Here is a 114,534-nt window from a genome sequence, read left to right as displayed (position 1 = left end):
GGGCGCAGGGCCGCGCCCAGCGGTGAGGAGATCGCCGCGACCCGCTCGTCGGCGTCGTGGTCGGGGTGCCCGCGCTCGGCCATGCCGTGCCCGGACACGTGGACGGCGATGTCGGGCTGCAGGGTGCCGGAGAAGACCCGGACGAGGGAGACGCGCCCGAGGTAGGGATCGGTCGTGGTCTTGACCACCTCGGCGACCAGCGGGCCGCCGGCGTCGCAGGTCAGCGCGGCGGCCGGGGAGCCGTCGGGGCGGGTGACGTCGGGGCAGCCGTGCTCCATCGGGCACGGGAAGGCCGAGACCAGCAGGTCGAGCAGCTCCGGGACGCCCGCCCCGGACAGCGGCACGGTGCAGAGGATCGGGTGGAAGTGGCCGCGGGCCACGGCCGTCTCCAGGTCGGCCACCAGGTCGGCGACGACCAGCTCCTCGCCGGCGAGGTAGCGGTCCATGAGGGTCTCGTCCTCGCTCTCGCCGATGATCCCCTCGATCAGCTCGGCGCGGAGCCGGTCGGCGTCCGAGCCGTCCGCACCCTCCCCCTCGACGTCGGGCTCGAGCAGCGAGACCAGGCCGGTCACCGCGCCATCCGGGCCGCGCCGGGGCAGCTGCAGGGGGTAGACCCCCTCCCCCAGCATCGACCGGCACAGCCGGATCGCGTCGTCGACGTCGGCGCGGGCCCGGTCCAGCTGGGTGATGACGACCGCGCGCGGCATCCCGACGGCGGCGCACTCGTCCCACAGCTGCACCGTGGTGGCGTCCACGCCGTTGACGGCCGAGACCACGAACAGGGCGGCGTCGGCGGCCCGCAGGCCGGCCCGCAGCTCCCCGACGAAGTCCGGGGAGCCGGGGGTGTCGAGCAGGGTGAGCCGGTGGTCGGCGTGCTCCACCGTGGCCACCCCCAGGGAGACCGAGCGCTGCTGCCGGACCTCCACCTCCTCGTTGTCCATGCACGTGGTGCCGTCCTCCACCCGCCCGGCGCGGGGCAGGGCGCCGGCGGCCACGATCAGCGCCTCGGCCAGGGTGGTCTTGCCCGCGCCCGCGTGGCCGACGAGGGCCACGTTGCGGACCTTCTCGGCCGGTCGCGGCGCCGGCGCTCTTCCGCTGTCCTTGCTCACGAGCCTCGCCTCAGCCGTTCGCCGAGGAGGGCACCACGGCGCAGGTGCCGGCCGGGTAGAACACCCCGGTGTGGCCGTCGGGGTCCCACTGGATGACGTAGGGCGGGCCGCCGGCGTCGCCCCGTACCTCGAGCACCACCCCCGTCCGCTCCGGTTCCCCCTGGTGGGTGGAGTGGACGACGATCCTGTCCCCTGTGCAAGCTTCCACGGCGACCTCCCGGCGACTGACCCAGCTGTGTCGTGAGTCACAGCCTGCCCGCGGGGCGGGGGCCGATCAAGGGGCCGGGGGCCTCCGTCCAGGCCTGCCTGGTCGGCGAGCGTGCGCGCCCGGGCTCGCGGCGGTGCCGCTGTGCGCGATCACCCGTTCCTCGAGCGCCCGGAACTCCGCCCGGTCGATCGGGTCACCCCCGGCACGCCCCATCCGTGTGCCATGACCAGCGGCGACCACGGGACCAGCGGCGACCACGGGACCGGCGGCAGCCACGCGGCCGGCCGCGAGCAGGACGGGGAACGGGCGCACGCCGTCCCCCGGGACGCCGCCGACGGGCCGCCGCCGTGGGTGGCCGCCTGCGGCACCCCGGTCGCCGTCGTCCAGGGCAGCTGGAGCGGGCGGCGCGGGCTCGGGTCGTCCTCCCCGTGCGCGGAGTGCCGGCGGCTCGTGCCCGGCTGACGGCTTCGCGGTTCGTCGGTGTGCGTCGTCTCTGCGCCGGTTTGTTGGGGATAACGGTAATCGGTGGAGGTCGGGCCCGCCGTGAGTCACCCCGCCGGCGGGAGGACGGGCCGCCGTCCCGCCGGCAGGCTCGTCGTCGACCCGAGCGGAGGGCGACATGGCGACGGGATCGGCGACGAACCCCCACAGCGACCGGGACGGCGGCGCGGACCGCCCGGCGCCGGTTGCCGCCGAGGGAGCGCCGGCGCGCGCGGCATCCGAGCCGAGCGCGCCGCCCCGCAGGCGCCGGCCGAGGCTGCCGCGCTACACCTGGAGCGGGACCACCGGCGCCCTGGTGCTGGGCTGCGCCTCCCTTACCCCGTCCCTGCTCCCCCGGGGCTGGCTCCTCCAGGGGCTGATCGCGGGGATCTCGGCGGCGATCGGCTACGGGGCCGGCGTCGGCGCGGCCTGGCTGGTCCACGAGATCATCGGCCGGCGCCCCTCCCCCGCGGTGCGCCGGCGCGCCTGGCAGGTCCTCGCCGCGGCCGGCGTCGTGCTCGGCCTCGTCATGCTCTGGCTGGGGCAGCGCTGGCAGCGCGAGATCCACCAGCTGATGGGGCTCGAGCCCCCGCCCGGCTACCGGTCGGCCGGGATCGTCGTCGCCGCCGTCCTCGTGTTCGCGGCGCTCGTCGGGGTCGGCCGTGCGGCGCGCCGGCTGACCGGCTGGCTGACCCGCCTGGCCGGCCGGCTCCTGCCGCACCGCCTGGCCCGGCCGCTGGCCGTGGTGGCCGTGGCCACGCTCGCGGTGTTCCTCCTCAACGGGGTCCTGTTCCAGGGGCTGGTGGAGGCGGCCAACTCGGCGTTCAGCGTGAAGGACGACGGCACCGAGGAGGGGGCGGTGCGCCCGGAAGCGCCGCAGCGGTCGGGCAGCCCGGCGTCGCTGGTGACGTGGGAGAGCCTGGGCCTGCAGGGACGCAACTTCGTCGGCGCCGGCCCCACCCCGGAGGAGCTCGGCGCCTTCTCCGGGCGGCCGGCCCTGGAGCCGGTCCGCGTCTACAGCGGGCTGGCGGCGGGCGGCGAGGTCGCCGACCGGGCCGCGCTCGCCGTCCGCGATCTCCAGCGTGCCGGTGGGTTCGACCGGCAGGTCCTGGTCGTCGTCACCACCACCGGCACCGGCTGGGTGGACCCCGCCGCCAGCGACTCGCTCGAGTACCTCTTCAACGGCGACACGGCGATGGTCGCCATGCAGTACTCGTACCTGCCGAGCTGGCTGTCGTTCCTCGTCGACCAGGCCAAGGCGCGCGACGCCGGCCGGGCCCTGTTCGACGCGGTGTACGGCGCCTGGGCGCAGCTGCCCCCGGACCGCCGGCCGGAGCTGTTCGTCTACGGGGAGAGCCTGGGCACCTTCGGCGGGGAGGCCGCCTTCAGCGGCCTGGCCGACATCGAGAACCGCACCGACGGCGTGCTGTGGGCGGGGCCGCCCAACTTCAACGAGCTGTGGCGCGGCCTGGTCGCCGACCGCGCGGAGGGCTCGCCCGAGTGGCTCCCGGTGTACGGCGACGGCCGTACCGTGCGGTTCGCCGACGACGCGCCCGACCTCGACCGTCCGGCCGGCCCGTGGGACCGGCCACGGGTCGCCTACCTGCAGAACGCCTCCGACCCCATCGTGTGGTGGTCGCCGCGGCTGATCCTGTCCCGGCCCGACTGGCTCGAGGACGAGCCGGCGCCCGACGTGTCCCCCGAAATGACCTGGATCCCCCTCGTGACGTTCTGGCAGGTGACGGCGGACCTGGTGTTCTCGACCGGCGTGCCGGACGGGCACGGTCACCACTACGTGACCGACTACGTGACCGGCTGGGCGCGCGTGGCGGACCCTCCGGGCTGGACCCTCGCCGCCGGCGACCGGCTGGCCGAGCTGATCAGCGCAGGGTGACGCGCAGCCCCGGGTCCCCGCGCGCATTTGTTGGGGATAACGGTTGATCTCCGTGCAGCTGCGTGGGCCCGGCCGAGCGGCCCGGGGCCGGACGGAGCGGAGTGCCGCCTCCGGCTCAGGGAAGGGCGCGCGTGCCGGCGTCGCCGGTGCGGTCCTCGACGTCCCGGTAGCTCCAGTCGTAGCCGTCGGCCCGCAGCGTGAGGAACAGGACCCCCGGCGTGCCGACGACGACGGCCGCGCTGTGGGGTTCCCGGCCCGCGATGTCGCGCAGGCGGTGCCCCCCGTTGCCCGACACGAACTCGACGGTGCCCTCGGGTCGGGGCTCCCCGTCGGCACCCATCGGCTCGAACCGCTCGTAGATGTGGTCGTGCGCGTTGAGCACGACCTCCGCTCCGGCCCCGACGGCCGCCTCCCACAACGGCTGCAGGCCGGGGTTGGTGCCGTGCGTCTTCCCGCTGGAGAAGCGCGGTTCGTGCCAGAAGACCAGCAGCGGCCGGTCGCCGGCCGAGGCCCCCTCCGCCTCGATGAAGTCCGCCGCCTCGCCCATGCCCGCGTACTGGTCCACCGAGACGACCCGCCACCCGCACAGGTCGAAGGCGTAGTTGGCCGGCACGTCGAAGTAGTCGAAGTAGCCCGTGCCGTCCGAGTGGTACTCGTGGTTGCCCGGCGTGGGAGCGGTGATCGGCCGGAGGTCTCCCCAGGTGCGGTCGTAGAAGTCGGAGAACTCCGCGGCCGTGCCGTCGGAGTAGGCCAGGTCCCCCAGCGCCAGCACCTTCACCGGCCGCGCCGCGGCGATCAGTTCGGCGGTCCGCGCCGCGCCGCGCCGGTAGTCGTCCTCGGCGGCCACGTCCCCGGCGGCCGCGACGACGCAGTTCCCGGTCGGGACCTCGACGCCGGAGGGCGCCGAGCGTGCGCGCTCCGATCCGGCCGGCGCCGAGGATCGACCGGACGACGGGGACGTGCAGCCGCCGACCACGACGAGGCCGGCAGCGACCACGGCCAGGCCGCTGCGGAACGGGCGGCGAGCCACCATGCGGACCTCCATGCCGAGAACGGCAGTCCGTCTGTGCCGGACCCCCGAGGCCGACCCGGCACATGCTGGCGGATGAGCCGGCCGCCCGGCGGGATCCCCGACGCGGGAGCCGGTCCACCGCCTGCTCGGTCACTGTCCGGGCCCACGGCGAGAATCCGTCCATGGCTGCCTTCTTCCTCCCGCGGGCGAGCGACGACGAGCAGGCGGAGCGGCTCTACGACGCCCTCGCCGAGTTCGCCGGGTGCGAGCCCGCTCCCCCCGGCCGGCGTGTCCGGTCGATCGCCTTCACCCAGGACGGCGCCCGGTGGGTCGCCGAGGTCGGCGAGGAGCTGAGCGGGCAGCGGACGACGCAGCAGCTGCGCCGCGGGGAGCTCATCGAGCGGACCGAGACGCTCACCTCGACCTCGCGGGTGCTCGCCGTCTACCCGGGCACGCCGTTCGTGGTGGTGACCGACGCCCAGCCGATCACCGGCACGCCCTCGGAGTGGGCCAATCCCTTCCACGCCCGGCCGGATCAGGTCACCTACTTCGACGCACCGTGAGTCGTCGGTCCGACCGGGCCCGGGCACCGGCGCCTCCCTGCACACCCACAATGGGGGGGCCGCCGACCCCATGGATGCGTCTGCCAGGCCGGGCGCAGCACCCCCGATGCTGCTCACAGCACGGGCCGGGGGGTCCGGATGATGCCGGCGGGGGATGAGCATGCAGCAGGGCCACGGGAGTGCTGACGGCTGCCCGTTCAGCGGGGCAGGGGCGGCGCGCGGGGTGACCCGCCGCGGCTTCCTCGCCGGGACGCTGACCACGGCGATGATGCCCGCCGTCGGCGGGCTCGCCGGCACGGCGCGGGCCGAGGTGACCGACCCGGCCACCGACCCCGCCGCGGCGCCGGCGAGCGCCGACGCACCCGCCGAGACCGCGGCGCACGCCGTCGGGGACCCGCGCGGTGCGGACATCGCCGTCCGGGTGGACCGGAAGGCGGAGGCCCGCTTCGGGCTCATGTTCAAGGACCTGCCGCCGTTCGCGCCGACCGACGGGCTGCTGAGGTGGCTGGCCGCGAGCATGAACGACGGCAAGGCGCCGCTGTCCGACGTCCGGCTCAGCGACTTCGCGTTCGACAACCCGGGGATCCCGGCCGGCTACATCTACTTCGGCCAGTTCGTCGACCACGACATGACCCTGGACCGGACGCCGCTGACGCACCGGCTGCAGGATCCGCTGGCGATGCGGAACTACGACACCCCGTGGTTCGACCTGGGCAGCATCTACGGCAAGGGCATCCAGGGCAGCCCCGAGCTCTACGACCCCGACCGCCACGGCTACCTCAGGCTCTGGCACCACGACGGCCTGGTGGACCTGCCGCGCGACGAGGTCGGCGCGGCGTACCTCGGCGACCCGCGCAACGACGAGAACCTGATCGTCGCGCAGCTGCACACGGTCTTCATCCGGCTGCACAACAAGTTCATGGACCAGGGCATGACCTACGCCCAGGCCCGCCGGCAGACCCGCTGGCACTACCAGTGGCTGATCGTCAACGACTACCTGCCGCGCATCGTCGGCAAGCCCGTCGTCAGCAGCCTCATCAAGCGTGACGGGCCGATCAGGTTCACCGGCACCTTCTACAAGCCCGAGCACCCCGAGAACCCGTACATGCCGATCGAGTACTCGGGGGCGGCCTACCGGTTCGGGCACAGCATGATCCGCGCCGAGTACGAGATGCAGGACGGCCACACCGTCCCGATCTTCGGCGCCGACGGCTTCGAGGACCTGCGCGGCAACCGGCCCATCCCGGCCAACCTGTGGGCCGACTGGAACTACTTCTTCGACATCCCGGGCCTCCAGCCGCCGGACGACCGGAACATGGCCCGGCTCATCGACACCCAGCTGTCGCTGCCGTTGTTCACGCTGCCGCCCACGGTCGTCGCGCCCACCGACAAGGCGATCGTCGCCCTGGCCGAGCGCAACCTGCTGCGCGGCAAGCGGCTGGGCCTGCCCTGCGGCCAGGACGTCGCCCGCGCCATCGGCGTCACCCCGCTGACCAACGAGCAGCTCGGCCTCAAGCAGCCGGGCTGGGGCGGCAAGGCGCCGCTCTGGTACTACGTGCTCAAGGAGGCCGAGCTGGTCGCCGGGGGCCGCAAGCTCGGCCCGGTCGGCAGTCGGATCGTCGCCGAGGTGATCCTCGGCATCATGGCGCTGGACCCGGAGTCCTACTTCAACCTCAAGCCGGCCTTCCAGTGGCAGGAGAAGAAGACGGTGGGCGACCTGATCCTGCTCGCCGATGCCCTCGACCCCCGTTCGCGGATCGTCCTGCCCGACGACGAGGTCGAGGAGACGGGCCCGCTGCCCCTGGCCCCCGACGAGCGGATCAACCCGGAGGCCACCTCGCCGGTCGGCTCTCTGTCGCTGGTCGAGTGACCAGGCGGGGGGCCCGTCGGATCACCGCGCCCCCTCGCCCCCCGAAGTGGGGAGGCCGTGGGGTGATCCCCCCCGCTACGGTCCGCGACCACCAGGCAGGCCGTGGAGTCAGGAGAGGACAACCCATGTCTCGTGCTGTCGTGACCGGCGGCGCCGGCTTCCTCGGGTCGCACCTGTGCCAGGCGCTGCTCGAGCGCGACATCGAGGTGCTGTGCCTCGACAACTTCCTGACCGGCACGCCGGCCAACGTGGGTCACCTGCTGGAGCACCCGGGCTTCCGGCTGGTCCGCGCCGACGTCACCGACTACATCCACGTGCCGCAGGCGGTGGACTACGTCCTGCACTTCGCCTCGCCGGCCTCGCCGATCGACTACGCCGAGCTGCCCATCCACACCATGAAGGTCGGCTCCATCGGGACCCTGCACAGCCTGGGCCTGGCCAAGGAGAAGGGGGCGCGGTACCTGCTCGCCTCGACGTCCGAGGCCTATGGGGACCCGCTGGTCCACCCGCAGCCGGAGACCTACTGGGGCAACGTGAACCCGGTGGGTCCCCGCGGCGTCTACGACGAGGCCAAGCGGTTCGCCGAAGCGCTGACGTCGGCCTACCGGCGCACGCACGGCGTGGACACCGCGATCGTGCGGATCTTCAACACCTACGGTCCGCGGATGCGGCCGCGGGACGGCCGGGCCATCCCGACGTTCATCCGGCAGGCGCTGGCCGGGGAGCCGCTGACCGTCGCCGGGAACGGCAGTCAGACCCGGTCGGTCTGCTACGTCGACGACCTCGTCGACGGGCTGCTGCGGTTCCTGCTGTCGTCGGAGCCGGGGCCGATGAACATCGGCAACCCGCACGAGATCCCGGTGATCGACCTGGCCCGGCGGATCATCGGCCTGACCGGCTCCAGCTCGGCCATCGAGTTCGTCCCGCGCCCCGAGGACGACCCGACGGTGCGCCAGCCCGACATCGCCCTGGCCCGCCGCACGCTGGGCTGGGAGCCGCAGATCGCGCTCGACGAGGGCCTCAAGCGCACCATCGACTGGTTCGCCCAGCACCCGGACGTGGTGGGCGCCACCCGCTGAGCTGGACCCCTCCCGGGGCGGCCCCCAGCGAGCAAGGACCCCTGCCCCCCACCGCTCGCGCGCTCGCGGCGGGTCCCCGCAGGGGGCCGTCTCCTTCAGGGGCGACGCAGCGCCCGCGCCCCCGCGACGGCGCCACCGGCGAGGACCAACCCGGCGAGGACGCCGACGAGCACGCTCTGTGTCATCGACCCGTTGGCCCGCTCCTCCGGCACCTCGGCCGCGCTGCTGACGTAGGCGAGGGCCTGGGGGTCCTCCAGCACCCGCAGATCGACGTCCAGGCTGGAGATCTGGGTGTTCACCCGGCGCAGCTCGGTCTCCACCGGGTCGAGCTCCGGAGCGAGCGTCCGCTGGATGGCCAGCCGCTGGTTGAGCAGCCGGGACAGCTCGACCGGGTCGGCCTCCACTGCCACGGCCTCGTCCAGGGCGGCGACCGGCTGGAGGATCTCCTGCTGCCGCGTCTGCAGCGCGTCCCGGTCCCCGATCAGGAGGTCCCGCAGCGCCGTGGTCTCCGCGACGTCGCTCTCGTGCCGGGCCGCCACGTAGGTCTCCGCCCAGGTCTGCGCGGCCTCCTGCGCCGCCGCCGGGTCGCCGGCCTCGGCGACGAGGACGAGCGCGCTGCTGTCCGCCGCGCCGCGCACCTCGACCTGGGCCTCGTCACCGGCGGCCTCGACGGCGCGCTGCTGGAACGCGTCGCTCTCCACGTAGACGAGCTCCGCCCCCGGCGAGCGGATCAGCGCGCCGGCCGAGGTACCGCTGGTCCGCGGGAAGAGCTGCCGGCTGTCCTCCGTCCGGACCAGGATCTCGGCCTCCGCCCGGTACACCGGGTCGATGACGTACAGCGAAGCGATGGACGCCGCGAGCACGGCGAGGAAGGTCAGCAGCGCCAGCCACCAGTAGCGCCGGAGCGTTGCGAGGTACTCGCGCAGGCCGGGCCCCTCGTCGTACGACCATGACCCACTGCGGACGCCGTCCGACCGGGCCGGGGACGTGCGTGACGTCTGGTCAGCGGCAGTCTCGAGCACGGCGGTGAAGGTACCGGGAACGGACCGTTTCCGGGATGCTCCTGTGCGTCACTTCCCCCATGCGTTGAGTGATCGTCCCAGGAGGACGGCGAGGGCTGCGTTGGGCTCCGCGAAGCGCTCGTGCAGCCGGGCCGCGGTCTCCGGGGCCATGGGCGGGAAGGAGGCCGGGCCCTCGTTCAGCCGGTTGACCAGGTACCGGGCGCGGTAGAGGGTCCGGCTGGGCACCTTCGCGGCGAGCGCGCGCAGCGGGCTGCCGGGCTGTTGCACGGCGAGGAAGGCCCGGGCGAACCGGGCCGACCGCGGCGCCCGCCCCTCGTTGTGCCCCCTCGTGACGTCCGGTTCGTAGGGGGCCAGACCGGCCAGATCGAACAGCTCGGCGCAGATCTCCTGCGCGCCGCGGCGCAGGTCATCGGACAGGTAGATGCGCAGCCGCTCCGGTGGCACGGTGTCGAACAGGGTGCGCACGTGCGGCGCGTAGATGCCGCTCCCGACGTACTGCATGTCCCGGGCCTGCGGCGGTGAGCTGACCGTCCGGTCCTTCTCCTTGGCGAGGCCCTCCTCGAAGGTGGCGGCTTCCTCCCAACCGCGCAGGCGGGCGTACTGGAAGTGCGAGTACGCCCGTGGCACCGGGTTGCGGAGGACAGCGACCACGACCGCCGGCGTGGCGTCGACGATGCGGCGCACCGCGGCGGGGTCGTACATCGCCATCGTGTGCTTGGCGACCAGCGGCGCGTTCCCCACCGACGGCGGGAAGTACTTCTCCACCGCCCACGCCCAGCCGCCGGCGAACTCCTCGTCCCGGCCGAAGAAGGGCATCTCCCGGTGCACGTGCGCCCGCACGTCGGGGTGGTCGGCGAGGTACTGGAAGAGCGCGGTCGACCCGCTCTTGGGTGCTCCGACGATCATCAACTCGGGGCCTGGACGCACCGTGGCGATGTTAGGGCAGAGAGTCGGGAATCCCGAGGTCCTGCGCTACCCTCGCGCCGCCGTAGCACACGGCGTCCGCCGGGTGCCGTGGCGGGACCCTCGTCCGGGTGGAGGTGCGCTCGTGCTCGTGCCCCTGCTCGCGGTCGTGGCCTCGATCGTCGTCTGGGTCCGGGTCTACCACCGCCTGGTGCACCACCCGCTCGACCTGATGGCGCTCACCCTCTACTACCTGGCGCTGCAGCTGCTGTGGCGCCCGCTGGTGCTCGCCATCGGACTGGACACGCCCTTCCCCACCCAGCTGTTCGCTGCCCGCGAGACCGGGACGCTGATCGTCCTGGGCCAGGGGGTCGTCGTCCTGTTCCTGCTCGGGCTGTGGGCCGGTGCCCGCTGGCTGTCCCCGCTCGTGGGTCCGGCTCGGCTGCTCTACCCCATGAGCCGCGGATCGCTGCCCCCGCGCACGCTGCTGCTCCTGGCCGTGGCGCTGACGGCGGCGGCGTTCGCCGCCACGGTCCTGCTGTGGATCCGGTACGGCGGTCCGGCCGGGCTGATCCAGGCGGCCAAGGTCGACCGCGACATCGCCGAGAGCCGCGCGCTGCGCTCGATCCCGATGCTGGCCGCGTTGTTCGGCGTCGCCGCCTTCTTCTCGGTGCGCCGAGCGCCGCTGTCCCGTCTGGTCGCCCTCGGTCTGGTCGCGCTGAACGGTTATCTGAGCTGGACGTGGGGCGCCCGCGACGTGCCGGTGATCTCGGTGATCGCGCTGGTGGCCGGCTCGTTGGTCTTCGGCGCGGTCGGCCGCCGGGCCGCGGTGCGGACGGGGTGGGACTGGCTGCGCGACCCACGCTGGCGGCGGCGCTTCCTGCTGGTCCCGGTGCTCGCCCTGCTGCTGGCCTTCTCGCTGCGGACGGCGCGCGACACCGTGCTGTGGGGCGACCTGGCGCCCACCATCGAGGGCCAGAGCACGGTGCGGATGATGGCCGTGGCCACGAACAACACCTTCTACGACTCGCTCCTGCTGCTCCTCGACGACTGGCCCGAGGAGTTCGACTTCCGCGACGGTCAGGACTTCGTGGACGGCACCGTGGCCGCCGTGCCCTCGGCGATCGCCGGGGAGCAGGAACCGTTCGTCTCGCCGGCCGTCCAGCTCGCACAGACCTACATCGACCGCAACAACGGCTTCCCGGCCACCGCCGCGGGCGACTGGTACGTGAACTTCGGCGTGCTCGGCGTCCTCCTGGGCGGCCTGGTGAGCGGGCTGATCGCCCGTGCCGGGCAGCTCGCCCTCCGCCGGTTCCTGCGCGACCCGCTGGTGTGGGGCTTCAGCCTGGTCTTCGCGGTGCGCATCTTCCCGGGCGGGCTGTGGGTGACGTCGCTCCCCAAGTGGGTCGGGATCGGGCTGCCGATCATCGCGGTGGCCCTCCTGGTGAACCTGTTCGTCCGCCGGGACAGCGACGCGGGGACGAGTCCGGAGTCCCCCGGTTCCCCGGCGCCGGTCCTGCCGGACGGGGCCCCGGGGCCGACGGCGTCCGCCTCTTGACCGCGGTGGCACACCGTCCCGCCGACGCCGGGTCGCAGAACGCACTGCGGCGCGACGCGGCCCTCGTCGCCGCCGGCCAGCTCGCCGCCATCGCCAGCGCGTTCCTGCTGACGATCGCCGGCGCCCGGCTCCTCCCACCCGAGGACTTCGGCGCGCTGTCGTGGGCACTGAGCTGGCTGACCTTCCTCGCGGTGCTCGCCCAGTTCGGGCTGACCCAGGTCGCGACGATCGCGCTCGCCCGCGGCGACGCCCGGAGGCACACGGGCCTGCTGCGGCGGCTGCTCGTCGCCCAGGCCGTCGGGGTCGCGGTGGTGGGCGCGCTCTGGTGGGGCGGGGCCGGGCCGCTCGCCGCCGGGTCGGGCAGCCCCCCGGCGGCCTACCGTCCCCTGGTCATGCTCGTCGCCGCCTGGCTGCCGGTCGCCGCCGTCGGCCCCGTGCTGGTGAACGCGTTCCGCGCCCGCGGCAGCTTCGGCCTGTCGCTGATCTTCGGTGAGCACGTCCGCCGGGTCCTGCTCATCGGGCTGATCGTCGTCCTCGCCGCCGGCGCCGGCGCGGTCGCGTCGCTCGAGACGGCGCTGTGGTGGGCGGTGGCGCTGGAGAGCGCGGTCTACCTCGCCGGGATCCTCCTGCTGTTCGGGGTGGTGCGCAGCCGGGAGGCCGCGGAGTCCGGCTCCTCGCCCTGGCAGCTGCTGCGCTCGGGCGGCCCCTTCACGCTCGCGACCCTCGCCTCGGTCACCGTGCCGCAGGCGGGGATCTGGCTGCTCGCGGCCCTCGCGCCGGTCGACGAGGTGGCCGTGTTCTCCGTCGCGGTGCGCATCGCGGTGCTGTTCGCCGTCCCCGTCTCGATCGGCATGCGGACGCTGGCACCGCGGATCGCCGCCGCCTCCGCGTCCGGCCGGCTCCCGGACCTGGCCGAGCCCATCCGGCGGTCGGCCGTCTGGTCCACCGCCGTCACCGCGCCCGCCGTCCTCGCCCTCGCGGTGGCCGGCCCGCTGCTGGTCCCCGCCGTCTTCGGGGCCGACTACGCCGCCGCCCTGGTGCCCGCCCTCGTCATGTCCGCCGGCGTCCTGGTCAACGCCTGGACCGGGCCGTGCTCGGTGGTGCTCTCCCACGCCGGGCGTCAGCGGCTGGTCGCCGTCAGCGCACTGGTGTCCTCGGGAGCGTTCTTCGCGCTGGGGGTGTGGTGGGGGTCCACGGGCGGCGCGCTCGGCGTGGCCGCCGCCGCGGCGGTCGCGATGAGCGCCCGCAACCTGCACCTCGCGTGGGCGGCGGCCCGGACGCTGGGCATCCGCACGATCGCGCTACCTGCGCGGAAGGGACTCCCGTCGTGACCCCCCAGTTCCTGATCATCGGTGCCGCGCGGTCGGGGACGACGGCGCTGTACCAGCACCTGGTCGAGCACCCCCGGCTGTTCCTCACCGAGCCCAAGGAGCCGCACTACTACGCCCTGGCCGGGACGACGCCGGCGTTCACCGGCCCGGGCGACCGGCAGACCATCAACCGGCTCGCGGTCACCGACCCCGACGCCTACCGGGCCCTCTACCGCGGCGCCCGGCCGGACCAGGTGCGCGGCGAGGCGTCGGTCTCCACCATGTACTACCCGGAGGCGGTGGAACGGGTCCGGGCCGAGGCCCCGGACGCGCGGCTGGTCTGCATGCTCCGTGACCCGGTGGACCGCGCCTTCTCCGCGTACGGCTTCATGCGCACCCGGGGGTTCGAACCGTGCGACACCTTCGAGGAGGCGCTGGCCGACGAGGCCCGCCGGATCGAGGCCGGCTGGCACCACATCTGGCACTACACGGCGATGGGCCGGTACGGGGAACAGCTCGCCCACGTGCTCGACGTGTTCCCCCGCGAGCAGGTGCTGGTGCTGCGGCACGAGGACATGTCGGCCGACCCCGACGCCGCCCTGGCCCGGGTGCACGAGTTCCTCGGCGTGCCGGTGCTGCCGCACACCGTCGACCCCGACCCGCACCGGTCCGGGGAGCCGCGCAGCGCCCTGCTCAGCCGGCTGGTGAGCACCCCGCACCCGGCGAAGCGGTTCGCCGCCCCCCTCGTGCCGAAGGCGCTGCGCCGGCGGCTGCGGCGGGAGATCGTGCGGCGCAACATCGTGCGGAGCAGCTACCGGCCCGAGACCCGGGCGCAGCTGGTGGAGACCTTCCGCGCCGACCTGAACCTGCTCGAGCAGGTGACCGGCCTGGACGTCTCCGCCTGGCGCTCGCCGGAGCGCGCGGCGTCGGGGCGGCCGTGAGCCGCCCCGGCGGGCGGCTGGTCATGACCGTCCGGCTCCCCGACCGCACCGGGGCGGCCAAGATGGCGCTGGGCTACGCGCGGGCGCTGCGGGAGGCGGGGCACGAGCTCACGCTCGTCCACGGCGCCGTCCCGGCGGGCGTGCCGAGCATCCTCCCCGACTTCACCGCGATCGGTGCCGACACCGTGCTGGAGCCGCGGCTCGAACGGCCGTGGGATCCCCGGCTCGTCCCGGCCCTGGCGGCCCTGGTGCGCCGGGACGCCGGGCGCGCGGTCATCGGCGTCAACCAGCGCGACCGGGCCCCGGCCCTGCTCGCCGCCGCCCGCGCCGGCGTCCCCGGCGTCCTCATGGTGCAGAACCAGCACCACTTCTGGGGTCCGCGGCCGCTGGCGGCGCTCAAGCGCCGCGGCTACCGGACCGTGGTGGCCCGGGCTACCACGCTGGCCGTCTGCACCTCCACCGTCGTGCAGGATGAGATGACGGCCTTCGGCGTCCCGCTCGAGCGCACGGTCGTGCTGCCCAACGGCATCTCGGTGACCCCGCCGGTCGAGCCGGCCGGCGCCGAGCGGGCCCGGCTGCGCGCCGAGATGGGCGCCGCCGAGGGCGACGTGCTGCTGCTCAACGTCGGCCGGCTGGACCCGCAGAAGGGGCAGGACCTGCTCCTGGAGGCGCTGGCCGGCCTCGACGCGCCGGTGCACGTCGCGCTGGCCGGCTCCGCCGGGGACTCGGTCGGCGCGCGGCGGACCGCGGAGTACGAGGCCTCCCTCCACCGCCGGGTGCGGGAGCTGGGCCTGGACCGCACCGTCACCTTCCTCGGCTGGCGCGACGACGTCGCCCGGCTGCTGGCCGCCGCCGACGGATACGTGCACACCGCCCGCTGGGAGGGGCCCGCGCTGCCGCTCGCCGTCATGGAGGCCATGGCCGCCGGCTGCCCGACCGTCTTCACCGACTGCTCGGGCCGGCCCCCGGTGTTCGAGGAGCCGCGACACGGGCTGCTGGCCCGCAGCGGGGACCCGGCGTCGATCCGGGAGCGCCTCGCCGAGCTGGTCGCCCTGCCCCCGGCCGAGCGCGCGGCCATGGGCGCCGACGGCGCCGCGCTGATCCGCGCGCACTACCGGGTGGAGGACCTCGGGCGCACCTTCGCCGGGCTCATCGCCGACGTGCTGCAGCGCTCCGGCGGGGTCGCGGCCCCCCGTTGAGCCGGCGCCGCCGGGCACGGGCGACCAGCTCCTCGTAGAGCTCGACGTGGGCCTGCACCATCCGCTCGGGGGCGAAGCGCTCGAGCAGGCGGCGTCGCCCGGCCGCCCCGAGGCGCGCGGCCAGCTGCGGGTCGGTCAGCACGCGGACGAGGTCCCGGGCGAGGTCGTCCTCCGCGCCGGGCGGCGACAGCAGCCCGGTCTCCCCGTGGACGACGACCTCCGGGATGCCACCCACGGCGTAGCCGACGACCGGCTTGGCCGCCGCCATCGCCTCCAGGTTGACGATGCCGAACGCCTCCCAGCGCGAGGGCAGCGCCAGGACGTCGATCGCCCGGAGGACGTCGCCCAGGTCGTGCCGCCAGCCGGTGAAGTGCACGCGCCCGGCGATCCCGAGCTCGACCGCCAGCCGCTCCATCCCGGCCCGGCGGGTGCCGTCGCCGACCACCACGACGTGGGCCCGCGGCACGTGGGCGGTCACCGGGACCGCGGCGCGGACCAGCGCGTCGACGCCCTTCTGGTCCTCGACCCGGCCGATGAGGGCGATCAGCAGCGCGTCGGGCGGGAGACCGAGCTCGGACCGCAGGCGGTCCCGCTCGGCCGCCGTGCCGTCGCGGACCGCCATGCGGCTGGCGTTGGGGATGACGGTGACCCGCCCGGGCCGCAGGACCCGCCACCGGAGCCCGAGGTCGCGCATGAAGACCGATCCGACGACGGTGTGCGTGGTCACCAGGTCCAGCGCCCGCTCGACGAGCCGGAAGAGGGTGCGCATCGGCTGCCGCACGGCGTCGTGGCCGGCGAAGGCGTGCACCATGTGCAGCCGCACCGGCGTCCGGCAGCTCCAGGCCGCGACCCGGCCCATCGCGCCGGCCACCGACGTGTGCGTGTGGACGACGTCGTACCGGTGGCGGCGGATGTCGGCGCGCAGCCGCCCGAACTGGCGGAGCAGCTCCCACGGGCTGTCGGGCGACGCCTGCTTGAAGTGGCCCGCCCCGTGGGAGGGGGCGAAGTCGAGGACGCGCAGACCGGTCGCCCGGATCTCGTCGTCCAGCGGGCCACCGCCGGAGAGCGCGACGGTGACCTCGAACCGGTCGGCCGGCAACAGCGACGACAGCTGGAGCAGGTGCTCGGCCGATCCCCCGACCGTGATGCCGATGACCTGCAGCACCCGCACCCGCTCCGTCACGCGCCGGCTCCCCCGGCGCGCACGCTGGGCCAGCAGGACAGGTCGCGGCCGACGACCCGCTGGAGGTCCCGCAGGTCGCCGGCGAAGGACTCGGCGAGGCGCCGGCGGGTCGCGGGGTCGACGGTCTCCTGCCGCAGGTTGGCCGACCGGATGCGCTCCCGGGAGCGCTCGGGCACCAGCCGCTTGACCAGCCGGCGGGCGGCCGGCGAGCGCCGCAGCAGGTCCAGGGCGCCCGCGACCGCCTGGCTGCGCGGGACGCCGCCCTCGTTGACCGGGCGCGCCGCGTCGATCGGCACGTCCGGGTCGACGTCCAGGAACGCCAGGACCCGGCGCAGCTGACCCGCGGGGTCGGCGGCGAACTCCTCCTGGATCACCACGAGCAGACGCTCCCCGAACGCCGCCGCGAAGGGCGCCAGCTGCTCCCCGTAGCGGCTGAGGCGGGCGAGCTGCCACATGTGGCTCCAGCCCGCCCGGGTGCGCTCCTCCTCTGCGGCGAGGCACTCCTCGAACGTCCCCGCGTCGTGGCCCCGCGAGCGCAGGTACTGCCAGCTGGAGAAGGCGCGGTCCACTGGGTCACGGAGCAGGACCACCAGCCGGCAGCCGGGGGCGCACAGCCGGCGGATCGCCGGGATCGACGCCTTCGGGTAACACAGCGTGCTGACCGACCCCTCGCCGCGGCGGCGCTCCGGCCGGCCGGCGAACAGTCCCCGCCACGCCTGCTCGCCCCGCACCGCGTTGCGGTTGATCAGGTCCGCCCCGGGCCCGACGAACCGGGGCCCGCCTTCGGGGAAGGCGAGGAAGTGCGGCTCCTTGGGGTCGGTCACGAAGACGTCCGGGTGCTCCCCCAGGAAGGAGGCGAGGGCGGTCGTCCCGCTCCGGGCCGCCCCGATGACCAGGAAGTTCGGGGCGTCGCTCACCGGCCGGATGCTACCGGCGGCAGCTGCCGGCCCCGGCGCAGCGACGCCCCACGATTGGGGGGAGCCCGGACCCACGCGCGGGAGTGTGGCGATCTCCGGCGGACGACGAACCTCTCCCTACACACGACAGGCGGGGGTTCGAACATGATCGACGTCGGGGGACGGCAGGTCCGGGAGCTTCTCGATCCCGAGGCGGTCCGGCACGTGCTGGACGGTTCGGTGCGCACCGCGCCGCGTCCGGACGCCGCCGCACCGCACCTTCCCGGCGCCGAGCCGCGCGAGTACCAGGGTGCCTCCCGCGCCCTGCTCATGGCGCTGGACGCCGTCGCCCTGGCGCTGCCCACCGTGTGGCTGGGCACCGCCGCCACCCACGTGGCCCTGCTTCTCGTCGGCACCCTCGCCGTGCTCGCCGCGTTCGGCTCGCACCGGCCGCGGATCTCGCTGTCCGCCCTGGACGAGGCGCCGCGTCACCTCACCCGGCTCGCTCTCGGTCTCCTGCTGGTCGCTCCCGTCGCCCACGCCGGCGGTGCCGACCTGGCGCTGGCCGTGCACGTGCTCTGGGCCCTCCCCTGCTTCGTGGCCGGCCGCAGCCTGGGCTACGCCCTGGTCCGCGGCGCGCGCCGGCGCCGGCTCGTGGGCTCCCCCACCCTCGTCCTCGGCGGCGGCCGGCTGGGGATGGACCTGCTGACCACCCTGGACGAGCACCCCGAGTACGGCCTGCGCGGCATCGGCTTCCTCAGCAGCGGGTCCCCGCTGGACGAGCGGGAACCCCTGGGCCGGATGGAGGACCTCGCCCTGGTCCTCGACACCTACGGCGTCCGCAAGGTCGTCGTCGCCTACGGGCCGACCCGGGAGGCCGAGCTCGTCGGCCTGGTGCGCACCGCCGCCGAGCGCGACATCGAGGTCTACATCGTCCCCCGGTTCTTCGACGTCGGGCTGTCCCCCAACGGCCCCGACGTCGAGGACCTCTGGGGCATCCCGCTGCACCGGGTGCGCCGGGCCGCCCTGCGCCGCGGCGTGTGGCGGGTCAAGCGGCTCATCGACGTCGTCGTGTCCGGGGCAGCCCTGACGCTGCTCGCGCCGCTCATGGGCCTGCTCGCCCTCGCGGTGCGGATCAGCAGCCCGGGGCCGATCCTCTTCCGCCAGCCGCGGACCGGCCACGACGGCGAGGAGATCTCGATCCTCAAGTTCCGCACCCTGCGGCCGGCCGGTCCCGGGACGGACGCCGGCGCGACGACGGGCTCGACCCGCAGCACCATGCACGCCCGCCAGATCGACGTCGAGTGCCGGCAGACCCGGATCGGGAACCTGCTGCGCCGGACCAGCCTCGACGAGCTGCCGCAGCTGTGGAACATCCTGCGCGGCGACATGTCCCTGGTGGGGCCCCGGCCGGAGGAGCGCCGGTACGCCGCGCAGTTCGCCGACTCCGTGTACGGCTACCGGGACCGCCACCGGCTGGCGGTCGGCCTCACCGGCTGGGCGCAGATCCACGGCTTGCGCGGCGACACATCGATCGAGGAGCGCGCCCGGTTCGACAACTCGTACATCGAGCACTGGTCGCTCTGGCGCGACATCGTCATCCTGATCCGCACCGCCGCCGCCGTGCACCGGCAGGCGTTCACCGCCGTCCGGTCCGCCGCCCGCTGAGCCAGCCCGCGGGGCACCCCTCCCCGCACGAACCGCACCGGCCCCCGGCCGGCGCCTGCCCCGAAACGAGAGCCCCGATGTCCGACCGCTCCCCCAGCCCCGGCCGCGCCGCCCGACGCCTGCCCGGCGGCCCCGCGCTGAGCCGGCGCAACCTGTTCTTCCTGGGCGCGACGGGACTGGCCGCGGTGCCGCTGTTCGGCGCCGGGGGCCTGACGCCGGCGTCCCCGGCCGGCGGGCTGCGCCCGCTGGGCGCCGAGAACGACGTCCTGGACCTCCGGGACTTCGGCGCCAAGGGGGACGGCGTCCGGGACGACACCCGCGCGGTCCAGCGGCTCATCGACGCCTCGGCGCGGCGCGGGCAGGTGGGCCTGGTCCCCCGGGGCACCTACCGGATCACCGCCAGCCTGCTCGTGCCGGCCGGGGCGAGGCTGTCCCTGAACCGGGGCGCCCGCCTGCTGAAGGACTGGGCCGCGCCGGTCGGACTGCAGGACGCCCTGCTGCGCAACGCCGACCTGTCCCAGCCGATCAGCGGCGTGCAGATCACCGGGCCCGGGACGATCGGCGCCCGGGACCACAGCAGGACCGGCGTCGTGATCGGCCTCTACGGCCACGACGTGCTGCTGCGCGGCTTCACCATCGACACCTACGCCGGCGGGCAGGCGATCATGTACGCCGGCGACCGGGGGCGGGTGGACCAGGTCACCATCCGGAACAGCGCCGAGGAGACCGGCACCGGCGGCATCCGGGTGTTCGGGGGCAACGACTTCCTCGGCACGGACTGCCACGTGGAGTCCGGCGACGACTGCTTCCAGTTCGTGCCGATCGGCAACCCGCAGGCCGAGCCGAGCCTCTACAACCAGAGCATCGCGCGAGGCCGGTTCGTCGGGTGCACCGGGACCAGCACGGTGAGCCGGTTCATGGTCGCGCTGCTGGAGTTCACCGGCGGCGAGCCCGGCACGACCGACATGGACGCCTCGGTGACCGACTGCTCGTTCGAGCAGTGCAGCGGCCGGGCGACCAACCGGGGCATCGTGGTCAAGAACAGCCACAGCACGGGCAGCATCGAGCGGCTCGCCTTCACCGACTGCACGGTCGACATGGCCCGCGCCGCCGACGCGTCGGCGCAGGAGATCCGCATCCAGACCGACGCCACCACCGGCGGGGCCATCCGCGGGGTCACGTTCACCCGGACCAACATCACCAACCCGGTGAACAGCACCCTGCGGGTCGGCGGACCCCACATCAGCGGCCTCACCTTCGACACCTGCGACTTCGTCGCCCCGTCGGGAGCCGCTCCCCTCGTCGCCGTCGTGGACGCCGCCTCCGACGTCACGTTCCGCGGGTGCTCGTTCAGCGGCACCCAGGAGAGCGGCACCGGAGCGGGTGCGAGCAAGCGGGTGCTCGTGGCCGGCCCCACCGCCCCGGTGACCGGCCTGGTCGTCGAGCGGAGCCGCTTCACCGGCATCGGGAACACGTTCTTCGGCGTCGACGTCCTGTCCGCCACCGGTGCCACGATCACCGGGTCGACCTTCACGGCCCTCGCCGGGGCGGCGACCGCCCGCGCCGTCCGGGTGTCCCCGGAGGCCACGAACGTGGTCATCGAGGGCAACGACTTCACCGGCATCGCCCACGCCGCGCCGGTCGCGGATCGCGGCGTGGGCACGGTGGTGGCGGCCAACACCGGCGCCTGACCGGTCCTGACGCTACGTAGCCGGATCGGGCGTCGCCCGACACGGCTCACGCGGTGCAGCCGCGCCGTGCCCCTGGATTGGCGGACGGGCCCGTTCCGCCGCAACGCCGACTTCGCCGTGCGCGCGACCGGGGTGCGGATCACCGGCCCGGGGGGGCCGGCGGCATGAGCGCCTCCGTCGGCGACTGCAGCTTCAGCAACTGCCGCGGGTCGGCCCCCAACCGGGGCATCGTCAAGAACACGCCCAGCCGCGGCACCATCCAGAACGACCGCGGGGCTGACCGCGCGGCGCCTGGACGTCGTCCGGGCCCTGTCCGGGCGCCCCGGACCCTTGGCGTCGCACCGGTCGGACGCGTCCCCTCACCGCGAGCAACTGCGCCCTGACCTGCAGCGATGTCACTCGATCGGTCCCCCCAGATTGAGGGTCCCCCGCTCCCCCCTCGCTGCGGCTGTGACGTCTGCGGCCCGACCAGGAGTCTCTTCCCCAACGTCCCGGGGAAAAGGTCGAGGGAGCCGCTTCAATGGAAACGCCCAACGTCAGTCGACGCGACGTCCTCAAGCTGTCGGTGGCAGGAACGGCAGCAGCCGCCCTCCCGCTGCAGGGGGTCCTGTCGGCGGCGACGGCGTCCGCACTGCCGGCGAGCAAGATGCCGCAGCCCTACACCGCGGCCTTCAAGGCCCCGCCGGTGCTCGAGCCGGTCGTGACGGACGACGTCCGCAGCAACGTCTTCGGGCACGTGCCCGACGACTACGTCCCCACGGCCGGCATTCCTCACTACCCGGGCCAGCCGATCACGGGCTCCGCGTACCTGGGCACCGACTACTACCGGATCACCCAGACCAACGTGCAGGTCCAGATGATCCCTGGCATGTGGACCAAGATGTGGAGCTACAACCGGTCCGTCCCGGGGCCGACCATCCGGTCCTACCTGCAGCCCGACCCCGACAACCCCGGCAAGAAGATCGCCCGGCGGACGGTCATGCAGGTGCTCAACGAGCTGCCCAAGCGCCACCCCACGCTGGGCTATGTCCCCTGGACCTCGACCCACCTGCACGGCTCGCCGTCCAAGCCGCAGTTCGACGGCTACGCCGGCGACCTGACCCAGCCGGGTGAATGGAAGAACTACCAATACCCGAACAACTGCACGCCGCGGACGCTCTGGTACCACGACCACGGCGTCCACCACACCGCGCAGAACGTCTACATGGGCCTGGCCGCCCAGTACCACCTGGTGGACGAGGAGCTGGAGATCGGCCTGGGGATCCCGCGCTGGGACCGGCAGAAGGCCGCCGAGGGCAAGCCGCAGTACGAGTTCCCGCTGATCCTCAGCGACGTCATGTTCACCGCGGACGGTCAGCTGCAGTGGAACGACGACGGTGCGTCCGGGGTCTACGGCGACGTGATCCTGGTCAACGGCGTGCCGTGGCCGAACATGAAGGTCGAGCCACGCAAGTACCGCTTCCGGGTGCTCAACGGCTCACTCTCCCGCGGCTACCGGCTCCGGCTGAGCAACAACATGCCCTTCAAGGTGATCGCCACCGACGGCGGCTTCATGCAGTTCGCCCAGCAGGTCACGACCTTCACGATCGGCATGGCCGAGCGCTACGAGATCATCATCGATTTCAAGGATCTCAAGGGCACCAAGGTCCAGCTGGTCAACGACGGCGTCCTCAACGCCCGGGATTTCGACCACACCGGCAAGGTGATGCAGTTCGAGGTCGGCACCCGGGTGACGAGCACCGACGGCAACCAGTGGCCGAGCACCCTGGGCGACCCCCACCCGGTGATGACGCTCAAGGCCACCGACCGCGCGGCGGTCCGCAGCATGCGGCTGCACCGCAGCAACGACCTGTGGAAGATCAACGACACGACGTGGGACGACGTCGTCAAGTCCAACTACCAGAACGTGTTCGCCACCGTGGCGCGCGACTCGATCGAGGTCTGGGACGTCGAGAACTCGTCGGGCGGCTGGTTCCATCCGCTGCACATCCACCTGGTCGACTTCCGGGTGCTCAGCCGCAACGGGAACCCGCCCCGGCCCGAGGAGCGCGGCCCCAAGGACGTCGTCTACGTCGGCGAGAACGAGACCGTCCGCCTGCTCATGCGCTTCGAGCACGAGGACGGGCGCTACATGATCCACTGCCACAACCTGTCGCACGAGGACCACGACATGATGTTCCAGTACCAGGTGGGGCATCACGACATCGACTGCGACTCGATCAACAGCGACCCGCCGCAGCCGCTGCCGGCGCCGGAGCTGGTCCCCCAGCAGCCGCCTGCCGCCGAGCTGCCGGCTCCTGAGCCCCCCGAGACCGAGACGGGCACGGACACCTCCACGTCCGGCACGGACGCCACGACGACGACCGCGCCCACGGACGCGCCGACCACGGCGCCCGCGTCCGACGCACCGGCAGGAGCCACCGCCGGAGCCTGACCCCACCGACCTCAGCCCCGGCGCAGCCACCGGCCGCTCCGGGGCTGAGCCGTGCCGTGCCGGAGGTCGCACCGAGGCCCCGGTCCGGGCGTCCGCGCAGGTCGTTCCCCGGGATTGGGGGTCGGTGTGCCCCCATCGAGCGGCTGCCTACGAGCGGTCCCGGTGACGAGGGTCGTGCGGTGACGAGCCGTTTCACAAGGGGAGGAACAACGGAGATGAGTGACCCACAGCACGGACCCGGCGGCCGGCGGAGGCGGGCCCTCTCGGGCTGGGCCCGGCGACTGGTGGTCCCCGTCGCCGCCCTGGCCCTGCTCCCCATGGCGCTGGCACCCACGTCGCAGGCGGCGACGGAGGTCACCGTGAAGAACCCGGGCGGTCTCGCGCAGGCCGGGCCGGTGAACCCGGCGCACGGGTTCCCGGCCTGGTACGAGGACAGCACCGGACGGCGGCTGGAGGCCTGCATCGACCACCAGGACCCGCTGTGCGGCATCCCGGTGGCCGAGGTGCCCAACCCGTCGGCTCCGGTCGCGTTCCCGAGCAACTGGCCGGCCGAGTTCTTCTACCAGCTCGTCGAGGCCGACGTGACGCTGCGCGGTGGCGGCACGGCCACGCTCGTCCTCGGCCTCGAGGGTGCGTGGCTCAACGAGGTGGTCAACCCCGGCGACCAGACCGTCTTCGCCCGGGTCCGGGTGGACGTGAAGGGCGGCGCCCCGGGTACCACCTACCGGTTCAAGCATCCCTTCGGTGAGCTGACGGTCGACACGGACGGGACCGGCCGCGGCCGGTTCGTCCAGGACGTCTCGCCCGCGCTGAACAACTTCGACACGCCGCTCGCCGGCAACTTCGGCCCGTTCCTGCGCTGGCGGCCGGGCGTGCTGCCCAACCCGCCGGCCGGCTACGTCGGCGACCCGAACGTGCTGCACCAGGTGGCCGGCAGCCCGACGAACTTCAACCGGTTCACCGCCTGGCAGGGCACCCTGCAGGAGGGCACCACCGACCTGTTCAGCATCTCCGGCAAGATCGCCACCAACACCGGCCTGACCGTCGACACGGCCCGGGTCAACGGCGGCTTCCTCGACGTGTTCGCCACCAGCAAGGGCACGCAGCTGGAGCTGACCGGCCAGGACGGGCGCTTCGCGACCACCGCGATGCTGAACGACCCGGGCAGCGAGCGGTTCTACGCCCGCATCGCGCTGCAGTCCGGCGCGGCCCTGCCGACGGAGATCACCGTGCGCAACCTCGGTGACAACCCGGTCAGCAGCAAGACCTACAAGATCAGTGGCGTCACGGTGAACCAGGCCGGCTACGACGGCACGAACCTCACCGTGGCGGCCACGGCCATCGCCCCGGCCACCTACCCCCTCGAGGTCGTGGGCTTCAAGGACGCCACCGGCGCCGCGTTGAAGCTGACGTCGGCCGACCCGGTGACCATCCCCGTCCTCGCGCCGCCGGCGACGGTGACCGTCAAGGACGCCGCCGGTACCACCGCCAGCCTCCCGGTGACCATCCTCGGTGGCGCGGCCACCCCCGCCGGCCCGCCGACCGGTGGGGGCACCCCGCCCGACCCGGCCGCGCTGCCCGGCGCCCCGACGGGTGTCCAGGTCACGGCCGGCGACGGGCAGGCGGGCGCCACCTGGGTCGCACCCGCCAGCACCGGCACCTCGCCGCTGCTCCGGTACCTGGTGACGGCCACCGACGCAGCCGGCGTCGTCTACCGGGCGACGGCCGCACCGGATGCCACCCAGGCGGCGGTGGACGGCCTGGTGAACGGACAGCGGTACACCGTCCGGGTCCGGGCGGTGAACAGCTCCGGGGCGGGACCGTCGTCCGCGCCGCTGACCGTCACCCCGGTGGCGCCGTGACCCACGAGGTCCGGCAGGTACGCCCCGGCGCGGGGTGAGATCCGAGATCCCCGGACCACACCCCCACTGAAACAGATCGAGGGCCCGTCACCAGCCGGTGGCGGGCCCTCGACGCATCCGGACAGGGGCAACGTTCTCCAGGCCCATCCGCCCGGATCTGCGCCCATCCGCCCGGATCTGCGAGCGTCGTGGAGTGCGTGGCGTACCCGCCGATCCGATGAGGGTTGCCTGTCACCGAACATGTAGAACGGCGGCATGACCACCGAGGCGCCGGTGCTGCTCGCCCTGGACCTCCTCGGCACGTTCGCCTTCGCCCTCAACGGCGCGCTGACCGCGTTGCGAGTGGCCCGGCTGGACATCGTGGGCGTCGTCACCCTCGGCATGATCACCGCGCTCGGCGGCGGGATCATCCGCGATGTCATGCTCGACAGCCTGCCGCCGGCCACGTTCAGCGACTGGCGCTACCTGGCCGTGGCGGCCGGCGGCGGCCTGATCGCCTTCGTCTTCGGCCGCCACCTGGACCGGCTGAACTCGTCCATCACCGTGCTGGACGCTGCGGGCCTGAGCCTGTTCGCGGTCACCGGGGCCGGCAAGGCGCTCGCCCTGGGCCTGGGCCCGGCGCAGGCGGTCATCCTCGGCGCGGTCACCGGCGTGGGAGGCGGCACGCTGCGCGACGTCCTGGTCCGGCAGATCCCCTCCGTGCTGAGCAGCGGGCTCTACGCCATCCCCGCTCTGGTGGGCGCCACGGCCACCGTCGTGGTCACCCTGCTCGGCGTCTACGGCCTCCCGACAGCGATCGGCGCGGCCGCGCTGTGCTTCGGCATCCGCATGGTGGGCGTCCACTTCGGTCTCAACGCGCCGATGCCCCGAGCGGCCCCCGGGCCAGGATCGGACGACGGCTGACCGCGCTGCACACAGGTGGCTAGGCGGCCAGACCGGGATGTCCGGGCGATCCGGCCGGCCGCCTCGGCCGCGTCGTAGACCTCGGCGTCGGTGCCGCCGAGGAACCAGTAGGTGTGGGGCACGACGGGTGGGCCCCCGCCGCCGCCGCCGTCACCGACGTCCGTGGCCAGACCAGCTGGTCGCCCGCGCCGGCTCCGGCGGTCAGGACTGTGCGGCGTCCAGGGCTGCCGCCACGCGGCGGTGCGCTTCCCAGATCGCCTCGGGCAGCCCGCCGAACTGGGCCAGGTGCTCCTCCCGGTGCTCCATCTCCTGCCGCCACCGCGCGACGTCGATGCCGAGGAGCCGGTCCAGGTCCTCCGGGCGCACGTCCATCCCGGCCAGGTCCAGCTCCTCCCGGGTGGGGACGATCCCGACCGGCGTCCTGATGCCGGTGACCTCGCCGTTCTTCAGCTTCATCAGCCACAGCAGGGCACGCAGGTTGTCGCGGTACCCCGGCCACAGGAAGCGGCCGTCCTCCGCATCCCGCTGGAACCAGTTGACGTGCGCGAACAGCGGCTTCGAGGTCGCGGCGCCGATGATCGCCAGCCAGTGCGCGGCGTAGGCACCCTCGGCGTAGGACAGGAACGGCCGCATCGACATGGGGTCGTAGCGCAGCTGCCCCTCCACCCCCTCCGCCGCGAAGGTCGCCTCGGCGCCAAGGGTGAGGCCGTCGTAGACGCCTTCGGCCACGTCGGTGACGGCCCGGATCAGCGGCTCGCGGTCGCGGGTGCGGCCGCCGAAGATGATGGCGTCGATCGGGACGCCCTGCGCCTTGTCGAAGTCGGGCGCGATGTTCGGCACCTTGGCGAGGGTGGTGGTGAATCGGCTGTTCGGGTGGGCCCACGGGGCGTCCTTGCCGTCCGCCGGTCGCTCGGAGATCAGCTGCCCGGTCCAGTCGCGCCAGCCCGTGGTGTCGGCCGGCGGCTCGGGCGTCTTGCCCTCCCACCAGACGTCCCCGGTGTTCTCGTTGTAGGCCACGTTGGTGAAGATCGTGCCGGTGTCGGGGCCGATGGCGTCCACCGCGGTCGGGTTGGTGGCCTCGTTGGTGTCCTTCGCGACGCCGAAGACGCCGAACTCCGGGTTGATCGCGTAGATCCGTCCGTCCTCCGGGTCCACGCGTAGCCAGGCGATGTCGTCGCCGTAGAACTCCACGTGGTAGCGGTCCCCGAGGGCGTCCGGGGCCAGCATCATCGCGAGGTTGGTCTTGCCCGACGCGCTCGGGAAGCCGCCGCAGATGTGGTATGTGCCGCCGGTCTCCCTGTCGGTGATCCCGAGGAGCATGAACTGCTCGGCCAGGAACTGCCCCGACCGCCAGCCGTCGTAGGACGCCTGGCGCAGGCCGTGGGCGATCTTGCCCAGCAGCGCGTTGCCGCCGTAGGAGGAGCCGTAGTGCAGGATCGTGCGCTCGTCGGCGACGGTGACGAAGTAGCGCTGGTCGTCCGGCGTGCCCTGGCCGAGGGTCTCCAGGTCACCGGTGACGTGCACGCCGCGGACGAAGCTGGCGGGGTCGGCGAGGTCGTTGATGTGCTCCACCCCGACCCGTGCCATGCGGATCATGTGCAGGACCACGGTGCGGCAGTCGGTGAGCTCGACGCCGGCCGCATAGGCCTCGAGCGGGGAGCCGGGCGGCGCCATCAGGTAGGGGACGACGTACATCGTCTTGCCCGCCGACGCGCCCCGCATCCGCTCCTCGAGCAGGGGCCGCATCTCCGCGGCGGGGCGCCAGTTGTTGTAGACCCCTGCGTCGGCCGGGTCGCTCGTGGCGACGACGGTGCGTTCCTCGGATCGAGCGGTGTCCTTGACGTAGCTGCGTGAGTAGTAGCGCCCCTCCCCTGCGGGCAGGAGCTCCCCGGCGTCGAGCGCCTCGCGCAGCAGGCGCGGATCGTCGGAAGCGTTGATCACCTCGATCCGCTCGGCGCCGGTCAGTGCGGCCCAGTGCCGCACGAAGTCCTGGACGTGACTGTTCTCCAGGCCCGCTTCGTGGAGCACGACATCGACGTCGATCACGACTCACCCTCTTCGTTCGGCGGTGGGGGACGGTACAGCGGCCGGGATGGCCCCGACCACGTTCATGTGGGCCTGGATGGGCACCGTCCCGGCTGATGCGCGCGACATGTCCCTGGTCCCGCGGGCTGCTCTCGCGTCCGCGCGCTCGCCTGCCCCGCGCAGACGGGCCCCGACGACGGCGAGAGAGACCACCGCCGTCAGGGTGGTCAGGGGCACGAGGATCCGCCAGTCGAAACAGGGATCCCCGCGCGGCCCCAGCGACGTGTGCGGGACTCGACCCCCGCGAGCGCACACTGGAGCTGGACCGACCATTGGCTGATGACATGGCGCCCTGGCGGGGAATACTTGAAGCCTCAAGTTTCTTTGGATGGTCTGACACCTGTTCGGGGGTTCACGTTCTCGGAGGTCCAGATGACCGCGCACACCACTGCCACCACTGCGTCCGCCGACGCCCGCATCCCGGCCTCACATCCGTTCGCCGCGCACCTGCGACGCGCGGCGGCCGCCGAGGCCGCGGACCCGCACCGGCTCTGGACGCCGGAGGACGGACCACTGCCCAGCCTGTACCTGTCCCACGGCGGTGGCCCGCTGCCCTTCGAGAGCCCCGAGTGGCTGACCCCGCTGCACGACTGGGCCCGCGCCCTGCCCAAGCCCAAGGCGATCCTCGTGGTCTCCGCCCACTGGGAGTCCGCGCCGCTGTCGGTCAGCGCCACCCGGCCGGACGAACTGGTCTACGACTTCGGCGGCTTCGACCCGCTCTACTACACGTTCCGCTACGACACCCCCGACGGCGGCGAGCTGGCCCGGCAGGTGGTCGGGCTGATGCCGGACGTCGAGCAGGTGCACGAGCACGCCCGCCGCGGGCTGGACCACGGCGCCTGGGTGCCGCTGAAGATCATGTACCCGGCCGCCGATGTGCCGGTGCTGCAGCTGAGCCTGCCCACCGACGACCCCGACCGGCTGCTGGCCCTCGGCGAGCGACTGCGCCCGCTGCGCGAGCAGGGCGTCCTGGTGGTCGGCTCGGGGCACATGACACACGGTCTGCCGTTCCTCACCCGCGAGATGTTCCTCGAGAACAGGGTCCCCGGCTGGTCGGCCGACTTCGATGCCTGGGCCGCCGACGCACTCGCCCGCGGCGCCGTCGACGAGCTGGCACGTTTCCGCACCGCCGCCCCCGGCATGCCCTACGCCCACCCGACGGTCGAGCACTTCACCCCGCTGTTCGTCACCCTCGGGGCGGCCACCGACCCGACCGCGCCCGTGGTCACGACGATCGACGGCTTCTCCGTCGGCTTCTCCCGGCGCTCCTTCCAGGCGGCATGAGCGCTCTGGGCGCAGTCGCGCACGCCGGTGCCGACGAGCCACGCCGGCTGACGGAGGCGGAGATGGCTGCCCGGCTGCACTGGTCCGGTAGCTGCGCGAGGACGCCGGCTCACCGACGCCGGCCACGTCAGCTGGGGCGCTGCTCCCCGGCGTCCGGGCCGGTCGCCTCGTCGGACGCCCCGGGGGACAGCCGGGCGTGCAGGCTCTCGACGGCGTCGCCGGTCACGGCGAACACCGGGAGCAGCTCCCGGTAGAAGCGGGCGGCGGCCGGGTCGGGGTGCACCACCTCGGTGACCTGGACGGCGGCGGCCGCCTCGTCCACCGAGCGCAGGTTCCCGAGGGCGACATGCCCCAGCAGCCCGGCCCCCGTCGCCGACCCCTGCCCACCCTCGGTGAACCCGATGGGCGTGCCGAGGACGTCGGCGAGCAACTGACGCCAGAACGCGCTCCGGGCGAACCCGCCGGTGGCCCGGAGCTCGGCGAGCTGCAGGCCCGCGCCACGCATGGCCTGCAGCACGAGACCGAGCTGGAGGGACACCCCCTCCAGCGCCGCCCGGACCAGGTGGGCGCGGGTGTGCCGCCAGGTGAGTCCGAGGACCGCCCCGTGCGGCTCTCCGCTCCAGCGCGGCGCCCGCTCCCCGGAGAGGTAGGGCAGCATCAGCAGGCCCTCCGCTCCGGGTGGCGCCTCCGCGGCCAGCTCCGGCAGCCTGCTGTCGGGGTCGGACAGGTCGCCGCCGACCACCCGGCCGAGCCAGCGCAGCACGTTCCCACCGTTGTTCGTGGCCCCGCCGACGACCCAGCGGCCCGGGACGAGCACGTAGCAGAACACCCCGCCCTCGTCGTCGACGCGGGCCTCCGGGACCACCCCCCGGATGGCCGCGCTCGTGCCGATCGAGCAGGCGGTCAGCCCGGGCGCCACGGCGCCCAGGCCGAGGTTGGCGAGCACCCCGTCGCCGGCGCCCAGGACGACGGGGGTACCGCGCGGGAGACCCCAGTCGGCGGCCTCCGGGCCGAGGTGGGTGACGACGTCGGTGGTCGGGCGCAGGGCGGGCAGCTGGTCCCGCCGGAGCCCGGCGAGGGCGAGGGCCTCCTCGTCCCAGTCCCGCGTCTCGAGCCGGTAGAGCCCGGTGCCCGAGGCGAGCGACTCGTCCACCGCCAGCAGGCCGGTCAACCGGTACAGCAGGTACTCCTTGATCCCCAGCCAGTGCGCCGCGCGACGCCACACATCCGGCCGGTTCTCCCGGAACCACAGCAGCTTGACCAGCGGCGACATGGGGTGCACCGGCGTTCCGGTGCGGCGGTGCAGCGCCAGCCAGTCCACCGACTCCCGCAGCCGCCGCGCCTGCACCGCCGCCCGCCCGTCGGCCCAGGTCACCAACGGGGTCAGGCGGGTGCCGTCGGCCGCCAGCCCGATCAGGCTGTGCATCGCCGAGGAGAAGGCGACGCCGGCGATGGGCCGGCCCGCGGCGCCGACGCCGGCGGCCACCTCGCGGACGGCGTCGGCCGTGGCCGCGGCCACCACGTCCGGGTCCTGCTCCGACCAGTGGGGGTGCGGGGACTCGGTCGGGTACTCCCGCGCGGCGCCGCAGTGGCTCGTGGCCGCGACGTCGACGGCCTCGACCTTGACCCCGGTCGTGCCGATGTCGATGCCGAGCACCAGGCCGGGTTCGGGCACGCTCACCTCGCCTGCCGCCGCCGGCTCAGGAGTTCCCGCGCCGGCGCCGGCGCAGCTCCCCCGCGACCTCCTCGGTGACGGTGCCCTCCGGCCAGGCGTCGACGCGCTGCTGTTCCTCCTCCGTGAGCGGACCCCTCACGGCGAGCGAGGCCTCCGTCGTCTGCGTCTCCATCTGCGTCCTCGACCTTCCTGCGGTAGGGCCTCGGCCGGGCACAGGGGGTCAGCGACCGGCCGGCGACCCGGCGGACCGTCGCGCGAGCCGGTGGGCGGCCAGGCCGGGGAGGTCCACCTCGTCGAGCGTGGACACGACGAGATCGGCGCCCGCGGCGGCCAGCGGACCGGCGTCGTCGGCCCGGGCGACCGCCAGCGCGGCCATCCGGCCGGCCCTGGCCGCCTGGATCCCGCTGACGGCGTCCTCGACGACGAAGCAGTCCCCGGGCGGGCTGCCGAGCTCGGCGGCCGACGTCACGAAGATCTCCGGGTCCGGCTTGCCGCGGGCGAAGTCGCGCCCGGAGAGGTCGGCGTCGAAGAAGTCGAGCAGGGTGAGGCCCGGCCGGAGGAAGTCGTAGGTCAGGCCCTCCTGGGCCGCGAGGGTGTCCAGCCTGATCCTGCGCAGGACGAGGTGGGCGTTCTTCGACGACGAGGCCGCGGCGGTTCGGATGCCCGCCGCCCGGACAGCGAGCACGAAACGCAGCGCGTCGGGATAGGCGTGGAACTGCCCGGCCTCGATCAGCTTCACGAGCAGGGTCTGCTTGCGGTCGGCATAGGTGCCGGCCCGGGTCCGGGCGTCGGGCACCCCGAAGTACTCGAGCCCGGCCAGCGCACCGCTCGTGCGGGGCTTGCCGGACATGACCTGCTGGTAGACCTGCGGGGTGAAGCGGTCCGCGCTCCACCCGGTCCGGCCCCGGATGTCGGCCCACTCGTTCTCCATCAGGTCGCGCAGGGACTCCCGCCACGCCCGCTCGTGCGGCGAGTCGACGAGGACGCCGTCGACGTCGAAGATCCCTCCGGCGAATCCTCCGGTCGGCATGTCCCGCCCTCCGGCCTGGGATCTGGGGCGCCCCCGCTCAGCAGGAGACCACTGTCCGGCCGGTCGCGCCATTCGCCGCTCTCCGGCCGTGCGCGCGGCCGCGTCGGACATCGACGCCGGGCATCCGGCCCAGGACGGGGCCGAGACCCGCACGGACGCCTGACCCGACGGGGCCGGTGGCCCGGCCGGGGCCGAGCCGGGCGGGATCTGGGCAGCACCCGCGGACCACCTCTCGCCGGGCCGCCGCCCGCCGAGGGCGCCGGCCGGCTCGTCGACGGCTAGCCTGCCCGGGTTCGGGTATGCCCGCCGTCGGCCCCGTCCTGGTCTGCGGATGGTGTGGACGCCCTCGGCAGATGCGCGCCGGCGACGGACCGGTCGCGCGACACGGGAGGGGCTCCCATGCGGGCGGAGCAGGTGACCGACCCGGTGGCCTACCACGGGGAGGGGCCGGTCTGGTCGGCCCGGTGGGGCGGGCTGCGCTGGGTGGACATGCTGGCCGGGGACGTGCTCTCCCTCGCCGAGGACGGCACGGTCGGCCGCCGTCACGTCGCGGACGTCGTCGCGGCGCTGCGGCCCCGCCGCGGTGGAGGCGCCGTCCTCGGCGTCGAGCGGGGTTTCGCCCTGGAGGACGCCGACGGGACCGTCACCCGGCTGGACCCCCTGTGGCACGCCGAGGACATCCGGATGAACGAGGGAGGATGCGATCCCGACGGCCGCTTCTACTGCGGGTCGATGGCCTACGACCAGCGAGCCGGCGCCGCCTCGCTGTACCGGCTGGACCCCGACGGAACGGTGCACACGGTGCTCGGCGAGGTGACGATCTCCAACGGGCTGGAGTGGAGCAGCGACGGCTCCCGCGCCTACTACGCCGACACCGCCACCCACCGGGTCGACGTCTTCGACTACGACCGCGACGCGGGCCTCACCGGACGACGTCCGTTCGCCGCGATCCCCGGCGGCGGCCGGCCCGACGGCCTGACCGTCGACGAGCAGGACGGTGTCTGGGTGGCCCTGGCCGACCGGGGAGCCGTGTGGCACTTCACCGCCGACGGCGTGCACGACGGCGTCGTGGAGGTGCCCGTGGACATGGTGACCGCCTGCACCTTCGGGGGGCCGCGGCTGGACCAGCTGTTCATCACGACGTCGCGCGAGGGTCTCCCGCCCGGCGCGGATCCTCTGGCCGGGTCGCTGTTCCGGGCCGACGTCGGTGTGCGCGGCCTGCCCGCCCGCGAGTTCGCCGGCTGACCGACGGCCACCTCGCCGGCGGCGGCCACCAGCGCCGTGGCCAGAGTCCACCACCCCGGACCGGCGGCGACCAGGAGGAGCACGGGGACGGCGGGTCACCGCCACGGCAGCCGGCTGCGGTTGCCCCAGTACTCGCCGGGGTCCTGCGGCTCGAGCAGGCTGCTCAACAGACCCTGGGTGTCGGGGTCGCCGGCCAGCTCGAGGGCGCGCATGTTGGCGGCCAACTGTTCGACGGACACAGCGCCGCTGAGCACCACATCGCACCACGGGCGGGCCAGCCCGGCCGCCAGGGCGAGCACGTCCACCCCGACCCCGTGCGCGCGAGCAGCCTCGGTGAGTCGGCTGCTGGGGTCGACGCCGCGGTCGGTGAGCCGGCCGTTGGCCAGCACTTCCTTGATCACCACCCGCAGACCGGCCGCATGCGCATCTGCCAGGGCCGGGCCCACGGACGGCTCGTACAGATTCCAGGTGCTCTGCACGCTGCTGAACAGCCGGTGGCCGTCGACAACGACGTCCAGTGCGCGCCGGACGGTGGCAGCCTGCTCGGGGCCGGAGGTCGACAGACCGACCTCCACCCCGCTGGCGCGAATCTGCGCCAGCTCACGGATCACCGCCGGGTCCCCCCACAACGGGCTGTCGAGTGTCAGGGAGTGGACCTGGTAGAGGCGCAGCCACGGACCCAGCAGTTCGTGGGACTCACGAAACTGTTGCGCCAGCATGGCGGCGCTGTGGTCCTTGACCTCGTGCTGAGGGGTGTCGATTCGCCAGCCGGCGGTGTAGCGGTAGCCCCACTTGCTGGCGACGAACGGCGGCGGCGTGGTCCGGCCGCGCAGCCAGGAGGCGAGGAACTCCTCAGCCAGCCCGTAGGAGCGAGCCGCGTCCACGTAGTTCACACCCAGGCCGGCGGCAGCGTCCAGAAGGTCGTGCGCCCGCCTCCGCAGGACTTCCGGGGAACGGTCGGCGGGCAGGTCTGCGTCTCGCCCGACGTTGATGTACGCCGGCCGGCCGATCGCGGCCAGCCCCAGTCCCAACTCGGCACCGGCCATCCGGCCTCCTCCGCTCCTCCATGCCCGAGCACATCACGGTGACATCAGCCCGCACATCCAGCGAGGCCGGGGGTGGCTCCGCACGAGTGGGAGCCGCCCCCCGGCCTCGGCCGGATGTGGGCGCGCTGTCGCCTCAGCTCTGCTCGCGGTAGGACAGCAGCCCGTCCACCGCAGCGGCACCGTCCCCGAGGACGCCGCTCTTCTGCGCGAGCTCGGCCACCCGCTCCAGCGGCTGCCGGGGCAGGTCGCTGCTGAACTTGGTCAGGACCATCGTCGGGATGACCGCCGGGTCGATCTGGGTGAAGTTGGGCAGCTCCGCGCGGACCTCGTCGGAATGATCGGCCGCGTAGTCCATCGACTCCTCCACGGCTGCGGTGAACGCCTCGACCAGCTCCGGGTCCTGCTGCGTCTTCTGCTCCGTGGTCGTGTACAGGGCGGTCACGAAGTCCGGGTCGGTGTCGACGAACTGCGAGGCGACCAGGCGGTTGCCCTGCGCCGCCGCGACGCCGAGGAAGGGCTCGCTCGTCGCCATGGCGTCGACCTGTCCCTCGGCCATCGCCGTGGCCATGTCCGGCAGCGGGAGCTCGACGAACGAGACGGCGTCCGGGTCGCCCCCGGCGGCCTCGACGGCGGCGCGCGTGGTCAGCTCGTGCAGGCCGGCCAGCGCGTTGACCGCCACCCGGCGACCGGCGAGGTCGCCGGCGTCCTGGACGTCGCTGGCCTCGGGGACCAGGACGCCGCCGTGGTCGGCGCCCTGCTCGCCGGTCGACCGGCCCCCTTCGGCGACGGCGACCAGCGGCAACCCGCGGTCACGCGCCTGCAGGAGGGTGACGACGTTGGCGTAGACGAAGTCGTAGGAGTCGTTCATCAGGCCGGGGACCAGGGCCGCGCCGCCGGTCCCGAACTGGATGTCCAGCTCGATGCCCCGGTCGGCGAAGAAGCCCTGGGCCTCCCCCACGTACAGCGCGGCGACGTCCACGACCGGGACGACGCCCACGGTGACCGTCCGCAGCTCGTCGCTGGCGGTCGCCCCGCCGTCGGCGGGCTCCTCGGAGCCGCCGCAGGCGGACAGGGCGAGCGTCGCTGCGGCCAGGGCTGCCAGCAGCGTCCGCGGGGGTGTTCTCATGCCGTACCTCCATTGGTCGGGCAGGTCCCGGAGGACTCCGGGAACCGGGGTCGTTCAGGCGGCGTGCGCGCGGACGGGCAGAGAGTCCAGACCGCGCAGCCAGTTCGAGTACGTGATGCGCGGCTCGCCGGTCAGCTCCAGCCGCCCCACCTTGCGGGCGAGCGCGGAGAGCAGGCACTCGGCCTCCATCCGGGCGATCAGGTGGCCGACGCAGCCGTGGACGCCGGTGCCGAACGCCAGGTGGCCGGCGGCCCGCCGGGTGATGCGGAACTCGTCGGGGTCCTCCCACCGGCGGGGGTCGCGGTTGGCCGCGCCGAGGAAGAGCAGCACCTTCTCGTCGGCGCCCAGCTGGATGCCGTCGAGCTCCACCGGGACGTTGGTCGTCCGCCCGATGATCGGACTCGGCGCGGTGTAACGGAGCGACTCGTCGAAGGCGAAGCGGGCCAGCGAGGGATCCTGGCGCAGCAGCTGCCACTGGTCGGGATTCTCGATCAGGGACCGGATGGTCAGCCCGATGCCGAAGATCGTGGTGTCCACCCCCGCGGAGAGGATGGAGCGAACCATCATGGCCGCCTCGTGCTCGGTGATCTCGCCCGCATCGGCGGCGGCGAAGATGTCGGCACCGAGCCCGTCGGGTCGCAGCGCCTCGCGCCGCATCTGCCAGGCCACGTAGGCGGGCGAATCGCCGGCCAGCTCGACGGCCTCGTCGTAGAGCTCGTTGCGGGGACCCATCGCCTGGAAGTTCAGGTTCGAGTACGGCAGCAGGTGCCGGCGCCCCTCCGGCACGAAGCCAACCGCGTCGGGCAGCACCGTGAGCGGGTAGGCCTGCGCCAGGTCGGTGGCGGCGTCGAACTCCCCGCGCTCGAGGAGCTCGTCGACCAGCGCGTCGGCGGTCGCGGCGAAGCCGGCCCGCAGGCGCCGCACGGCCGCCGGACCCAGTGCCCGGGTCATCACCGCCCGCCGGGGGGTGTGCTCCGGCGGATCGGCCTCCAGCAGCACGCTGGGCTCCCGCCAGTTCTCGGCCCGCCGGGTGTTGGTGACGCCGGTCCCGGCGGTGGAGGTGAACGTCCCCCAGTCCCTGAAAACCCGCTCGACCAGGTCGTGCCGCCCCGTGGCCCACACCTGGTGCGCCGACAGCCACACCACGGGAGCCGTCTCGCGCACCAGGGCGTCGATCCGCAGCGGGTCGGCCAGCGACTCCCGGGTGAAGGGGTCGACGTCCACGGTGGGGCGTCCGGTCGCGGGTGCCATCGCTGGGCTTCCTCCGGTCGTGTGCTCGACGATAGAGTTGCTAAATCAACTCGGCCGTAGTGCACCGTCCGCGCACGGCGATGTCAAGCAGGCGGCAGCAAAAAGTTGCTATATAAACTCCACGACCCGCAGCGTGCCCAGGTCCTGGAGGAGGAAGCCCGTCGTGTCGCTGGTCCGGCCCCGCTCAGTCGTTCCGGTGACTCCCCGGCTGCTCGACGGCGTCCTCCCCGCCTGCCACCGCCGCGCCCGTGTCGGCGGCCTCGAAGAGGTTGTCGTGCATACGGCGGAGGAATCCCCGCAGCTGGACGATCTCCTCGTCGGTGAAGCCCCGCAGCATCCGCCGTTCGCGCTCCAACGCCAACGGCAGCAGCTGATCGTGGAGCGCGACGCCCTCCTCGGTCAGGTAGAGGCGCCGCTGTCCCTCGGCGCGCTCGATGGCCACCAGCCCACGGTCGACCATGCCGGACACGCTGCGGGAGACCACCGACTTGTTGAGGCCCAGCACCGTGCACACCTCACCGGCGGTGGCCCCGGGGTGGTTGCCGAGCGCGGAGAGCACCCGCCAGTCGTTGACGCCCACGCCGAACCGGCGCATGTAGAGGTAGGAACCGCCCCAGGACAGGGCGTTGGCCACCAGGGAGAGGAACGCCGGCGTGTAGGCCTCCCGGTCGATCGTCACCGGCAGCTTCTCGCGGTGCAGCTGTGGACCGGCCACGCCGGCGCCCTCCCTCGTCCTGCCGGGACGCGCCGTCCCGATCCTCGTCGTGCCGTGGCCGCCCCTGGTTCGACGGCACCACCCCGCACGGCACGACCCAGTACCCCCGAGCGCGCCCAGGAGACCATGCCATGAACAAGCTGATCAACGAGCCCCGTGACGTGGTGGGTGAGGCCCTCGACGGGCTCACCGGAGCCGTGGCGACCACGTCCCGCCTGGCCGGCTGGACGACGGCGGTCCGCAGCGACGTGGCGGAGCTCCGGGCAGCGGGAAAGGTCGCCGTGGTGTCCGGGGGCGGCGCCGGGCACGAACCCGCGCACGCCGGCTACGTCGGCGCCGGGATGCTGACCGCCGCCGTCGCGGGCGAGGTGTTCACCTCGCCCTCGGTGGACGCCGTGCTGGCCGCCATCCGGACCGTCGCATCGCCGGCGGGCGTCCTGCTGATCGTGAAGAACTACACCGGCGACCGGCTCAACTTCGGCCTGGCCGCGGAGCTGGCCCGCGCCGAGGGAACGCCGGTCGAGGTCGTCGTCGTCGCGGACGACGTCGCCCTGGTGGCGGCGGTCGGCGCAGGCCGGCGGGGCATCGCCGGCACGGTCCTGGTGCACAAGGTCGCCGGCGCGGCGGCCGAGGCGGGCCTGCCACTCCCCGAGGTCGCGGCCCGGGCGCGAGCGGCCGCCGACGCGGTCCGGACCATGGGGGTCGCCCTGTCGGCGTGCACCGTGCCGGGCACCGCCAGGCCCTCGTTCCAGCTGACCGACGGCGAGATCGAGTGGGGCCTGGGCATCCACGGCGAGGCGGGGGTGGAGCGCACCGTCTCCCGCCCGGCGGATGCGATCGCCCGGGGCCTGCTCGACCGGGTCGTCGCCGACGGCGCCTTCGCCCCGGGGACACGGCTGGCCCTGCTGGTCAACGGGCTGGGCGCCACGCCGCCGATCGAACTGGACGTCATGGCGCGGGCGGCACTCGCGGACCTGCGCGGCCGCGGGCTGGTCGTGGAGCGGATCTGGGTCGGCAGCTTCCTCACCGCGCTGGACATGGCCGGGTGCTCGCTGAGCCTGCTCCCCGTCGACGACGACGTGCTGGCCGCCCTCGACTCGCCGACCACGGCGCCGGCGTGGCCGCGGCACGGCGGCGCCCCGGCGTCGGAGCCGAGGCCGATCGAGCCCCCCGCCGGGGACGCCGTACCGGTCATCGGCGGCGGGCTGGACGCCGGCGATCCCCTCCGCCGTGGCCTGGAAGCGGCCGCCGCCCGGTTGCTGCAGGCGGAGCAGGAGCTCACCGACCTCGACCGGGAGGTCGGCGACGGCGACCTGGGCACCAGCCTGTCCCGGGGCGCCCGGGCGCTACTCGAGGAGGTCGCCGACTACCCCGGTCAGGCCGGACCCGCGGCGGTGCTGCGGGCCGCGTCGGCCACGGTGCGCCGGTCCGTCGGGGGAACCTCGGGTCCGCTGTACGCGGTGATGCTCATGCGCGCCGCGGCAGCCGTGCCCGAGGATCGGCCGGTGGGCGCCGCCGAGTGGGCGGCGGCCTTCAGCGCCGCCGTGGACGGGGTGCAGGAGATCGGTGGAGCAGCGCCGGGCGATCGCACGATGGTCGACGCCCTTCGTCCCGCGGCCGATGCGCTTGCTGCGGATCTGGCCTCCGGGCTGGACCCGTGGAAGGCCCTGCAGTGCGCCGTGACCGCAGCCCGGGAGGGCACCCAGGCGACGGCGGACGTGCAGGCGAAGCTGGGCCGGTCCAGCTACCTGGGCGCCCGCGCCGTCGGCCACCCGGACCCCGGAGCGCACGCGGTCACCCTCTGGCTGGCCGCCGTCGCCGACGCGCTGGGCGCCTGACCCGGCTCGGCCGGCGGCGAGCGCATGCCCGCCGCCGGCCCGGTCCTACACGGCTCATCGGCGGGTGACCGCAACGGCAGCAACCGGTCCGGCCGGCGGGAGCCACCACGCACGGTCGCCGACATCGCCATCACCGCCCGCCCTCGGCCGCGAGCCCCTGCCACCGGCCGGACGGCGGTCGCCAGGGACGGCGAGACGGTCAGAGCTCCGACCGCAGCCGCCGGATGCTGCCTGCAGCGGACCGGACGCTGTACGCGGAGGCCGAGGGCGTCAGGCGACGACGGAGGTCCGCTCCGCGGTCAGGTCGAGGGCGACTTCGACGATCATGTCCTCCTGGCCGCCGACCAGGCCGCGGCGGCCGACCTCGAGCAGGATCGAGCGGACGTCGATGCCGTACTGCCCGGAGGCGGCCTCGGCGTGGCGCAGGAAGCTGGAGTAGACGCCGGCGTAGCCCAGCGTCAGCGTCTCCCGGTCCACCTGCACCGGCCGGTCCTGCAGCGGGCGGACCAGGTCGTCGGCGGCGTCCTGCAGCGCGAACAGGTCGCAACCGTGCTGCCAGCCCTGCAGGTCGGCCACGGCGATGAACGGCTCGATCGGGCAGTTGCCCGCACCCGCCCCGTGCCCGGCCAGCGAGGCGTCCACCCGGGTGACCCCCTCCTCGACGGCGACCACCGAGTTGGCCACCGCCAGGGAGAGGTTCTGGTGGGCGTGGATGCCGATCTGGGTCCCCGGTGCGAGCAGGTCGCGGTAGGCGCGGACCCGCTCGCGCACGCCGTCCATGGTCAGCCGGCCGCCGGAGTCGGTGACGTAGACGCAGTGCGCCCCGTAGGACTCCATCAGCTTGGCCTGCCGGGCCAGCTCGGCGGCCGGGGCCATGTGGCTGAGCATCAGGAAGCCCGACACGTCCATGCCCAGCTCGCGGGCGGTGGCGATGTGCTGGGCGGCGACGTCGGCCTCGGTGCAGTGGGTGGCCACCCGGATCGACCGCACGCCGAGGGAGTAGGCGTGCTTCAGCTCGGCGATCGTGCCGATGCCGGGCAGCAGCAGCGTGGTCAGCACCGCCCGGCTGCAGTTCTCCGCCGCGGCCTCGATCCACTCCCAGTCGGTGTGGGACCCGGGCCCGTAGTTCAGGCTGCCGCCGGCCAGCCCGTCGCCGTGGGCGACCTCGATGGCGTCCACGCCCGCCGCGTCCAGCGCGGCCACGATGCGGGCCACATCGGCCGGGGTGATCCGGTGCCGCACGGCGTGCATGCCGTCCCGCAACGTGACGTCCTGGACGTAGAGCTCGGGAGTGCGGTCCGCGGTCATGCGGTCACCTGCGCAGGGGTTCGGGTGGCCAGACGCTCGCCGACCCGCAGGGCCGCCGAGGTCATGATGTCCAAGTTGCCCGCGTAAGCGGGCAGGTAGTGGGCGGCGCCCTCGACCTCCAGGAACACCGTCACCTTCGTGGTCACCGGCGGCGCCCCCTCGGGCAGCAGGGTGTGCACCGGCTCGCCGGCGGCGATGGGGGTGAACTGCACCTCCTGCTTGAGCCGGTAGCCGGGCACGTACTCGGCCACGCTCTTCGCCATCTCCGCCACCGACTCGCGGATGGCGTCGTGGTCGGCGTCGCCGATCAGGCAGAACACGGTGTCGCGCATGATCAGCGGGGGCTCGGCCGGGTTGAGCACGATGATCGCCTTGCCCCGACCAGCGCCGCCGACCGCCTCGATCGCCTGGGCGGTGGTCTCGGTGAACTCGTCGATGTTGGCCCGGGTACCGGGTCCCGCCGACTTCGACGCGATCGACGCGACGATCTCCGCGTACGGCACCGGCGTCACCTGCGCGATCGCGGCCACCATCGGAATGGTCGCCTGCCCGCCGCAGGTCACCATGTTGACGTTGCGGGCGTCGTCGGCCAGGTGCTGGTCGAGGTTCACCGGCGGCACCACGTAGGGGCCGATCGCCGCCGGCGTCAGGTCCACCAGCTTCTTGCCATACCGCGCCAGCTTCTCGGCGTTGGCCGCGTGCGCCTTGGCCGAGGTGGCGTCGAAGACGATCGCGATCTCGGCGAAGCCCTCCATCGCGATGAGTCCGTCGACGCCCTCGTGCGTGGTGGGCACCTTCATCCGCGCCGCCCGGGCCAGGCCGTCGGAATCCGGGTCGATGCCGACCATCGCGCCCATCTCCAGCACGTCGGAGTGCCGGATCACCTTGATCATCAGGTCGGTGCCGATGTTGCCGGATCCGATGATTGCGACCTTGGTCTTGCTCATGCCCGGTCCCTTCCGGAGAACGTGGCGGTGATCGAGCCGAGGGGGCCGAGGTCTGCGGAGACGCTCGACCCCGGTGGGGTGGCGACCATCGGGCCCAGCGCGCCCGAGAGCACGACCTGACCGGCGCGCAACGGGTCACCGAGCTCAGCGGCGGTTCGGGCGAGCCAGGCCAGGGCGTTGAGCGGGTCGCCCAGGCAGGCGGCGCCGTTGCCCGCCGAGACGAGCTCACCACCCAGGCGCATGGTCATGGCGACGTCGAGGGGCTCGAACTCGGCGAGCGTCAGCCGCCGCTCCCCCACGATGAACAGCCCGCTGGAGGCGTTGTCGGCCACCGTGTCGCCGAAGGTGATGTCCCAGCCGGCGATCCGGCTGTCCACGATCTCCAGCGCCGCCACCGCGTAGGCCACCGCGCCACGCACCTGCGCGGCGTCGAGCGGACCGTCGGCCAGGTCCGCGCCGAGCACGAACGCGATCTCGGCCTCCGTCTTGGCCTGCAGAAGCCGCTCCGACGGAACCTCCGGCAGGGCACTGACATCCATGTCGTCGAACAGGACGCCGAAGTCCGGGCGGTCAACGCCCAACTGCTTCTGCACGGCCGGCGACGTGAGGCCGATCTTGCGGCCCACCACGCGGGCGCCCGCGGCCAGCCGCCGCTCGGTCAGCCGTCGCTGCACCGCGTAGGCCAGCTCGACGTCGTCGGTACCGATCAGGTCGCGGACCGGGACGCACGGAACGCCGGTCTCGGCGGCAGTCTGCAGCCGCTCCGCGGCCTGGGTGACGACGTCCCGCTGGGTCGAGACGGGCGGTGTGCTTGCGTGAGTCATTGCATCCCTCGGGTTGTGCGCTGTGTCTTCACGATGACCGGCGTCGGCCGGGAGCCCCTAGCGCGGCGTTCGGCTCAATCGCGTGGCCAGCGGCTCCGGCACGCGTGAGGACCTCCAGCACGAGGGACTCGGCCGTCGCCTCCCGAAGGCGGCGACGGCCGAGCCGGTGGTGCTGCGATGCGCCGTCCGCTCAGACACCGGCCGGCTTGCGCCCGAAGATCTGACGACACGCGTCGATGAGCCGCGCGGCGGGGTCCCCGCTGGCGTCCTGCGCGCGCCAGCCGATGATGTGGTCGGGCCGGACCAGGAGTGCGCCGTCCTCCTCGACCTCGCAGGCGCGGGCGTAGTCGCCATAGGAGTCCTCGTAGTCGCATCCGCGACCGATGGACCTGACGTTGACCCGAACCCCGCACTCCGCCTCGGCCTTGGCCGCCGCCTCACGCCACTGCTCACCGCGGATGCCGGTGAGGAGTGTGAAGGCGCCCTTGCCGCAGAGGTCGAAGATCGGCACCCGCTTCTGGTCCTTGGTCACCCACACGTGCGGCAGGTGACGGCCGGGATAGGTCGACGGGAAGTAAAAAATCTCCTCGTCGCGCGGCGCCGTCGGCGCCGGGGTGCCGTCAGGCACGACCGCCGAGGACTCGTAGCGCTGGTTCATCTCGACGCCATGGGTGCCGAAGCACAACGCCGAGTTGTCGACGGCCGTGCGGAACGCCGTACGAGCGGCCCTCGCGTCCGCCGACGGGTCGGCCAGCGTCTCGATTGCCTGGCGCAGTTCCTCCTCGCCTGAGGTCGGCGGCAGGCCGAGGGCCATGAACAGCGGCGGGATCAGGTTGTTGCTGCGCGTCGCGCGGTCGACGATCTGTCGGCCCACCGGGACCCGCTCGTCACGGTGCGTCTCCAGCAGCGACGGTGCAGCGACACCACGCAGCACGTGGGCGAGCTTCCAACACAGGCTGTAGCTGTCCTGGATCGAGGTGTTCGATCCCAGACCGTTCATCGGCGAGTGCCGGTGGACGGCGTCGCCGACAGCGAAGACCCGCCCGACCATGTTGTCTGTGGCGTACATGTGGTTGACCGCCCAGGTCGACAGCGAGATGACCTCGACATCGATGCTGTCGTCGCCGATGACCTCGTGGGCGATCTGCCTGCCGAGTTCGTCGGTCAGCTCTGGGACCGGACCGCTCGGGTCGTAGCCCCCCACGGCTATCCACTCGTTCCACGTCCGGATGACGCGCAGGACGCCGATACTCATCCCCTGTTGCCCGACGCCCGGCTGGATGAACCAGTACATGTCGCTGGGACGGTGCTCGACCAGGTGGGTCAGGTCGGCCTTGAACCAGACGTTGATCGAGTTGGCCATCCCCAACTCGCCCTCCAGGGGCAGACCGAGCTGGCTCACGATCTGCGAGCGACCGCCGTCAGCGGCGATGAGGTACTTGCTGCGGATGGCGTACTCGGCGCCCGTGATGCGATCGCGGACCCGGGTGGTGACGCCGTCGGCGTCCTGCTCGAGGTCGATGAACTCGGTGTTGAACCGGACCTGCGAACCCCGGTCGCTGGCGGCGTTGATCAGGATCGGCTCGAGGATGTGCTGCGGCAGGTCGCAGATCGCCGTCGGGCTGGCCAGGTCGTGCTCGGCCTTGGCGAGCGGGTGGGTGTACCAGGTGCGGATCCGCCCAAGCTCCTCGCCGGCCAGGCTCGTGCCCCAGACGTGCTCGCCCATCAGCGCCTGGGGCGTCGACGCTGCCGCTGCGACCTCTTCGAGGCCCAGGTCGCGCAGTGTCTCCATGGCGCGCTGGTTGGTGATGTGGGCCCGCGGGGTGTTGGCGACGCTGCGGTACTTGTTGATGACGATGTTGGGGATGCCGTACGTCGAGAGCAGCGCCGCGGCGCTGGCTCCGGCCGGGCCGGCCCCCACGATGAGGACATCTGTCTCGACGACCTGGGCTGCGTTGTTCATGGGATGTCCTTCCGGGTGGAGGCGGATCAGTCGTTGAGGACGAAGCCGGCGACGAGGCGGTTGAAGACGTCGGCGTGCTCGAGCTGCGCCCAGAGGCCGCAGCGGTTGAGCAGCGAGACACGGGAGTTGCCGATGCGGGCACAGAGCAAGAGCGAGGTTTCGACGGAGACGACGCGGTGGTCGCGGCCGTGGATCAGCAGCGTCGGCGCGGTGACGTGGGAGACGGCGTCTCAGGTCTCGTCGTCGACGAGAAGTCCACCCCAGCCGTACTCGACCGAGGCGCCCGACGGCGCACGGACGTAGAAGGTGAACATGTGGTCGTCGGGATGCATACCGAGCGTCATCCCGACGAGCTGCTTGGCATCCACGCAGCGCTCATAGGCGACGCCGACGTCGCGGATGTCGGTGACCGCTGCCCTCCCGGGGCCTCACAGTTCCGGCGCACATCGATCGGCGTTCCCTGTGAGACGAGACGAAGTCCATCGGGGTCCTGGGCGTAGGTCGTGACCTGGAGCTCACCGGAGTCCTTCCACGTCACGACGACGACCTGACCGGCGTTGACCCGCACGCTGAGGACTCGATCAGGCGAGTAGCCGAGCTCGGCGCACAGTGCGCGGAACACGCTGCTCATTGGACTCTCCTCAGGGTGTACCGACTCCGTAGAGGCTGACCCGCTCACCCCGCGCTTTCCAGCGGTAGTTCCGGCGATCGGAACTCCCGCCCTCTCACCGCGCGTGGCGCTCGCGCAGCAGGCTGCCCCTCAGCGCCGGCGGCAACGAGCGCCCGATCCGGGCCGCCGTCGCGCGCAAGGGGTTGAGCAGCACCTCTCCCTTTCCTGCCGCCGCAGGAAAGGCAACGGACAGCGCCGCCACCGCAGAGCCGCCGGCCACGATCGGGACGGCGATGCAGGCAAGCCCGGCCACCGACTCCTCCCGGTCCACCGCGTAACCGCGAGCACGGCTGAGGGTGAGCTCCTGGGCGAATGCCGCCGGGTCGGCCATCTTCCGCCCCGCCCGCGACCGCAGCACTTCCGTCGACGCAGCAGACTCGGCCCTCTCCTCGGCCAGCAACGCCTTCCCGACGGCGGTCCAGTGAGCAGGGAGGCTCGCACCGACCACTGCGGGCGTGGGCACCGCCTGATGGGTCCGCAGCTTCTCGATGTAGACGACGTCCGGTCCACGCAGCACGGCCAGATGCAGGGTCTGCCGGGCTATCCGGTGCAGCTCCTCCATGGCTGGCAACGCGATGTCCCGTAGTGCGACCTCGGCCGAACACGCGCCGACCGCGAACATGCGCAGCCCGATCCGGTAACCGTCGGTGTGCTGCTCGACGGCCCCCATCTCCACGAGCATCGCGAGCACCCGGTGCGTCGTGGACTTCGGCAGTCCACTGGCGCGGGCGACCTCGGCGAAGGACAGGACGCGTCGGTCGGGACTGAAGCTGCCGAGGACGTCGAAGGCCTTCTTCAGGATCGACGGCGCGGCGCCCGCTCGGACATCGACCGGCTGGTGGGGCGCCTCGACAACTAGGGAGGACATCTCTGCGAACAGCTCCGATCCCAGGCTCACTGAGGGGTTCTAGAGTGAACGTTCTAGAGACGAAGCTAACAGTGGTGGAGATCTCGGGTCAATCAGCTCCTGCGGGCGCCCCACCGTTCCGGCCACTGGAACCGAGCGTGGTCAGGGTCCGTCGCGGCCCGCACCGTGACCCGGACGCACACCTCCCGGGCCACCGGCGACGAGCGAAGGATGACGATGGGCCGTTTGCAGAACCGAACAGCCGTGATCACGGGCGGCGGATCCGGCATGGGCGCCGCCGTCGTCGGGAGGTTCGTCGAGGAGGGCGCCCGGGTGGTGGTCCTCGACCGGGTGCAGGACAAGCTCGATGCACTGGAGGCCTCGTACGGGGACGCGGTGCGCGGCGTGCTCGGAAGCGTGACCGAGTACGCCGACAACGCGCAGGCCTGCGCGGTCGCCCAGCGCGAGTTCGGCGGCCTGGACGTCTTCATAGGGAACGCCGGGATCTGGGACTTCTCCCGCGCACTGCTCGACTCCACGCCCGAGCACCTGGTCGCCGGGTTCGATGAGCTCTTCTCGGTCAACGTCAAGGGCTACGTCCTGGGTGCCAGAGCGGCCGCCCCCCTCCTCCGGGAGTCCCGGGGGTCGATGATCTTCACCCTCTCGAACGCCGCGTTCTACCCCGGTGGCGGCGGGGTGCTCTACACCGCCGCCAAGCACGCAGGGCACGGCCTGGTGCGCCAGCTGGCCTACGAGCTCGCGCCGGAGATCCGGGTCAACGCGGTCGCGCCGGGCGGCATGGCCACCGATCTGCGCGGCCCGGCCGCCATGGATCTCTCCGGCGAATCGATCAGCACGGCGATCCCGATCGGTCAGATCGTGCGCGAGAACTCCGCCCTCGAGATCGAGCCGCTGCCCGAGGACTACGCGGAGGCCTACGTGCTGCTCGGCGCGGCCCGCGAGTCCCGCACCGCCACGGGAACGGTCATCGACCTCTCCGGGTTCGGCACCCCCCGCCGTCCCCGCTGAGCGGATCGCGAGGGCCAGGGCATCCGCCGGATGCCCCGGCCCTCCGCGGTCACGGCTGCGAGCCGCCTTGACCGCTCAGCGGTGCCCGAGCGGCGGCATCGGCGATCGACAGCACGATGAGGTGGTGCAGGCGGCGCATCGTCAGCGTCACCTTGTCCCTGTCCCCTCCGAAGGACAGCAGGCTGCCCCGCGTCAGAGCGATCGTGAGCTCCGCCAGTTCGGCAGCCAGCGCCGTCGGCTCAGCCACACCGGAGTCCCGGGCAGCCGGCTCCACCACGCTCACGATCTCCTGCATGGTGTAGTCGGTGACCTGGCGGAGGATCCCGCGCATCTCGTCGTCGTGGCTCTCCATGTTCAGCACGACCTCGAGCCGGAAGAAGGCCGGATGTGCGGCGATCGCCTCGGCCGCCGCCTCGAAGAACGAGCGGAGCCGCTCAGCCGGGTTGCCGTCGAGTTCCGACGCCCGGGGCAGGCGGGCGAAGAAGGCACGGGCGCCACGCTGCATGACCGCCGACGCCACCCCGGCCTTGTTGCCGAAATGCCAGTAGATCGAGCCTGTCGGCATTCCCGAGGCGGCACACACGGCGGCGATCGAGGTACCCGAATATCCACGTTCAGCCAGCAGCGATTCCGCGGCGTCCAGGATCGTCTCTCTGGAGTTCGCTGGATCCCGGCCGTCCTTGCCCGACACTCCCTGACGGTAGCCCAGCGGTGCCCGTGAACCGGTTGACCGCCCACACGCGATGCCGGGCCCGTCGATCGACGCAGCCGGTGATGCGGAGCCGTCGCGACTGCCCGCAGGCGCCGAGTTCCAAGGACCGGAACGAACGCTGGAACAGCTTCCGGCCCCACCGCAGCATTCGAGCGCCGCAGCACCAGGAACGCCACTCCGGGCCCTCCACGCTGCGCATCCGACACGACATCCGCTGGAAAAGGACTGCCATGGCTGCCGATCTGGCACAGCTCATCGACTCGGCGCGGGGGGAGATCGACCCGACGATCTACACCGACGAGCACCTGTACCAACTGGAGCTGGAACGGATCTTCTCCCGCAGCTGGCTCTTCCTCGCCCACGAGTCCCAGCTGGCCAAGCCGGGCTCGTTCGTGCAGACCTACATGGGTGAGGACCCGGTCCTGGTGGTCCGGCAACGGGACGGCTCGATCCGCGCCTTCCTCAACCAGTGCCGGCACCGCGGCATGCGCATCTGCCGCGCCGACAGCGGCACGGCCAAGGCCTTCACCTGCAGCTATCACGGGTGGAGCTACGACCTCGCCGGCAACCTGGTGAGCGTTCCGCGGCTCGAGCGGGGATACAAGAACGAACTCGACACGTCGGCCTGGGGGCCCACCCAGCTCGCCCAGCTGACCAACTACAAGGGCTTCATCTTCGGCACCTGGGACGCAACTGCGCCGAGCTTCGAGGAGTACCTGGGCGATTACGCCTGGTACTTCGACGCCTACGTCGACAAGTACGAGGGCGGCCTGGAAGTCGTCGGCGGAATGCACCGCTGGGTCATCCCGTGCAACTGGAAGTTCGCGGCCGAGCAGTTCGCCAGCGACATGTACCACATCGCGATCTCGCACGCGTCGGGCATCTCCATCCTCGCTCCCGAGGGCGCCGAGGCCGAGATGCTCGAGATGGCGACCGGTGGTCCGGGACGTCAGTTCAGCTCGCCGCTGGGCCACGGCACCGGCTTCTGGACGACGCCGGAGACGCCGGACTTCGGCGGGCCGGGGGTGGACGCCTGGTTGGCCACCCAGAAGGACAGCATCATCGCCCGGATCGGCGAGACCCGCTACGCGTTCCAGGGCCACAACACGCTCTTCCCGACCTTCTCCTTCCTGACGCCCTACAACACGATGCGCGTCTGGCACCCCCGCGGCCCCAACGAGATCGAGGTGTGGGCCTGGGCGCTGGTGCCCGCAGCCGCACCCCCGGAGGTCAAGCGGGCGCTGCAGATCACGACGTCCCGGGCCTTCAGCCCGGCCGGCAACTTCGAGCAGGACGACGGCGAGAACTGGGTGGAGGTTCAGCGCGTGCTTCGCGGCCACATGGCCCGGCGCACGAAGTTCAACGTGCAGATGGGCCTGGGACACACCGAGCAGGACGCCAACGGGATGCCCGGGAGGACCGGGGACGCCTACGGCGAGGAGGCTGCGCGCGGCTTCTACCAGCGGTGGGCCGACATGCTCACGGCGGCCACCTGGGAGGACCTCGACGAGCTGACCCGGGTGCGCACCTCCGTCCCGGCGGGAGCCCGCTGATGACCGGGATCCTGCGGGCCACGACGACCACGAGCAGCACGGAGCTCCAGCACGAGATCGAGCAGTTCCTCTACGCGGAGGCAGCGCTCCTGGACAGGCGCAAGCTCGACGACTGGTTCGAGCTGATGGCTCCGGACGTGCACTACTTCATGCCCGTCCGGAGCAACCGGCTGCAGCGCGAGCTCGACCAGGAGGTGTCCGGCGTGGGCGACATCGCCCACTTCGACGAGACCCACGCGCTGCTCTACCAACGTGTCCGGCGTTTCCGGCTCGGCACGGCCTGGGCCGAGGACCCGCCGAGCCGGACCCGTCGCCTGATCACCAACGTCCGGGTGGCTCCGACCGAGGATGAGAACGAGTACACCGTCGAGTCCAACTTCCTCGCGTACCGCACCCGGCTGGAGCGCGAGCAGGACATGTTCGTGGGGCAGCGCACCGATCTGCTCCGGCGCTCGAACACCGACCTCGGGTGGCAGATCGCCCGGCGGACGATCCTGCTCGACCAGGCCACCGTCCTGTCCAAGAACATCAGCATCTTCCTCTGACCGTGGTGGGGCGGCGCACGCAGGCGTCCGCCGCCCCACCACGCACCCCGGACCGATGAGGAGGCCACATGACGTGGATCCGGGCCTGCACCGTGCAGCAGGTGCCCGAGGACGAGGGCCTCCGGCTGCCCACGGAACCGCCGATCGCCGTCTTCAGGGTGGTGGACGAGTTCTTCGCCACCGGCGACAGCTGCACGCACGACGAGTTCTCCTTGGCGCAGGGATACCTCGACGGCGACGTGGTCGAGTGCCCGCTGCACATGGCGAAGTTCTGCCTGCGCACCGGGAAGGTGCTCGCGCCGCCCGCCTTCATCCCGCTGGAGACCTACCCGGTACGCCGCGACGGCGATGACCTGTTCGTCGATGTACCTGAGCGACCCGACGACCTCTGACACGACAGACGCCACGCGGGCGTCGAGAAAGGTAGGACCATGAAGATCACATCGCTCGGGTACCTGCGGGTGGAATCACCCAACGCGAAGGAGTGGGCCACGTTCGGCCCGGAGGTGCTCGGCCTCGCGGTCTCCGAGGACCTGGCCGGAGGACCGGACACGGTCTCCCTCACCAACGACGACCGGCCGGGCCGGCTCCAGATCAGCGAAGGGCCGCACAACCGGGTGCAGTGCATCGGCTGGGAGCTGCCCGGCGCCGGGGATCTGGCCGACGCGGTGGCCACGCTGGAGCAGGCCGGGGTGACCGTGGAGCGAGGCACCGCAGAGGAGTGCCGGGCAGCGAAGGTCCGCCAGCTGGTCCGCTTCACCGACCCGGCGGGCTTCACCCACGAGTTGTTCTACGGCCAGCTGGTCGTTCCGGGCTCCTTCCGGCCCGGCCGGGGCACGGCCGGCTTCGTCACCCGCGGTCAAGGCCTGGGCCACGTGGTGCTCGTGGTTCCCGACCTGACGGAGTCGCTCGACTTCTTCTGCACGGTGCTCGGGTTCCGGGTCAGCGACGAGATCGACTTCGACGGCAACACGCTTGTCTTCCTGCACGTCAACCCGCGGCACCACAGCCTGGCGATCATGGGGATCCCGGGCATGCGGGGCCTGCATCACCTGATGCTGCAGGTGGAGGACCTCGACGACGTCGGCATCGCCCACCAGCTCGTCCTGGACCGGCAGATCCCTCTGGCCATGACGCTCGGCCGGCACGCCAACGACCGGATGCTGAGCTTCTACGTCCGGTCCCCCAGCGGCTTCGAGATCGAGTACGGCTGGGGCGCCTCGACCGTCGACGTCCCGGACCAGTGGGTGGTGACCCACATGAAGAGCACCAGCATCTGGGGGCACCGCCCCGGCGACGCTCCGCCGCCGGCCTGCCTGGAGCCGGTGTCGCCGCCCGCCTCGTAGCCCCAGCCTCACTGCCCGCTCGACCGAACCCCTTCAGCTCAGGAAAGAAGAACGAGAACCATGGTCTCCCCCACCGGCAAGATGATCCAGACGGGTGATTTCCGGACCCACTACATCGAGGAAGGTTCCGGCGATCCGGTCATCCTGATCCACGGCGGCGGTGCCGGGGCCGACGGGGTGTCCAACTGGACCACCTGCCTCCCCTTCTTCGCCGCGCGCAAGCGCGCGATCGCCGTCGACCTGGTCGGCTTCGGGCACTCGGACAAGCCGGACCCGGCGGGGTTCACCTACAGCCAGGACGCCCGCAACGCCCAGCTCATCGCCTTCATCGAAGCCCTCGGGCTCGAGAAGGTCAGCCTGGTGGGCAACTCCATGGGCGGGGCCACCTCCCTGGGCGTGGCCATGCAGCGGCCCGACCTGGTCGAGAACCTGGTCCTGATGGGCAGTGCCGGCTTGTCCGGCGAGCCGAACCCGGCGCTGGGCGCGATCCTCGGCTACGACTTCACGGTCGAGGGGATGCGCCGGATCATCGCCGCGCTGGCCAACCCCCACTTCACCGCCACCGAGGAACAGGTGCAGTACCGCTACGAGCTGTCCACCCAACCGGCTACCCGGGCGGCCTATGCGGCGACCATGAAGTGGGTGCGCGAGCACGAGCTCGCGTATCCGCCCGAGGAGATCGCGAAGATCAAGACCCGGACGCTGGTCGTGCACGGAAAGGACGACCTGGTCGTCCCCGTGGCACAGGCGTACCGATTCCTGGAGCTGCTGGAGAACTCCTCCGGGTACCTGATCCCGAACTGCCGCCACTGGGCGATGATCGAATACCCGGAGATCTTCTCCGCCGTCACGCTGGACTTCCTCGACGGCTACCGCAGGCAGACCGCGGATTCCGTCACCCACGGGCGGTAGGCGGATGCCGCTGGCCCCCGCGCGGATCGTGGTGGCCGGCGCCTCGCTGGCCGGTGTACACACGGTCCGAGCGCTGCGCGCACGGCAGTACGCCGGCGAGATCGTCCTGATCGGGGCCGAGCCGGGCGGGGACGACGTCGTAGCCGTCGACCGCCCGGCACTGTCCAAGGACTTCCTCACCGATCCGGCCGCTGCGCCCATGCCGCTGCTGTCGCCCGACGACCTGGCCGAGCTCGACGTCCGGCTCGTTCGCGGGCCCGCCGTGCACCTCGACGTCCCAGGCCACCAGGTCCTGCTGGCCGACGGGCAGCGCCTCGACTTCTCGCAGGTCGTCGTTGCCACCGGGTCCACGCCCCGGCCGCTGCCCGGGGTCGAACCGCGGCCGGGTGTGCACCAGCTGCGCACGCTCGCTGACGCCACGGCCATCCGGGCCGGGTGCGCAGCGGCCACTCGGTTGGTAGTGGTCGGCGGCGGGTTCATCGGGGCGGAGGTCGCATGGACCGCCCGCGCGCTGGGCTGCACGGTCACCGTCGTGGAGCTGCTGCCGCAGATGATGGTGCGCGGCCTGGGTCCGGTGGTGGGCGCCGCGCTCACCCGCCGCTACGCCGCCGCGGGCATCGACCTGCGGATGGGCGTCGGCGTCGTGGACATCGGGGGCGACCGGCGGGTCGAAGAGGTCCGGTTGACCGACGGGTCGCGCCTCCCGGCGGACCTCGTCGTCCTCGGGTTGGGCACCCGCCCGGAGACCTCGTGGCTGGAGGACTCCGGTCTGGACCTGCGCGACGGCGTGGTCTGCGACGAGCGGCTGGCCGCGCGCGGGGTCGACGACGTGTTCGCAGTCGGAGACGTCGTCCGATGGCGGCACCCGCGCTACGGGCAGGACACGCGGGTGGAGCACTGGACCAACGCGGTCGAGAGCGCCGGGGTGGTGGCCGCCAACCTCACCGGCGGGAACCAGGTGCACGACCCGGTGCCCTACGTGTGGAGCGACCAGCTGGACTCGCGACTGCAGGTGTTCGGCCGGCTCCGACCCCAGGACGACCTGCGGATCGTCCACGGCGCCCTCGACGGGTCCTTCGTCGCCGTCTCCGGCGGAGACGGCGCGTTGCAGGGGGTCGTCGGTCTCGGTGCGATGCGCCCGCTGATGCCCTATCGGAAGCTGCTCGTCGCGGGTGCGAGCTGGGACGACGCCCTGGCGCTGGCCGGCGCCGGGGCCGTGGGAGCAGCGCGATGACGATCCTCGACAACGAGGTCGGCCGGGCAGCTGCGCGAGGCGGCTACCTCCTGATCCGCCTGCAAGGGAGATCGTCATGACCGGAACGATCCGGGACGATCTGCGGCCCCTGCGGGAGCTGCCGTCGCCCTGGGGCGCTCACACTGCGACCGACCGGCTGAGCCAGTCCTCGAACCGGGTCGGGGCGATGCGGGCGTGGCCACCGGTGGGAACCAGGGACTGCTCGGCGAGCTCCGTGCCGAAGTAGCGCGCGTGCACGTCGACCGTCACGGGGCGCGAGTCGTGGTTGGCGTCGAGGAACCGCCGGGCGAGCTCGTCGAACCGGAATTGCTCGGGCCCGGCCAGTTCGAGGAGGCCGTTGCGCGGTTCGTCCACGGCCACGTCGCACAGCGTGGCTGCCACGTCGTCGGCCGCCTCGGGCTGGACGAGCACGGGCGCCAGGCGGACCGTGCCGTCCACGGTGCTGGAATCGACGATGCGGCCGACGAACTCGAAGAACTGCGTCGCGCGGAGGATCGTGAACGGCACGGATCCGGCCCGCACGATCTCCTCCTGGGCGACCTTCGCACGAAGGTAGCCGCTGTCGGGGAGCCGGTCGGCGCCGACGACGGACAACACGAGGTGGTGCCGCACGCCGGCGCCCGTTTCCGCCGCCAGGACGTTCCGCGCCGAGGTCCGGAAGAAGTCCATGACCGCCACGTCGTCCCAGGCGGGCGCGTTGGCGACGTCGACGACGAGGTGGGCGCCCGCGAGCGCGGCCGCCAACCCCTCGCCGGTCAGCGTGTTGACGCCGGTGCCGGGCGAGGCCGCGAGCGGCTCGTGGCCGTCCTCGCGCAGCTGCGCGACGAGCTTCGAACCGATGAGGCCGGTTCCGCCGATGACGACGATCTTCACGACATCTCCTTGTCGCCGGCGCGGTCCCGGGTCGGCACGTACCGGTTGACGAAGTCGAGCGCCGTCTGGGCGACCTGGCGCCAGCCGTGGTCGATGGTCAGGGAGTGGCCCCGGTTCGACATCTTCACGATCTCGGTCACGCCGGGGTTGCGCCGCTGCCGGTTGTAGGCGGCGTGCGCGATCGCCCAGGGGACCGTGTGGTCCTGCTCGCCGTCGATGATCAGCAGCGGCCCGCGGTCGGGGTTGGTCGTGTCCACCTTCGCCTCGGTCCAGGGGTTGAGGTTCGCGCTGCCCATCTGCACCAGGGCGATCCCCGGGGCGGCGACGTGGAACTCCTCGTAGAGCTCCCTCGCCTCCTGCTCGTCCAGCGCGTTCGCCCAGCCGTACCGGAACTGGTCGAACGTGAGGGTGATCGCGCGCCCGCGCGTGCGCGGGTCGAGCAGGAACGGGCCCACGCCCTTGAGCACCGAGACCGGCAGCGGGAGGACGCCGCGGAAGACCCCGGGGTCGATCGCCACCGTGGCCGCCGCCAGGCCCCGGCCCGCGAGCATCTGCGCCAGCAGCCCCCCGGTCGAGTGCCCCATGACGACCGGCTTCTCGTCGAGGGCCTGGATGATCTCGGTGGTGTGCGCGGCGACCTGACTCAAGGTCTTCTTGGCGAGGGCCTCCGGGTTCGCCCGGGCTGCTTCGACCGTCTCCGGATCGTCCGGCCAGTCCGGCGTCAACGGCGCGTAGCCGGCCTGCGCGAGGAAGTCCGCCCAGTTCGCCCAGCTGCTGGGCAGCAGCCAGAGGCCGTGGATGAGGACGACCGGAGTGGCGTCAGAGGCGTTGGCCGCCTCGATCTCTCGCATCTCCCGCTCGGAAATCGACGCCATGACGAGATCCCTCCTGTGCTCGGGTGGTCATCGGGGGCGGTCGGCCGCAGCGCTCACCACCGAGCCGGCCGTTCCGCTCGCGCCGATCCCTGCGGCGTGCGCGCGGACGTCGCCGGCCGACCACAGGTCGAGGCGACGTGCATCGGCTGCCGGTCCCGCCCGCGGAACACCGGCCGCACGTGCGCCTGGAACCCGCGCGGCACCTCCTCCGGGGGCTGGGCAGCAGGCTCCGGCTGCCGCGGTGCGTTCAGCCGGGGAGCCGCCTGTCCCATCGCCGTCAGCCCCTCGCTACGGCTGCCGGGCGTGGGGTGCCTCCGCCGCCGTCCGCCGTTCCTGCGCCGGGACGAACGGTGCCTCCGCCTCCTCCAGGCGGGCCTCCGCCTGCTGGCCCACCCTGCGGAGCTCGAAGGCCAGCGCGATGTCCCGGATCCCGCGGAACACGGCCATGAACCCCACCCAGAGCAGGATGAACGCCGAGCGGGTGGCCAGGGTCCAGACGCGGTCGGACGTCGAGATCCACAGGGCCAGCAGCACGAGCAGGCCACCGCTGGTCAGCCCCAGCCACCAGTACGGGCTGGCGTCCCGCATCACGAACGCCTCGGTGATGTAGAAGAAGCCCTGGATGAACAGCAGCAGGCCCAGCATCGAGGCGAGGGCGAAGAAGGTGTCGACCGGACGGACGAACGCCCAGATCGCACCGAGCACGAACAGCGCCGCCAGCGCGAGGTGCCACACCTTCCAGCCCCCCGTCACGACCGCGGCCAGGGCGCCCTCGCTGACCGCGGCGATCAGGAAGACGATGCCGACCAGCACGCCGACCGTCGCCAGCGAGGTGTAGTCGGCGCGCAGCACCAGCCAGCCGATGACGAACCAGACGAGCCCGGCCACGAGCAGCGCCCACCACCACCGGGCCGCCCCTCGCTCCAGCAGCGCGCGTCCGGTGCCGCGGACCTGCGAGATGTCGTCGGTCATGGCGTTTGCTCCTCGGCTGCGGCGAAACGGCACGCAGGCGCCGGGCGACGGTCGCGGTGTCCACGTCCCGCTGGGCAGGACAGCGCCCATCCTCACGCCGGTCAGGTCCACCCGGATCGTCCGTCCCGGATGAGGTGCAGGGCCGGCGTCCGGCGAGCCGACCCCCTCCCACCCGGCGCGGCATCCCTTCAGCGGTCGACCGGGGGCCGGACCGTGTTGCGACGAAGGAACCACAGCGTCTTCGGCCCGACCGGCAGCGGCAGCGTCGTGTCGCGCCGGTACCGGTCCGAGGCGGCGCGTCCGTGCGAGTGGGCAGGGGTTCGAGCAGCGCCTGGTCGCCCCCTGGATCCCGAGCTCCAGCCCACCGCCACCCTTGCTCAGGGTGACGGTGTCCTTCGCGGAGGACCGGTACCGCCGTCCGGGGCAGCCGCGTGTTCGCGCGCGGCGGTGAGCCGCCCGGGCTTCAGCTGCGGAGGAAGGCGAGCAGGTCGGCGTTGATCCGGCCGGGGTTGGTGGCGGTGATCCCGTGCGGGCCGCCCGGGTAGTAGATCTCCCGCGCGTTCTTGAGCAGCCGGGCGGACTTCCGGGCCGAGTCGTGCACCGGGACGATCCGGTCGTCCTCGCCGTGCATCACCAGCGTGGGCACGTCCATCTTCGTCAGGTCCTCGGTGAAGTCGGTCTCCGAGAACGCCTTGATGCTGGCGTAGGCGCCCCACGCGCCGGCCTGCATGCTCCACAGCCAGAACTGGTCCAGCAGGCCCTGGGAGACGTTGGCGCCGTCCCGGTTGGCGCCGTAGAACTGCACCGCCAGGTCCTTGTAGAACTGCGAGCGGTCGCCGGCCACCCCGGCGCGCAGGCCGTCGAAGACCTGCCTGGGCAGCCCCTCGGGGTTGGCCTCGGTCTGCAGCATGAGCGGCGGCACGGCCGACAGCAGGACCGCCTTCGCCACCCGGCTCGTGCCGTGCCGACCGATGTAGCGGGCGACCTCGCCGCCGCCGGTGGAGTGCCCCACCAGCGTCGCGTCGCGCACGTTCAGGAAGTTCAGCAGGGCCGCCAGGTCGTCGGCGTAGCCGTCCATGTCGTTGCCGGCCGTGGGCTGGCTGGAACGGCCGTGGCCGCGGCGGTCGTGCGCGATGACCCGGTAGCCGTGCTGGGCCAGGAAGAGCATCTGTCCGTCCCACGCGTCGGCGTTCAGCGGCCAGCCGTGCGAGAACGTGACGACGGGTCCCTCACCCCAGTCCTTGTAGTAGATCTCGGTGCCGTCTGCGGTGGTGATGAAGCTCATGATCCGGCTCCGTTCCCCGGGCATCTGGTTGGTGCGGACACCCGAGCCGACCGCAGGGGCCGGGGCCAGGAATCACCCCGCCGAGGTGAGCCGCGGCCCTCACGACGCGCTGGACCGCTCTCGTCCGGCCCCCGCGGCCGGTCCGGCGGTCGCCGGTGGCGGTATCGACGCTGGTGCAGAAGCGGTAGAGCCGGTCCTGCCCCCTGAGGTAGGCCAGGGAGGAGGACCGGGGACGTCGGGTCGGCGAACGTCACCAGGTCGGCGAGGAATCGGGGACGACGCCTCCGGTGTCCCGGTGACGAGCGCGGCGGCCACCTGGTGGTCCGCGACGCCTGTTCCGCCGCCGGGGAGTCGCGCCGGTGCCAGATCCTGCTACACCGAGTTCGCAGAAGGGTATTGCCAACGTCACACCCGCGCGGGCAGTCTCAGGGCCCCCCTACCCGCGGCTTCGGCTGCCAGTGACCCCTCGGGAGTGACTGTGGACGGTGTGCACGACATCGGTGGCACGGATGGCCTGGGGCCGGTGGGCTACCGCCCGGAGGAACCGCTCTTCGACAACCCGTGGGAACGGACCGTCTTCGCGATGAGCTTCCCGGCGATGGCTTCGGGGCTCAACCTCGACGCGTTCCGGCACGGCATCGAGAAGATGCACCCGGTCGACTACCTGTCCTCGCCCTACTACGAGCACTGGTTGTTCACCATGGAGAAGGGGCTGGTGGAGACCGGCCTGCTCACAGAGGAGGAGCTCCGGGCCCGGACGCAACAGTTCCTCGACGACCCGTCGGCGCCCCTGCCGCAGCGCTCGGATCCTGCGGCCGCGGAAGCGATCGTGGGGTTCCTGCGGTCCGGCGCCCCGGCCCGGCGGGAGATCGACGCCAAGCCGGCCTTCGCGCCCGGGGACCGGGTCCTCGTCCGGAACCTGCACCCGAAGGGGCACACCCGCCTGGCCGGCTACCTCCGTGGCAAGCGGGGCGTGATCGACGCCGTGCACGGCGCGTTCGTCTTCCCCGACACCCATGCCCACGGGTTGGGCGAACAGCCCCAGCACGTCTACACCGTGCGCTTCGACTCCGTCGAGGTGTGGGGTCCCGGGGCCGATCCGCGGACCGTGAACCACTTCGACATGTGGGAGTCCTACCTCGTGGCGCTCGACGGGGACACGGACGACCGCGCCGCCCTCGACCGGTGACGTCCGCCCCCGAATCAAGGAGGAATCGACCATGAGCACCGACCACGTCCTGCCGGTCCGGCCGGACTACAACGCCGACCCGACACCGGACCCGGTGGTCGTGGCCCGCGTGAAGGCCCTGGAGTCCCTGCTGCTGGAGAAGGGAGTCCTGGCCTCGGAGACGGTGGACCGGGTGGCCGACCTCTACGAGAAGGAGGTGGGCCCGCGCAACGGCGCCCGCGCGGTCGCCCGGGCCTGGACCGATCCGGACTTCAAGCAGCGCCTGCTGGCCGATCCCGTCGCGGCCTGCGCCGAACTCGGCATCGGGGGCATGCAGGGGGAGGACATGGTCGTCGTCGAGAACACCGACGAGGTCCACAACGTCATCGTCTGCACGCTGTGCTCCTGCTACCCGTGGCCGGTGCTCGGCCTCCCGCCGAACTGGTACAAGTACCCCGCGTACCGGTCCCGGATCGTGAAGGACCCCCGGGCGCTGCTGCGCGGGGAGTTCGAGCTCGACGTTCCCGACGAGAAGACCATCAAGGTGTGGGACTCCAGCGCCGAGGTCCGCTACTGGGTCCTCCCGCAGCAGCCGCCGGGCACCGAGGGGCTGTCGGAGGAGGAGCTCGTCGAGCTCATCACCCGTGACTCGATGATCGGGACCGGCCTGCCCCGCACGCCCGACTCCCCGGCGGGTGCCCGGTGACCGCGGTGACCGATGTGACGGGCACCGGCGGAAGGGTCGAGGAGGACTGCCGGCCGGACGTGGAACGGATCGTGGCCGACCTGCCCGGTCAGGATCTGCTGCCGCGCAAGGAGGGTGAGCTCGCCTTCTCGGCGCCCTGGGAGATCCGCGCCTTCGCACTGGCGGTCGCGGCACACCGGGACGGGCGCTTCTCGTGGCCGGAGTTCCAGGGCCGGCTCGTCGCGGCGATCGACCGGTGGGAACGGGCGGATCCGGCCGAGCGGGCGTCCTGGAGCTACTACCGGGAGTGGCTGCAGGGGCTGGAGTCCCTCCTCCTCGAGCGGGGGCTGGTGGATGCCGACGAGCTGGATGCGCGCACTCATGAATTCCTGCACGGGGTTCGGGACCCGAAGCACCACTGAGGGCGTGAGAACCCCGGTGGTCGTGGCACGTGGGCCCCGGACGAGCGCCGCGTGACGACCGTGACGATCGCCGTGCCCGGTGTGCGGCGGAACCTGAGGCTGCGCGTCGCCGGTGTGCTCGGCGCGGTACTGGCCCTGCACGTCCTGGGCTGGACCCTGTTCCTGCTGGAGTCGCGAACCTACGCGGGAGCCGGTGCCTTCGCGGGCGCAGGCACGCTCGCCTACGCGCTGGGGGTGCGGCACGCCTTCGACGCCGACCACATCGCGGCGATCGACGACGCCACCCGGCTGATGGTCGCGCAGGGCAGACGTCCGGTGGGTGTCGGCTTCTTCTTCGCGCTCGGACACTCCTCCGTCGTCGTGGTCCTCGCCCTGGTGGCCGCGTTCGCCGCCGGGTGGGTCTCCGTGGGGGACCTCGGTCCGGTCGAGGAGGTCGGCGGGCTGGTCGCGGCCGCAGTGGCGGTCCTGTTCCTGCTCGCGGTGGCGGGGATCAACGCCGTCGTCCTGAGGGGGCTGGTCCTGGCCCGCCGGCGGTACCGGGCCGGCGAGGCCGACGAGGAGCAGATCGAGCTCCTCCTCCTGAACCGCGGGCTGCTCAACCGGGTCCTCGGCGGGCGGGCGCGTGCCTTGGTGCGTTCGTCCTGGCACATGTACCCCCTCGGCATCCTGTTCGGCCTGGGGCTGGAGACGGCCTCGGAGGTCGCGCTGCTGGCGTTGTCGGCAACGACCGTGTCCGACGGCGGGCTCTCCTTCCTCGCGGTGCTGTCGCTGCCTCTGTTGTTCGCCGCAGGCATGAGCGCCTTCGACACCTGCGACGGGTTGCTGATGACCCGGGCCTACGCCTGGTCCCAGCAGAAACCGGCCCGCCGGCTCTCGTACAACATCCTCACCACCGCTCTGACCGTCGCGATCGGCGCCTTCGTCTCCAGCGTCTACCTGGCCGGCCTGCTGGCCGACGAGGCCGGCTGGACCTGGCTCACGCCGTACGGCGCGTTGGCCGGGCACTTCGAGTACATCGGCTACGCCGTCGCCGCCCTGTTCCTGGCCGTCTGGGCGACGGCCGCTGTCCGCCGCCGGGCCGTGCCCGACGGTCCCGGCGGCGTCCCCGAGCGCTCAGCCGTCCGCCCGTCGGTCCACGTCTGATCCTGAGGAGCTGCTCCATGCCCACGACCCCGCGATCCTTCTCCGGGGAGGCGCTGACCCACGCCGCCCGTACGGCCCGGTTGGAAATCGCCTCCGAGCGGGCGGAGTTCGTCGGCCCCACGGCGGAGGCGATCTACGCACTGATCGACCGGCTCGACGACGTCCCGCTCGGGGAAACCCCGCCCGCCACCGCCTTCGATGCCCGCTGGGGAGCCTGAGCATGGAGCCGTTCGAGCTGTCGCTCACCGCTGCCGCCGGGGAGATCGAGGCCCGCCGGCTGTCGCCGGTCGAGCTCATCGATTCGGTCCTGGCCCGGATCGAGGCGACCGAGGGGGCGTTGAACGCCTATGCCTGTGTGACCGCGGAGCCGGCCCGCAAGGCCGCCGCGCAGGCCGAGCAGGAGATCGCCGCCGGCCGGTACCGCGGTCCCCTCCACGGCATCCCCCTGGGGGTGAAGGACCTCTACGACACCGCCGGGGTGCCGACCACCTGCAGCTCCGCGGTTCGTGCGGGCAACGTGCCGGACACCGACGCGGTGGCCGTCGAACGCCTCGTCGCCGCGGGGATGATCCCTGTCGGCAAGACCCACACCCACGAGTTCGCCTTCGGTGCCATCACCCCCACCACGCGCAACCCCTGGGACACCGGGCGCATCCCGGGCGGGTCCAGCGGCGGTTCGGGGGCGGCGGTCGCGTCCGGCACCTGCATGGTCGGGCTGGGCAGCGACACGGCCGGCTCGATCCGCATCCCGGCCAGTCTCTGCGGCACGGTGGGGCTCAAGCCCACGTACGGCCGCGCATCCCGCCGCGGCGTCGCGTCGCTCTCGTGGTCCCTGGACCACGTAGGACCGCTCTCCCGCAACGTGGTCGACTGTGCCCTGGTCATGAACGAGATCGCGGGCTTCGACCGGCTCGACCCCGCGACCGTCGACGTCCCCGTGCCCGACTACACCAGCGGGCTCGACCGCGGGATCGCCGGGCTGCGGGTCGGCGTGCCGTCCAACTACTACTTCGACCGGGTGCACGAGGACGTCGCGGCCGCGGTGCACGCGGCCATCGGCGTGCTCGACGGGCTGGGTGCCGAGCTGCGCGAGGTGACCATCCCGTACGCCGACGAGATCCTTGCCGCCGAATGGGGGATCCTGCTGCCCGAGGCGAGCGCCTACCACCAGGAGATGCTGCGGACCAAGGGCGATCTGTACACCGAGGACGTGCGGCTGTTCCTCGAGGTGGGCGAGTTGGTTCTGGCAACCGACTACATCAAGGCGCTCCGGGTCCGCACCTTGATGCAGCAGGCGTGGGCGAGGATGTACGACGACATCGACGTCCTCGTGACCCCCGCGATGCCTGTCGCCGCCCCGGAGGTGGGCGCGACGGAGCTGACCTGGCCCGACGGGAGCTCCGAGGACGTCACCACCGCGCTCGTGCGGCTGACCTCGCCGGGGAACCTGACCGGCCTCCCGGCCCTGTCGCTGCCCGTCGGCTTCGACGCCGCCGGACTGCCCCTGGGCATGCAGGTGACCGGACGGCCCTTCGACGAGGTGACGGTCCTCAGGGTCGGGACGGCCTACGAGGGCGCGGTCACCACGGTGGGCCGGATCGCTCCGGTCGTGTGATGCCGTCGGGCCCGGTCCGCGCAGGTGTGCACTGCCGGACCGGGTCAGGCGTTCTTCAGGACGCGGGCCTCCCAGGGGCAGAGCAGGGCGGGGTTCTCGGCGAGCAGCCGGCCGAGCAGCAACCGGCCGTCCGCCGCCTGGGCAGCAGCAGGAGGACGAACAGCGTGCGACGACAGCCCTGCTGGCGACACGTCGAGACAGCCCCCCGGGCGACCCGCCCAGGCCGGTGCGTGCGGTGGAGTCGTGCTCACAGCCCCGGGGTGGGGGCGGCAAGAGCCACGTGCACCTCGGGGACGTGCGCGAAGGTGTTGGAGACGTAACAGACCCGCTTGGCGGGCTCCAGAAGCGGTTCGACGTGCTCGGCCGGCAGGCTGGTGCGCACGGTCAGGACGAGCGCACCGAACTTCTGGCCGGCGTAACTACCCGTCGCCGTGACCTCCAGATCGGGCAGTTCCAGCCCGCGTTTCCTCGCGGCCCAGGCGAGTGCCAGGGCGTAGCAGGACGACAGGGAGGCCAGCAGCAGGTCGGTGGGCATCGGTCCCAGGCCGGTGCCGCCGACCGCCGCCGGTTCGTCGACGACCAGCCGGAACCCGCCCGCGTCCACCGAACAGAGCCAGCCGCCCTGCCAGGTGGCGACGGCGGTGTTCGTACCGCCGCGCTCAGTGGTCGTGGTCATGTCCGTGGTCATGTCCGTGGTCGTGCTCGTGCTCGTGGTCGTGGCCCGCCGGACGCGCGGCGAATGCCGCGGACCGCGCCACGAGCTCCTCCGCCGGCACGAGGTCCTCACTCGCGAGCACCTGCTCCAGCGCCTGCAGCCAGCAGCGGTAGTAGCTGAAACACTCCCCCACCGGGTGGTCGGCCTCCCACGCCGCGATCCGTGCGATGAGCACCTCGCGGAACGCGTCATAGGACAGCACTCCGCGGTCGGCCAGGGCCATGGTCAGGCCGAAGGCGCGGCCCTCCCACGGCTCGGCGAACACCAGTTCACCGTTGGCGCGCGGCGGCGCCGCCGGACCCTCGACGTCCAGCGGGAGGGTCGCCGTCGTCACGGCGCCAGCACCTTCGTCACGCCCACCATCGAGTCCCGGGTGACGAGCGCAGCCAGCTCTTCCTCCGACATGGACTCGGTGCCGGCCGGGCGTTCGGGCAGCACCAGGTAGCGCACCTCGGAGCTGGAGTCCATCACCCGCACCTCCACGCCCGGGTCCAGCTCGGTGCCCCACTCGGCGAGCACGGCACGCGGCTCCTTGACCACGCGCGCCCGGTAGGCGGGGTCCTTGTACCAGGACGGCGGCAGCCCGAGGACCGGCCACGGGTAGCAGGAGCAGAGGGTGCAGACCACGACGTGGTGTACGTCCGGAGTGTTCTCGAGGACGACCATGTGCTCGCCCTGGGGCCCCTTGAAGCCGAGCGCCGCGATCGCCGCGGTGCCGTCGGCGAGCAGGTGCTGCTTGTACTCCGGGTCCGTCCACGCCTTGGCCACGACCTTCGCCCCGTTCATCGGGCCGACGGCGGTCTCGTAGGTGCGGATGAAGGTCTCGATCGTCTTCGTGTCGATCAGCCCGCGCTCGAGCAGCAGCGACTCCAGCGCCTCGGCGCGCAGCGCCGGGGAGATGGTCGGGTCGACGGTGGCTTCCACCTCGGTCATCAGGCCTTCTCCAGGTAGCTCTCGTAGAGGTCGAGGGTCAGCGTGAACGGTTCGGCGTCCTCTCCCCACAGCTCGTGCGCGGCGAACTCGACGGCGTAGACGTGCTGGGGGTTCTCCCCGACGAAGTGGGCCGCGGTGTCGGGCAGCACCTGCGCCGGCTGCACCGCGGTGACGGTGCCGGTTCTGCCGCGGGCATAGGACGGCAGCCGGTCGTGCGTCGAGGGGACGCTGGTCCGCGTAGTGACCGCGTCGCCGACCGCGAAGGCCGGTGACTCCTCGACGGTGCGCAGGTTGCCGCCGCCACCGCTGGGCATGGTGGGCTTGTGCGGCTCGGGGACGGCGGGCTCTTCCACCCGGCCACCCCTCAGGTTCTCCGCCCGGGCCGCGACCGCGCCCGGCGCCAGGATGCCGCTGTCCACCAGCAGGATCTCGGCGCTGGCCAGCCAGCGCTCGTAGTAACCCGACAGGTACTCCGGCTCGGGCACCCGCTCGATGGCGTGCCGGAAGGCGTGCAGGTTCGCCCCCGAGACCCGGTTCGCCAGCAGCGCCAGGGCGAATGCCTTGCCCTCCCACTCCGCGTGGAAGACCGGCTCCTGGGGGTCGATGGTCGGGAGCGGCCCGAAGTGCTCGGCCTTGCCACCCATGTCGTGCACGCCGTCCATGACGGGTCCTCCTGGCGTCGTCGCGAGTAGGGACCCACCGGTACGGCGACCGGCGCTGCTGGTCCGCCGATCGCCGTACTGGCGGGTGTGGCTGAACGGGTCAGACGGTCCAGGTGTTGAGCTGGAACGCCTTCTCCTTCCACGCGTAGAGCGCGGAGTCCAGGACGTCGAGCGGGTTGAAAGCCTTGACGCCCTCGATGAGGTCGTCCTCGCGGAAGCCGTACAGGGCGCCCATGGCGAAGCGGCAGGCGTAGATCGTCGCCCCTTCCTTCATGAGGACCTTGAGCTGCTCGTTGACCGCCAGGTTGCCCGGGAAGCCCTCGGCCCCGACGGACGGGTAGCCGCGGGTGGCCGAGGCCAGCAGGACGGCCGGCCCGTACAGCACGATGCTGACGTCGAAGCCCTTGCGAACGAGGCGCGTCGAGGTCTTCAGGTTCACCAGCGCCACCGAGCCCTCGAACGGGACGGTGTGGATGAACACGAACGCCTTCTGGCCGGGCTCGGCCTTGATGTCCGGGAACACCTTCTCGCTGGTGTCGTACAGGATGTCGCCCTCTTGGGCCTTCGGGATGTCGACGGTCTTCGTGCTCATGCGTGTTCCTCCTGGGCTGGGATGCGAACCGGCATACGGGTCGTGCAGTGCGGTGGTACTGGCCGTCAGACGGCCGGGCCCTTCACCTGGTCAGGTGTGTGCCAGGTCCGCCGGTGGCTGCCCGGCATCGCGAGCATCACCTTGGACCGCAGCTTCCAGGGCAGCTTGTGGTAGATCGGGACGTAGACCTTCTGCCAGAAGATGTCCACCCCGCGTGGCGGTGGTGGCAGCGGCGCCCCGCGCCGGCGGGCGACCTCGACCTGGGCGGCGGTCAGCAGTTGCTTCTCCGAGACCGCACGGACCCAGCGGGCGAACGCCACCTCAGGACCCCAGCCGGGACAGCGCGTTCTGGGCCGCCATGGCGATCGGCTCGTTGAGCGCGCCGATGGGCGGGGAGTAGACGTTCTCCATCGTGGCCAGGTCGCGCAGCGTGATGCCGGTGCGGACGGCCATCGCCAGGAAGTCGGCCCGCTCCTTGATCCCCTCGCCGCCGACCATCTGGGCGCCGATGAGCCGGAGGCTGCCCGGCTCCGCGAGGAGCTTGACCTTGACCGGCTTCATGTCCGGGAAGTAGCGGGCCCGGGAGATGCCCTGGGCCTCTCCCATGACGTAGGGGATACCGATCGCGGTGGCCAGCGTCTCGGAGAAGGAGACCCCGCCGATCATCCACTTGCCGGCGACCATGCCCCAGGGGACGTAGACCGGCTGGTAGGCCCGCTTCCCCCCTGCGGCGTTGACCCCGGCGACCTTGCCCTGTGCGTACGCGTGGCTGCCGGACAGCCCCTGTACCGGCACGTTGCTCACGCCGTGCGGGATCTCGGCACAGTCACCCGCGGCCCAGACGTGAGGGGCCGAGGTCGCCATCGTCTCGTCGACGATGAACCCACCGGCCGACCCGGTCGTGAGACCGGCCGCAGCGCCGAGCCGGGTCTGCGGCTCCTTGTGCGTGCACACGACCAGGAGGTCGCAGGCGATCTCGCCGTCCGAGGTCGCGACCGCCCGCACCTTGCCTGCGGCGTCACCCAGGATGGCCTCGAGCTTGGTGTTGAAGTGCAGCGTGGCGCCCATCTCGAGCCAGGAGTCCTGGACCGGCTTGGCGATGTCCGGGTCGGTGGCCATCGACAGGGCCCACGGGCTCGGGTCGACCAGGTGGGTCTCGATGCCGCGGTGACACAGTGCGGTGACCATCTCCATGCCCAGCGGGCCGGCCTCGAGGACCACGGCGCTCCGGACGCCGTCCAGGGTCTTGTCCCACTCCATGGCCTCGCGGATGTTCTTCATGTAGTAGATGCCGGACAGGTCGTTGCCCGGCACGTCGGGCCGGCCGTAGTCCCAGCCCGTGGCCACGACCAGCGAGTCGTAGGGGACCGGCCGACCCGCCACGGTGACGGTCTTCGCCCGGACGTCGATCGCCTCGACGGCGGTCTCGTAGCGGATATCGATGCCCTGGTCGGCGTACTGCTGCTTGGTGCCGAGGAAGAGGCGCTCGAAGTCCGGGATCTCCCCGCCGTGCACGTAGGGGATCCCGCAGGGGCTGTAGGCGGCGTCCTGGTACTCGGTGTAGACGGTGATCTCGGCGGTCGGATCGGTGCCCCTGGCTGCTCCCGCGGCGCCGATGCCCGCGGCACCGCCACCTATGATCAGGATGCGCTTGGCCACGTAGGCCCTCCTTCGCCGGGCAGGACCCGCGTAGACGTTGAGCATGAGGAACGGGACGTCCACTATGGTGGGCAGAAGCGAATGGCGGCGTCAAGGGTTGTTCGAGAGGTACGTCACAGGCGTCCACCTGGCTCCCACTCCGTCGAGCACCACGTCGCGCCCACGGGGGGTTGATCAGTGACCGAGGACCTCAGCCGGATCGTCTCGGGGATCGGCCCGAAGCTACGCACGCTGCGCAAGCAGGCCGGCCTCTCACTGCAGCAGTTGGCGGTCAAGGCCGACGTCTCCGCGGCCGCGATCCACAAGATCGAGCAGAGCGGCATGGTCCCGACCATCACGACCCTGCTCAAGGTGGCCGGGGCCCTGGGGCGACCGGTCGCCTACTTCGTGGACGAGGAAGAAGTGGCCTCGGACCCGACCGTCTTCGTCCGGGAGGGCGAGCAGCGGCCCATCCTGACTTCGCACACCGGCATCGACCTGGCCGGCATCAGCGGCACCTACGGTCGCTTCTACCTCGCCGGGGCCCGCGCCACCGTGCTGCCGGGGGCCAGTAGCGGTGACCACTTCCTGGAGCACCCCGGCGAGGAACTCGTCTACCTGCTCGAAGGCGAGCTGGAGTTCGTCGTGAACCAGCAGACCTACCGGCTGCAGCCCGGCGACTCACTGCACTTCCGCACCGTGCAGCAACACTCCTGGCGCAACCCGGGCAGCGTGGACGCGGTCGCGCTCTGGATGGCGCTGCGCCCCCAGTAGCGGACACGCCCCCGCCAGCACGGGTCCCCACCAGCGGCAGCCACCGCGGCCCTCCCGCAGAACCGCCCCGCGGGCGGGGTTCAGGCGGGCACGGGCCGCGACGTGCGCTGCTCCAGTCCGGTGTACACCGCCAGATGGCGGCGGGCGCTCTCGTGCCAGGTGAAGCGGTCCGCCACGGCCCGGCCGGCCTGCACGAGTGCCGCCCGCCGGTCCTCGTCCTGCAGGACGGACAGAAGGGCCCCGGCGAGGCCCTCGACGTCGCCGAGGGCGACCAGCAGAGCGTCCCGGCCAGGGACGAGGTACTCGCGGAAGACCGGGAGATCGCTGGTGACGACCGGCAGCCCGGCGCTCATCGCCTCGAGGACGGCCAGCCCGAAGCCCTCCTTGACCGAGGGGAAGGCGAGCACGTCGGCGGCCTGGTACCAGGAAGCCATGTCCTCCTCCGGAACCGTCCCCACCTCCACGACGTCGCGGCCGAGCTCGAGTCCGAGCTCCGGGAGCTCGGCCAGCACGGCGTCGCGGTAGGCGCGGTAGTCCTGGAAGGAGTGGCCGCCGAGGACGGCGAGCACCGGAGCGAGGCCGCTCCGGTCGCGGAGCCGGGCAAGCGCACGCACCAGCGAGTCGCTGCCCTTGCGCGGCTCGAGCCCGCCGACGGCCAGGATCAGCGGGCGGTTCCGGGCCCCCACCCCCCACCGCAGCTGCGCGGCGCGCTCCCGCGAACCTGCGGCGTACTTGGCGACGTCGACCCCGTTGGGCACCACCCCGGGCCGGACGCCGTACTCCCGGCTGAGGATCTCCCGCCACACCTCGGTGACGGCCAGCACGACGTCCGGTTCGAGGATCGCCTGGCGCTGACAGTCCATCAGGATCTGGCTGGAGAAGTCGTCGACATGGTGCACGGTGCGCACCACCGGCACGCCGTACCCCGCGTCCCGGACGCGCGCGGCCGCTCGGGCGCTGATGCAGTCCTGCGCGTGCAGGACCGTTTCCGGGGCGGCCCGGACGACGTCGAGCAGGGCCCGCTCGATGCAGTCGATGCTGCCGGCCACCTTCTCCTCGAGATCAGCGGCACCCGTCGGTCCGGGAACGAGGGTGACCGGCACCCGCACCGGCCGGAAGAACCCGGTGGCCGGGTCCCCGAGAGCGACCACCCGCACGGGCACACCGAGGTCGTGCAGCGCCTCGGCGAGCTCGAGGGTGTGCACGACCCCCCCGCGGGGTTTGGTCGAGTAGGTCAGCAGGGCGATCGGCCGGTCGGTCACGGTCCCTCCTCGCCTGCGCTCGTGGGGCCGGCGACCTGGGGTGCCCTGCCCATGGGTGACCTCGCGAGCTCGGTCACAGCCCCTCCTCCGCGAGTCCGGGTTCACGGCGGACGAGGGCGGCGGCGGCGTACGCCGCGCGGGCGTTGGTCTCCGGCACGATGCAGCCGGCCTCCTCCAGGACGGCGCGCTGCCGCGAGTAGACCTGCGGATCCGCCTCCGTGCCCAGCAGGTAGGCGACGACCTGCGGGCCACCGCCGGCCATGAGCTCGGCGCAGACCGGGGCGAGCTGACCCGCCGGGTCCTCGTGGCTGCCGTGGCCGATCACGACGTCGAGCAGGATGACCGCGATCGTCGGGTCCTCCGCGGTGGCGCGCAACAACTCCAGCCGGCCGCTCGGGTCGATCATCGGGTGCGGCCGCCCCTGGGTGTACTCCTCCGCGCCCAGGTCGAGCAGCACGTGGGCACGCTCGGGAGCCGGCAGTCCGTGGTCCTTGCGCAGTGGCTCGTTCGAGTAGACCGGGCCCAGCAGGCTCTCCAGCACGTACTGCGCCTCGTAGCAGAGCGTGCCGCCCGAGAAGAGCCCGCGCACGGTCGTCCGCCCGGCGCCGAGGCGCTCGGCGGCGGCCGCGACCCGGCCGCACAGCCCCTCGTTCAGGGCGGGCGGGAATGCCCCGGTCAGTGCGGCGGCAGCGAGCGCCCCCTGCTCCAGGGTCGGGGCCAACCGGACGCCCTCGGGCGGCTCCAGATCGTCCAGGCCGAGGAAGACCGCGACCGCGGCGGTGTCCCGGCACTCGGCCAGCACGGCCTCCGCTGCCCCGGCGGAGGGAGGCTTGGAGACCAGCAGCACGGCGCTCGTGCCCGGGTCCGCGTCCAGGGCCCGGGCCGCGAGCTGGGCCATCCGGCCGCCGACCGCCTCGGAGAGGTCCCGCCCCCCGACGCCGATGACCTGGGAGACCCGGACCCCCCAGCGGTCCAGCAGGGCAGAGACTTCCTGAGCCCCCGTCCCGGCCGCTGCCACGACGCCGACGGCGCCGCCCCCTTCTGCGCGCAGTTCGTTGGCAAAGCCGAGCCCGGTACCGCCGAGGACCGCGGTCCCCGCACCGGGGCCCATCACCAGCAACCCGAGTCGCGCCGCCCGCTCCTTGAGCTCGACCTCCTCCTCCAGCGGGACGTTGTCGCTGAAGAGCAGGACGTGCAGGCCGGCTGTCAAGGCGTGATGGGCCTCCAGCGCCGCGTACTCCCCCGGCACGGAGACGATGGCCACGTCGATGCCCGGGGTCCGGCGCACGGCCTCGGCCGTGCTGGTCGGCGGCTTCTCCTCGGTCGCCCCGCCACTCGTCTCCCGCTCGCTGAAGGCGGCGTCCCGGCCGGCGTCGAGCGCGGCCTCGAGGGTCTCGTCGTCCTCGGCCCGTACCGCGAGCACCAGGTCGTTGGCGCCCAGTCCGTCCAGCTCGCTGCCGGAGAACCCGGCCGCGGCCAGGTCCTCCAGGCCACGCCTGCTCGCCATCACCGCGCCGGCCCAGCTGACCCCGGGGCGCTCGTCCATGGTCACGGTGGTGACCATCAGGAGCAAGGAGTCCAGATAGGTGTCCTTGTGGACCCGCATCCCGCTCGCGGTCATGATGCGCTCCCCACGGCGACGTGTGCCGGCTCGATGCAGGTGCCCGTCCCCGGGCGGCCCGCGGCGGCCGCCGCCAGCATGCGGGCAGAGGTGATGATGACCCGGTGACCGCCGTCCTCCAGGAAGCGCAGGGCCGCGCTGATCTTCGGACCCATGCTGCCGGGGGGGAACTGACCGTTCTGGAGGTGGCGCGCGGCCTCCTCGGGCGTGAGCCGGTGCGCCGGCCGCTGCTCGGGGGTGCCGTAGTCCAGGAGCACGGAGTCCACCCCGGTCAGCAGGTAGAGCTCGTCGGCCCCCACAGCGGTCGCGAGCGCCGCCGCGGCGTGGTCCTTGTCGATCACGGCGTCGATCCCGGTCATCGCGCCGTCCCCTCCCAGACTGACCGCGACCCCGCCGCCACCGGCCGCGAGCACCACGTGCCCGGCCTGCAGCAAGGTGCGGACGGCGTCCATCTCGATGATCCGGGCGGGCCGCGGCGAGGCGACGACACGGCGGTACCCGCGCCCGGAGTCCTCCACGACCTGCCAACCACGCTCGCGGGCCAGCTGGTCGGCCCGCTCGCGGCTGAGGAACGGACCGATCGGCTTCGTCGGGTGCTCGAAAGCCGGGTCCTGCGGGTCGATGCCCGCGTGCGTCACCACGCAGACGGCGGTGCCGGGGCCGCACTCACGGTCGATCGCCCGCACCAGGACGCTGCCGAGCTGCCCCTGCGTCATAGCGCAGAGCTGGTGCAGCGGTTGCGCGGGGACGAGGTGTTCCGAGGCGTTCTGCTGCATCGCCAGGTTGCCCACCTGGGGGCCGTTGCCGTGCACGACCGCGATCTGCCACCCGGAGCGGACGAGGGCAGCGAGACTGCCCGCCATCTCCGCCGCGTTGGCCTCGATCTCGGTCCAGGTGCCGTCCTGGCCGGCGGCCGTGAGGGCGTTGCCGCCCACGGCCACGACCGCAGTCGCCGGCACGGGCGCTGCCGATGAAGGCGCTGCCGTCGAGGACATGGCCGTCATGGCTGCAGCACCGGGGGGGCATGCCGCGCCGGCAACCCGCATCGGATAGGAAACGACATGTCCAGCATAGTGGAGTCTTCGAGGGGCGAGCGCAATGACCGATCCGCACCAGATCGCTGACGACCCGTACGCCGGCACTCCCGCGGTCCACGGCGATCCAGCGATCACCGCGGGCCCCGACGACGCCTCGGTGCCTACCCTGACGGCGGCCTCCTGGCAGCAGGCGGAGGCGCAGCTCTACCCCGCCGTGACGGAGCGGCCGGACCTGTATCAGCGCATCGTCCTCCTGGTCCGCCGCACGGTCGACCGGCTTCGCGAGCAGGGCCCGTCCACCAGCGCCCTTCTCGCGGCGGCCGACCGCGGGGCGGAGCTGGTCGCGCAGGTGGTGGACGAGAGCGGGGTGAGCGCCGCCGAGCTCGATCTCGACCTGGTGGCCCGCGCGGCACTGGCCATGCGGTACCGCGAGGTGCGCGGCGAGCAGTCCCTCCTGCGCCGCCTCCGACTGATCGCCGAGGCACGCCGCGCGGGGCAACCGTGGGTGGTGACCGAGGAGGCGGGTCACCCCGAGGGTGACCCGTTCCTGCCCTACCACCGACTCGAGGTGGAGGTGGAGACCGGTCGCGCGCTGCTGGTGTCGGCCACCGCGGACGACGACTTCCGCGACGTGCACCACACCGTGCAGGTCGTGCAGGTGGACCTGGGCAGCGGCGCGGTGCAGGAGATCCCGACCGGGGAGCCCACCGCCACCTGCCCGGACGCTGCGGCCCGGGAGGCGCGCGCGAGCGCGATGAGGGCGGCTCGATGAAGGCACGACCGATCGGGTCTTGACAGAGACGGACCTCACATCGAGTGTTTCCTTTAGTGAACGCGCGCCCACTCGGCGCGACCGCTCGGAGGAAGGCCTCGGATGACCGTCACCGCAGACACCCCGACCGCGACAGCGCCTCCTCCCGCGCTGTCGGCCGAGGAGTTGGCTCAGCTGCTGACCGCGGTGCAGAGCTCGGGTCTGCGCGTCGAGGTCCCGCTGGACGCCCGAGCCGGCGGCGCGGGCCCGGCGGACGCCGGGATGCTCTACATCGAGGGCGTGCAGACGACCGTCCCGACCAACGCCTCCTACGTGGCGGACTCCCCCTACGCCCTGCGCGGTGAGGACGACGGCAGCTGGGGTGTCTACCGCGACGGCGTACGCCTCGCCGGCGCAGCGCTCGCCCCACGGCCGAAGTACTACGACCTCACCACCGCAGACGGTATCCCCTACCACCAGATCGCCCTGCTGCACCTGGACTCCATGGCGAGCACCGTGCTGCAGACCTGCGCCTACTGGGGCAACGACGACCAGTGCGCGTTCTGCGGGATCGGCGTCACCCTGGCAGCGGGGCGCACCATCGCCAAGAAGACGCCGGCCATGCTCGCCGAGGTGGCGGTCGCCGCCCGTGACCTCGACGGCGCGGTCGACGCCACGCTGACCACCGGCAGCACCGCCACCCCCGACCGCGGCGCCATGTATGTCGCCCGGTGCGGCGAGGCGGTCAAGCAGGCCGCCGGGCTCCCCGTCCAGGTGCAGTTCGAGCCACCGGCCGATCTCGACGTCATCGACCGGGTCGCCGACATGGGCATCGACTCGGTCGGCATCCACGTGGAGACGTTCGACCCCGCCGTGCTCGCCCGGGTGGCACCGGGCAAGGCCCGCTGGGGGATCGAGGCCTACTTCTCCGCCTGGGAGCGGGCCGTCAAGGCGTTCGGATCCGGTCAGGTGTCCACCTACGTGATCCTCGGGATGGGCGAGGACGAGCAGACGACCATCGACGGCTGCAAGCGCGCCATCGACCTGGGCGTCTACCCCTTCATCGTCCCCCTGCGTCCGGTACCGGGCAGCCTCATGGAGGACCTGCTCCCACCGCCGCGGGAGGCCGTCGAGGCCGTGTACCGCAAGGTCGTTCCCTACCTGGCGAAGAAGGGCATGTCCTCCGCAGGGGTCGCTGCCGGGTGCGCGCGGTGCCAGGCCTGTTCGGGCATCGGGGCCTTCGAGCGGATGGACGGTGGGATCAGTGACGGACGTCCGTCTCTCCCGCTCTTCACCTCCCACTGAGGAGTCGCTCGCCTGCCGGCCCGTCCGGGGGCCGCTGGAACTTGCCGCACACCACGAGATCCGCCGAGCGGTGTTCGTCGCCGAGCAGGGCCTCTTCGCCGCCGACGATCACGACGAGCACGATGAGCACCCGGCGACCGTGCACGTCCTCGGCTTCGTCCACGGGGAGCCGGCGGGCACGGTGCGGCTGTACCCGCTGAGCGGCACGCTGTGGAAGGGCGATCGGCTCGCGGTTCTGCCCGAACACCGCCGCTCGCACATCGGCGGGCCCTTGGTGCGGCTCGCAGTTGCCCTCGCCGGCGACCGTGGCGGCAGCCGGATGAACGCCCTCGTCCAGGCCCCGAACGTGCGGTTCTTCGTGCATCTGGGGTGGTCGCCCGTCGGTGGGCCCGAGGACCACCTCGGCGTGCTGCACCAGCGGATGACGATCCCGCTGGCGCGGCGGTGAGCACCGCCGCCCGGCGGATCGAGGGCTCATCGCCGCAGGTTCGTCACACCCTCAGCCGTCAGGTCGAAGACGGTCACCTGCTCGCCCGACCGTGCCAGCCGCACCTCGCCGCTGTCGTCGAGCTCGCCGATCGGCTGCGCGGTCAGACCGCGGTCGCGGAACCCTTCGAGGCAGCTCTCCACACGGTCCGCCGGGCAGGTCAGCAGGAAGGCGAACGCAGGGAAGCAGCTCAGCCAGTCGGCGAGCGGGACCCCGTCCGGGACGGGCAGGACGTCGAGGTCGACGGTCACGCCGAGCCGCTGCGGCTCCAGCAGCATCGCCAGCGACCCCACCAGGCCCGCCATGCTGACGTCCTTCGCCGCCACCGCGGCGCCGGTCGCCGCCAGGTCGGCCAGCAGGCGCACGTCCCCTGCCATGCGCGCACCCCGCTCGCGGAAGGACGGGAAGAACAGGAAGTCCGGGCGCATCGCGCCTTCCAGGCAGCATCCGAGCACGAGCACCTGACCGGCCGCAGCGTGGTTGGCCGACAGCACGCGGTCGGCCCGGCCGATGCCGAAGGCGGACAGCGCCGGCGTCCCGTCCGTGCGGGTGAGGTGCCCCCCCACGATGGGGACGTCGTACATCCCGGCCGCCCAGCGCATGCCCCGCAGGGCCTCCCGGGTGATCTGCTCGGGTCCGACCACCGTGTCGAGCAGGGCGACGGGTCGCGCGCCCATGGCGGCGAGGTCGTTGATGTTGGCCAGGACGGCCGCGATCCCGGCGCCGTAGGGGTCGGCGGCCACGAACGCCGGCAGGATCGCCTCGCCCCCCACCACGACGTGCCCCGATCCCTCGGGCAGCACCGCACCGTCGTCGCCCGGACCGGCATACCAGTCGCCACCGCCCAGCACGTCGGCGACCAGGCCGATGTCGGCCTTGGCCAGGACGCCCGGCAGCCCCCGCAGGTGGTCGGCGAGGCTCGCGAGGTCGGACACGGGCGGCTCCTGTGGGTCGGGTCGGCGGAAGGTGGCTGTTTACGATGGTGAACGCCATGCCGACCTTCCTCAACCTGCCACAGCGCACGGCGAAGCCACGCCGGCGGGGCATCACGCATGTGCTCGACAAGGGCCTGCCCGTCGCCGAGATCGCCCCGCTGCTGCGCGTGTGCGGAGCCTATGTCGATGTCTGGAAGCTGGGCTGGGGCACCGCGTACCTCGACCCCGGGCTTGCCGAGAAGCTGAGGGTGCTGGACGGGCACGGCGTGCTCGCCTGCGCCGGCGGGACGCTGCTCGAGGTCGCCTGGCAGCAGGGCGCGGTGGAGCCCTACCTGCAGTGGGCCGCCGAGGTCGGGTTCCCCTGCGTCGAGGTGTCCTGCGGCGTCGCCCCGATGAGCGCCGACGACAAACGCGCGCTGATCGAGGCGGCCGCGGACCGTTTCATCGTGCTCGCCGAGATCGGCGCGAAGGACCCCACGGCAGAGGTCTCCCCGGCGGTCTGGGCGGCCGACGCCGCCGCCGACCTCGCCGCCGGGGCGACCTGGGTGGTGACCGAGGGCCGGGAGAGCGGCACGGTCGGGTTGTTCGACCCCACCGGCGAGGTGCGCTCCGATGTCGTCGACGCGGTCGTCGAGTCCGTCGGGATCGGCACCACGGTGTTCGAGGCGCCGCGCAAGGAGCAGCAGGCCTGGCTGATCCGTCGCTTCGGCCCGGACGTCAACCTGGCCAACGTCGCCCCGTCGGACGCGCTCGGGCTGGAGGCGCTGCGGCTGGGGCTGCGCGCGGACACCTTCGACGCCACCCCTGGCCGGGTGCACGTCCGGTGAGCACCTTCCCCGACCGCTACCGCGAGGTCTCGGTGACCGACGTCGATGTGCCGCTGGAACTCGAGCCCCTGCGAGCCCTGCTGACCTCCCGGCCGGTCTACCGCCGCAGCCGGTACGTCGTCGTGCGCCGCGGGGCGGAGACCGCGCTGGTCGAGGTGATCCGGGGAGCGACCAGCGGGTTGTTCTCGGCCGTCGAGGACGTCGTGCTGCTGGCGAGCCCGGCCGAGACCGTCTACCTGCACCGCCCCGAGCTGGACACCGGCGTCCCCAGCAACCTGGTCAGGGCCGCACAGGCCGCGCCGGACGCCCGGTGCGTGGTCGTCGAGGGTTCGTACGGGCACGTGAGCTTCGTGCTGGACCCGGACCCGGTGCGCCTGCACGTTCTCGACGTCGCCCCGCCCTGGCCGGCCAAGCTGCTCGACCAGGTGGAGCGGGTACTGGAGACCGCCGACGACCTGACCGGCGTGCTGCCGGTCCCCCACGTCGTGGAGCTCCCCGACCTGTTGCCCGGCGAACCGACGGGCCACTACCTGCTGCCGTGCCGGGGCGGTGGCATGGACGTGCCCGGCGCCGAGGTGTCCTACCTCGACGAGGTGCCTCCGAAGGCCGATTGGACCCTGCTGGGTTGCGCCCGGTCCCGCGCCATCCACGACTTCTTCTACGAGGGACCGGTCCGCCAGGTCGACACCTGCCCACGCACCCTCGCCGCCGGGGTGGAGCTGCCCCCCGGCGAGGTGCTGCTGACCAAGTGCTGCCTGCTGGAGAACCACGTCGAGGTCGACGGCCGGGTGGTCATCACTCCGTGGGGGGCCTCCTTCGGGCACCTGCGCGAGGCCCTCGAGGCGGCCGCGGAGCTGGCCGAGCAAGCATGACGATCTCCGGCGCCCGCATCTCCGACTCGACGATGTACGGGCACCTCTGGGGCACGCCCCCGGTCCGCGCGGTGTTCGAGGAGCGCGGCCGGCTGCAGGCCTGGCTGGATGTGCTGGCCGCGCTGGCGCGGGCGCAGGCGGCCGAGGGGCTGGTGCCCGCATCCGCCGCCGAGCAGATCACCGCCCGCGCCCGGGTGGAGCTGCTGGACCTGGATCTGGTCGCCGCCCAGACCCGGGCCACCGGGCACAGCACCCTCGGGCTGATCCGGGCGCTGCGCGAGGTGCTGCCCGCCGACGTGCATCCCCACGTCTACGTCGGGGCCACCGTGCAGGACCTCACCGACACGTGGACGTCGCTGGCCCTGCGCACCGTCCTCGGCGAGGTGCGGCGCGACCTGCTGCGCGCCGAGGAGCTGGCACTCGATCTCGCCGAACAGCACCGCGACACGCTGCTCGCCGGGCGGACGCACGGGCAGCCGGGCGCGCCGGTGACCTTCGGCTGGAAGGCCGCCTCCTGGGCCGACGAGATCCGCCGGCACCTCGACCGGCTGCGCGAGGGCACGCCGCGGTGGCTGGTCGGCCAGCTCGGCGGCGGCGTCGGCACCCTCGCCGCCCAGGGGCCCCGCGGGCTGCACGTGCGGGCCCGGTTCTGCGCCGAGCTGGGCCTCGCGGACCCCGGCATCTCGTGGCTCACCGCCCGGGACCGCATCGCCGAGGTGGGGAGCGTCCTCGCCATGGTCACCGGCACCCTGGCCCGCATCGGCAACGAGGTCTACGAGCTCCAGCGACCCGAGCTCGGTGAGCTGACAGAGCCGGTCCCCGCCGGGGTGGTCGGCAGCATCACGATGCCGCACAAGCGCAACCCCGAACGCAGTGAGCACCTGGACACCCTCGCCCGGCTGGTCCGCGCCTCGACGGCCGTGCTGCTGGAGGGCATGACCGGCGTGCACGAACGCGACGGGCGCAGCTGGAAGGCCGAGTGGGTCGCGCTGCCCGAGGTGTGCCTGCTCACCGCGACGTCCGCCTCGTTCGCCGTGGAGCTGCTGACCGGCCTGGAGGTCGACGTCGCCGGCATGCGGCGGAACCTGGACGACTACACCGGCAGCGAGCGGGCGCTCACCGTGCTCACCGAGCGCCTCGGCAAGCACGCCGCGCAGGAGGCCATGCAGGTCGCGCTCGCACAGGGCCGCCGCGCCGGGCGGCCGATGGCCGACGTGCTCGTCGAAGCCGGCCTGCTCAGCGGGCAGGAGGTCGCCGCGCTGGCACCTGATGCCGGCGCGGCCGGCGCGATGGTCGACCTGGTCGTGGCGCGAGCGCGCGCGGCGCGGGCGGCGGAGGGCGAGGCGTGACGCGGCAGGGCATCAGCGGCATGGCTCTGCTGCCCACCCCGCTGACCCCGGCTCCCCGGCTGGCGACGGCCCTCGGGCTCACCGGGCCGCTCTGGGTCAAGCGCGACGACCTCACCGGTTTCGCTGTCGCCGGCAACAAGGCACGCCAGCTCGAGCTGCTGGTCGAGGACGCCCGGGCACGTGGCGCCGACGTCCTGGTCACCGGCGGCACGCTCGGCTCCAACTTCGTGCAGGCCGCCGCGGCGGCCGCCGCCTGGGCCGGGCTGGGGTGCGTGCTGGTGCTCGCCGGGCCGCCCGTCCCTCGATCGGCACACCCGAACCTGGCCGCTGCCACCGCCTGGGGCGCCGAGGTCCGGTTCACCGACGACCTCGACCGGACCACCGTGGACGCGCAGCTACCGGTCGTCGCCGCCGAGCTCACCGCCGCCGGTTGCCGGCCCTACGTCGTCCCCCGGGGGGGCGCCAGCCCGGTCGGCGCCGAGGGTTATCGGCTCGCGGTCGACGAGGTCCTCGCCCAGCTCGACGGGCAGGCACCGGTCGTCGTCATCGCTGCCGGCGCCGGCGGGACCCTGGCCGGACTCGTCGCGGGCAACGTGGCGCTCGGACGGCCGCTGCGCATCGTCGGCGCCTCGGTGAGCCGCCCCCCGGCGGAGGTCAGCGCCCGGGTGCTCGAGCTCGCTTGCCAGGTCGCCGACCGGCGCGGTGAGCCCCGGCCGGTCGAGTCCGACGTCGAACTCGTCGACGCCCGGGGCCCCGGGCACGGCGTGGCGTCACCCGCCGGGGATGCCGCCGCCGCACTCGCCCTGCGCGCCGCCGGGCTGGTGCTCGACCCCGTGTACACGGCCAAGGCGCTCGCCGCGCTGCCCGCCGCCGCCGGAGGACAACCGGCGCTGTTCTGGCACACCGGTGGCCTGCTCGACGCCATCGCCGGACTCATGGGAGGCGACGGATGACAGGCGACACTGAGGGGAGCCCGCCCGTGACCGCCGGACACCGGCTCGGACCACCGCAAGAAGGGCCCGCCCCCGAGCTCGTGGACTCCGGGTTCCACCTGGAGAACGCGGACGCACCGCTGCTGCACGCCGGCCTGAACCGGGCCGACCTGGCGCACGTGCTCGACCTGCGCGCCCGAGGCGTGGTGCCCGAGGAACCGGCCCGCCGGTTGCTCGCGCTGCTGCTGGAGGCCGACCGCACCACACCCGAGGAGTTCCCCTACGACCCCGCCTTCGGCGAGCCGTACAACAGCCGGGAGCGGCACTTCATCTCCCAGATCGGGGACGACGCCGGCTGGCTGCACGCCGGGCGCCCCCGGCGGGAGGCGGTGCGCATCGCGCTGCGCCTGCACCTGCGCACCCAGGTGGTGGACCTGATCGAGGCCGGCGCCGCACTGGCCGAGACCCTGGCGGAGACGGCTGCGGAGCACAGCCGCACCTGGATGCCGGATCAGACCTACCTGCAGCACGCCCAGCCCTCGACCTACGGCCACTACCTGCTGTCCTTCGCCTACCCGGTGCTCCGCGACGTGCGCCGCCTGGTCGACGCGCTGGCCTGGATCAACAGCAGCCCGGGCGGGGCCGGGTGCGTGAACGGCAGTCGGCTGCTCGACGACCGGGGCCCGGTGGCGCAGATGCTCGGCTTCGACAGCGTCATCGAGCACACCCGCGACGCCATGTGGCAGACCGACGGCCTCGTCGACGTGCTGGCCGTCGCCGCCAGCCTGGTGGGCACCCAGAGCAAGCTGGCCGAGGACCTGGAGATCTGGGCCTCGAGCGAGTTCGACTACGTCACGCTGGCCGACGGGTTCAGCCGCTCCAGTGTGCTCATGCCGCAGAAGCGCAACCCCTACGCCCTGTCGATCATTCGGGGCGCCTCGGGCACCCTGATCGGCCGGGTCAGCGGCTTCCTCGCCGTCGTCAAGAGCCCCTCGGCCCGCAGCGACAACCTGATCTACGCCTACGGGGAGGTGCCGCGCGCCCTCGACCTCGCGCTGCGCACCACGCGGCTCACCGGCGGAGTCGCCCGCACCCTGCAGGTCAACACCGCCCGGATGTGGACCGCGCTGGAGTCGGGTTTCTGCCAGGCGACCGACCTCGCCGAGTACGTGATGCAGACCTGCGACGTCGACTACCGCACCGCCTACCAGGTGGTCGGGGTCGCCGTCCGCCGGGCCAACGCGGCGGGGCTGCGCGGCATCGACCTCGATGGCGCGATGCTCGACGCCGCCGCCCGGGAGTACACCGGCCGGCCCATCGGGCTGACCGGCCGCGACCTCGTCGAGATCCTCGACCCGCGGCACATCGTGGCGACCCGGACCGCCGCCGGTGGGGCCGCGCCGCCGGTGGTCGAGGGGATGGCGGCGTCCTGCAGGGAACAGGCCCGGGAACTGCGTGACCTAGCCCTCGACCGCCGCGAGGGCTTCCAGGCGGCCGACCGCCGCCTGCTCGAGACGGCCGAGGCGTTCGCCTCCGGCGCGGACCAGGAGGACTCCCGATGAGCTCGACCGACACCACCGCCCCCATCGCCCTCCCCACCGAGGTCGGGGTCGTCAACGTCGGCCTGCCGCTGTTCGCCGCCGCGGTCGCCGCGCAGGGCCGGCCCTCGGTCCAGGTCGACTGGCGGGTCCCCGCCGGTGGCGACCCGGTGGCGCTGGCCGCGCTGCGCCGGCTGTCCGGGCCGCTGAACGAGCAGGTGGACGAGGCGAACGCCGAGGTGTTCCGCCGGCTCGACACAGGTGTCCCGATGCTCACCGGCGTCCGGCGGGCCGGCGACGTGGTGCCGGGGCTTTCCGGCCGCACCCTGCTGCACGCCGGCCCGCCGATGGAACTGGCCGAAGCCTGCGACCCGCTGCGCCGGTCCATGCGCGCCGCTGTCGTCGCCGAGGGCTGGGCCGAGGACGTGGCCCGCGCAGACGCGATGCTGGCCAGTGGCGAGATCACCCTCGCCCCGGCGAACGAGTCCGGCGGCGTGGTCCCGATGGCCACCGTCATGGGCCCGACCACGCCGGTCTGGGTGGTCGAGCTCGAGGCCGGTGGGCTCTCCTCCTGGGCCCCGCTGGGGCAGGGCTCCGGCAACGTCGCCTGGTTCGGCCGCGACACCCCTGAGGCCGTGGAGCGGCTGGTGCTGTTGCGCGAAGCCGCGGAGCCGGTGCTCGCGGAGGTGCTGCGCGACAGCGGCCCCGTGGACGTCTTCTCGATCGCGGCGCAGGCGGTGGCCATGGGGGACGACGTGCACGTGCGCACCCAGGCGGCGACCAACCTGCTGATCAAGCAGCTGCTGCCGTCCCTGATGGCCTCCGAGCACCCCCGGCGCGTGGAGGTCGCCCGCTACCTGGCCGCGAACCACCTGCTGTTCCTCACCCTGGCGATGGCCGCCGCCCGGACGCTCACCGCCTGGGCCGGGCAGGTCGAGGGCTCCTCGATCGTGACCACGATGGCCCGCAACGGCACCGAGTTCGGCGCGAAGCTCTCCGGCGGACAGGAGTGGTTCCTGGCGCCCGCCCCGATGGTCGGGCACGCGCTCTACCACCCGGGCAAGGGCCCCGACGACAGCGCGCCGGACATCGGCGACAGCGCGGTGCTCGAGCTGGTCGGTCTCGGCGGAGCGGCTGCGGCCGGCTCCCCCGCCGTCGGGCAGCTGGTCGGCGGCCTGGCGGCGGCCGCGGAACTCACCGATGAGCTGGGTCGCGTCTGTGTCGGCAGGTCCAGCCGCTTCACCCTGCCCACGTTCGGTGGCCGCGGCACCCCGCTCGGCGTGGACGTCCGCCGGGTGGTGGAGCACGGCATCACGCCGAAGGTGACAACCGGCATTCTGCACAACAGCGACGGCAGCGGCCAGGTGGGCGCGGGCGTGGCGGAGGCGCCGCTCAGCTGCTTCCGGGCCGCGCTGCTCGACCTCGACGCGCGGCTGACCGCGCCGAGGGACGCACACAACGGCTGACCCTCCAGCGCCGTCACATCACCTGTACTACCGAGGAGTGCGCCATGTCCCGTCCACCACTCCCCCCGTTCACGCACGACACGGCCGTCCAGAAGGTGCGGCTGGCCGAGGACGCCTGGAACACACGCGACCCGGAGAAGGTCGCCGCCGCGTACACGGTGGACTCCCGGTGGCGTAACCGATCGGAGTTCATCACCGGCCGCACGGAGATCCAGGAGTTCCTGGCCCGGAAGTGGGCCAGGGAGTTGGACTACCGGCTGATCAAGGAGCTGTGGGCCGCCGAGGGGAACCGCATCGCGGTCCGATTCGCCTACGAGTCGCATGACGCCGCAGGGAACTGGTTCCGCTCCTACGGGAACGAGAACTGGGAGTTCGACGAGAACGGCCTGATGCGACGGCGTCACGCCAGCATCAACGACCTCCCCATCTCCGAGGCCGACCGCCTCTACCGCTGGCCCCAGGGTCGGCGCCCCGATGATCACCCGGGGCTCAGCGACCTCGGCCTGTAGGGCGGTGCGAGGTGCTCACCGTGCCGTCGGCCCCGCCGGTCCCCGCCCCGGTTCGCTGCACCGTCCGTCCCGGAGCCCCGCGGGTCCGGCTCCCCCGGGAGCGGCCGGGCGTACGGCCGCCGCGGGGCCACCTCCACTGGGCCGCGCTGTGGCACCTGGCCGCCGGCCGCTCCTCCACCACCAGGGACGCCGCGGCGCACCGGCCGGCACCCGTGGGGGCGGACCCCGACGCGCCACGGACGGCTCGGGAGACCTGACCCCCGACCTCAGGCCGGCGTCTGGGCCGGCGGGGGATCCGGCCGCTCGAGGACGCCCGTCTCCACCGCCGGCGCGTCGCGGGGCGCGGGCCACGCGGCGCCGGTCCGGGTGCGGAAGGCGTCGACCCCGGCCTCCACGGTCGGGAAGAAGTGCTGCGGCTCGATCTCGCGGGCCAGCCCGTAGCGCTCGACCTTGCGACGGACCGGGTCCTTGAGCTCGGCGAACGCGAGGGTCTGCCCGCGCTCGTCCAGCAGGCGGGCGAGGTCGAACAGCACGTCGGCGGCCGTGGTGTCGACGTCGGTGATCGGCTCGGCGGCGACCAGGACCCACCGGGGCGGCGGCTGGGTCCGGGCGAGGGCCATGACCGCGTCGCGGAAGGTCTTGGCGTTGGCGAAGAACAGCGGCGCGTCGAACCGGTAGATGACCAGCCCCGGCAGCTGTCGCGCGTCGGGGTACGAGCGGACGTCGTGGAACCCGGCCACGCGGTCAGCCAGCCCGAGGACGGTCTGGTACGGCCGCCACGCCCGCCGGAACACGTTGAGGATCGACAGGCCGACGGCGATCGCGATGCCGGGCAGGACCCCGAGCAGCGCCACCCCGGCGAACGCGACGACCGACAGGATGAACTCGACCCTGCGTTGGTGCCACAGCCGGGCGGTGCCGCGCAGGTCGGCCAGCGACAGCGATGCGGTGATAACCACGGCCGCCAGCGCGGACTGCGGCAGGTCACGGAACAGCCCGGGCAGGAACAGGATCATGACGATGATCAGCGCGGCCCCGGTGACCCCGGTCAGCTGCGTGCGGGCGCCCGCGCGCTCGGCCACCGCGGTGCGGGAGGCGCTGGTGCTCACCGGGAAACCCTGGAACAGGCCCGCGGCCAGGTTGGCCGCGCCGATGCCGATCATCTCCTGGTTGCCGCGCACCTCCTGCCCGGTGCGCTCGGCGAACGACGACGCGGTGGAGATGGTGTCGGCCAGTGACACCAGTGAGATGGCCAGCGCCCCGGCCAGCAGCGGCCCGACGTCGGACCAGGCGACCGTGGGGAGCGTCAAGGGCGGGAACCCCTCCGGCAGCACCCCGACCAGGCTCACGCCGCGCTCGCCGAGCCGGAAGACCGCGCTGACGCCGATGGCCAGGACCACCATGACCAGCACGCCCGGCACCCTGGGCGCCCACCGCCGGAGGGCGAGGACCACCGCGATGCCGCCGACCCCGACCGCCGCGGCGGCCGGGACGGTCTCCCCCCGAGCCACGCCCTCGACGACCCCCACGAGCTCCCCGATCAACCCGTCGGCGTCGACGGAGAATCCGAGCAGCTTGGGCAGCTGGCCGACCAGGATGGTCAGCGCCAGCCCGTTCATGTAACCGATCATGGTGGGCTTGGAGAGCAGGTCGGCGACGAAACCCAGCCCGGCCAGTCCCGCCGCGATCATGACCCCGGCCGTCATCAGGGCGAGCATCGACGCCAGGGCGACCGCCCGTTCCGGGTCCCCGCCCGCGGCCACCAGCGGCAGGACCGTCGCCGCGATCATCGGCCCGAGCGAGGAGTCGGGCCCGAGCACCAGCACCCGCGACGGGCCGAACACGGCGTAGGCGAGCAGGCATGTGACGGTCGTGTACAGGCCGGTGATCGGTGGGAGCCCCGCCAGTTCGGCGTAGGCCATCCCCTGCGGCACCAGCAGCGTGGTCAGCACCACGCCGGCGACGACATCCTTGACCAGCCACGGCCGGCGGTAGCCGGACAGCGCACGGACGCCGGGTGGGACCGGGGTCATGGCCACCACCTCACCGGCAGCCGCGGTAGCTCGCCCGCAGCCTCTTCTCCACCAGGATGGGGACGAAGGTCTGCACCCGGGCGCCGGCGAACGCCGCGAGCGCCGCCGCGGCCCGGTCCCGGACCCCCTCGGGGTCCACGCCGTACTCCCGGGAGACCCGGGCCACCAGAAGGTCCACGAACGACGCCTCGGGTGGGGCGGGGAGCGGCTCATCGTCCTCGGGAACGGCCTCCGCAGCGACCACGGTCACCCGGCACCTCCTCGTCCCGCGCCCGGTGCGACCGCACCACGGTCCCGCCCGCGGAACGCGCGGAGATCCCCCGCGGCGGATGACCGTGCGTCCCGCGGCAGCGCAGGTCAGCCCGCCGACGCATCCAGCCGACGGGCCATCAGGCCGAAGAGGACGCCGAGGGCGTCGGTGGCCCGGTGCGCCCCGGCGCTGGCGACCAGGCTGCCGCTGCGCCGGCGCAGCTCGAGCTCCTCCCTGCCGAACATGCCACCCACCGCACCGACAAGCGGAGCCAGAAGGCCGGCGGTCACGGTCCACAGCTCCCTCCGCAACCGACCGCGCCGTCCCCGGGTGCCGGATCGATACCCGGGGAGCGGCGAGGCTGCCGGCCGGTCGACCAGCAGTCAGGCAGCGTCAGTCGACGGGGGCGATGAGCGCGTCGAGGTCGTCGACCGGCTCGTCGATGAACCCGAAGTCGATCATCGCCTCCTGGGTGATCTCGGCCCGCTCGGTGCTGGGGGCGCGGTCCTCCAGCCAGGCCGGGAGCTCCATGCGCGCGGCCAGCTCCGGGGAGAGCTGGGTGTAGGTCGGCAGGATGTCGATGACCTCCTGCGGGTCGGAGGCGGCCAGCTCGGCGCCGCGCTCCAGTGCCCGGGCGAACGCCGCGGTGATCTCCGGGTTCTGCGCGGAGTACTCGGCCGTGGTCATGAAGCCGATGACGGGCATCTCGGCCAGCCGGTCGCTGCAGGAGGAGGGCCCGGCGATCACCCGCTGCCCCTGGTCCTCGGCGAGGGTGACGAACGGCTCGCCGATGAACGCGGCGGCCACGTTGCCGTTCTGGACGGCCCCGGGCATGTCGGGGAAGGGGATCTCGACGAGGGTGTAGTCACCGTCCTGCAGGCCGGAGGCGGCCATGCACTCCCGGACCTGCAGCTCCACCAGGCCGGCCAGGGTGTTCACTGCGACCCGCTGGCCGCGCAGGGCGGCGGGGTCCTGGTACGGGGAGTTCCCCGCCACCATGATCCCGTTGACCCCCTCCTTCGGGCCGGTCATCTCCCAGACCATCTGCGCAGGCAGGCCCTGACTGGCAGCCTGGAGCACCGTGGTCCAGTTCGAGCTGCTGAACTGCAGGTCGCCGGCGACCATCGCCGGGAGCGCGGCCGACCCGCCCGCGACCATCTGCGTCTCGACCTCGAGCCCCTCCTCCTCGAAGTAGCCCTCCTGGATGGCCAGGAACAGCGGGGCGTTGTCCGGGATCGGGAGCGTGCCGACCAGGATCGACACCGGGTCCTCCGGACTCAGCTGCGTGTTGCCAGTGGCACCCTCGTCCTCACCAGCCCCGCAGGCCACCAGCAGGCAGGCGGCCAGGGCTACCGGGACCCCCCGCTTGACCGAACGACTGATCGTCACGCGCTCTCCTCCGGTTGTTACTGGGCATGCTGACGGCGAGAACGCGGCACCATCGATCCCAGCGGCCCGGCCGCCTACACGGCACCGGACACCGGTCGGGGGAACCGGCGGAGCAGCCAGCCGCTGACACAGCGGTCTCCTTGGACGGCGATCATGTCTGTTGGTGGCGTGCGACACAGCTGGCGGCTGTCGCATACGACTCGCGACAGATGTCTCGGTAGAGGTAAGGGGGTCACGGGGCGGGCCCGCTCGTCCCGCCCATCCACGATTGCCGCCCACCGCCCTCGCACGGTGTCGCGGTGATCAGGCGCCCTCTCCCGCTCACCGACCCTCGACTGGCACGCGGCCACTGACCGACCTGCACAAAGGCCCTGCGGCCGGGCGTCCAGGACCCGGGCCTCGGCGAGGGCTCCGCGAAATCCGCGGCCGGTCGGAGTCGCACGTGATGCCGCCACCGGAGCCGTAGACCGCGGTGCCGGCCTCCCGCTCGAGCACCACCGTCCGGATCGCCACGTTGAACCGGGCCCGGAACGGGGCACCTGGGGGTCCGACCACACCCACCGCGCCGCAGTCCCCCCGCGGGGACTGGAAGCCCTGCTCCGTCTCACGCTGGCGACCGGACTGCGCCGCGGCCAGGCTCTCGCCCTGCACTGGTCGGACGTCGGCCTGGCCGCCGGGCTGGTCCGGGTCCGCCGGACCCGGGCGGCGTGTGCGCCCGTCGCGCGTCACCCCCCGTGGCGCTCGAGGGGCGTCACTGATCCTGCGCTGCCCGTTCGGGCACGCATCGGGGTCCGAATGGACGGGGCGCGCGGGTCTGGCGACTCCGCCATCCGCCCTGCCACCGTCGGTGGTTGCCGACGTCCGTGAGGTGTGCCATGCGCGGTCGTGACCACGAGCGGCTCGACGGGCCTGCCCTCTCCGGGCGGGCGACGTCCGCAGCCGCGGAGACCGGCCCGTGCCGCATGGCCATCCACCCGCACGCCGTCGCCCCTTCCCGCGGTGATGCGATCCGCCGTGCACCACCGCCGCACCGGTCGGTCACGCCGTGAAAGCCCCCGCCAGGGAACCCGGCAACCCGGGCCGGCGGCCGGACGGTCAGGCCGCGGGGCGGCGACCTGCGCACCCGGGCAACGTGCAGGCACTGGTGCGGCTCCAGGCGCGGGCCGGCAACGGAGCAGTCGCCCGGCTGCTGGCTCCGGACGCCGCAACGCGAGGGCGGACGACGGCCGCGCCCGCGGGGCCCGTAGCGAGCGGCAACGTCGGCATGCAGCGGCTCGTCGAGGCCGGCGGAGCGTGCCCGCCGCCACCGGTCGCCCCCACGCCGGCCGACCCGAGGGCGGACTCGCGGTTCGCGGCGGTCGAGGGCCAGGTGCACGGTGCGGCCGCGGCCGCGAAGAAGCACCCGTCCGGGGCGGCCGAGGCCGACCAGGCGCGCCGGGCCGCCGAGCCGCCGTCCGACGACAAGGCCGGCCAGGCCAAGGCGGCGCAGGCCGACCGGATGGCCGCGGCCAAGCCCAAGGGGTTCGACAAGGCCGGCTTCATGGCGGCGGTGAAGGCGGCGATAGCCAAGGCGGCGCCGCAGAACCTCGACGAGGCGGACAAGTTCGCGACCTCGGGCAAGGCCGACGCGGTCAAGGGCGAGGTGATGGGGAAGGTCGCGGAGGGCAAGAAGAGCTCCGCCGCGGACATCGAGGCCACGACCGCGCAGCCGCCGGACCCGTCGGTGGCCAAGGACAAGCCGGTCACCCCCCTGCCGCCGCAACCGGCGCCGCAGGTGCCGGCCGTGGACGGCGCCAAGGCGATGCCGGGCAAGGCGCCGACCGAGCAGACCGACCTGCGCGGTGGGCCGTGCTCGGTGAACAAGGACATGGCGGTCGCGAACGTGAGCGACCAGGACCTCGCCGCCTCCAACGAGCCGCAGATGCAGCAGGCCCTCGCCGCCAAGAAGACGGCCGAGGCGCACGCCGCGCAGGCGCCGGCGCAGATCCGGCAGAAGGAGGGCGAGGCCCTCCAGGAGGCACAGGCCGGCGCGAGCGCGGACGCGAAGACCGCCGTGGCCGCACTGACCGGGGTGAAGGGCCAGGCCGGCGGCCAGGTGGGCACCCAGAAGAGTGCCGCCAAGGCCCGCGAGGAGACCGAGCGCAAGCGGATCTCCGGCGACATCAACAAGATCTACGACCGGGTCAAGGGCGAGGTCACGGCCATCCTCACCGGGCTGGACGCCAAGGTCTCCGGTGAGTTCGAGGCCGGTGAGAAGGAGGCGCGCGCCGCGTTCACCGCCCAGCACAAGGCGGAGATGGAGAAGTACAAGGACCAGCGCTACTCCGGGCCGGCCGGCTGGCTGCGCTGGACCGGCGACCTGTTCATGAGCGTGCCCAAGGAGGCCAACGACATCTTCGTGCGGGCGAAAGCGCTGTACGAGGAGCGGCTGACCGCGGTGATCTCCAAGGTCGCCGATCTCATCGGGCAGCAGCTGGACGAGGCCAAGAAGAAGATCGCCGCCGGGCGCGAGGAGATCCGGGTCTACGTCGCCAAGCAGCCCAAGGACCTGCAGAAGATCGCGCAGGCCACGGCCACCGAGGTGTCGGGCAAGTTCGACCAGCTCGAGTCGGACGTCGACGACAAGTCGACCTCCCTGGTCGACGACCTGGCCCAGAAGTACGTCGAGGCACGCAACGCCGTCGACGAGGAGATCAAGGCGGAGCAGGCGAAGAACGCCGGGCTGGTCGACATGGCGAAGAACGCCATCGGCGAATCGGTCAAGGCGATCCTGCAGCTCAAGGACCTGTTCTTCGGCCTGCTGTCGAAGGCGGCGTCCGCGTTCGACGCCATCGTCGCGGCCCCCGTGCGGTTCATCACGAACTTCATGAGCGCGGTGAAGCAGGGCTTCCTGAAGTTCGCCGACAACATCCTCGCGCACCTGAAGAAGGGCCTGCAGGGCTGGCTGTTCGGTCAGCTCGCCAACGCCGGGATCGAGCTTCCCGAGAAGCTCGACCTGATGGGCGTGCTGAAGATGATCGCCTCGTTGATGGGCCTCACCTGGGCCCACCTCAAGTCGCGGATCATCGCCAAGGTGCCGCCGCTCGGCAAGGTCTGGGACGCCGTCGAGTCGAAGATCGACATCGCCAAGAAGTTCGCCACCGAGGGCATCACCGGGATCTGGAACTGGATCAAGGAGAAGGTCGGCGACGTCAAGCAGATGATCTTCGACCAGATCAAGTCGTTCGTCATCGAGCGGGTGGTCAAGGCCGGCATCACCTGGGTGCTCGGCATGCTCAACCCCGCCGGCGCGCTCATCAAGATCGTTCAGGCGCTGATCAGCGTCGTGCAGTGGATCATGGAGCGCGGCAAGGAGATGGGCGAGTTCATCGGCACGATCATCGACGCCGTCATGGACATCGCCCGCGGCGGCCTGGGCGGCGTCCCGGAGAAGATCGAGAACTCCCTGTCCAGGGCCGTCCCGCTGGTGATCAGCTTCCTCGCCGGGCTGCTCGGGCTCGGCGGCATCTCCGAGAAGGTCAAGGAGTTCTTCGCCAAGGGCCAGGAACTGGTCGGCAAGGGCATCGACTGGGTCCTCGGCAAGGTCATCAACCTCGCGAGGCCGCTGATCCGGCTGGCCATGAAGGGCGTGGGCTACGTCAAGAAGAAGTACGAAGCCGGCAAGGCCTACGTGAAGGGCAAGTACGAGGCCGGCAAGGCTTACGTCAAGAAGAAGTGGGAAGGCGTCAAGGGCTACGTGAAGGGCAAGGTCGAGGCCGGGAGGACCTGGGTTGCCGGAAAGGTCCAGGCCGGCAAGGAGGCCCTTTTCCGGCTGCTTAGAAAGCCCTTCTCTGTCGAGGGCGTAAGTCACACACTCACGGTGAACAGGGCCGGAAAAATCCTGATCGCCTCGAATAGCGGTCTCACCATGGACGCGCACGCCCGCGGCGCGCAAGAGGCGGCCCGGGCCAGCGGGCGCACTGACATGCTGCCCTCAATCGAAGAGCTCAACGCCTTGCGGTTGCGCCACGAGGCCCACTTTGCAGCGGTGAGGGACCAGGAGGTGGCGAACCTCGATCCCAGCGACCCGAAGAATCGCCCATTCCTCGCCGCAATCGACACGATCGTCGCAATGGCGCGCCAAATCTGGACCGTCATCCATTATTCGGGGCGCCCGGGCGAAGCGAATGTCGTCACGCCGGACGGCCTGGGCAACATTGCGCCCCATGCGCGCCAGATCACCCCACGACCGAATCTCGAGTCGGAGCATGTTCTGCCTCGCAAGTGGCTGTCCAACATCTTTGAGCATGCGGCCGGGCTCCGCCCGCTCAGTGACCGTCAGTATGCACAGATGACGACCATCCTCATCTGGAAGGGCGCCGCGGACCTCAAGACCGAGGGCGACGAGGGAGACAACACCGGTCTGCGGCGCCTGCTCACCGGCGAGGAAGGCATCGGCAACGCCGGACCCTCCGTCGTCACCCGGGTGGACCTGACGATGCGGGCGATCAACGCGGATCACCAGGCCAATCACCGCCCGGGTGAGCCAATGCCGACCAGAGCCGCGGTCTCCCAAGCGGCAGCGCTCCAGGTGGGTGAGGTCGTGCGGTTTGCTCGCGAGAACGCCGACGTTGCCATGTCCCGCGGCGCGGACTTCGAGGGATCGCAAAACCTGATCTCCTTGGCGGCGTCGCTGATTTCGGCGGGCGACAGCGACCCTAAGTTCGCCACGAAGGTCTCGAACTTGGCTGGCCGCTTCTCCCGTTGGTTGACGGACCACTCGGGAACGGCCCCGGCGAGTACACGGGCCCAGATGTCGGCAGTTCACGCGAGGCTGCTCCAGGAACGCGACCGACGACAAGTCCGGTAGCGGTATCGCCTCAGGCGATCGAACGTTCCTCCACTTCGCCAGCCTGGCGTGCGCGTTCATCTTCCCCACCAGCGCCAGCCCGTCCGGTGTACGAGTGCGGGGTCGTCGCCTTCCGTGGCGGGTCATCCCCAGCTCGGTCGGGATCGTCGTGGCGCCCTCGCCGAACGACGTCGGCTCGTACGCGAACGCATCCCACCTTGCACGCGGGAGGGTTGGATGCGTCGGCGTACTGCAAGGCATCCGCTCCGCGGTCGACACGAATCGGCCGGACGCCGAATCCTCCCCTCGGGGAGTGCTCTCATTGGCGTGGGACGCACCAGACCCGAAGGTCAACGACCGAAACGGTCGAGCTTCTCGGACCGCGACCGCGGATTCATCTACATGGATAATGCGGACTGGCGGACATCCGGGCCCGCGACGTTGAACGGCCGCTCCAGGGTCCAGCGCGAGACCACCGGCAAAGCCTTCACGCGAGCTTTGAGCCCCGCGGGCTATTGGGGCCGGTGCCGCCGGAGAGGACGTAGCGGCACTCCGTGGCGTAGTCGCCCAGTTCGCGACGGATTCCATCATCACGCATCTCCGCCAGGGCCGTCTCGATCTCGGCCAGCAGCCGCTCGGCGTCCGCCGCCACGTCACGGCCCTCGGCGAACGCGGTGAGCAGTTCCCCCGAACGCCGTCCCAGGGTGAAAGCGCGACGCTTCGCCGCGAACCGCTCCGCAGCAGCCAACCGCTCCCCCGGCGGCACGTCCGCCGCCGCCTCGATCTCCACCACCTGGTCCTCCGGACCCACCACGGCGTCGAACTCGGCCAGTCCCGTCCGCATGAGCTCGAGAAACCGCCCGCGCTGGTCCGACGGCAGATCCGCCGCCAGCCGGTCGAGGGCCCCGCCCACCAGATCGGTCACTTCAGCCGGGCCTGCGCGGCCGCGAGCGCGCCGGCATCGACCAGCGCCCGGAACTGCGCCCAGGTGGTGCCGGGCTTCAGCCCCCCGGTGACCCCGGTCCGGTAGTCGCCGGTCGCCCCCTGGAAGTAGGCGGCGCGCATCTTGTCCAGGCCGGCGTGGGTGTTCATCTTCCGTACCAGCGCCACTTCCGCGGCGTACGGGTGGTGGGTCACCGGCTGCTCGTGCCGGGTCATCACCAGCTCGGTGAGGATCGTCGTGGCCCCCTCCCCGAACGCCGACGTGGGCTGGTACGCGAAGGCGTCCCAGGTCCCGTGCTCCTGCACGTGCAGCGACTCGTGGACCGTGGTGCCCGCCCAGATCGAGCTGTTGTTGAGGTAGATGTCCGGCTTGACCGTGAAGCCGTTGATGGGTGTGTAGGACCCCGCCCCGTAGTAGCCCTCGTAGGCCTTCTTCATCTCGGCCTCGGTCAGCAGGTGCACCTTGGCCAGCTGGATGTCCACGTCGGCGCCGAACTCGGCGGCGATCATCGCCTTCGCCCGCAGACTCCCCACGTACTTCGCCGGCAGCACCCTGGCGCCGGCCTTGCGTTTGGCGGCCGCCTCCTCGGCCGCGAACCCCTTCGCCGCGGTGCCGGCGGTCGTGTCGCGGTTGGCCCGCCAGCTCTCCCTCGTGTAGCCGAGACGGGTCGCCGCCGCGCGCTGCTTCTCGCTGAGCAGCGCATACGGCAGCAGTCCGGCGAGCGGCGGCGTCTTGGACCGCCAGGTCGCCGCCGTGTAGCCGAGCGTCCTGAAGTCCGCACGGCGCTGGGCCGGCATCGCCGCCCAGCTCTCGGTCGACCCCTGCCCCGGTACCGCCGACGCGGTCGCGCGCCCACCGAGGCGCAGCGCGTCCCACGTCGCCTCGTCCACCGTTCCCGCACCGCGGGCCGGGCGGACGCCGTGGTCCCGCTGGAACGCGGCGACGGCCGCCTTCGTGCGCGTTCCGAAGATGCTGTCCTCGATCAACGCCGCGCCGACGCGGTTCAGCGACTGCTGCAGCGACAGCACCGAAGGGCCCGTGTCGCCCGCCTTCAGCGGCGGCGACAGCGCCTTCTTCAGCGCCGCCGCGCCACCGGCCAGCACCCGGCCCAGGTCGTCCACGATGGTCCGCTGCGTCATCAGCCGCGACGTCGCCGCGTTGCCCGCAGTCCGCTGCAGCCACAGCAGCCCGGTCGGGCCGGCGGTCCGGGACGGCCGACGCCGGGAAACTCGCCGGGTCGTGGTGGGAAGGCGCCGGGACACGGCGGCGGTCACTGCCACGGCACGGCCTCCTGCACGCGGGTGTCCAGCCAGCTGCGGACGTCGTCGCCCCACGGCGGCACCTGGGAGCCGACGGCGCCGAGCACCAGCAGGACGACGAACGCCCGCGCGAACCGCGTGCGCCACGACAGCGGGACGTCGTAGCGCGGACGCCGTCCGTGGTTCGCGAGCCGCTGCGCGCGGCGGAACGTGGACCTGCGCATCGCCACCGCGTCGATCCTCGGCTCCGACGATGCCTGCGACGCGCTCGGCAGCCGGGCACCGCACCGGCAGAAGCGCCGGTCCGCCGCGACCGACGTCCCGCAGCTGGGGCACAGCTGGGCGCCGGGGCCGGGCAGCACCGGCTGGGGCGCCGTGTCGACCCGGGCCACCGGATCCGCCTCCCCGGACCCGGCGCGGCGCCGGACGGCCGGGCGTTTCCCCGCCGGCGCGACCACGACGGGGATGGACCGGACCGGCGCCGGCGCCCGCGCGGGCATCTCGGGGGCGTGCGGTGCCGACCGCGCCCGCCGGGCCGCGTCGACCGGCCGGGGTGCGCCGCGCGGCACCTCCACCACGCGCGGCGACGGTCTGGCCCCGGGACTGATCGGCACGGGGCCGAGCGGCGCCTGCCGGGGTTCGGGGACGACGTCCTCGGGCTCCACCACCTCGGGCGGCGGCCGGGGCGGCGGAGGCTCCGGTGGACGCGGCGGCGGAGGCGCGGGTGTTCCGGCGGACGCGCCGTCGAGCGCGGCGCCGCAGCCCACGCAGGAGCCGGCTCCGGCGTCGTTCTCCCACTGGCAGGTCGAGCAGATCGTCACGGTGGCTCTCCGAACGGATCGGTGGGAACCAGCTCCCGGTCCAGCGCGTCGGGATCGACCCCCAGCCCCTCCCCCACGGGCTGGAAGCCCAGCTCGTTGGGGTCCGGCAGGCCGATCAGGGCCTCGACGGCGTCCAGCGGATCGCCGGACGCGTCGCTGAGCCGGATCTCGATCCGGCTCTCCTCCCCCACCGCGCCGAGGATCCCGCCGGCACGGACCCGCGTGTCGACGGCGACCGTCACGCGTGCCGGGTCCAGCCCGGCGTAGTGCTGCGCCGCGCCGTCCTCGTCGCTGAGGGCGACGCCCCCACGGCCGTCGACGTCGGCGACCTGGCCCGCCGACACCGCGTGCACCGGCGTACCCGGTGCAGCCGGGATGACCGCCACCCGGCCGTCACCGCCGCCCCGGAGCAACTGGGCCCGGGGCAGCGGGAGGAAGCGCCGGCCGACGCCGACGGTGATTCGAGCACGGACGGTCCCGGAGCCCACCTCGACCCGCTCCGGCATGCGCAACCCCCGGCTGACCGATGCACATCGTGCCACGGCCGTCACGCATGCGGGAGGGCTCGCGCGTGCCGCTCCGTCCCAGCCGGCTGCCTCGAAAGCCGCCGAAATCCCCTGTTCCACCGGGACGGGCGTTCCTAGGCTGGGGCGATGGCCGTCCTGTCGGCGGTGGAGATCTACCGCTACGCCCGCATGGCCGGGTTCAGCCCCGACCAGGCCGTGACCATGACCGCCGTCGCGCTCGCCGAGTCCGGCGGTGAGGCCGGCGCGCACAACCCCCGCGGTGAGGACTCCCGCGGGCTGTGGCAGATCAACGTCGCCGCGCACCGGAACCTCGGTGGCCAGAACCTCTACGACCCCCTCGTGAACGCCCAGGCCGCCTACCGGGTGTCGCAGGGCGGCAAGGACATCTCTCCCTGGACGACGACGCACCGCGGCACGAGTGCGCGTTACGTCGCCTACCGGGCCGAGGCCGAGTCGGCCGCCCGCGCCGCCGGTGACAACGCCACCGGCGTGTGGACCGGCACCCCCGGCTACGGGAGCCCGCTGGCCGCCGGCAACGGCGGGGGCCCGGCGCTGGCCGCGGACATGCCGGCGACCGGCCCGGCGACGGGCGGCGGTGCGACCGAGCAGTTCGTCCAGGCCGCGCTGGCCCAGAAGGGCGACTCCTACGTCTTCGGCGCCGAGGCCGACCCGACCGACCCCGACCCCACCACGTTCGACTGCTCGGAGCTGACCCAGTGGGCGGCCGCCCAGGTGGGGGTGGAGCTGCCGGACGGTTCCTGGCACCAGTACCTGGACCTGCAGGAGCAGGGCGGGGCGCTGTCGGTCGAGCAGGCGCTGCACACCCGGGGGGCGCTGCTCTTCTACTTCTCCGCCCCCCCGTCGGCCTCGGGGGGACGGCCCTCCCAGGCGCACGTCGCGATCAGCCAGGGCGACGGCAGGACGATCGAGGCGATGAACCCCCAGCGCGGCGTCCTCGAGTCCACGGCCGACACCAAGCGGTTCAACTACGCGGCGGTGATCCCGGAGCTCGCCACCGCCACGGCCCCGGCGGCGCTCCCGGCGGGGCCCGCCGCTGCCCCGGCGCTCCCGCCGGGGCCCGTCGCAGCGCCGGCGGCCCCCATGACGTTCCCCGCTGTCGACACCGACCGCGACGGCCTCGTCGACGCCATGGAGCTCCTCCTCGGCACCGACCCGCTGAAGACCGACACCGACGCCGACGGCGTGTCCGACGGCTACGAGAAGTACAGCCTGGGCACCGATCCCACCCGCGCCGACTCCGACGGCGACGGCACCAGCGACGCCGCCGAGCTGGTGCGGGGCACCGACCCCATCCGCGCCGACAGCGACGGCGACGGCCGGGTGGACGGCGGGGACACCTCCGCGGACACCGACCAGGACGGCCTGTCCGACATGCTGGAGAAGATCCTGGGCACCCGGCCGGACTCGATCGACTCCGACGCCGACGGGGTGACCGACCAGCTGGAGTACCGGTCGGGGATGAACCCCCTCGACCCGGTGAACGCGGCACTCCCGACCCCGACCTCGGGGTCCGGAGGCCTCGCCTCCGGACCCCTGGGCCAGGACGCCGACCCCCTCGGCCAGCCCTCCCCCGCCACCTGGCAACCCGACCCGGTCACCGGCTACTGACGCGGGGCCGTCGTGCCGAACGCCCAGGACGCGGAGACGGCGCGGGTCCTGGCGCTGGTCGACGAGGCCGTGCACGAGGCGCAGGGCCGGCGCCGGGACGACCTCGCGACCCGGCTCGTGGCCGAGCGGCGGCGCGTGCTGCGCGGCTCCTGCGCGGTCCTGGTGGTGGGCGAGTTCAACAAGGGCAAGAGCTCCCTGGTCAACGCGCTGCTCAACGCGCGGGTCTGCGCCACGGACGCCGACGTCGCCACCGCCGTCCCCACCGTCGTGCGGTTCGGGGAGCAGCTCACCGTCGCCTCCGGCGGAGCGGACGACGCGGCCCGGTCGCCGGTCGATCCTGCGGACACCGAGGCGCTGCAGACGCGCGACGACCGGTCCGCGCCCGCCGGGGCCGAGGTCGTGGAGGTCGCCGTCCCCCGCGAGCTGCTCCGGGACGGGCTGGTGCTGGTGGACACGCCGGGCATGGGCGGCGGCCTCGCCTCCGCCCACGCCGCGCGCGCCCTACGCGCGCTGGCCGGGGCCGACGCCGTGGTCTTCGTGACCGACGCCAGCCAGGAGCTCACCGCCCCGGAGGTGGAGCTGCTGCGCCGCGTCGCGGGGCTGTGCCGTCGGGTGCTGTGCGTCCTCACCAAGCTCGACCTCTACCCCGAGTGGCGGCGCATCCGCGATCTGGACGAGGCCCACCTGCGCACCGCCGGCCTCCGGCTGCCGGTCCAGCCGCTGTCCTCCGCCCTGCGACACCACGGCCTGCGCACCGGGGACCGCAGGGCGGTCACCGACTCCGGGTATCCCCGGCTGGCCGCCTTCCTCCGCGGCACGGTGGCCGCGACGGGCCGGCAGGGCCTCGCGGCGGCCGCGGCCGCCGCGCACAGCGCGCTCAGCCAGCTGGTGGCGGAGCTGGCCACCGCACGAGCCGCCCTGACCGACCCCGCGCGGCAGCGCGAGCAGCTCGAGGCGCTGCGCGACGCCCAACACCGGGCGGAGGAGCTGCGCGGCGGCGGCTCCCGCTGGCTGCAGCTGCTCAACGACCGGATCGGCGACCTCACCTCGACCGTCGACTTCGACCTCGCCATGCGCATCCGCGCCGTCCGCAAGGAGGCGTTCGACCGCCTGGAGACCGCCGATCCGCGACGCGAATGGGTGGAGCTCGAGCCGTGGCTGCACGAGCGGGTCAACGCCGCGCTCGCCGACCACCTCCGGCTGCTGCGCGACCAGGCCGACGAGGTGGCCGACGAGGTGGCCGGCCGGTTCGGCGAGGACGCCTGGCGGCTGCGCGCGCACGCCGACATCGTGCGCGTCACCGACCAGCGGGAGGCCGCGCCGGACGAGATCGGGCTGGCCGCGCTCGCCGCGTCACGGGCGTCCCGCGTCGAGCTCGGGATCGCCGCCGTGCGCGGTGGCTCCACCGGTGCCGTGCTCAGCCACGCCGTCGGGCTGCTCGTCGTTGCCGTCGCGTCCGTGCCGTTGGCGCCGGTGGTGTTCCCCACGGCGGCTCTGCTCGGCGGGCTCTTCGCCCGGACGACGTACCGCGCGGCCCGGACCGCCCAGCTGCGCGCCCTGCGCGCCGAGGCGGAGCGGACGATCTCGCTCCACCTCGACGAGGTGGAGATGCGGGCCCGGCGGGACACCCGCGACAGCCTGCGCCGGATCCACCAGCACCTGCGGGACGTGTTCGCCGGCCACGCCACCGAGCTGCAGGCCTCGGTGCACCGCAACCTGGAGACCCTCGCGCACACGGTCCGCGAGGACCAACAGGGACGGCAGGAGCGGCTGCAGCGCGCCGACGCCGAGCTGACCCGGCTCCGGGCCCTGGCCGGCCGCGCCGAGGCGCTGCTCGGCGAACTGCTCGGCACCGGCCCGGAGGCGGCGCGATGACCACGAGCGGTTCCGAGGCGCTGCCCGCGCGGCTGCGGGCCCTGCTCGCGACCGTCGCGGCGGCCTACGCCGGCACCCCGTCCGCGGACGTCGTCGCCGCGCTGCTGATCCGCCTCGACGAGCCGCTGCGGGTGGCCATCGCCGGGCGGCTCAAGGCGGGGAAATCCACCCTGCTCAACGCGCTGATCGGCGAGCGGCTGGCCGCCACCGACGCCGGCGAGTGCACGCGCGTCATCGCCTGGTACGAGAACGGGCCGGCCGAGCGGGCGTGGGCGCACCCGCGGGACGGCGCCCGGCGGCAGATCAGGATGGACCGCGTCGACGAGCGCACCGTGCTGCAGCTCGGCGGCCTGCGCGCCGAGGACCTCGACCGGATCGTCGTCGAGGTGCCCAGCGCCCGGCTGGAGCGGCTGACGCTCATCGACACGCCCGGCATCGGCTCGCTGTCGGCCGACGTCTCCGCCCGGACGGTCGACGCGCTCAACGTGGTCGACGGCCAGGCGCCGGTGGCCGACGCCGTCCTCTACCTGATGCGGCACCTGCACGCGTCGGACGTCGGCTTCCTGGAGGCCTTCCACGACCACCAGTTCCTCGGCGTGACCCCCGTGAACGCGATCGGCCTGCTGTCCCGGGCCGACGAGGTCGGCGGCGGGCGGACCGACGCCGTCGAGATCGCGGCCCGCATCGCGGCGAACTACCGGCAGGACCCGCGGGTGCGGGGGCTCGTGCAGACCGTGCTGCCCGTGGCCGGCCTCCTCGCGGAGGCGGGGGCCGGGCTGCGGGAACGCGACCACGCGGCACTGCGGGCGCTCGCCGGCGCCGACGAGTCGTTGCTGCTCTCGGCCGATCGGTTCGCCGGGGACGACGGCGCGCCGGTCGACGCGGCCGTGCGGCGCGAGCTGCTGGCCGCCATGGGGCTGACCGGGGTGCGGTTGTCCGTGGCGCTCATCCGCGCCGGGCTGGTGCGCGACGCCGGCGAGCTGGCCCGGGAGCTGCGGCGGCGCAGCGGTCTCGACGAGGTCCGCCACGCGCTGCTCAGCCAGTTCGCCGACCGCTGCGACCTGCTGAAGGCGCAGGCGGCGCTGCACACGGTCGAACGGCTCCTCGACGCCTCGCCGGTGCCCCAGGGCGACCGGCTGCGCGCGCAGGTGGAGGGCATCCTCGCTGGCGCCCACGAGCTGGTGGAACTGCGGCTGCTCAACGACCTGCGGACCGGCGTGGTGCAGCTGCCGGACCCGGCGCTGGTCGAGGAGGCGGAGGTGCTCCTGGGGCGGGCGGGCTCCGGCGCCCGATCCCGGCTCGGGCTGCCCGCCGACGCCCCGGACGACGCGGTGCGGGCCGGCGCGCTCGCCACGCTGCGGCTGTGGCAGCGCCGTGGGGAGAGCCCCGTCGCCGACGCCGCCGTCCAGCGGGTGGCCGCCGTGCTGCGGCGGACCTGCGAGGGGCTGCTCGGCGCTACCGCGGCTCCGGTCCGCCGCCCGCTGCGCACACTGCGGACCAGCTCGGGCGCCTGACGCCGCCTGGCCCCGTCAGGGGACGAGGCCCGGGCCGGCACCCGCCTCACCGCGCCGCGTCCCGGTCATGGCGCTCACGACACCGGCTCGGTCGCCTCGGCCGATGGCTCCGGCTACCCCGGCTCCGTGGTCGGCGGCGGAACGGGCACCGTCGTGGTCGGAACGGGCACCGTCGTGGTCGGGACGGGCACCGTCGTGGTCGGGACGGGCTCCGTCGTCGTCGGGGCGGGCACCGTCGTCGTCGGGCGAGGCACCGTCGTGGTCGGAACGGGCACCGTCGTCGTCGGAACGGGCACCGTCGTCGTCGGAACGGGCACCGTCGTCGTCGGAACAGGCACCGTCGTCGTCGGGCGAGGCACCGTCGTCGTCGGAACGGGCACCGGCGTCGTCGGGCGGGGCACCGTCGTTCCGCTGGGGCCCCCGGTCGCGGCCGGGGGGCCGGAGGCGGTGGTGCGGGCCGCGGTCGGGACGTCTCGCGGCGCCGGGTCGACGGCGAGGGTGTCGTCCGCGGCGGCCAGGGAGGGGACCGCCGTCGCACCGGTCGTGAACTTGACCAGCTGCGCTCCGGGGACCCACTGCCCACCCGCCGGCTGGACGACCCCGGCGACCGGGCCGGTGGAGTCGTTGTAGAAGACCAGACCGTCCTTGGCGATCAGCTCGAGCCCGGGCCCGGGGTTCGCGACGGCTGGTGTCGCGACGACCCCGTCGCCGGCCGTGTCGACGACGACCACCCGCCCGGTGGCCCGGTCGGGCACGAGGACGAACCGGCCGGACTCCACCGGCGTCCCGAGATCGGTCCCCGCGGGCGCGAGCGGCTCGGGCGTGCACGTGCCGGTGTCCAGATCGGCCACGAGGAGCTCGCCCGTGTCGGGCACCGCCGCGAACAGGCGCGCCGATCGCGCCGAGCCGAGCAGCCGTGGCTCGCTGCCGAGTCGCAGGCCCTCGCACGCCCAGGTGGGCACCTCGCCGTCGGCGTCGACCCGCCCGATGCGGCCCTCGGTGGGGTCCACCAGCACCGCCCCGCCCCGGACGGTGACCAGCCGGGCGCTCCGGTCGCCCACATCCCCGGCACGGGTGACCTCCCGGGATCGGTCGACGCGGGTCAGCCCCTCGCCGTCCACGACCCACAGCACGCCGTCCCGGTCCAGCACCGCCTGACCGTCCGCCGGTGCCGCGTCCAGCCGGATGGTCTCCCGCGTCTCGAGGTTGCCGGTGTCGACGACGGTCACCACCTGCCGCGCGCCGTCGACGACGAACGCCTGGTCCCCGTCCGGCAGCACCTGCAGGGGGCCGCCCCCGCCCACCTGCTCCGGCCCGGTGACCGCGTAGGTCGCTCCGTCGATGCGCGCCACCGTCCCCGCCGGCTCGTCCACGACCAGCGCCGAGGTCCCGAGCTGCACGATCGCGGGAACCGCTTCCGAGGCGGCGGCCGACTGCACGTTGCCGATCACCTGCTGGGACGCGCCGTCCACCAGCGTCACCAGGCCCTGCGGTGAGGCCAGCCAGGCCATGCCCGAGGACAGCACCACCTCCGACTGCCGGTAACCACCCAGCCACAGCGAGACCCCGACGAGGCCGGCGAGCGCCAGCGCGGCGCTGCCCCCCAGCCAGCCGGGCAGCCGGCCGCGCCGGGACGACGACGCCGGCGCCCGCATCACCCCACCGCCGCCCGGCTGCGGACGTCCGGAGGTCCCTGGTGGGGACGCCGGACCTTCGGACGGCGGCGCGGGAACAGCGGCCGCGGATCGACGAGCGCGCGCAGCCGGGCCGCGACCGGCAGCGCGGTCCCCAGCTCGTGGCGGATCCGGTGCTCCAGCGTCCAGGCCCGGGCGACGGTGGCCTCGTCGGGCTCGTCATAGGCGAAGACGGCACCGGCCACGAGCGGGGCGAGTTCCGCCACGTGCCGGGACACGGGTGCGGCCGGACTCCCGAGCAGGTCGCGCGCCACCTCGCCGGCGGTGTGCGACGCCGGCACCCGCGCTCCGGCCTCCGCGAGCCGGCCGGCCACCTCGCGCCAGGCTCCGACCACGCGCTGCGCGGGCGAGCCGGACCGGTGCCGCCGCAGCCGGCGCAGCCGTTTGAGGAGCACGATGCCGACGAGAAGGGCGCAGCCGGCAGCCCCGGCGACGACGGCCACGAGACGCACCTGCTCCGCCGGGCTCGTTCCCGACGCGCCCCCCGTGCCGTCGTTCCCGTTCCCGGAACCGGTAGGTGGCGGGGCGGCCTCGGTCGCCTCCAGGTTCACGTCCGTCGACCGCGGTGGGGTCGCCACCTCCGTCGGGGGTGTGGGCTCGAAGGTGGCCCAGCCGTAGCCCTGCAGGTGCACCTCCGCCCAGGCGTACGCGTCCCCGGTGCTGACACGGTAGGAGTCACCGTCCCGGTCCGACGGGCGCAGGAGGTAGCCGACCGCGACCCGCGCGGGGTAGCCGGCGGCCCGGGCCAGGACGGCGAACGCCGACGCGAACTGCTCCGAGCTGCCGACGGCATCCGAGGTGCCCAGCGTCCGGGCCAGGGCGCCGTAGGAGTGCCCCGGCGCCGCCTGCCGGTTGTACTGCCGGCCCTGCAGGAAGGTCTCGATCTGCAGAAGCTGGTGGAGCGGGCTCTCGGCGGGGTCGATCAGGTCGGTCGTCAGCGTGTCCACCCACGGCGGCTTCGCCGGCAGCCGCGTGTAGTCCTCGTCCGCCCGCGTCCGGCTCGGCTCGACATCGAGAGCGGCGCGGTCCAGCGGCCGCACCGCCGCGGTCACGCTGTACCCGAACCCGGCGACATCGGCCCGGGTGCTGACGACCGTGCCGGTCGCGCGGTCGAACGCGAAGTCGGTGCCGGCGAAGCGCAGGGGCTCCCCCACCACCGGCAGGAACGGCTGCGGAAGGCTCGAGACGCCGACCCGGAGACGGACCTGGCTGGCCTCGCTGGGCAACGCCTCCGGGTCGGGCAGCGTGGTCCCGGTCACCTGGAAGCCGCGGGCGCGCGTCCAGAGACTGCCGTCGAACCTGTCGAGGGCGGCGACCCGCAGGCGGTCCAGCGGCGGGTCGCTGTCGTCCAGCACGGTCACGGTGAACAGCGGGTCGTCGGGCTGCGCCAGCTGCTGCGGCCGCACCTCCACCAGGGGGGACAGGACGGCGTTGACCTCGACCGGCGCCCGGTACAGCGACCGCGGGTCCACCCGGTCGTCGCCGGGGGCGATGGGGAGGAACCAGGCGCCGGCCAGCGCCACGGCGGTGACGACCGCGACGACGGGCAGCCCCAGAGCGAGCCGGCCGTACGTCGAGCGGCGCCGGCGGGCCGGCAGATCCAGGCCGACGGCATCGGCGTCGGCCTCGCTGATGCCCTCCCCCTCCGCGACCGACACCCGGTTGCCGCGCAGGACCAGCAGACCGAGGACGACGAGCACGAAGGCTCCGGTCAGGAGCACGCGGGCCCCGCCGCGGGCAGCCGTGAGGGCGAGGCCGAGCACCAGGACCAGGAGCGCGGGCAGCACCACGGGCGCGGTCCGGCGGGTCCGGAGCAGCAGCGCCACGGTGCCCGCCCCCGCTGCACCCACGACGAGGACGGGCAGCACCACCAGGTCGTCGTCGAAGTTGGCGGGCAGGCCGACGGCGAGCATCTTCGGCAGCCCGGTGGCCAGCCCGGAGCCGAACGCCCGCAGCGAGGCCGGGGTCGGCAGGCCGAACCAGCTCAGCGCGCCGTAACCGGCGGCGTGCGCGAGCAGGACCAGCACCGCCGTGACGGCGACCGTGCCCGTCCACCACCGCCAGCCGGCGAGCAGGCACAGCCCGACGAGGGCACCGCCCGCCACCGCCGCCCCGGCCAGCCACGGCAGCCACCGCAACCCGTCGTAGAAGGCGCCGAAGGTCGCCGCGGCAAGCACCACGGCGAGCAGCCCCAGCAGGCACTCGGCCAGGCGCAGCCCGTCGATCCGGACCCGCCGGCGGGCGGAGCCGGTGGACGCCGCGCTGGTCGCCGTCATCGCGTGACCAGCCGGTTCCACGTCGCGGGGAACTCCTCGCTGGTCTCGACGGCGACGACGAAGGCCCCCTGTAACGGAGCCACCCGCCGTCCCGAGGTGTCCCCCACCTGCACGAGCGAGGCCATCTCGAACCGCCCGCGGACGCGGCTGACCGCGGCCCGCATGCCCGCGTCCGGCCGGCCCGTGACCACGGCCAGCGCCAGCCCGTCCTCCTGCGGTGCCATCTCGGGCAGGGCGGCGAGGCCGGGGTCCTCGGCCGTGCGCCGGACACCGGCCAGGAGGTCGAGCATCTCCGGCTTCACGTCGCGCCCCCGCACGACGATCCGCTCGCCCCCCGTCGTCCGGACCTGCAGGGGGAAGCCGCCGTCGGCGGCGGCGACGGCGAGGGAGGCGGCGATCCGGACGGCGTCCTCGAAGGAATCGTCGGTGTACGGCGGGCTGCTGGTGTCGAGGACCACGAGCATCCGGGGCTCCTCGGGCACCACGTTGTGCCGCACGGTGAGCACGCCGAGCCGCGCGGTGGACTTGGCGTGGATGAGCCGGTGGTCGTCACCGGGCTCGTACTCGCGCAGGCTGTGGAACGCCACGCCGCCGCGCGGGGCGGTCGCGCTGGTGGGGCCGTCCATGTCGGTCGACCGCCCGGTCGGCATCGCGGCGACCGGGTGGACGCGGGGATGCACCCGCAGCACCGTGCGCGCGGTGTAGTCGGTGGTGAGGCCCATGAGCCGGAGCGGATCGGTGTGCCCGACGGTGAGCGGGCCGACGGTGTGCAGCCCCCGCCGCGCGGTCGGGAGCGGATAGCTCGCCGACGAGCTCTCGCCGCCGGCGAGGCTGGGCAGCGGAACGGTCAGCCGCCGTCCCCCGACGTGGTCGATGGCCAGGACCGGCGGGCTGCGCCGGGTCGCCCGGTTGATGACGGTGATGACGCCGCGGGAGAGCTCCCCCTCGGTCACCCGCAACGGGCTGATCTCCCGGGTGACGGCCAGATCGGGGCTCAGCACCATCCACAGCGCGGCGACGACGAGCGCCGCCAGGGCGGCGAGGCCGAGAAGGACCAGTTCGGGCCAGTCCAGCCACCAGCCGGCCCCGAGCAGCGCGAGCGTCGCAACGGCGACGCCTCGTCCCGAGCCGGTCAGGATGCCCATCAGACCGGGAGTCGCTGCTGCGGCACCGGCACGGAGGCGAGGACGCCGTCCAGCAGGTCCTCGGCGGTCCGGCCCTGCAGTTCCACCTCCGGCCGCAGCAGCATCCGGTGGGTCAGGACCGCCGGGGCCATGGTCTTGACGTCGTCGGCGGTCACGTAGGTGCGCCCCTCGGTGGCCGCCAGGGCCTGCGCCGCCTGGGCGAGGGCGATGCTCCCGCGGGGGCTCACGCCCAGCCGCAGCTCGGGCATCTTCCGGGTGGCCGCCGTGATCGTGACGATGTAGTCGAGCGCCGCCGGCGACAGGTGGATCTGCCCGGCGATGGCGATCATCTTGAGCAGATCGCCCGTGGTCATGACCGGCTGCAGCTGGTCGGGCGTGCGGCGCTGGGCGCCGCTGACGACCACCTCGACCTCGGCGTCGTGATCGGGATAGCCCACCGGGATCCGGCACATGAACCGGTCGAGCTGGGCCTCCGGCAGGTCGTAGGTACCGCTGTGCTCGACCGGGTTCTGGGTCGCGATGACGCAGAACGGCCGGGCGACGGCGTAGGGCACCGAGTCGACGGTGACCTGACGCTCGGCCATGACCTCGAGCAGCGCCGACTGGGTCTTCGGTGAGGCCCGGTTGATCTCGTCGCCCAGCACGATGTTGGCGAACACCGCCCCGGGGTGGAACACGAACTCCTGCCGGCCGGGGTCGTAGACGAGTGTGCCGGTGACGTCGCTCGGGAGCAGGTCCGGCGTGAACTGGATCCGCTGCATGGCACCGTCGATCGACTGGGAGATCGCCTTCGCCAGCGACGTCTTGCCGACGCCGGGGACGTCGTCGATGAGCAGGTGTCCCTCGGCCAGCACGCAGACCAGCGCCACCTGGACGACGTGGGGCTTGCCGCGGAAGAACGATTCGACGTTGCGGGCCAACTCGGCGTAACGGAGCGCGAACCATTCGACCTGGGCCGACGACGACGAGCCATGTTCTGCCACCATGGCGTCCCCCTGTTTGCCAGGATGGCGAAGCGTACTCGCTCGTTTCGCCGGGAGACACCAGGTTTCGCCGGCAGGCACCACCCTTCGTGGCCGCTGCCGTGAACCGGCAGCCACCGGCTCGCCCACGACCCACGGGGCCGTCCGCACGAGGAGGGGGACTCGTGGACCCGATGCTGCTGATCGAGGACGCCGCGCCGCGGGTCGCCCGGGGCGGTGAGGGTCGGGTTGCGGTGACGGTGCACAACCCGGGCGACGACGCCGACCACTACCGCTTCGAGGTCCTGGGCGACGCCGGCCGCTGGGCCCGGGTCGAGCCCCGGCACCTGTCGGACGTGCCCGCGGGTGGGCAGGCGGCGGCCGAGCTGCTGCTCCGGCCGCCCCCCGACGCTCCCGCGGGAACGACGCCGTTCGCGGTGCGCGGCGTGTCCCTGCGCGACGCGACCCGCTGCGGCCTGGCCGAGGGGGAGGTCACGGTGCGGGGCAGCCGGGACGTCGAGGTGTCCACCGCCGTGGTCGCCGCTCGCGGACGGCGCTCCGGCCGCTACCTCGTGCGGGTCCGCAACCAGGGGCGGGCCACCGCGTCCGTGCGGCTGTCGGCCGCCGACCCCGGCCACGAGCTCGGGTTCGCGCTGGCCCCCGCCGAGCTGACCGTCGACGCCGGCGACACCGCCACGGCCTACCTGTCCGTCCGTCCCCGCCGGCCGAAGCTGGCCGGTCGGGCGGTTCCCCACCGATTCACAGTGGCGCACCGGGGGGACTCCGGGGCCCCGGACCGGGAATCCGTCCGGTTCGAGCAGCGCCCCGTGCTGGGCGCGGCCGGGGCCACCGCCGCGCTGCTCGCGGCGGTGGCCCTCCTCGTGGGGGCCGGGTTCCTCGCCAGGCCGTCCGTCCGTGACCTGCTGCCGGGCGCGGAGGCGCCCACGGCGAGCAGCTCCGGAGCGGCGCCGTCGGCCGAGGCGGGCACGCTGAGCGGGTTCTACGTGCTCTGGGGCACGACCTTCGTCGACGACACGGCCAGCCAGGGCGAGCCCGAGCGGCTGCTCGCCGCGCTGCGCGCCGCGGGCGTGGACGCCCGGATCCTCGACAGCCGGACCACCCCCCAGCTGGCCGGCCTCTCCCGGGCGGCCTTCGTGGTCGTCTCCGACGGGTTCCCGGACGGAGGACAGGCCCAGGCGGTGTGCGCCGGCCACCGCGACACCGCCCCGAACTGTTCCGTCGTCGAGTCCGGCTGAGCCATGGCACCGGGATGACGGCATGTCGCAGACCTACGGCCTCGGGGTCGACCTCGGGACGACGTACACCGCGGCGGCGCTCTGGCGCGACGGGCGGGCGGAGTGCGTCCCGCTCGGGCAGTCGACGATGAGCGTGCCGTCGGTGCTCTTCCTGCGCGACGACGACGTCCTGCTGGTCGGTGACGCGGCCGTCCGGCGCGGCATCGGCGAGCCGGATCGGGTGGCCCGGGAGTTCAAGCGGCGTTTCGGCGACGACGTGCCCATGCTGCTCGGCGATCTCCAGGTCACGCCGGAGGAACTCGCCGGCCAGCTGCTGCGGTGGGTGGTCGACACGGTCACCGAGCGGGAAGGCACCCCACCGGCCCACGTCACCCTGACCCATCCGGCCACGTGGCACGAGCACCGCACCGCGCTGCTCGGGGCCGCCGCGGAGACCGCCGGGCTCACCGACGTCGGGCTGCTGCCCGAGCCGGTGGCCGCGGCGGCGTTCTACGCGTCGACCGAGCGCCTGGAGACCGGCTCCCTGCTCGCCGTCTACGACCTCGGCGGCGGAACCTTCGACGCGACCGTCGTCCGCAAGACCGACGCGGGCTTCGCCGTGCAGGGCGAGCCGCTCGGCGACCCCCACCTCGGCGGCGCCGACTTCGACGAGGCGGTCATGGACCACGTGGCCGCGGTGCTCGGCACGGCCTGGCGCACGCTCGACCTCGACGACCCGGCCGTGGTCGCCGCCCTGGCCCAGGTTCGCGAGCACGCGGTCGCCGCCAAGGAGGCGCTCTCGGTCGACACCGAGGCGTCGGTCCCCGTCGTCCTCCCCGGCGTCGTGCGCGACGTCCGCATCACGCGCGGCGAGTTCGAGACCGCCATCCGGATCCCGGTCCTGCGCTCGGTCGACGTGCTCGCGCAGGCCATCCAGGCCGCCGGGGTCACACCGGCCGACGTCCGGACGGCGCTGCTGGTCGGTGGATCGAGCCGCATCCCGCTGGTCTCGCGACTTCTCCAGGGGCAGCTCGACCTCGACATCGGCATCGATGCGCACCCCAAGTACGCGGTGTGCCTCGGCGCCGCGATCGCCGCCGGCGCCCGGCTGGAGACCGGCTCCACCCCAGCTCCACCGCCGCCGGTTCCCGAGCCCCCGCCGTTTCCCGAGCCCCCGCCGGTCCCCGAGCCGCCGCCGGTCCCCGAGCCGCCGCCGGTCCCGGAGCCGTCCCCGGTCCCGGGCGGACCGGACGCGTCCGGGTGGCCCGAGCCGGAGACGGAGCGCGACCTCGAGTGGGCGCCCGGCCGGGTCGCCGTCGACGTCGCCGACCCGGAGACCGACGTCCCCCCGCCGGCGTCGGTCATGGTGGACATCGACCTGGCGCAGACCGGGATCACCGCCGCCGTCGACGCGCCGGTGGCGACCGATCCCGACCCGCAGCGGTGGGCACCCGTGCTCGCGGCCCGGGACGAACCGCTCCAGGTCCGGCACACCGGTGACCGGCGCCGTGGCCGACGGACCGCCGTGGTGGTCTGCCTCCTCGCGGTCGCCGTCCTCGCCGCACTGGTCCTGCTCGGGAACCGGGCCCGGGCCGCCGCCGCACCGGCGGCCGTGCACTCCGCCGCGGCGCAGGTGTCCGATCCGGCGCGCTGGGCCGGGGCCCCGCCGGCAGCCGCCGACGAACCGGCGCAGGAGAGGTGACCGCCGTGGCCGCCGCCGTGCCGCAACCGCGGAGCGGGCCGGGTCCCCGGCCGCCGTGGCCGACGGAGGCGGGCCTCCGGCGCGGCCGGCTGCTCGACCTCCTGCAGCGGCCCGCCCGCCTGGTCCTGGTCGTCGCGCCGGCCGGCTACGGCAAGACGACCCTGCTCACCCAGCTCGCGGCGGTCCGGCGGACCGGAGTCGCCTGGCTCCGGGTCACCCACGAGGACACCGATCCCGGGCACCTGCTGCACTCGCTCTCCGACGCCCTGCTGCGCACCGGCACGCCGATCGGGCGGACCGGGGACCGGGAAGACCTGCTGCGGGGCCTGGAACGGACGCCGGAGCAGCTCACCCTCGTCGTGGACGACACCCAGCTGATCATCGGCTCACCCGGGGAGGCCGAGCTGGAACGCCTGCTCACGGGGGGCCCGCCGTCGTTCAGCGCCGTCCTCGCCTCCCGCCGCATGCCGGCGCTGAACCTGTGCCGGGCCGAGCTGGGGCAGCCGGTCGTCGTCAGCGGCGACCACCTGCGGTTCCGGTCGTGGGAGGTCGAGGAGCTGTTCCGCGACTTCTACGGCGAGCCGCTGCCGCCCGACGACATCGCGGCCCTGACCCGTCGCACCGACGGCTGGGCCGCCTGCCTGCAGCTGTTCCACCTCTCCACCCTGTCCCGCCCGCTGGTCGAGCGCCGGCGCGCCGTCGCGGCCCTGGCCGGCGGGGCGCGGCTGGCGCGCACCTACCTCGCCCGTACCGTGCTCGACGAGCTGCCCGCGCACCTACGGGACTTCCTGGCCCGCACCAGCGTGTTCGAGGTGGTCACGGCCGCCCGCTGCGACCAGCTCCTCGGCACCACGGGGTCCCAGGCGGACCTCGACCAGCTCGAGCACCTCGGGGCCCTCACGTCGTCCGACGACGACGGCCGGACCTTCCGCTACCACGAGGTGCTGCGCCGCCACCTCGAGAGCGCTCTGCGGGAGCGGCTCGGGGCCGAGGAGGCCGACTGCTGGTACGGCCGTGCGGCGGAGGTCCTGGAGGCGGAGGGGGCGTCGGGCGAGGCGGTCCGCGCCTGCCTGCGGGCCGGGCGGTGGGACCGGGCGACCCAGCTGCTGCGCCGGGCGGGGCGTCAGGTGATCGACACCGAGGCCGGACCGCGGTGGGACGACGTGCTGCCGGCCGAGCTCGTCGACGAGGACCCGTGGCTGAGCACGGCGGTGGCCCGGCGGCTCGCCGTCAGCGGCCGGCTGCAGGCCGCGGCCGGCCGGTACCGGCGGGCCGAGCAGCTCTTCCCCGACCCGGTGGACCGGCAGCGGACCTCCCGGGAACGGCGGCTGGTGGAGCTGTGGACCGACGGCCGGCCGCAGCCGCACCTCCACTGGCTCGACCGGGTGCGTGACGCGGTGGCCCGGTCCCCCGGGGCCTCCCCGGCCGTTCCGGGCCGCGGACCGGGCGACCGGCTGGCCGCGGCGATGACGGCGCTCCTGCGCGGCGACCTGGCCGCGGCCGGCGGACCGCTGCAGGAGGTCCTCTCCGAGGCCTGGGACGACGGTCCCGGACCGGCCTCGTCGGGGCAGGGTCTGGTGCACCTCGGGGCCCGGCTGCTGCACGCCCTCGTCGCCGTGGCCGCAGGGGCGTCGGTCGACGTCGAGGTCGATCGCATCGCCGCGGACGCCGAGCGTCTCGGCGCGACGTGGTTCGTGCGCCAGGCGCGGGTCCTGCGGGGGCTGCAGTCGCGCGACCGGGACCAGTTGACCCGGATCGGCGCGGAGTGCCGGGCCGTGGGGGACGACTGGGGCGGGCTGCTCGCCGACGGGGCCGGGGCGGTGGCCGGGTTGACCCACGGCTGGTCGCCGCCCGGGCTGTTCGAGGAGCTTGCCGGGCGGTGCGACGAGCGCGGCGCCGGAACGCTGCGGGCCTGGATCCTGACGCTGGCCGCGCTCGGCGCGGCCGCGCACGGGGCGGCGGACGCCGCGGCGGCGGTCCGGCGGGCGGACGCGGCCAGCCGCGCCGCCGGGGTCCGGGGCGCCCAGGCCCTGGTCGCGCTGGCCGGGGCCGGTACCGAGCGCGATCCCGGCCGGGCGGTCGCGGAGGCGCGCGCGGCCGCGGTGCGGCTGGGCATCCCCTGGCCGGAGTGGCTGGCCGCGCGCGTGGCGGGGCACGTCGGTGCCGGCGGTTCCCCGGCCGTCGCAACCGCGGCGGTCCGGCAGCGGGACGGCACGGAGCACGGCCGTACCGCTCCGGTGGAGCTGCGCTGCCTCGGCAGCTTCGAGCTGTCGGTGGCGGGCCGGGTCGTCGACTGGAGCGGGGTCCGGCCCCGTGCGGCGAGTGCCTTCCGGCTGCTGGCGCTGCACACCCCGCGCACCGTGCACCGGGACACGCTGCTGCAGCTGTGGCCCGGCCGGGCCGGTGAGCAGGCGACCCACAGCCTCCAGGTCGCCGTCTCCAGCGTGCGGTCCCTCCTGGCCCCCGACGGGCCGCGCGGCGCCTCCCGGCTGGTCGAGCGGAGAGGAGAGGGCTACGCCCTCGTGCTCCCGCCGGGCAGCACGGTGGACGTCGTGGCCTTCGACACCGCGCTGTCCGAGGCCGAACGGGCCCGCGCCGGCCGACGGAGGCCGGAGGAGGTCGCCGCGCTGCGCCGAGCCGTGGCCCAGTACCGCGGGGAGCTGCTCCCCGAGGAGGGCGCGGCCGAGTGGGTGGTCCGGGAACGGGACCGGATGCGGGTCCGGGCCGCGCGGGCCTGCGCGCGGCTCGCCGGGTTGCACCTGGCCGCCGGGGAGCTGGCGGCAGGGGTCACCGCGGCCCGCCGGGGAGTCGAGATCGACCCCTTCGCCGACGAGTCCTGGCGGCTGCTGATCTCCGCCTACGACCGGCACGGCGACAGCGCGGCCGCCGCCCGGGCCCGCCGCGAGTACGCGGAGGTGCTGGACGACCTGGGCGTCCCCGCCGCGCGTGCGAGCCCCTCCCCCGCCGTGTGACGGCTCAGGGTGCGGCCTCCGCGGTGGTCCGCTGCGCGACCTCGACGGTGAACGGCAGGTGCGCCGGACGGGCCTCACGCACGATCGCGGTGAGCCGCTCCACGTCCACCGACGCCGGGATCGGCACGCGCACGGTCAGCCGCAGGCCGGGGACCGGGTCACCGGGCGGCTCGACGTCGGGGTCGTCGGACCAGACCGTGCCGCCGCTGTCGTGGACCTCGACCTGCCCGCCGGTCACGAGCTCCAGGTGGGTACGCAACCCGTCCCGGGTCCCCCTGTCCCGGTGCCGGGCCACAGCCGTGGCGACGATCCGGCGCTTGCGCTCGGCCGGCCAGCTCTCGATCAGGGAGACCCCCACCCACGACGCCAGCCACGGCAGGAAGTCCTCGGGCGTGAGCGCCGGGTCCACGTAGGCGTCGAGGCAGTCGAGAGTGAGGAAGACCGGCGCGAGCACGGTGTCCAGGCCCCGGGTGAGGCCTCGGGTCAGCTCGTCCTCGAGATACACGCCGGGCAGCAGGTCGGCCAGCGGATGCGCCGAGGGAAGTCCGTCGACGGTGCCGCGTTCCACGGTCCCGCCGGTCACGTCGCCGCCTCCACCACGCTGGGGTCGAAGGAGAACGGCAGCACGCCGGGCCCCAGTTCCACCTTGTTGGTCCAGCCGGTCGACCGGGTCCGCGTGGCGGTATCGACCCGGAAGAGGCGCACCGCCTCGGGTGCCTCGACGCCCAGGACCCGCTGCAGGGCGGCGAGCAGCTCGCCGGACGTGACGCTGCGCCCGAACGGCCAGCCGGTGCCCTCCGGTCCACCGCGCAGGGGGTGCAGGCACCGGTGGACCGTCGCCAGGGCGTCCCGCCGGACCCGGCCGGCGTCCGCGGTCGGCGGGACGCGGAGGGAGACCTCGACCGAGATCCACTGGAAGTGCGGCGGAGACACGATCAGCCGCGTCCCGAGCACCCGGCGTTCGTCGAGGTGGGCGGCCACGCGCGCGAGCAGTTCCTTGCTCGGGGCGAAGTCCCCCGGCATGGGGGGCCGGGCCGCGTCACCGGCCAGCGCGGGGACGAGGACGACGCGGATCACCGCCGGCTCGTCGTCCCGGCCGGTGAGCGCCCGGACGCGTGCGACCCGCGGGTCGGCGTCGCGGGCCAGGTACTCGTAGTCGGCCCTGGTCACCGCCCGGTCGCGGGTCCGCAGGAACGCCGGTGCACGTGATCGGGCGCTGTCGAGGTCCTCGCCGTTGACCCCGCCGGCGGCGGCCCGGCGGTTCTCCACCCGCGTCACGACCGGCACCTGGCTGCGCAGGGTCCGGATGGCGCCCCGGAGCACGTTGCCATCGGCGCCCCCGCCGACCCGGTAGGTCACCCGGATCGGCGCGGCAGCCGGGGGCACCGCGCCGAGGCGCCGGATGCGGCCGCCGACGTCCCGCACGGCGGGCGCGAAGACGATCTGCCCGGAGGCGACGTCGAGGACGAAGTGCTCGGCGTCGGCGGCGCCGAGGTCGAACGCCGGTGCCTCGGTCCAGGCGCGCCAGCCGTCCGGCCCGGCCACCTCGACCACCACGGGGCCGTCGAGCACCGGCCCGCGGGCGAGGCCGAAGCGCTGCCCCGGCACCCCGGACGAGAGCCCCACGACCTCCTGGCGGACCGTCTCCTGGTGAACGGCCGGGATCGTGCCGCCGATGGTGAAGGCCGAGATCCGGTGGATCAGCGGGGGCTCCTCGTAGAGCCGCTGCCGCTCGTGCCGCTGGACGACGCGGCACCGCAGCCAGCCGGCCCGGTGCCCGGCGACGAGCGAGGTCCGGTGGCTGGGCGGCACGTGCAGGACGATGTCGCCGGGCTGGTTGAACCCGCCGGTCCCGTCCGCACCCTCCTCGAGCTCGCAGGCCTCCCAGTACCCGCCGTTCCAGGCCTCCCACAGCCACGGCGGGTCGTCGGGGCGGATGCCGGCGCCGCTGGCGTCGCACTCCAGGCGGAGCGTGACCGCGCAGCGCGGGACGGCGTCGGACAGCCCCACCAGGAGCGCGTCGCCCTGCACCGGCACGGCCGAGAACGCCGGCACCGCCGTGCCGACCCGCCAGTCGTCGGTGCGGTCGGTGACTTCCCCGGCGTCCTCGGTCTTCACCGCCAGCGCGGCCATGGCGCAGGGGACGATCGGCAGGTCTCCGGTGGTCTCGAAGGTGATCGCCTCGTCGACGGTGGTCCGCCGTGTCGCGACCTCGGTGCCCGCCGGCACCCGGACGACCTCCTCCTGCGGTGCCGACAGCCAGAAGGTGACCTCGGTGGTCGCCGGGGTCGGCCGCACGAAGGTGAGGCCGAGCAGCTCGAGGAAGCGCACGTAGAGCCGGTCGGGCACGCGGTTGAGTCGGTAGAAGAGCTGGTCGGTCACCATCGCGAACGTCTCGATGAGCGTCACGCCGGGATCGGAGACGTTGTGGTCGGTCCACTGGGGGCAGTGGACCTGCACGTACCGCTTGGCGTCGTCGACGAGGTCCTGGAAGCGCCGGTCGTCCAGGTTGGGGGCGGGCAGCGTCACAGCGCACCTTCCGGCTCGGTCGTCTCGTACCCGGGGATCGCCTCGTGGGTGGGGATCACGTAGAACGGGAAGACGAGGTTGCGCGGGTCGTTCGTCCCCCGGATGCGGTAGCCGATCTCGATGTGCAACGTCCCCTCGTCGGCCATCGAGAAGTCCGCCCGGACGTCCAGGACGTCGATCCGCGGCTCCCAGCGGCCGAGAGCCGCGCGGACCTCGAACGCGATCTGGCCGGCCGTGGCGGCGTCGGCGGGTGCGAAGACGAAGTCGTGGATGGCGCAGCCGAACTCCGGTCGCATCGGCCGCTCCCCCGGCGACGTGGCCAGGATGAGGCGGATGCTCTCCTCGACCTCCTGCTCGTCGGTGACCAGCACGATCCGCCCGGTCACGTCGGTGCGCAGGGGGAAGAACCCCCACCCGGCGCCGACGAAGTCCGCCGCCATGGCCCACCCCCGGATCAGTTGATCTTGACCTGCAGTGCGCTGATGCTGCAGCTCGCGCCGCCGTCGACCGTGACCCCGGTCCGGCCCTTGATCTGCACGTTCTGGCCCTCGAGCGTCAGCGTGCCCGTCGTCGCCTTCACGCTGACGTCGCCCCGGGACTCGATGGTGACCGTGCCGTCGCTGTGCACGGTGACCTGCGTCTTCTGCTGGTCGAGGCCGAGCGTCAGCTTGCCGTCGCCGGTGCGCAGCACGATGCCCTGCGCGCCGGCGGCGCTCT

The 114,534-nt window shown here is 73.4% G+C and carries 103 protein-coding genes (2 of these 103 only partly in view); 48 read left to right on the top strand and 55 right to left on the bottom strand.

Annotated elements, in window-relative coordinates; translation table 11 throughout:
- Together BMZ50_RS05925 and BMZ50_RS05920 are read right to left on the bottom strand one after the other, a co-directional pair.
- Positions 1-1,109: the 5' portion of an elongation factor G-like protein EF-G2 gene (locus BMZ50_RS05925; RefSeq protein WP_091322260.1), read on the bottom strand. 982 nt of this gene lie to the left of the window's left edge; only the first 1,109 of its 2,091 coding nucleotides appear in the window; its start codon is at positions 1,107-1,109; the stop codon falls past the left edge of the window.
- Positions 1,110-1,119: 10 nt separating this feature from the next.
- Positions 1,120-1,317: a DUF1918 domain-containing protein gene (locus BMZ50_RS05920; protein WP_091322258.1), complete on the bottom strand. Its 198-nt coding sequence runs from the start codon at positions 1,315-1,317 to the stop codon at positions 1,120-1,122.
- 222 nt (positions 1,318-1,539) lie between these two features.
- Between BMZ50_RS05920 and BMZ50_RS05915 the strand changes: the two genes are divergently transcribed.
- Together BMZ50_RS05915 and BMZ50_RS05910 are read left to right on the top strand one after the other, a co-directional pair.
- The gene (locus tag BMZ50_RS05915) at positions 1,540-1,779 is read left to right on the top strand and encodes a hypothetical protein (RefSeq protein ID WP_091322708.1); all 240 of its coding nucleotides are present in this window, start codon (positions 1,540-1,542) and stop codon (positions 1,777-1,779) included.
- A 157-nt stretch (positions 1,780-1,936) separates the two neighbouring features.
- Positions 1,937-3,691 (top strand): alpha/beta hydrolase, encoded by a 1,755-nt coding sequence (locus tag BMZ50_RS05910; RefSeq protein ID WP_091322256.1) that lies wholly within the window; start codon positions 1,937-1,939, stop codon positions 3,689-3,691.
- A 115-nt stretch (positions 3,692-3,806) separates the two neighbouring features.
- Here the strand turns inward: BMZ50_RS05910 and BMZ50_RS05905 are convergent, their stop codons facing one another.
- The gene (locus tag BMZ50_RS05905) at positions 3,807-4,724 is read right to left on the bottom strand and encodes a metallophosphoesterase family protein (RefSeq protein WP_091322254.1); all 918 of its coding nucleotides are present in this window, start codon (positions 4,722-4,724) and stop codon (positions 3,807-3,809) included.
- Between the two features lie 161 nt (positions 4,725-4,885).
- On the opposite strand from BMZ50_RS05905, the gene BMZ50_RS05900 reads away from it, so the two are divergent.
- The 3 genes from BMZ50_RS05900 (at position 4,886) to BMZ50_RS05890 (ending at position 8,215) form a co-directional block, all read left to right on the top strand.
- Complete coding sequence (locus BMZ50_RS05900) at positions 4,886-5,266, top strand: hypothetical protein (RefSeq protein WP_091322251.1); 381 nt, start codon at positions 4,886-4,888, stop codon at positions 5,264-5,266.
- A gap of 154 nt (positions 5,267-5,420) precedes the next feature.
- Complete coding sequence (locus BMZ50_RS05895; protein ID WP_091322249.1) at positions 5,421-7,136, top strand: peroxidase family protein; 1,716 nt, start codon at positions 5,421-5,423, stop codon at positions 7,134-7,136.
- A 125-nt stretch (positions 7,137-7,261) separates the two neighbouring features.
- On the top strand, positions 7,262-8,215 hold the full coding sequence (locus BMZ50_RS05890) for a UDP-glucuronic acid decarboxylase family protein (RefSeq protein WP_091322247.1): 954 nt from the start codon (positions 7,262-7,264) through the stop codon (positions 8,213-8,215).
- 95 nt (positions 8,216-8,310) lie between these two features.
- Here BMZ50_RS05890 and BMZ50_RS05885 read toward each other — a convergent pair whose 3' ends face one another.
- The gene (locus tag BMZ50_RS05885; protein WP_091322245.1) at positions 8,311-9,237 is read right to left on the bottom strand and encodes a Wzz/FepE/Etk N-terminal domain-containing protein; all 927 of its coding nucleotides are present in this window, start codon (positions 9,235-9,237) and stop codon (positions 8,311-8,313) included.
- A 48-nt stretch (positions 9,238-9,285) separates the two neighbouring features.
- A complete protein-coding gene (locus BMZ50_RS23620) occupies positions 9,286-10,164 on the bottom strand; it encodes a sulfotransferase domain-containing protein (protein WP_143087096.1) in 879 nt (292 codons plus the stop codon).
- Positions 10,165-10,285: 121 nt separating this feature from the next.
- Here BMZ50_RS23620 and BMZ50_RS24050 point away from each other — a divergent pair, with 121 nt between their 5' ends.
- The 4 genes from BMZ50_RS24050 to BMZ50_RS05870 are packed head-to-tail and all read left to right on the top strand — an operon-like array spanning position 10,286 to position 15,148.
- On the top strand, positions 10,286-11,698 hold the full coding sequence (locus BMZ50_RS24050) for a hypothetical protein (RefSeq protein WP_177212666.1): 1,413 nt from the start codon (positions 10,286-10,288) through the stop codon (positions 11,696-11,698).
- A gap of 5 nt (positions 11,699-11,703) precedes the next feature.
- Positions 11,704-13,029: a lipopolysaccharide biosynthesis protein gene (locus tag BMZ50_RS24975; protein WP_177212665.1), complete on the top strand. Its 1,326-nt coding sequence runs from the start codon at positions 11,704-11,706 to the stop codon at positions 13,027-13,029.
- Positions 13,026-13,949, top strand: coding sequence for a sulfotransferase family protein (locus tag BMZ50_RS24040; RefSeq protein WP_177212664.1), 924 nt, complete (start codon positions 13,026-13,028; stop codon positions 13,947-13,949). Before BMZ50_RS24975 ends, BMZ50_RS24040 begins: the two co-directional genes overlap by 4 nt.
- Positions 13,946-15,148: a glycosyltransferase family 4 protein gene (locus tag BMZ50_RS05870; RefSeq protein WP_091322241.1), complete on the top strand. Its 1,203-nt coding sequence runs from the start codon at positions 13,946-13,948 to the stop codon at positions 15,146-15,148. Before BMZ50_RS24040 ends, BMZ50_RS05870 begins: the two co-directional genes overlap by 4 nt.
- On the opposite strand, the gene BMZ50_RS23615 is transcribed toward BMZ50_RS05870, so the two are convergent.
- Entirely contained in the window at positions 15,099-16,331 is a 1,233-nt protein-coding gene (locus tag BMZ50_RS23615) for a glycosyltransferase family 4 protein (RefSeq protein ID WP_177212663.1), read from the bottom strand. The genes BMZ50_RS05870 and BMZ50_RS23615 overlap by 50 nt on opposite strands.
- Positions 16,328-17,248, bottom strand: a complete 921-nt coding sequence (locus tag BMZ50_RS05860) for a sulfotransferase family protein (RefSeq protein WP_143087093.1) — start codon at positions 17,246-17,248, stop codon at positions 16,328-16,330. The genes BMZ50_RS23615 and BMZ50_RS05860 overlap by 4 nt, the downstream gene beginning before the upstream one ends.
- 144 nt (positions 17,249-17,392) lie before the next feature.
- Here BMZ50_RS05860 and BMZ50_RS05855 point away from each other — a divergent pair, with 144 nt between their 5' ends.
- From BMZ50_RS05855 to BMZ50_RS05835, 5 genes are all read left to right on the top strand, one after another.
- Positions 17,393-18,895 carry a sugar transferase gene (locus tag BMZ50_RS05855; RefSeq protein WP_091322236.1) on the top strand — a complete coding sequence of 501 codons (1,503 nt, stop codon included), beginning with the start codon at positions 17,393-17,395 and terminating at the stop codon, positions 18,893-18,895.
- Positions 18,896-18,972: 77 nt separating this feature from the next.
- Positions 18,973-20,586: a glycosyl hydrolase family 28-related protein gene (locus BMZ50_RS05850; RefSeq protein ID WP_091322234.1), complete on the top strand. Its 1,614-nt coding sequence runs from the start codon at positions 18,973-18,975 to the stop codon at positions 20,584-20,586.
- 520 nt (positions 20,587-21,106) lie between these two features.
- The gene (locus BMZ50_RS05845) at positions 21,107-23,020 is read left to right on the top strand and encodes a multicopper oxidase family protein (RefSeq protein ID WP_177212662.1); all 1,914 of its coding nucleotides are present in this window, start codon (positions 21,107-21,109) and stop codon (positions 23,018-23,020) included.
- Positions 23,021-23,235: 215 nt separating this feature from the next.
- Positions 23,236-24,882, top strand: coding sequence for a fibronectin type III domain-containing protein (locus BMZ50_RS05840; RefSeq protein ID WP_143087092.1), 1,647 nt, complete (start codon positions 23,236-23,238; stop codon positions 24,880-24,882).
- Positions 24,883-25,137: 255 nt separating this feature from the next.
- A complete protein-coding gene (locus BMZ50_RS05835; RefSeq protein ID WP_091322231.1) occupies positions 25,138-25,785 on the top strand; it encodes a trimeric intracellular cation channel family protein in 648 nt (215 codons plus the stop codon).
- 201 nt (positions 25,786-25,986) lie between these two features.
- On the opposite strand, the gene BMZ50_RS05830 is transcribed toward BMZ50_RS05835, so the two are convergent.
- Positions 25,987-27,831, bottom strand: coding sequence for a phosphoenolpyruvate carboxykinase (GTP) (locus BMZ50_RS05830; RefSeq protein WP_091322229.1), 1,845 nt, complete (start codon positions 27,829-27,831; stop codon positions 25,987-25,989).
- A gap of 411 nt (positions 27,832-28,242) precedes the next feature.
- On the opposite strand from BMZ50_RS05830, the gene BMZ50_RS05825 reads away from it, so the two are divergent.
- Positions 28,243-29,154, top strand: a complete 912-nt coding sequence (locus tag BMZ50_RS05825) for a dioxygenase family protein (RefSeq protein WP_091322227.1) — start codon at positions 28,243-28,245, stop codon at positions 29,152-29,154.
- Between the two features lie 127 nt (positions 29,155-29,281).
- Here the strand turns inward: BMZ50_RS05825 and BMZ50_RS05820 are convergent, their stop codons facing one another.
- The 3 genes from BMZ50_RS05820 to BMZ50_RS05815 are packed head-to-tail and all read right to left on the bottom strand — an operon-like array spanning position 29,282 to position 31,859.
- Positions 29,282-30,829 (bottom strand): gluconokinase, encoded by a 1,548-nt coding sequence (locus BMZ50_RS05820; protein ID WP_245753406.1) that lies wholly within the window; start codon positions 30,827-30,829, stop codon positions 29,282-29,284.
- 25 nt (positions 30,830-30,854) lie between these two features.
- The gene (locus BMZ50_RS24035) at positions 30,855-31,001 is read right to left on the bottom strand and encodes a hypothetical protein (RefSeq protein WP_177212661.1); all 147 of its coding nucleotides are present in this window, start codon (positions 30,999-31,001) and stop codon (positions 30,855-30,857) included.
- 48 nt (positions 31,002-31,049) lie between these two features.
- Positions 31,050-31,859 (bottom strand): HAD family hydrolase, encoded by an 810-nt coding sequence (locus BMZ50_RS05815; protein WP_091322223.1) that lies wholly within the window; start codon positions 31,857-31,859, stop codon positions 31,050-31,052.
- Positions 31,860-32,258: 399 nt separating this feature from the next.
- On the opposite strand from BMZ50_RS05815, the gene BMZ50_RS05810 reads away from it, so the two are divergent.
- The gene (locus BMZ50_RS05810) at positions 32,259-33,104 is read left to right on the top strand and encodes an SMP-30/gluconolactonase/LRE family protein (RefSeq protein ID WP_091322221.1); all 846 of its coding nucleotides are present in this window, start codon (positions 32,259-32,261) and stop codon (positions 33,102-33,104) included.
- A gap of 95 nt (positions 33,105-33,199) precedes the next feature.
- Here the strand turns inward: BMZ50_RS05810 and BMZ50_RS05805 are convergent, their stop codons facing one another.
- From BMZ50_RS05805 to BMZ50_RS05790, 4 genes are all read right to left on the bottom strand, one after another.
- Positions 33,200-34,150, bottom strand: coding sequence for an aldo/keto reductase (locus BMZ50_RS05805; protein ID WP_091322219.1), 951 nt, complete (start codon positions 34,148-34,150; stop codon positions 33,200-33,202).
- 133 nt (positions 34,151-34,283) lie between these two features.
- A complete protein-coding gene (locus tag BMZ50_RS05800; RefSeq protein ID WP_091322217.1) occupies positions 34,284-35,276 on the bottom strand; it encodes an ABC transporter substrate-binding protein in 993 nt (330 codons plus the stop codon).
- A 54-nt stretch (positions 35,277-35,330) separates the two neighbouring features.
- Complete coding sequence (locus BMZ50_RS05795; RefSeq protein ID WP_091322215.1) at positions 35,331-36,527, bottom strand: cytochrome P450; 1,197 nt, start codon at positions 36,525-36,527, stop codon at positions 35,331-35,333.
- A 184-nt stretch (positions 36,528-36,711) separates the two neighbouring features.
- On the bottom strand, positions 36,712-37,242 hold the full coding sequence (locus BMZ50_RS05790) for a MarR family winged helix-turn-helix transcriptional regulator (protein WP_091322213.1): 531 nt from the start codon (positions 37,240-37,242) through the stop codon (positions 36,712-36,714).
- 131 nt (positions 37,243-37,373) lie between these two features.
- On the opposite strand from BMZ50_RS05790, the gene dhaL reads away from it, so the two are divergent.
- Positions 37,374-39,080, top strand: a complete 1,707-nt coding sequence (dhaL, locus tag BMZ50_RS05785; RefSeq protein ID WP_091322211.1) for a dihydroxyacetone kinase subunit DhaL — start codon at positions 37,374-37,376, stop codon at positions 39,078-39,080.
- Positions 39,081-39,350: 270 nt separating this feature from the next.
- On the opposite strand, the gene dmpG is transcribed toward dhaL, so the two are convergent.
- From dmpG to BMZ50_RS05750, 7 genes are all read right to left on the bottom strand, one after another.
- Positions 39,351-40,388: a 4-hydroxy-2-oxovalerate aldolase gene (gene dmpG, locus BMZ50_RS05780; RefSeq protein ID WP_091322209.1), complete on the bottom strand. Its 1,038-nt coding sequence runs from the start codon at positions 40,386-40,388 to the stop codon at positions 39,351-39,353.
- Positions 40,385-41,335, bottom strand: a complete 951-nt coding sequence (locus BMZ50_RS05775) for an acetaldehyde dehydrogenase (acetylating) (protein ID WP_091322206.1) — start codon at positions 41,333-41,335, stop codon at positions 40,385-40,387. The genes dmpG and BMZ50_RS05775 overlap by 4 nt, the downstream gene beginning before the upstream one ends.
- Positions 41,332-42,159, bottom strand: a complete 828-nt coding sequence (locus tag BMZ50_RS05770; protein ID WP_091322205.1) for a 2-keto-4-pentenoate hydratase — start codon at positions 42,157-42,159, stop codon at positions 41,332-41,334. Before BMZ50_RS05770 ends, BMZ50_RS05775 begins: the two co-directional genes overlap by 4 nt.
- Positions 42,160-42,349: 190 nt before the next feature.
- Positions 42,350-44,122 carry an FAD-dependent monooxygenase gene (locus tag BMZ50_RS05765; RefSeq protein WP_091322203.1) on the bottom strand — a complete coding sequence of 591 codons (1,773 nt, stop codon included), beginning with the start codon at positions 44,120-44,122 and terminating at the stop codon, positions 42,350-42,352.
- Positions 44,123-44,148: 26 nt separating this feature from the next.
- Positions 44,149-44,271: a hypothetical protein gene (locus BMZ50_RS24970; RefSeq protein ID WP_281245398.1), complete on the bottom strand. Its 123-nt coding sequence runs from the start codon at positions 44,269-44,271 to the stop codon at positions 44,149-44,151.
- 81 nt (positions 44,272-44,352) lie between these two features.
- Positions 44,353-44,490, bottom strand: coding sequence for a VOC family protein (locus BMZ50_RS05755; protein ID WP_245753404.1), 138 nt, complete (start codon positions 44,488-44,490; stop codon positions 44,353-44,355).
- Positions 44,491-44,847: 357 nt separating this feature from the next.
- Complete coding sequence (locus BMZ50_RS05750) at positions 44,848-45,690, bottom strand: IclR family transcriptional regulator (RefSeq protein WP_218146119.1); 843 nt, start codon at positions 45,688-45,690, stop codon at positions 44,848-44,850.
- A gap of 180 nt (positions 45,691-45,870) precedes the next feature.
- On the opposite strand from BMZ50_RS05750, the gene hcaB reads away from it, so the two are divergent.
- Positions 45,871-46,668 carry a 3-(cis-5,6-dihydroxycyclohexa-1,3-dien-1-yl)propanoate dehydrogenase gene (gene hcaB, locus BMZ50_RS05745; RefSeq protein ID WP_342708012.1) on the top strand — a complete coding sequence of 266 codons (798 nt, stop codon included), beginning with the start codon at positions 45,871-45,873 and terminating at the stop codon, positions 46,666-46,668.
- A 49-nt stretch (positions 46,669-46,717) separates the two neighbouring features.
- On the opposite strand, the gene BMZ50_RS05740 is transcribed toward hcaB, so the two are convergent.
- Positions 46,718-47,359, bottom strand: coding sequence for a TetR/AcrR family transcriptional regulator (locus BMZ50_RS05740; protein WP_177212660.1), 642 nt, complete (start codon positions 47,357-47,359; stop codon positions 46,718-46,720).
- A gap of 251 nt (positions 47,360-47,610) precedes the next feature.
- On the opposite strand from BMZ50_RS05740, the gene BMZ50_RS05735 reads away from it, so the two are divergent.
- The 6 genes from BMZ50_RS05735 to BMZ50_RS05710 all read left to right on the top strand — a co-directional run bounded on the left by BMZ50_RS05735 (position 47,611) and on the right by BMZ50_RS05710 (position 52,970).
- The gene (locus tag BMZ50_RS05735) at positions 47,611-48,933 is read left to right on the top strand and encodes an aromatic ring-hydroxylating dioxygenase subunit alpha (RefSeq protein WP_091322198.1); all 1,323 of its coding nucleotides are present in this window, start codon (positions 47,611-47,613) and stop codon (positions 48,931-48,933) included.
- Positions 48,933-49,478 carry a 3-phenylpropionate/cinnamic acid dioxygenase subunit beta gene (locus tag BMZ50_RS05730; protein ID WP_091322196.1) on the top strand — a complete coding sequence of 182 codons (546 nt, stop codon included), beginning with the start codon at positions 48,933-48,935 and terminating at the stop codon, positions 49,476-49,478. Before BMZ50_RS05735 ends, BMZ50_RS05730 begins: the two co-directional genes overlap by 1 nt.
- A 68-nt stretch (positions 49,479-49,546) precedes the next feature.
- Complete coding sequence (locus BMZ50_RS05725) at positions 49,547-49,870, top strand: bifunctional 3-phenylpropionate/cinnamic acid dioxygenase ferredoxin subunit (RefSeq protein WP_091322194.1); 324 nt, start codon at positions 49,547-49,549, stop codon at positions 49,868-49,870.
- Positions 49,871-49,909: 39 nt separating this feature from the next.
- Complete coding sequence (locus BMZ50_RS05720; protein ID WP_091322193.1) at positions 49,910-50,824, top strand: VOC family protein; 915 nt, start codon at positions 49,910-49,912, stop codon at positions 50,822-50,824.
- Between the two features lie 60 nt (positions 50,825-50,884).
- Positions 50,885-51,736: an alpha/beta fold hydrolase gene (locus BMZ50_RS05715; RefSeq protein ID WP_091322191.1), complete on the top strand. Its 852-nt coding sequence runs from the start codon at positions 50,885-50,887 to the stop codon at positions 51,734-51,736.
- 4 nt (positions 51,737-51,740) lie between these two features.
- Entirely contained in the window at positions 51,741-52,970 is a 1,230-nt protein-coding gene (locus BMZ50_RS05710) for an NAD(P)/FAD-dependent oxidoreductase (protein WP_091322189.1), read from the top strand.
- Positions 52,971-53,108: 138 nt separating this feature from the next.
- Here the strand turns inward: BMZ50_RS05710 and BMZ50_RS05705 are convergent, their stop codons facing one another.
- From BMZ50_RS05705 to BMZ50_RS05690, 4 genes are all read right to left on the bottom strand, one after another.
- Positions 53,109-53,864 carry an SDR family oxidoreductase gene (locus tag BMZ50_RS05705; protein ID WP_091322187.1) on the bottom strand — a complete coding sequence of 252 codons (756 nt, stop codon included), beginning with the start codon at positions 53,862-53,864 and terminating at the stop codon, positions 53,109-53,111.
- On the bottom strand, positions 53,861-54,739 hold the full coding sequence (locus tag BMZ50_RS05700) for an alpha/beta hydrolase (RefSeq protein WP_091322185.1): 879 nt from the start codon (positions 54,737-54,739) through the stop codon (positions 53,861-53,863). Before BMZ50_RS05700 ends, BMZ50_RS05705 begins: the two co-directional genes overlap by 4 nt.
- Positions 54,740-55,027: 288 nt before the next feature.
- Positions 55,028-55,711, bottom strand: a complete 684-nt coding sequence (locus tag BMZ50_RS05695; protein WP_177212659.1) for an HdeD family acid-resistance protein — start codon at positions 55,709-55,711, stop codon at positions 55,028-55,030.
- Between the two features lie 463 nt (positions 55,712-56,174).
- Positions 56,175-56,996 carry an alpha/beta fold hydrolase gene (locus BMZ50_RS05690; protein WP_091322180.1) on the bottom strand — a complete coding sequence of 274 codons (822 nt, stop codon included), beginning with the start codon at positions 56,994-56,996 and terminating at the stop codon, positions 56,175-56,177.
- A 478-nt stretch (positions 56,997-57,474) separates the two neighbouring features.
- Here BMZ50_RS05690 and nthB (BMZ50_RS05685) point away from each other — a divergent pair, with 478 nt between their 5' ends.
- From nthB (BMZ50_RS05685) to BMZ50_RS05660, 6 genes are read left to right on the top strand one after another with little or no spacing between them, the layout of a single operon-like run.
- Positions 57,475-58,185 (top strand): nitrile hydratase subunit beta, encoded by a 711-nt coding sequence (nthB, locus tag BMZ50_RS05685; protein ID WP_091322178.1) that lies wholly within the window; start codon positions 57,475-57,477, stop codon positions 58,183-58,185.
- Between the two features lie 31 nt (positions 58,186-58,216).
- Complete coding sequence (gene nthA, locus BMZ50_RS05680) at positions 58,217-58,870, top strand: nitrile hydratase subunit alpha (RefSeq protein ID WP_091322176.1); 654 nt, start codon at positions 58,217-58,219, stop codon at positions 58,868-58,870.
- Between the two features lie 5 nt (positions 58,871-58,875).
- A complete protein-coding gene (locus tag BMZ50_RS05675; protein ID WP_177212658.1) occupies positions 58,876-59,271 on the top strand; it encodes a nitrile hydratase accessory protein in 396 nt (131 codons plus the stop codon).
- A gap of 51 nt (positions 59,272-59,322) precedes the next feature.
- Positions 59,323-60,414: a HoxN/HupN/NixA family nickel/cobalt transporter gene (locus tag BMZ50_RS05670; RefSeq protein ID WP_091322172.1), complete on the top strand. Its 1,092-nt coding sequence runs from the start codon at positions 59,323-59,325 to the stop codon at positions 60,412-60,414.
- A 17-nt stretch (positions 60,415-60,431) separates the two neighbouring features.
- Positions 60,432-60,632, top strand: a complete 201-nt coding sequence (locus tag BMZ50_RS05665) for a hypothetical protein (protein ID WP_091322170.1) — start codon at positions 60,432-60,434, stop codon at positions 60,630-60,632.
- Between the two features lie 2 nt (positions 60,633-60,634).
- The gene (locus BMZ50_RS05660) at positions 60,635-62,029 is read left to right on the top strand and encodes an amidase (RefSeq protein ID WP_091322168.1); all 1,395 of its coding nucleotides are present in this window, start codon (positions 60,635-60,637) and stop codon (positions 62,027-62,029) included.
- Positions 62,030-62,073: 44 nt separating this feature from the next.
- On the opposite strand, the gene BMZ50_RS24030 is transcribed toward BMZ50_RS05660, so the two are convergent.
- The 8 genes from BMZ50_RS24030 to BMZ50_RS05625 all read right to left on the bottom strand — a co-directional run bounded on the left by BMZ50_RS24030 (position 62,074) and on the right by BMZ50_RS05625 (position 66,590).
- Complete coding sequence (locus BMZ50_RS24030; RefSeq protein WP_177212657.1) at positions 62,074-62,220, bottom strand: hypothetical protein; 147 nt, start codon at positions 62,218-62,220, stop codon at positions 62,074-62,076.
- Between the two features lie 56 nt (positions 62,221-62,276).
- On the bottom strand, positions 62,277-62,705 hold the full coding sequence (locus tag BMZ50_RS05655) for an OsmC family protein (protein ID WP_177212656.1): 429 nt from the start codon (positions 62,703-62,705) through the stop codon (positions 62,277-62,279).
- Positions 62,689-63,078 carry a nitrile hydratase accessory protein gene (locus BMZ50_RS05650; RefSeq protein ID WP_091322164.1) on the bottom strand — a complete coding sequence of 130 codons (390 nt, stop codon included), beginning with the start codon at positions 63,076-63,078 and terminating at the stop codon, positions 62,689-62,691. The genes BMZ50_RS05655 and BMZ50_RS05650 overlap by 17 nt, the downstream gene beginning before the upstream one ends.
- Entirely contained in the window at positions 63,075-63,677 is a 603-nt protein-coding gene (nthA, locus tag BMZ50_RS05645; protein WP_091322162.1) for a nitrile hydratase subunit alpha, read from the bottom strand. The genes BMZ50_RS05650 and nthA (BMZ50_RS05645) overlap by 4 nt, the downstream gene beginning before the upstream one ends.
- Entirely contained in the window at positions 63,677-64,339 is a 663-nt protein-coding gene (gene nthB, locus BMZ50_RS05640; protein WP_091322161.1) for a nitrile hydratase subunit beta, read from the bottom strand. Before nthB (BMZ50_RS05640) ends, nthA (BMZ50_RS05645) begins: the two co-directional genes overlap by 1 nt.
- Positions 64,340-64,439: 100 nt before the next feature.
- Positions 64,440-64,931, bottom strand: coding sequence for an MSMEG_0572/Sll0783 family nitrogen starvation response protein (locus BMZ50_RS05635; protein WP_091322159.1), 492 nt, complete (start codon positions 64,929-64,931; stop codon positions 64,440-64,442).
- Between the two features lie 65 nt (positions 64,932-64,996).
- Entirely contained in the window at positions 64,997-65,251 is a 255-nt protein-coding gene (locus BMZ50_RS05630; protein ID WP_091322157.1) for a hypothetical protein, read from the bottom strand.
- A gap of 1 nt (position 65,252) precedes the next feature.
- Positions 65,253-66,590 (bottom strand): FAD-dependent oxidoreductase, encoded by a 1,338-nt coding sequence (locus tag BMZ50_RS05625; RefSeq protein WP_091322155.1) that lies wholly within the window; start codon positions 66,588-66,590, stop codon positions 65,253-65,255.
- 177 nt (positions 66,591-66,767) lie between these two features.
- Here BMZ50_RS05625 and BMZ50_RS05620 point away from each other — a divergent pair, with 177 nt between their 5' ends.
- Positions 66,768-67,343: a cupin domain-containing protein gene (locus BMZ50_RS05620; protein WP_091322153.1), complete on the top strand. Its 576-nt coding sequence runs from the start codon at positions 66,768-66,770 to the stop codon at positions 67,341-67,343.
- A gap of 80 nt (positions 67,344-67,423) precedes the next feature.
- Here BMZ50_RS05620 and BMZ50_RS05615 read toward each other — a convergent pair whose 3' ends face one another.
- The 3 genes from BMZ50_RS05615 to BMZ50_RS05605 form a co-directional block, all read right to left on the bottom strand.
- A complete protein-coding gene (locus tag BMZ50_RS05615) occupies positions 67,424-68,605 on the bottom strand; it encodes an MSMEG_0565 family glycosyltransferase (RefSeq protein ID WP_177212655.1) in 1,182 nt (393 codons plus the stop codon).
- A gap of 73 nt (positions 68,606-68,678) precedes the next feature.
- Complete coding sequence (locus BMZ50_RS05610; protein WP_091322149.1) at positions 68,679-70,226, bottom strand: AllF/FdrA family protein; 1,548 nt, start codon at positions 70,224-70,226, stop codon at positions 68,679-68,681.
- On the bottom strand, positions 70,223-71,185 hold the full coding sequence (locus BMZ50_RS05605; protein ID WP_091322147.1) for a carbamate kinase: 963 nt from the start codon (positions 71,183-71,185) through the stop codon (positions 70,223-70,225). Before BMZ50_RS05605 ends, BMZ50_RS05610 begins: the two co-directional genes overlap by 4 nt.
- Positions 71,186-71,324: 139 nt before the next feature.
- On the opposite strand from BMZ50_RS05605, the gene BMZ50_RS05600 reads away from it, so the two are divergent.
- From BMZ50_RS05600 to BMZ50_RS05590, 3 genes are all read left to right on the top strand, one after another.
- Complete coding sequence (locus tag BMZ50_RS05600) at positions 71,325-72,035, top strand: hypothetical protein (RefSeq protein ID WP_091322145.1); 711 nt, start codon at positions 71,325-71,327, stop codon at positions 72,033-72,035.
- 102 nt (positions 72,036-72,137) lie between these two features.
- Complete coding sequence (locus BMZ50_RS05595) at positions 72,138-73,319, top strand: MSMEG_0568 family radical SAM protein (RefSeq protein WP_091322143.1); 1,182 nt, start codon at positions 72,138-72,140, stop codon at positions 73,317-73,319.
- Positions 73,279-73,767: an MSMEG_0567/Sll0786 family nitrogen starvation N-acetyltransferase gene (locus tag BMZ50_RS05590; RefSeq protein WP_091322141.1), complete on the top strand. Its 489-nt coding sequence runs from the start codon at positions 73,279-73,281 to the stop codon at positions 73,765-73,767. Before BMZ50_RS05595 ends, BMZ50_RS05590 begins: the two co-directional genes overlap by 41 nt.
- A 26-nt stretch (positions 73,768-73,793) precedes the next feature.
- Here BMZ50_RS05590 and BMZ50_RS05585 read toward each other — a convergent pair whose 3' ends face one another.
- On the bottom strand, positions 73,794-74,741 hold the full coding sequence (locus tag BMZ50_RS05585) for an AIR synthase related protein (protein ID WP_091322139.1): 948 nt from the start codon (positions 74,739-74,741) through the stop codon (positions 73,794-73,796).
- Between the two features lie 56 nt (positions 74,742-74,797).
- Between BMZ50_RS05585 and BMZ50_RS05580 the strand changes: the two genes are divergently transcribed.
- The 7 genes from BMZ50_RS05580 to BMZ50_RS05550 are packed head-to-tail and all read left to right on the top strand — an operon-like array spanning position 74,798 to position 82,234.
- Complete coding sequence (locus BMZ50_RS05580) at positions 74,798-75,568, top strand: phosphosulfolactate synthase (protein ID WP_218146118.1); 771 nt, start codon at positions 74,798-74,800, stop codon at positions 75,566-75,568.
- Positions 75,565-76,440 (top strand): DUF7714 family protein, encoded by an 876-nt coding sequence (locus tag BMZ50_RS05575; RefSeq protein ID WP_091322137.1) that lies wholly within the window; start codon positions 75,565-75,567, stop codon positions 76,438-76,440. Before BMZ50_RS05580 ends, BMZ50_RS05575 begins: the two co-directional genes overlap by 4 nt.
- Positions 76,437-77,789 (top strand): class-II fumarase/aspartase family protein, encoded by a 1,353-nt coding sequence (locus BMZ50_RS05570; RefSeq protein ID WP_091322135.1) that lies wholly within the window; start codon positions 76,437-76,439, stop codon positions 77,787-77,789. The genes BMZ50_RS05575 and BMZ50_RS05570 overlap by 4 nt, the downstream gene beginning before the upstream one ends.
- Complete coding sequence (locus BMZ50_RS05565; protein WP_218146117.1) at positions 77,786-78,742, top strand: 1-aminocyclopropane-1-carboxylate deaminase/D-cysteine desulfhydrase; 957 nt, start codon at positions 77,786-77,788, stop codon at positions 78,740-78,742. Before BMZ50_RS05570 ends, BMZ50_RS05565 begins: the two co-directional genes overlap by 4 nt.
- Before the next feature lie 26 nt (positions 78,743-78,768).
- Complete coding sequence (locus tag BMZ50_RS05560; protein WP_218146116.1) at positions 78,769-80,283, top strand: argininosuccinate lyase; 1,515 nt, start codon at positions 78,769-78,771, stop codon at positions 80,281-80,283.
- Positions 80,280-81,725, top strand: coding sequence for a YlbE family protein (locus BMZ50_RS05555; RefSeq protein ID WP_091322131.1), 1,446 nt, complete (start codon positions 80,280-80,282; stop codon positions 81,723-81,725). The genes BMZ50_RS05560 and BMZ50_RS05555 overlap by 4 nt, the downstream gene beginning before the upstream one ends.
- Positions 81,726-81,769: 44 nt before the next feature.
- Positions 81,770-82,234, top strand: coding sequence for a nuclear transport factor 2 family protein (locus tag BMZ50_RS05550; protein ID WP_091322130.1), 465 nt, complete (start codon positions 81,770-81,772; stop codon positions 82,232-82,234).
- A 266-nt stretch (positions 82,235-82,500) separates the two neighbouring features.
- Here the strand turns inward: BMZ50_RS05550 and BMZ50_RS05545 are convergent, their stop codons facing one another.
- The 4 genes from BMZ50_RS05545 to BMZ50_RS05535 form a co-directional block, all read right to left on the bottom strand.
- Positions 82,501-84,267 (bottom strand): SulP family inorganic anion transporter, encoded by a 1,767-nt coding sequence (locus BMZ50_RS05545; protein WP_091322128.1) that lies wholly within the window; start codon positions 84,265-84,267, stop codon positions 82,501-82,503.
- A 10-nt stretch (positions 84,268-84,277) separates the two neighbouring features.
- Positions 84,278-84,517: a three-helix bundle dimerization domain-containing protein gene (locus BMZ50_RS05540; protein WP_091322126.1), complete on the bottom strand. Its 240-nt coding sequence runs from the start codon at positions 84,515-84,517 to the stop codon at positions 84,278-84,280.
- Between the two features lie 107 nt (positions 84,518-84,624).
- Positions 84,625-84,762 carry a hypothetical protein gene (locus BMZ50_RS23605; protein ID WP_218146115.1) on the bottom strand — a complete coding sequence of 46 codons (138 nt, stop codon included), beginning with the start codon at positions 84,760-84,762 and terminating at the stop codon, positions 84,625-84,627.
- Positions 84,763-84,910: 148 nt separating this feature from the next.
- Positions 84,911-85,906, bottom strand: a complete 996-nt coding sequence (locus BMZ50_RS05535) for an ABC transporter substrate-binding protein (protein WP_177212653.1) — start codon at positions 85,904-85,906, stop codon at positions 84,911-84,913.
- Between the two features lie 1,132 nt (positions 85,907-87,038).
- Here BMZ50_RS05535 and BMZ50_RS05525 point away from each other — a divergent pair.
- On the top strand, positions 87,039-90,755 hold the full coding sequence (locus BMZ50_RS05525) for a phage tail protein (RefSeq protein WP_143087087.1): 3,717 nt from the start codon (positions 87,039-87,041) through the stop codon (positions 90,753-90,755).
- A gap of 466 nt (positions 90,756-91,221) precedes the next feature.
- Here the strand turns inward: BMZ50_RS05525 and BMZ50_RS05520 are convergent, their stop codons facing one another.
- From BMZ50_RS05520 to BMZ50_RS05505, 4 genes are all read right to left on the bottom strand, one after another.
- The gene (locus BMZ50_RS05520) at positions 91,222-91,659 is read right to left on the bottom strand and encodes a hypothetical protein (RefSeq protein ID WP_091322118.1); all 438 of its coding nucleotides are present in this window, start codon (positions 91,657-91,659) and stop codon (positions 91,222-91,224) included.
- Positions 91,656-92,816 (bottom strand): peptidoglycan-binding domain-containing protein, encoded by a 1,161-nt coding sequence (locus BMZ50_RS05515; RefSeq protein WP_143087086.1) that lies wholly within the window; start codon positions 92,814-92,816, stop codon positions 91,656-91,658. The genes BMZ50_RS05520 and BMZ50_RS05515 overlap by 4 nt, the downstream gene beginning before the upstream one ends.
- A 131-nt stretch (positions 92,817-92,947) precedes the next feature.
- A complete protein-coding gene (locus BMZ50_RS05510; RefSeq protein WP_143087085.1) occupies positions 92,948-93,514 on the bottom strand; it encodes a zinc ribbon domain-containing protein in 567 nt (188 codons plus the stop codon).
- Between the two features lie 239 nt (positions 93,515-93,753).
- Complete coding sequence (locus tag BMZ50_RS05505; protein WP_091322112.1) at positions 93,754-94,263, bottom strand: M23 family metallopeptidase; 510 nt, start codon at positions 94,261-94,263, stop codon at positions 93,754-93,756.
- A gap of 147 nt (positions 94,264-94,410) precedes the next feature.
- Here BMZ50_RS05505 and BMZ50_RS05500 point away from each other — a divergent pair, with 147 nt between their 5' ends.
- From BMZ50_RS05500 to BMZ50_RS05490, 3 genes are read left to right on the top strand one after another with little or no spacing between them, the layout of a single operon-like run.
- Complete coding sequence (locus BMZ50_RS05500; RefSeq protein ID WP_091322110.1) at positions 94,411-95,913, top strand: NlpC/P60 family protein; 1,503 nt, start codon at positions 94,411-94,413, stop codon at positions 95,911-95,913.
- A 12-nt stretch (positions 95,914-95,925) separates the two neighbouring features.
- The gene (locus BMZ50_RS05495) at positions 95,926-97,788 is read left to right on the top strand and encodes a dynamin family protein (RefSeq protein ID WP_091322108.1); all 1,863 of its coding nucleotides are present in this window, start codon (positions 95,926-95,928) and stop codon (positions 97,786-97,788) included.
- Entirely contained in the window at positions 97,785-99,302 is a 1,518-nt protein-coding gene (locus BMZ50_RS05490) for a dynamin family protein (RefSeq protein WP_091322106.1), read from the top strand. Before BMZ50_RS05495 ends, BMZ50_RS05490 begins: the two co-directional genes overlap by 4 nt.
- A 113-nt stretch (positions 99,303-99,415) precedes the next feature.
- On the opposite strand, the gene BMZ50_RS05485 is transcribed toward BMZ50_RS05490, so the two are convergent.
- From BMZ50_RS05485 to BMZ50_RS05470, 4 genes are read right to left on the bottom strand one after another with little or no spacing between them, the layout of a single operon-like run.
- The gene (locus BMZ50_RS05485) at positions 99,416-100,957 is read right to left on the bottom strand and encodes an NHL repeat-containing protein (protein ID WP_091322104.1); all 1,542 of its coding nucleotides are present in this window, start codon (positions 100,955-100,957) and stop codon (positions 99,416-99,418) included.
- Positions 100,957-103,293: a transglutaminase TgpA family protein gene (locus tag BMZ50_RS05480; RefSeq protein ID WP_143087084.1), complete on the bottom strand. Its 2,337-nt coding sequence runs from the start codon at positions 103,291-103,293 to the stop codon at positions 100,957-100,959. The genes BMZ50_RS05485 and BMZ50_RS05480 overlap by 1 nt, the downstream gene beginning before the upstream one ends.
- Entirely contained in the window at positions 103,269-104,417 is a 1,149-nt protein-coding gene (locus BMZ50_RS05475) for a DUF58 domain-containing protein (protein ID WP_218146114.1), read from the bottom strand. The genes BMZ50_RS05480 and BMZ50_RS05475 overlap by 25 nt, the downstream gene beginning before the upstream one ends.
- A complete protein-coding gene (locus BMZ50_RS05470; RefSeq protein WP_091322100.1) occupies positions 104,417-105,403 on the bottom strand; it encodes an AAA family ATPase in 987 nt (328 codons plus the stop codon). Before BMZ50_RS05470 ends, BMZ50_RS05475 begins: the two co-directional genes overlap by 1 nt.
- A gap of 161 nt (positions 105,404-105,564) precedes the next feature.
- On the opposite strand from BMZ50_RS05470, the gene BMZ50_RS05465 reads away from it, so the two are divergent.
- Genes BMZ50_RS05465 through BMZ50_RS05455 form a run of 3 tightly spaced genes read left to right on the top strand, consistent with a single transcriptional unit; the run spans position 105,565 to position 111,288 of the window.
- Positions 105,565-106,635, top strand: coding sequence for a COG1470 family protein (locus BMZ50_RS05465; protein ID WP_091322098.1), 1,071 nt, complete (start codon positions 105,565-105,567; stop codon positions 106,633-106,635).
- Between the two features lie 22 nt (positions 106,636-106,657).
- The gene (locus BMZ50_RS05460) at positions 106,658-108,316 is read left to right on the top strand and encodes an Hsp70 family protein (protein ID WP_091322096.1); all 1,659 of its coding nucleotides are present in this window, start codon (positions 106,658-106,660) and stop codon (positions 108,314-108,316) included.
- Entirely contained in the window at positions 108,313-111,288 is a 2,976-nt protein-coding gene (locus BMZ50_RS05455) for an AfsR/SARP family transcriptional regulator (protein WP_091322093.1), read from the top strand. The genes BMZ50_RS05460 and BMZ50_RS05455 overlap by 4 nt, the downstream gene beginning before the upstream one ends.
- Before the next feature lie 4 nt (positions 111,289-111,292).
- On the opposite strand, the gene BMZ50_RS05450 is transcribed toward BMZ50_RS05455, so the two are convergent.
- The 4 genes in view from BMZ50_RS05450 to BMZ50_RS05435 are tightly spaced (at most 14 nt apart) and all read right to left on the bottom strand, a layout consistent with a single transcriptional unit that may run on beyond the window.
- Positions 111,293-111,871, bottom strand: coding sequence for a phage tail protein I (locus BMZ50_RS05450; protein WP_218146113.1), 579 nt, complete (start codon positions 111,869-111,871; stop codon positions 111,293-111,295).
- The gene (locus BMZ50_RS05445; protein ID WP_091322091.1) at positions 111,868-113,817 is read right to left on the bottom strand and encodes a putative baseplate assembly protein; all 1,950 of its coding nucleotides are present in this window, start codon (positions 113,815-113,817) and stop codon (positions 111,868-111,870) included. Before BMZ50_RS05445 ends, BMZ50_RS05450 begins: the two co-directional genes overlap by 4 nt.
- A complete protein-coding gene (locus BMZ50_RS05440; protein WP_091322089.1) occupies positions 113,814-114,257 on the bottom strand; it encodes a GPW/gp25 family protein in 444 nt (147 codons plus the stop codon). The genes BMZ50_RS05445 and BMZ50_RS05440 overlap by 4 nt, the downstream gene beginning before the upstream one ends.
- Before the next feature lie 14 nt (positions 114,258-114,271).
- Positions 114,272-114,534, bottom strand: the 3' portion of a protein-coding gene (locus BMZ50_RS05435) for a VgrG-related protein (RefSeq protein WP_091322087.1). 1,465 nt of this gene lie beyond the right edge of the window; 263 of the gene's 1,728 nt are visible here — the last part of the coding sequence; the start codon falls outside the window, past its right edge; the stop codon is at positions 114,272-114,274.

The sequence above is a fragment of the Geodermatophilus ruber genome, from assembly GCF_900114385.1.
In the GTDB taxonomy this organism is placed as follows: domain Bacteria; phylum Actinomycetota; class Actinomycetes; order Mycobacteriales; family Geodermatophilaceae; genus Geodermatophilus; species Geodermatophilus ruber.
This window is presented reverse-complemented; position numbering and strand designations above follow the sequence as displayed.

Bases quoted from the DNA above. Each gene is read 5' to 3' on its own strand.
- BMZ50_RS05915 (WP_091322708.1), top strand. From the start codon at position 1,540: ATGACCAGCGGCGACCACGGGACCAGCGGCGACCACGGGACCGGCGGC.
- BMZ50_RS05910 (WP_091322256.1), top strand. From the start codon at position 1,937: ATGGCGACGGGATCGGCGACGAACCCCCACAGCGACCGGGACGGCGGC.
- BMZ50_RS05905 (WP_091322254.1), bottom strand. From the start codon at position 4,724: ATGGTGGCTCGCCGCCCGTTCCGCAGCGGCCTGGCCGTGGTCGCTGCC.
- BMZ50_RS05900 (WP_091322251.1), top strand. From the start codon at position 4,886: ATGGCTGCCTTCTTCCTCCCGCGGGCGAGCGACGACGAGCAGGCGGAG.
- BMZ50_RS05895 (WP_091322249.1), top strand. From the start codon at position 5,421: ATGAGCATGCAGCAGGGCCACGGGAGTGCTGACGGCTGCCCGTTCAGC.
- BMZ50_RS05890 (WP_091322247.1), top strand. From the start codon at position 7,262: ATGTCTCGTGCTGTCGTGACCGGCGGCGCCGGCTTCCTCGGGTCGCAC.
- BMZ50_RS05855 (WP_091322236.1), top strand. From the start codon at position 17,393: ATGATCGACGTCGGGGGACGGCAGGTCCGGGAGCTTCTCGATCCCGAG.
- BMZ50_RS05850 (WP_091322234.1), top strand. From the start codon at position 18,973: ATGTCCGACCGCTCCCCCAGCCCCGGCCGCGCCGCCCGACGCCTGCCC.
- BMZ50_RS05845 (WP_177212662.1), top strand. From the start codon at position 21,107: ATGGAAACGCCCAACGTCAGTCGACGCGACGTCCTCAAGCTGTCGGTG.
- BMZ50_RS05840 (WP_143087092.1), top strand. From the start codon at position 23,236: ATGAGTGACCCACAGCACGGACCCGGCGGCCGGCGGAGGCGGGCCCTC.
- BMZ50_RS05835 (WP_091322231.1), top strand. From the start codon at position 25,138: ATGACCACCGAGGCGCCGGTGCTGCTCGCCCTGGACCTCCTCGGCACG.
- BMZ50_RS05825 (WP_091322227.1), top strand. From the start codon at position 28,243: ATGACCGCGCACACCACTGCCACCACTGCGTCCGCCGACGCCCGCATC.
- BMZ50_RS24035 (WP_177212661.1), bottom strand. From the start codon at position 31,001: ATGGAGACGCAGACGACGGAGGCCTCGCTCGCCGTGAGGGGTCCGCTC.
- BMZ50_RS05815 (WP_091322223.1), bottom strand. From the start codon at position 31,859: ATGCCGACCGGAGGATTCGCCGGAGGGATCTTCGACGTCGACGGCGTC.
- BMZ50_RS05810 (WP_091322221.1), top strand. From the start codon at position 32,259: ATGCGGGCGGAGCAGGTGACCGACCCGGTGGCCTACCACGGGGAGGGG.
- BMZ50_RS05805 (WP_091322219.1), bottom strand. From the start codon at position 34,150: ATGGCCGGTGCCGAGTTGGGACTGGGGCTGGCCGCGATCGGCCGGCCG.
- BMZ50_RS05800 (WP_091322217.1), bottom strand. From the start codon at position 35,276: ATGAGAACACCCCCGCGGACGCTGCTGGCAGCCCTGGCCGCAGCGACG.
- BMZ50_RS05795 (WP_091322215.1), bottom strand. From the start codon at position 36,527: ATGGCACCCGCGACCGGACGCCCCACCGTGGACGTCGACCCCTTCACC.
- dhaL (WP_091322211.1), top strand. From the start codon at position 37,374: ATGAACAAGCTGATCAACGAGCCCCGTGACGTGGTGGGTGAGGCCCTC.
- dmpG (WP_091322209.1), bottom strand. From the start codon at position 40,388: ATGACCGCGGACCGCACTCCCGAGCTCTACGTCCAGGACGTCACGTTG.
- BMZ50_RS05775 (WP_091322206.1), bottom strand. From the start codon at position 41,335: ATGAGCAAGACCAAGGTCGCAATCATCGGATCCGGCAACATCGGCACC.
- BMZ50_RS05770 (WP_091322205.1), bottom strand. From the start codon at position 42,159: ATGACTCACGCAAGCACACCGCCCGTCTCGACCCAGCGGGACGTCGTC.
- BMZ50_RS05765 (WP_091322203.1), bottom strand. From the start codon at position 44,122: ATGAACAACGCAGCCCAGGTCGTCGAGACAGATGTCCTCATCGTGGGG.
- hcaB (WP_342708012.1), top strand. From the start codon at position 45,871: ATGACGATGGGCCGTTTGCAGAACCGAACAGCCGTGATCACGGGCGGC.
- BMZ50_RS05735 (WP_091322198.1), top strand. From the start codon at position 47,611: ATGGCTGCCGATCTGGCACAGCTCATCGACTCGGCGCGGGGGGAGATC.
- BMZ50_RS05730 (WP_091322196.1), top strand. From the start codon at position 48,933: ATGACCGGGATCCTGCGGGCCACGACGACCACGAGCAGCACGGAGCTC.
- BMZ50_RS05725 (WP_091322194.1), top strand. From the start codon at position 49,547: ATGACGTGGATCCGGGCCTGCACCGTGCAGCAGGTGCCCGAGGACGAG.
- BMZ50_RS05720 (WP_091322193.1), top strand. From the start codon at position 49,910: ATGAAGATCACATCGCTCGGGTACCTGCGGGTGGAATCACCCAACGCG.
- BMZ50_RS05715 (WP_091322191.1), top strand. From the start codon at position 50,885: ATGGTCTCCCCCACCGGCAAGATGATCCAGACGGGTGATTTCCGGACC.
- BMZ50_RS05710 (WP_091322189.1), top strand. From the start codon at position 51,741: ATGCCGCTGGCCCCCGCGCGGATCGTGGTGGCCGGCGCCTCGCTGGCC.
- BMZ50_RS05700 (WP_091322185.1), bottom strand. From the start codon at position 54,739: ATGGCGTCGATTTCCGAGCGGGAGATGCGAGAGATCGAGGCGGCCAAC.
- BMZ50_RS05695 (WP_177212659.1), bottom strand. From the start codon at position 55,711: ATGACCGACGACATCTCGCAGGTCCGCGGCACCGGACGCGCGCTGCTG.
- BMZ50_RS05690 (WP_091322180.1), bottom strand. From the start codon at position 56,996: ATGAGCTTCATCACCACCGCAGACGGCACCGAGATCTACTACAAGGAC.
- nthA (WP_091322176.1), top strand. From the start codon at position 58,217: ATGAGCACCGACCACGTCCTGCCGGTCCGGCCGGACTACAACGCCGAC.
- BMZ50_RS05665 (WP_091322170.1), top strand. From the start codon at position 60,432: ATGCCCACGACCCCGCGATCCTTCTCCGGGGAGGCGCTGACCCACGCC.
- BMZ50_RS05660 (WP_091322168.1), top strand. From the start codon at position 60,635: ATGGAGCCGTTCGAGCTGTCGCTCACCGCTGCCGCCGGGGAGATCGAG.
- BMZ50_RS05655 (WP_177212656.1), bottom strand. From the start codon at position 62,705: ATGACCACGACCACTGAGCGCGGCGGTACGAACACCGCCGTCGCCACC.
- nthA (WP_091322162.1), bottom strand. From the start codon at position 63,677: ATGACCGAGGTGGAAGCCACCGTCGACCCGACCATCTCCCCGGCGCTG.
- nthB (WP_091322161.1), bottom strand. From the start codon at position 64,339: ATGGACGGCGTGCACGACATGGGTGGCAAGGCCGAGCACTTCGGGCCG.
- BMZ50_RS05635 (WP_091322159.1), bottom strand. From the start codon at position 64,931: ATGAGCACGAAGACCGTCGACATCCCGAAGGCCCAAGAGGGCGACATC.
- BMZ50_RS05610 (WP_091322149.1), bottom strand. From the start codon at position 70,226: ATGACCGCGAGCGGGATGCGGGTCCACAAGGACACCTATCTGGACTCC.
- BMZ50_RS05600 (WP_091322145.1), top strand. From the start codon at position 71,325: ATGACCGATCCGCACCAGATCGCTGACGACCCGTACGCCGGCACTCCC.
- BMZ50_RS05595 (WP_091322143.1), top strand. From the start codon at position 72,138: ATGACCGTCACCGCAGACACCCCGACCGCGACAGCGCCTCCTCCCGCG.
- BMZ50_RS05580 (WP_218146118.1), top strand. From the start codon at position 74,798: ATGCCGACCTTCCTCAACCTGCCACAGCGCACGGCGAAGCCACGCCGG.
- BMZ50_RS05570 (WP_091322135.1), top strand. From the start codon at position 76,437: ATGACGATCTCCGGCGCCCGCATCTCCGACTCGACGATGTACGGGCAC.
- BMZ50_RS05555 (WP_091322131.1), top strand. From the start codon at position 80,280: ATGAGCTCGACCGACACCACCGCCCCCATCGCCCTCCCCACCGAGGTC.
- BMZ50_RS05550 (WP_091322130.1), top strand. From the start codon at position 81,770: ATGTCCCGTCCACCACTCCCCCCGTTCACGCACGACACGGCCGTCCAG.
- BMZ50_RS05545 (WP_091322128.1), bottom strand. From the start codon at position 84,267: ATGACCCCGGTCCCACCCGGCGTCCGTGCGCTGTCCGGCTACCGCCGG.
- BMZ50_RS23605 (WP_218146115.1), bottom strand. From the start codon at position 84,762: ATGTTCGGCAGGGAGGAGCTCGAGCTGCGCCGGCGCAGCGGCAGCCTG.
- BMZ50_RS05515 (WP_143087086.1), bottom strand. From the start codon at position 92,816: ATGACGCAGCGGACCATCGTGGACGACCTGGGCCGGGTGCTGGCCGGT.
- BMZ50_RS05505 (WP_091322112.1), bottom strand. From the start codon at position 94,263: ATGCCGGAGCGGGTCGAGGTGGGCTCCGGGACCGTCCGTGCTCGAATC.
- BMZ50_RS05500 (WP_091322110.1), top strand. From the start codon at position 94,411: ATGGCCGTCCTGTCGGCGGTGGAGATCTACCGCTACGCCCGCATGGCC.
- BMZ50_RS05490 (WP_091322106.1), top strand. From the start codon at position 97,785: ATGACCACGAGCGGTTCCGAGGCGCTGCCCGCGCGGCTGCGGGCCCTG.
- BMZ50_RS05485 (WP_091322104.1), bottom strand. From the start codon at position 100,957: ATGCGGGCGCCGGCGTCGTCGTCCCGGCGCGGCCGGCTGCCCGGCTGG.
- BMZ50_RS05475 (WP_218146114.1), bottom strand. From the start codon at position 104,417: ATGGGCATCCTGACCGGCTCGGGACGAGGCGTCGCCGTTGCGACGCTC.
- BMZ50_RS05470 (WP_091322100.1), bottom strand. From the start codon at position 105,403: ATGGTGGCAGAACATGGCTCGTCGTCGTCGGCCCAGGTCGAATGGTTC.
- BMZ50_RS05460 (WP_091322096.1), top strand. From the start codon at position 106,658: ATGTCGCAGACCTACGGCCTCGGGGTCGACCTCGGGACGACGTACACC.
- BMZ50_RS05440 (WP_091322089.1), bottom strand. From the start codon at position 114,257: ATGGCGGCGGACTTCGTCGGCGCCGGGTGGGGGTTCTTCCCCCTGCGC.